This window comes from Lentzea sp. JNUCC 0626, assembly GCF_043632865.1.
Classification (GTDB): Bacteria; Actinomycetota; Actinomycetes; order Mycobacteriales; family Pseudonocardiaceae; genus Lentzea.
Genome location: NZ_CP171635.1, coordinates 56,328 through 171,670 on the forward strand (window position 1 = coordinate 56,328; position 115,343 = coordinate 171,670).

Below are 115,343 nucleotides of genomic sequence, written 5' to 3' on the forward strand. Positions count from 1 at the left end.
AACCAGAAGACCGCGGAACTCCTGGCACAGCACGGAATCCACCCGCCGAACCTGCGCACCGCCGCCGGCCTGGGCGACCTCGGCCTGGCGTCGGAACCCGAGGCGCACCGCGGCTACTACCGGCCGCACAGCGGTTTCCCGCGCTGGTGGCCGACCAACGACCCGCAAGAGGTGCTGGACGAGGCGTTGTCGTGGGCCGCCCGCAACGACCGCACCGAGGTCTTCGGTGACCTGCTCAAGCGCGGCGCCCGGATCGACGCGGACGTCTACCGCGGCACGGCGCTGGCCTGGGCGGCCTGGTGCGGGCTGGAGAACGCCACCCGCACGTTGCTCGATCTGGGCGCGAATCCCAACCAGCGCACGGGGTTCGGCGGTCCGATGCACGGCGAGGGCGTCACGGCGCTGCACCTCGCCGCCGAACGCGGCCACCTGCCGGTGATCAGGATCCTGCTGGACGCGGGCGCCGACCGGACCATCACCGACGCCAACTTCGAGGCCACGCCCGCGAACTGGGCCGGCCACAACGACCAGGGCGACGCTCAGGCCTTGCTGAGCGCCTGATCGTCGGAGGCGGGCAGCTCGACCTCGTGCGTGCGTTCGCGCGAAGACGTCCAGAGCGCCGCCGTGGCAACGACAACGGCACCCGCGCCGAGCACGTGGATCGACACGAGCACCTCGGGCACCCCGGTCCAGTACTGGACCATGCCCAGCACGCCCTGCGCGAGCACGACGCCGACAAGCGTCCAGTAAGTGCGGGTGCGCACGAAGAACCCGACCGAGATCAGCAGGCCCAGGAACAGGAACAGCAGGTCGGCGTGGATCTGCGCGAGCGTCGCGACCTCCACGCCCAGGCGCGGCGTCGAGGCGTCACCGGCGTGCGGACCGGCGGCGGTCACCCACGTGCCCGCGAGCAGCAGCGCGCCCAGCACGACCGCCATGACGACCTGGAGCTTCATCAACGGCGCCGGCACCTTCAGCCGGGCGGGACCGTCACCTTCGCGCAGCGAGCTGACGAGCAGCACGGCCATCCACACGAGACCCATCGAGATCATGAAGTGGATCGACACGGTGTACCAGGCCAGCCCGGTCAGCACGGTGATGCCACCGACGACCGCCTGCACCGCCACACCCACGAGCTGCACGAGCGACAGCACCAGCACCCGGCGACGGCGGGGGAGGTGGAACCACGCGGCCAGCACGCACAGGCCCGCGATGATGCCGACGACTCCGGTCAGCGTGCGGTTGCCGAACTCGACCCACTGGTGCAGCGCGGCGACCTCGGGGTGTTCCACCGGGACGACGCTGCCCTCGACGCACTGCGGCCACGTCGGGCAGCCGAGCCCGGAGCCGGTGACGCGGACGATCGAGCCGGTGACCGCGATTCCGGCCTGTGCGACGACGACGGCAATCGCGAACGCGCGCTGCCAGGACACGAGGAAGGCGGTCAGCTTCGACACCCCCCGATCGTAGGTGGCGTTATGTCAGCTTCGTCGTCCGGGTAGCCAATGCGCCCGCGACAACGCCCCAGGCCACGAGGACTGCGACGGGGCCCACACCGGGCGCAGTGCCGTGCACCACAGAGGTTTCCAGCGCCTGGGCGAGCGCGGCGGACGGCAGCAGGTGCACGAACGACACAGGCACGCTCAACGCCACCCCGCCGACCATCAGCAGCACGAACCAGATGATGTTCGCCAGCGCCAGCACGATCTCCGCGCGCAACGCACCGCCGAGCAGCACGCCCAACGCGCCGAACGTCAACGTGCCCAGCACGATCAGCAGCACGACCCAAGGCAGTCCGGCCAACGGGAACCGCCAGCCCAGCAGCAACGCCGTGACGGCCAGCAACACGATCTGCAGAGCGACGACGACCAGCGCGCCGCACACCCGCCCGGCGACCAGCAGCCACCGGGGCAACGCCGACGCGGAAAGCCGCTTCAGCACGCCATAACGCCGGTCGAACCCGAGCGCGATGGCCTGCCCGGTGAACGCGGAAGAAATGATCGCCAGCGCGAAGATCCGGGCCGTCGCGGACCCGACGCGCGGTTCCGGCATCGGGATCACCGACATCAGCGACAGCGCGACCAGCAACGCCAGCGGGATGATCACCGTCAGCAGGATCTGCTCGCCGTTGCGCAACGTCAGCATCGCCTCGGTGCGGGCGTGCGTGAAGAGCATGCGGGGCAACGACCCGCGGCCGGGCGCGGGCTTGAACGTGCCGGGAGCGAAGGTGGTCACGAACGCAGCTCCCTGCCGGTCAGCTCCAGGAAAACGTCTTCGAGGCTGCGCTTGGCCACGGTCAGCTCCTCGGCCAGCACGCCCTGCTGCGCGCACCACGACGTGACGGTCGAGACGACCTGCGGGTCGATCAGACCCTCCACGACGTAGCCGCCCCGCGTCGCCTCGCGCACCTTCAGGCCCTCGGGCAGTGCGGCGGACAGCAACGTGGTGTCGAGGCCGGGCCGGGCGCGGAACCGCAGCTGCTGGTCGTCCGGCCGGTTCGCGGTCAGTTCGGCGGGCGTGCCCTGCGCGACGACGCGGCCCTCGTCGATGATCACGACGTCGTCCGCGAGCGACTCGGCCTCGTCCATGAGGTGCGTCGTCAGCAGCACGGCCACGCCGTCGTCCTTCAAGGCCGCCACCAGGTCCCAGACGAGGCGGCGTGCCTGCGGGTCCATGCCGGCGGTGGGTTCGTCGAGGAACACGAGTTCGGGGCGGCCGATCAACGCGCACGCGAGCGACAGTCGTTGCTGCTGGCCGCCCGACAACCTCTTGTACGGGGTGCGCGTGGCACCGCCCAGTCCGAGGACCTCGATGAGCCACTTGGGGTCGAGCGGATTCGCGGCACAAGCGGCGACGAGGTTCAGCATCTCCTCGGCGCGGATGCCGGGATAACCGCCACCGCCCTGCGGCATCACGCCGATGCGCGGCCGGAGCTTCTCGTCGCCGGGCGCGAGGCCGAGCACGCGCACCGAGCCGTCGTCGGCGCGGCGGAACCCCTCGCAGATCTCGACCGTCGTCGTCTTGCCCGCGCCGTTGGGCCCGAGCAGGGCGAGAACGGTGCCGGGCTGCTGAACGAGGTCGAGGCCGTCGACGGCGGTCTTCGAGCCGTATCTCTTGACCAGCCCCGACACTTCCACCGCAGGCTGGGGATTCGGGCTCACAGGCACGCAGCCTAGGCGGTCGGGGCGTCCGGCACTCAGTTGGGTCATTCGGCCCATTCCTGAAGCAGAGCTGAAAAAGGTGGGGCTAGCCCTACCCCGGCACCTCAGGGACACCTCAGGGTCACGTCGGGGGAGTTCCCCATTGGTTGATCACGCCGTTCGAAAGAGACTTTTCCCGTGGTCGAAGCGGGGGCGAAAAGACGAGGCCTGGCGGTCGGGGGACTGGTGTTCTCACTGGTTCCGGTTCTTTACCTGCATGTCATGTCGGCAGGGCAGCTGAACCCGGTTTCGGACGTGATCAGCGACTACGTGTTCGTCGACAACGGCACGGGCTGGCTCGCGGCGACGTCTCTTAGTCTCGCGGCCGTCTCGGCGTTGCTCGCCGTCAACCTGCGCGGTGTAGGCAGGTCAGCGCAGTGGCTGATCGGCATCTGGGCTGCCGGGCTGACCGTGGCGACGATCTTCCCGACCGACCCGACGGGAGAGCCGACGTCGATGTCGGGCTACATCCACCGGTACGCCGGAGCGGTGATGTTCGTGGCCCTGCCGGCCGCGGGGGTGCTCATCGCCCGTCAATTTCCGGCCCTGCTCGGTATCGCAACAACGGCCACCGTCTCCAGTGCGGCGTTTCTCGTGAGTCACGTTTCCTTCGGCGGTTTCGAAGCCCGCGGACTTACGGAACGCGTTTTGTTCGCATCTCTTTACGTCCTGCTTTTCGCCATCGCGGCCCTACAGGTGAGGCGTCCGTCATGACCCTGCTCGCCATCACGCTCGCCGTGCTCGGCGCCGTGTGCTTCGCGCTCGCGGCCCGGCTCCAGCACGACGCGGTCGCCGAGACCGGCGCGCGGGCCAGCGTCCTGCGCCAACCCCGCTGGCTGGGCGGCCTCGCGCTGCTGATCGCCGGTGCCGGGGTGCACGCCGCCGCGTTGGGCATGGCGCCGTTGACGGTCGTGCAACCGATCGGTGTGCTCGCGATCGGCATGACGGCGTTGATGGACCGCCGTTTCCGTGAGTTGCCGGCCATCCTGCTCACGACCGTGGGCGTCGGTGCGTTCGTGTGGTTCGCCTCAGGCAGTGCGACCGCCACGCGCGTTGCACCCGATGTCGAACTCACGGCCGGACTGGTGACCCTCGGCCTGATCGCAGTGCCAGGTGTGGTCTCGGCCCTCACAACCAACGCGCGCGTTCGTGCCGTGGCGTTCGCATCGGCAGGTGGCGTCGCTTACGGGTACGTGTCAGTGCTGATGCGTGCCGTCTCGCAGTCCGTGCAGCAGGGCGGCTTTGGCCTCTCGCACCTCGCTTCTGTGCTCGGCATCGCTCTTTCGTTGGCCGTGGGTGGCTGGCTCGTCCAGCACGCCTACGCCGGCGGACCCCCGCACCTGGCCGTCGCCTGTCTGACCGTGGTCGACCCGCTGGTCGCCGTGGGCCTGGGCGCTTTCCTTCTCGGCGAGGCGGCGCATTTGTCTCCTTTGACCGGTGTCGTGCTGTTCGCCTGCGCTCTCGCCGCCGTTTGCGGCGTGTTCGCACTCGCTCGTCAACCTCGTGAAAACATCCGAACGGAGCTTCCCGTGAACACCTCCAGCGCGCTGCGCGTCGTCATCGCCGCCGACACGTTCCCGCCGGACGTCAACGGCGCCGCGCGCTTCGCGCAGCGCCTGGCGGTCGGCCTCGCCTCGAGGGGCCACGACGTGCACGTCATCGCCCCGGACTCGCCCCGAGCCACCGAAATCCCAGGCGTGACAGTGCATCGACTCCGATCGCACCGCCTGCCGTTCTACCCGGACTTCCGCTTCTGCCTGCCGTGGCAGGCTTCGAAGGAAGCGCAGGCGTTGGTCAAGTCGCTCAAGCCCGACGTCGTCCACGTCCAGGCGCACTTCGTGGTGGGCAGGTTCGTCCTGAACGCCGCGGTGGCCGAGGGCATCCCGACGTTGGCCACCAACCACTTCATGCCGGAGAACCTGTTCAGCCACGCCCACGTGCCGGCGTTCCTGCAGGGCATGGCCCGCAAGTTCGCCTACCGCGACCTGGCCCGCGTCTTCGGCCGCGCCGACGTCGTGACCGCCCCGACCCCGCGCGCCGTGCAGTTGTTGCACGACAGCGGTTTCCCGTCCTCGGCCCTGCCCGTCTCGTGCGGCATCGACGTCGCTCAGTACCAGCGCGCCGTCACGCACAACGACCGCCCGACCGCGCTCTTCGTCGGCCGCCTCGACGAGGAGAAGCGCGTCGACGAGTTCCTGCGCGCCCTGGCCCGCGTGCCCGGAGCGTTCGGCGAGATCGTCGGCGACGGCACCTGCAAGGCCGAGTGGGAACTGCTGGCCCGCGACCTCGGCATCACCGACCGCGTGCGCTTCCACGGCTTCGTGTCCGAGGACGAACTCCTCGACGCCTACGCCCGCTGCGACCTGTTCGTCATGCCCGGCGTCGCCGAACTGCAGAGCCTCGCCACCATGGAGGCCATGGCCGCGGGCAAGCCGGTCATCGCCGCCAACGCCATGGCGCTGCCGCACCTCGTGCACCCCGGCCGCAACGGCTGGCTGTTCGAGCCGGGCGACGTGAACCAGCTGGCGCAGCGCCTGCACACGCTGGTGCACGACGAGCCGATGCGGGCGCGGATGGGGGCGGCGTCCAGCGAGATCATCTCGCACCACGCGCTGGGGACGACGCTGGAACGCTTCGAGGCGCTGTACGCGCGGGCGATGGGCCAGACGGTGCCGGTCATCGCGCTCGCGGCCTGACGGCCAAGCGGGGGATGAGGGGGAAGTAGGGGGAGAAGAGAGCCACGGCCCGGCCACGCAGACATGGTCGGGCCGTTGGCGTGCTCAGGCTTCGTCGGCGGGAAAGTCGGCCGAAGCGCTGACCTCCGCCCACTCCCGAGTCTCGGCACTGCGCCGCCCCTCGGCCGCCAGCACCGTCTCCACCGCCGCGGCCCCCAGCACCAACCGGCGAGGCGGAGCCTCCGACCCCACCACGTCCACCACGACCCGCGCGCCCCGAGCCGGGTCCCCGGGCTGCACCCCGTCGGTCTCGTCCCGGAACCGGTTGATCGCCCCCACCGTCTCCTCGTAGTCGGCTCCCACGGCGTGCCGGACCATCGACGAGCCCTGCCAGTCCGTCCGGAACGCACCGGGCTCCACGATCACCACCCGCACCCCGAACGGCGCCACCTCGTTCGCCAGCACCTCGGAGAAGCCCTCCACCGCGAACTTCGCCGTCTGGTACGCGCCCATCCCCGGCGTGCCACCCGCGCGGCCGCCCACCGACGAGAACTGCACGAACGTCCCCGAACGCTGCTGCCGCAACACCGGCAGCGCGGCCCGCGTCACGTTCACGACGCCGAACAGGTTCGCCTCCACCTGGGCGCGGAAGTCGTCGGCGTCCATTTCCTCGATCGGCGCGCTGTTGGCGTACCCGGCGTTGTTGACGACCACGTCCAGCGAGCCGAACTCCGCCACGGCCACCGACACCGCGTGTGCGGCCGCATCAGCGTCGGTCACGTCCAAAGCCACCGCGCGCACCCGGCCCGGGTAGCGCTCGACCAGGTCAGCGAGCTGCTCGACCCGGCGGGCGGTCGCCACGACCTGGGCGCCGGACTCGGCGGCAGCCACCACCAACTCACGGCCGAACCCGCGCGACGCACCGGTGACGAGCCACGTCCGCTCCATCAGAACCTCCATAAGTGTCACTTTCTATGACACTTATGACGCCCAAGGCGGCTAGAAATGCCCGGGCCAGGGCATGGTCTAGCTCACACCGTGCAAAAACGTCGAGACGACCAACGTGGCCGCGTCCGCGGCCGACAACGACGGCATCTCCTGCGCCGCTGTGTGCAGCTGGGTCTGCAACGTCCGCAACGCCCACCCGGCCGGCGACCCGGCAGAGATCAACCCGGCCTCCTCGGCCCGTTCCAGGAACGCGGACATCCGCGCGTCCAGCTCGACCCGCCGCCGTTGCACCTCGGCATCGGCGACCGCGCGGATGTCGACCGGCCACTCCCGGCTCAGCCGCACGCCGCCCTCGCAGAACGCCAGCAGCGCCTCCCGCACCGGCCGGTCGTCCAGCGTCGAGGTGATCAACGTCTCCAACTGGTCGAGCCGGGCCCGGTAGACCGCGAGCAGCAGTTCCTCGCGCGAGTCGAAGCGGCGGTACACGGTGCGGCGGTCCACGCCCGCGGCGGCGGCCACGTCCGGGATGCGGGCCTGCGGGTCCGCCGCGAAGACGCGTGCCGCCGCGCGCAGCACCGCTTCGACGTTGCGCGCCGCGTCAGCCCTCATCCCGCTCAACCTACCGGAGCTTGGCCTCGATCCGTTGCGCGACAAGCAGTCCGGTCTGCGTCAACCGCAGCTCGTCCGGGTGGTCGCCCTGGCCGGTCACCATGAACCGGTAGAGCGACGCGTGCCCCTCCAGTCGTTCGCGCAGCAGTGCGGCGACGTCGGAACCGGCCGGGTAGATCGCCGGGATCGCCTCCTCGACGAGCTGCTCGCGGATGCGGCGGCGTTCGATCCGGGGCACGTACCAGGACGTGATCAGCAGCAACGTCAGGCCGAACGCCAGCGCCGTGCCGATCACCGCCTGCCACCCCCAGCCGCGCGGGCCGATGATCAGCAGCACGTCGGCGGCGGCCAGGTACACCACGCCGTAGACGACGGCCCAGCCCGCGGTCGCGGCGGCGGGCGGTTCGGCGCGTTCCGTGCCCCACACGCCCTCGACGCGGCGCCAGCGTTGCAGGGACTTGCCGCCCGACAACGCCGTCCAGACGCCGAACACTCCACACAGGACGGACGTCGGGATCACCAGCCACGGCTTGGTGTGCAGTTCGAAGTGCCAGATCGCCCAGACGCCCGCAACGACCGCCACCGCGACCGCCGCCTGCTTCCAGCGGCGCTTGATCAGCCGCCACGGCCGGAAGTCCGCCAGCACCGCCAGCGGGGTGCGGATCGGGGAGGGCAACGAGCCGAGCACCAGCAACGCCGCCACGACGAACGCGACACCGGCCACCGTGATCGTGCCGGTCGTGATCTCCGACCGGTCGTCCGGCAATCGGTCGACAGCTATGGCCACCAACGGAATCACCGGTGACAGCAACACCAGGCCGTGCAACATCGTGCCGCTGCGCAACGCCGCGTACCCGAACGCACCGAGCAGGCTGGCCGCACCGATGGCCGCGCCCGGACCCGCCGCCCACGAAGGCAGCATCCCGAACAACGCCATCACGACCAGCGCGCCCCCGACCGCGAGTCCCAGCAACCCGAGGAACTGCGCCAGGTTTCCGCCGCGGGTCAGCCCGGTGATCGTCCAGTACGGCAGCAAAGCAGCACCCCGCACGACCCTGGTCACCGGCCGGACGGCGGCGAGCCCGGAGCGTTCGGAGTCGGCGACCGTGACGGCCACGGCGGCGGCGGTCGCGGCCGTGCGGATCATCTGGTCCGACGCCGCCTCCTGGGTGAGCGGCTCCCGGCCGATGCCCGCGCGGTCGAACGCGTTCAGCGCCGACATGCCCAGCGTGACCGTGTGCTGCTCGGGATATTCGAGGCGCTGCAACAAGTCCGCGTGCTCTTCGAGGAACAGCTCACCGCGCGAGCGCTTGTCCGCGCCGTCACCGCGATCGGCGATGATCGCGGCGCGCAGCCGGGGGAGTTCCTCGCAGATGATCCGCCAGTGCAGGCCCCACGCGGCGAGTTCGGCGAGCTTCATCGACGACGGCGACAGCTCGTTGTCGGTCTCGTAGATGCCGGCCAGCTCTTCCTTGGCCTCCTCGGCGCACGCCGCGACGCGCACCGGCAGCTCCAGGCCGAACATCGCCGTTACGACCTCGTCGACGACGGCCGCGGCACGTTCCTGCGCGGTGCGGTGATCGTCGGCGGGACGGCCGAGCGTGTCCATCCGGCGCAGGCGGCGCGGGTCGAACAGCACGCGGCACAGCATCGTGGCGCCGTCGAGGCGTCCCCAGATCCAGTCGTTGACCCGCCAGGACCGCTTGAGGAAACCCGAGAAGCGGGAGAGCGACGCTCCACCGGCCTTGTCGTCGGCCGTCAGCGACTGCTGTGCGAACGCGTTGCGCGTCTGCAGCGACACCTGCACCAGCTCGACCGGGGTGTCGAGGCCCGTCGAGGCGTCGTCGGACAGGCACGTGCCCGCGATCTCCAGCGCCAGCAACCGCGACAGCCACCGTTCGCCGTCGTCGAGCCCGGCTTCCGCGGTGGTCTCGGGAGCGCCGAGCAGGGCGTGCCACGACCCGAGCCCGCCGAGCTTGAGCCGGTGCTCGTCGAGCGTCGTGATGACCTCCTGCGCGGCGCCGACGATCCGGCCGATCTCGGTGACCTGCGCCCGCACCTCCAGACCGAGGTGTCCCTCGATCATGTGCTCCTGGTAGCTCGCGAGCCGCCCGGTCCAGTACGTCTCGCCGAGCGAGTCGGAGGGCTTCCAGTCGAACAGCTCGGTGCGCAGCCTGCGCAGTTCCGCGCGGACCTGGTGCAACTGGCGGCGGGCCGCGGCGATCTCCTCGGCCTTGCCGTCCGGCGCGACCCACACGAGCCGCTTGAGCAGGTCGAGTGCCGACGCCCCGAGGCGTTCGGCCATCGTGATGCCCCACTCCCAGCCCACGTTCTCGCGGCACACCAGGTCCGGCAGCCGCACGCCGGGCACGTACGGCAGGACACCGTGCTGCTTCTTCCACTTGCGCTGCGCGGTGTCCGCCGCGCGCCGGGCCCGTTCGAACGACCAGTTCGCCGGATTTCCCTTGGGCAGCGCGAACTGCTGCGCCGTCACCTGCCGGGCCGCGAGCCGGATCTCGACGTCCTCGTAGTGGCCGAAGAGCTTGTCCGCCAACGAGTACACCTCGCCGACGACGTCGTCGCCGCCGGCGTGCAGGCGGTCGAGCAACGCCATCCGCCCGCCCCGGCTGCTCGCCGCGCGCCGGTTGTGCTCCTCGATCTTCTCGACGTAGGTCCGGTTGGCCTGGCTGGACATCGCGCCCAGCAGCTTGCCGCCGGACGCGACGGTCGTCATCGACTTGTCGATCATGTCGGCGGCCGGTTCCGACCCGAGCGGCTCGGCGTGCGGGAAGACCAGCAGCATCACCCGCCGCACCGGCCCGTCCGCCGGCATCCGGTCGATGGCCTCCAGCGCTTCCTTCGTCGGCGTGTTCACGAGCACGCCGCCGTCCACCGCGAACCGGCTGCGGTCGCCGCCGTTGGCCCAGCTCGCGACGTCCGCCATGTCGGGACGGTCCGGCGTCGCCTGGCCGCCGACGGGGATGAAGCTCGGCTCGAACGCGAACGGGAAGCTCGCGCTGCTGCGCGCCGCCAGCGCCAACTGCATGACGCGGTCGTTCAACGTGCCGGGCGTGAAGTCGTCGCGGGTGTCCTCGGCGACCCACGCGTACGGGTCGCGGCGGAACGAGAACGACCCCTGGTGCACCGACTGCGTCAGCGGCTGCCCGAGGTCGTCGTAGGTGAGCGTCGGGACGCCGCCCAGCAGCGTCGTGGTGATCCGCAGGTCGATGGGCCGCTCGTCGGCCTCGGTCGGATCGAAGTCGGTGGTCAGCCGCGCGAGCGCCTCCTGGAGCCGCGGCAGGAAGAACTCGTCGCCCTTGAGCAGCGAGGCCGGTTGACCGCGGAACGGCGTGCGCAGCAGCTGCTCCATCCGCCCCTGCTCGGCCCACAGGTCCCGCAGCCTGGACAGGTCGGCCTTCTTGTTGACCTGCGACAACGCCAGCGCGGCCCCGTTGATCCCGCCGGCCGACGTGCCCGCGATGACGTCCGCCCGCGCCGTGCACCCGACCAGGTCGAGCAACGGCTGGTAGACCGACCCGGGCCTGGTCAGCCGGTCGAGCTCGAGCACCACGCCGCCCATCCAGACGGCGAGGCTCACACCCCCGTTGAGCACGACCGCGAACCGGACCTCTTCGCGCGCCATGGTCTCGTCGTTCATGCCGCACCCCCTCCCGGCCGTAGATCTTCCTACTGCTGGAAGGTCGTCCGCTCCGGGTTCGGGGTTACTGGCCCGATCGGGCGATCAGACGTGCCCGCCACCAGCGGGGTCGGACTTGAGGAACGGCCCGACCCGCTTGCGCGCGATGAGCACGCACACGGCGAACGTGATGATCGCCCCGGCCACCGCCTGCGGCACCGTGTAGGCCCGTCCGTCGAACGCGGACCCGGTGGGCGGCAGGATCACCGCGATGATCGCGGACACCACCATCGCGAACATCCGGAACTTGGGCCCCACCACCGCCGTGGCCAGCGGCAACATCGCCCACAACACGTACCAGGGCTGCAGAACAGGCCCGAGCACGAGGATCGCGCCCAGCGCCGCCCCGAGCCCGTTCATGGCCTTGATCCGCCCCTTGAAGCTCCGCCACAACAACGCCACCGTGATCACCACGGACACCGCCTGCCCGAGCATGCGGGTCAACGCGATCATCGCCTCCGTGTGGTTCCCGAGCCCGAGCATGATTCCCGTCCCGGCCCCCAAGAACCCGAGCGCGGTGGGCGGCGACATCCACGACTTGACCGTCGACGCGACGTTGAGCGTCTCCAGCCAGCCGAACCCGAACCCGGTGGCCAGGCAGATGGCCACGACCCCGACCGCGGCCAGCACCGCCATCACCCCGGCCACCAACGCCAGGTGCTTGAGCTGCCCGCCGAGCTTGCGCGCCACCAGCACCCCGAGGAACCCGAGCGCGGCCATCGCCGGAATCTTCACCATCGCGCCGCACACGATGACCCCGGACCCCAACGCGATCCAGGACCACTTCAACGGCTCCAGCCCCCGCATCGCGAGCTCCAGGCCGACCAGCATGAGCCCCAGCGCCAGCCCGTCGTTGTGCACCCCGATGACGATGTGGAACAACACCAACGGGTTGAGCGCCCCCAGCCACAACGCACCCACCGGCGGCACGCCGAACCGCGCCGCCAGCCTCGGCAGGGCCCACACGATCATGCCGAGGCCGACCAGAACGAGCAGCCGGTGCACGAACACGCCGGACACCACGTGGTCCCCGGTCAGCATCGCGGTCAACCGGCCGAACGCCAGGAACAGCGGGCCGTACGGCGCGGGCGTCTCACGCCAGATGTTCGGAACACCGCGCGTGAGGACGTGGTCCACCCCGAGCGCGTTGGCCGGGCCGAGCTCGTACGGGTCGAGGCCTCGGGCGGCGATCTCGCTCTGGGCGAGGTAGGAGTAGACGTCCCTGGAGAACATCGGCACGCAGAAGACCAGGGGCACGGTCCACATGAGCAGCGTGCGGTCCATCTGACCGCGGGAGATGAGCCTCGGTCTGCCCGGCTTCACGAAGCGGCCCAGGGCCAGCCAGGCGGACACGATCATGAAGATGCCGGTCCAGACGACACCCATCGCGACGCTGGGCATCCGGGAGAAGAGGCCTAGTACCGGGACGCCGTAAAGAGGGGAGTAGATGGGGGCGGCGCCACCACCGAGGCTGCCGACGGTCAGGAGGAGCGCGCCGATCGTGCCCCAGCGGCGGACGATGTCCAGCTGACGACGCTCTCGGCCGTTCAAGAGGTCGCTCTGCGGAATCACGGCTCCGCCGTTGGTGGGCATGCGGGCAGCGTATCCAGCTTGGTGGGCGACGCTGCGTCGGTGGTTGCGTTGGACCGGGACGAGCCGGGTCATTCAGCAAAGAGTGTCGGCTCGCCTTCGGCTTTGCTGTTGTGCCTTGGGTGGCTCGGCTGCGCCGTCGCGATGCTTGCGCTCGGTTGGCCCGGCCTGCGGCTTCGTTCTCCTCAAGCCATTGGTCGCTTAGCTCTTGGCTACCGCGCGCTCGGCTGACACGGAGCTTTGCCGTCTCGTCTGGTCCGCACCTCACGCCGTCCGCCGCGCTCCACCGCCGCCTGCACTCGCCGCGACCTCGCACGGCCGTCGCGCTCCGCCACCGAGCCCCACCCGCCGTGACCGCGCCCTAGCGCCCCTCGACCAGCCCTGCACCGTGAGTCAGGTCACCCTGTGACCGCGATCTTTGCGACCTCCGGCTAAATACGCAACACTGGTGTTGTGAAAAACGCCGAGACCCACCTTGACGCCGTGCACCAGCACGACGGCAAGACTCGGCACGCTGTCGCCAGGCTCCTCCTGGAGCAGGGCCCGGTCACCGCGGCAGCCGTCGCGGAGGAGCTGGGCATCAGCCCGACAGCGGTGCGCCGGCACATCGACGCGCTGCTCGCGGACGGCGAGGCGATCACCAGGGACGCACCGAGGCAGACACAACGTGGCCGAGGTCGTCCCGCGAAGCTGTTCCTCCTGACTGACGCCGGACGCGCCCGGTTCGGCCACGCCTACGACGACCTCGCGGTCGCCGCCATCAGGTTCCTCGCCCAGACGGGTGGGGAAGAGGCAGTCAGAGCGTTCGCGCAAAGTCGGGTCGACGCGCTGGTGGACCGGCATCGGTCGGCGATCGTGGCCCAGGCCACTCCCGCCGAGCGTGCCAAGGCCCTCGCAGCCGCGCTGACCAGGGAGGGCTACGCTTCATCGGCTCGCAACGTCGGGGTGGGTGAGCAGTTGTGCCAGCACCACTGCCCGGTCGCCCACGTCGCAGCCGAGTTCCCCCAGCTGTGCGAGACCGAGACGGAGACGTTCGCGAACCTCCTCGGTACCCACGTGCAGCGCCTCGCGACGATCGCCCGCGGCCACGCCGTGTGCACGACGCACATCCCGAACGTTCAACGGATCCCAGATGATGGAGGGGAGCCCGCATGACTGCCGCTGCCGAGCAGCGCACGCCCACCACGGTGCAGTCTCCGCTCACGCAGGAAGAGACCATTGCGTCTCTCGGCAACTACGAGTTCGGCTGGGCCGACTCGGACACTGCCGGCGCGAGCGCCCGCCGAGGAATCAACGAGGACGTCGTCCGCGACATCTCGGCGAAGAAGGACGAGCCCGAGTGGATGCTCGACTACCGGTTGAAGGCGCTGAAGCTCTTCGACCTGAAGCCGATGCCGAACTGGGGCGCCGACCTCTCTGGGATCGACTTCGACTCGATCAAGTACTTCGTGCGGTCCACCGAGAAGCAGGCCACCAGCTGGGAGGACCTGCCCGAGGACATCAAGAACACGTACGACCGGCTGGGCATCCCCGAGGCTGAGAAGCAGCGCCTCGTCGCGGGTGTCGCCGCGCAGTACGAGTCCGAGGTCGTCTACCACCAGATCCGCGAGGACCTGGAGCAGCAGGGTGTCATCTTCGTCGACACCGACAGCGGTCTGCGGGACTACCCGGAGCTCTTCAAGGAGTACTTCGGCTCGGTCATCCCGGCCGGCGACAACAAGTTCTCCGCGCTGAACTCCGCGACGTGGTCCGGCGGCTCGTTCATCTACGTCCCCAAGGGCGTGCATGTCGACATCCCGCTGCAGGCCTACTTCCGGATCAACACCGAGAACATGGGCCAGTTCGAGCGCACGCTGATCATCGTCGACGAAGACGCCTACGTGCACTACGTCGAAGGCTGCACGGCGCCGATCTACTCGTCGGACTCGCTGCACTCGGCCGTGGTCGAGATCATCGTGAAGAAGGGCGGCCGCTGCCGCTACACGACGATCCAGAACTGGTCGAACAACGTCTACAACCTGGTCACCAAGCGCGCCAAGGCCGAAGAGGGCGCGACCATGGAGTGGGTCGACGGCAACATCGGCTCCAAGGTGACCATGAAGTACCCGGCCGTGTTCCTCATGGGCGAGCACGCCAAGGGCGAGGTCCTCTCGATCGCGTTCGCGGGCGAGGGCCAGCACCAGGACGCCGGCGCCAAGATGGTCCACATGGCCCCGCACACCTCCTCGACCATCGTGTCGAAGTCGGTGGCGCGTGGCGGTGGCCGCACGTCGTACCGCGGCCTGGTCCAGGTCAACAAGCGGGCGCACCACTCGAAGTCCACGGTGAAGTGCGACGCGCTGCTGGTCGACACCATCAGCCGCTCGGACACCTACCCGTACGTCGACGTCCGCGAGGACGACGTGCAGATGGGTCACGAGGCCACGGTCTCTAAGGTCTCCGAGGACCAGCTGTTCTACCTGATGTCGCGCGGCCTCAACGAGGACGAGGCCATGGCGATGATCGTGCGCGGGTTCGTCGAGCCCATCGCGCGCGAACTCCCCATGGAGTACGCCCTCGAGCTGAACCGCCTGATCGAACTGCAGATGGAAGGGGCCGTCGGCTGACATGGCCGCCCTGTCGACTCAACCTCACTCCCACGGTGCCGTCGTCCCGGTCGCCTCTCGCGCGGAGCACTTCACGTCGTACGACGTGGCTGCGTTCGAGGTCCCGGGCGGCCGTGAGGAGATCTGGCGCTTCACGCCTCTCAAGCGTCTTGCCGGTCTGCACTCCGGCGCTGCGGCAACGGGTTCCGCTGCCGTCGAGGTGAACGCCGCCGCCGGTGTCACCGTCGAGACGGTCGGTCGTGACGACGACCGCCTCGGCAAGGCCGGCGTCCCCGGTGACCGCATCGCCGCGCAGGCCTACACCTCGTTCGAGCAGGCCACGATCGTGACGCTGCCCGGCGACGCGAAGTCCGAGCCCACGACCGTCACCGTCACCGGTGCCGGCGAGGGCCAGGTCGCGTACGGCCACCTCCAGATCAAGGCCCCCCTGCACGCCGAGGGCACCGTGATCCTGGACTTCCGCGGTTCCGGCGCGTACGCGGACAACGTCGAGTTCCTCGTCGCGGACGGCGCTCACCTCACGGTGATCGCCATCCACGACTGGGCCGACGACGCCGTGCACGTCTCGCAGCACCACGTGAAGCTCGGCCGCGACGCGACCATCAAGCACACCGTGGTCACGCTCGGCGGCGACGTCGTGCGCGTGACGCCGGTCGTGCAGTACGCGGGCAAGGGCGGCGACGCCGAACTGTTCGGTCTGTACTTCGCGGACGCGGGTCAGCACCAGGAGCACCGTCCGTTCATCGACCACGGGCAGGCCAACTGCCGCAGCAACGTCGTCTACAAGGGCGCGCTGCAGGGCGAGGGCGCGCACGCGGTGTGGATCGGCGACGTGCTCATCCGCGTCGCTGCCGAGGGCACCGAGACGTTCGAGCTGAACCGGAACCTGATCCTGACCGACGGTGCGCGTGCCGACTCGGTGCCGAACCTGGAGATCGAGACCGGCGAGATCGAGGGCGCGGGCCACGCCAGCGCCACCGGCCGGTTCGACGACGAGCAGCTGTTCTACCTGCAGGCGCGCGGCATTCCGGAGGACCAGGCACGGCGTCTCGTCGTGCGCGGCTTCTTCCAGGAGCTGATCGCGAAGATCCACGTCCCCGAGGTGCGCGAGCGCCTCGAGGCCGCCATCGAGGCAGAGCTCGAGGCGGTCGGCGCGTGATCAAGGTGTGTGCACTGTCCTCATTGGACGACCGCAAGCCCTTCGCCGCCACCGTGGACGACGTCGACGTCGTCCTGGTGCGCGAGGGCGAGCGGGTGCACGCACTCGCGGATCTGTGCTCGCACGCCGCGGTGTCGCTGAGCGAGGGCGAGGTCTCCCGCAAGGGGATCGAGTGCTGGTTGCACGGGTCGTGCTTCGACCTGGAGACCGGCAAACCGTCCTCGCCGCCCGCCAGCGAACCGGTCGACGTCTACGCCGTCGACATCCGTGACGGCGATGTGTTCGTCGACGTCACCGTCACCACGAACTGACTTTTCTAGCTACACCACCAGGAGAACGGCAAGTCATGGCCACCCTTGAGATCAAGGACCTGCACGTCTCGGTCGTCAGCGAGGACGCTCCCAAGGAGATCCTCAAGGGCGTCGACCTGACGATCAAGGCCGGCGAGACGCACGCCATCATGGGCCCCAACGGCTCCGGCAAGTCCACGCTGTCCTACGCGATCGCCGGGCACCCGAAGTACACGATCACCTCGGGCACCGTCACCCTCGACGGCGAGGACGTCCTCGAGATGTCCGTCGACGAGCGCGCCCGCGCGGGCCTCTTCCTCGCCATGCAGTACCCGGTCGAGGTTCCCGGCGTCTCGATGTCGAACTTCCTGCGCACCGCCGCCACCGCCGTGCGCGGCGAGGCCCCGAACCTCCGCCACTGGGTGAAGGAGGTCAAGGGTGCCATGGCAGACCTCGACATCGACCCGGCGTTCGCCGAGCGTTCGGTGAACGAGGGCTTCTCCGGCGGTGAGAAGAAGCGCCACGAGATCCTGCAGCTGGGCCTGCTCGCGCCGAAGGTCGCGATCCTCGACGAGACCGACTCCGGCCTCGACGTCGACGCGCTGCGCGTCGTGTCCGAGGGCGTCAACCGCTACAAGGCCTCCGGTGAGGTCGGCGTCATGCTGATCACGCACTACACCCGGATCCTCAAGTACATCCAGCCGGACTTCGTGCACGTCTTCGCGAACGGCCGGATCGTCGAGTCGGGCGGCCGCGAGCTCGCCGACCAGCTCGAGTCCGAGGGTTACGTGAAGTACACCGGCAAGTCGGAAGCCGCAGCAATTTCCTAGCGTTATAGGTGTTGAGAGGAGGCGCTGTGACCACCACCGCAGCACCACTGGATGTAACCGCTCTGAGGGCGGACTTCCCGATCCTGTCTCGCACCGTTCGTGACGGGAAGCGCCTGGTCTACCTGGACTCCGGCGCCACCTCGCAACGCCCGACGCAGGTTCTGGACGCCGAGAAGGCGTTCTTGCAGCAGCACAACGCCGCCGTGCACCGCGGTGCGCACCAGCTGGCGGAGGAAGCGACCGACGCGTACGAGGGTGCGCGTCAGCGCATCGCGGACTTCGTCGGCGCCGACTTCGGCGAGCTGGTGTTCACCAAGAACGCCACCGAGGGCTTCAACCTCGTGGCGTACGCGATGGGCAACGCCGCCACGTCCGGCCCCGAGGCCAAGCGCTTCGTGGTCGGCCCCGGCGACGAGATCGTCGTGACCGAGATGGAGCACCACGCGAACCTCGTTCCGTGGCAGCAGCTCGCTTCCCGGACCGGCGCGACGTTGAAGTGGTTCAAGCTGACCGCCGACGGCAGGCTCGACCTGTCCGATGTGGACAGCGTGATCACCCCGCGCACCAAGGTCGTCGCGTTCACGCACCAGTCGAACGTGACCGGCGTGATCAACCCGGTCGACGTGCTCGTCGCGGCCGCGCAGAAGGTCGGCGCGCTGACGGTGCTGGACGCGTGCCAGTCCGTTCCGCACGGCCCGGTCGACTTCCGCAAGCTGGGCGTCGACTTCGCGTCGTTCTCCGGCCACAAGATGCTCGGCCCGTCCGGCATCGGTGTCCTTTATGGACGGCGTGAGCTGCTGGAGGCGTTGCCTCCCTTCATCACCGGCGGCTCGATGATCGAGCTGGTGAAGATGGAGGGCTCGACGTTCGCCCCGCCGCCGCAGCGCTTCGAGGCCGGTTCGCCGATGACGTCCCAGGCCGTCGGTCTGGGTGCCGCGGTGGACTACCTGAGCGTCGTGGGCATGGAACGCGTCCACGCGCACGAGCACTCGCTGACCGTGGCGGCACTGGAAGGTCTGTCGTCCGTTCGCGGAGTTCGGCTGATCGGCCCGTCCGACGCCGTGAACCGCGGCGGCGCCGTGCCGTTCGAGATCGAGGGCGTGCACCCGCACGACGCCGGCCAGGTGCTCGACAGCCTGGGCATCGCCGTGCGCGTCGGCCACCACTGCGCGTGGCCGCTGCACCGCTGCCTCAACGCCCAGTCGTCGGTGCGTGCGACCTTCTACCTGTACAACACGCTGGACGAGGTCGACGCGCTGGTCGACGGCGTCCGCGAGGCGCAGAAGTTCTTCGGGGTGGCCTGAGATGCAGCTCCAGCAGATGTACCAGGAGATCATCCTGGACCACTACAAGAACCCGCACGGCCGCGGCCTGCGCGACCCGTACGACGCCGAGTCGTTCCAGGTCAACCCGACCTGCGGCGACGAGGTGACGTTGCGGGTCAAGCTCGACGGCGAGATCGTGCAGGACGTGTCGTACGACGGCCAGGGCTGCTCGATCAGCCAGGCGTCGACGTCGGTGTTGACGGACCTCGTCGTGGGTAAGCCCGTGGGCGAGGCCTTCAAGAAGATGGACGCGTTCGTCGAGCTGATGCAGAGCCGCGGCCAGATCGAGCCCGACGAGGACGTCCTGGAAGACGGCATCGCCTTCGCCGGTGTCTCGAAGTACCCGGCGCGCGTGAAGTGCGCGCTGCTGGGCTGGATGGCCTTCAAAGACGCAGTAGCACGAAGCCAGGGAGCAGCATGAGCACCGAAGAAGTGGTCCGGGGAGCCGAAGGCATGCCGGTCTTCGAGCCCAAGGCTGACGTCGCCGCGCTGGACGACGTGGAAGAAGCGATGCGCGACGTCGTGGACCCCGAGCTCGGCATCAACGTCGTGGACCTCGGACTCGTCTACGACATCCACATCGACGACAAGAACGTCGCCACCATCGACATGACGCTCACGTCCGCGGCCTGCCCGCTGACCGACGTCATCGAGGACCAGACCCGCGCCGCCCTCACCGGCGGCGGTCTCGTGTCGGACTTCCGCATCAACTGGGTGTGGATGCCGCCGTGGGGCCCCGAGAAGATCACCGACGACGGCCGCGAGCAGCTGAGGGCGCTCGGCTTCACGGTCTGATCGGCTTTCGCTTTTCCAGCGAACGGCGCGCATTCCACCACGGGATGCGCGCCGTTCGCTTTACGCTCCGGTCCGTGAAGAGACTGGTTCCGCTGCTGGCCCTGGCCGCGTGCTCACCAGCGCCGCCGGCCGCGACACCGTCCTCGACCGCGCCGCAGCTTCCGACGACGACCACGACGGAGAGGCCCGACCCGACGGCGGCCATCCACGAGGTCTTCTTCGACTTCACGAAAGCCCTCCGCGACAAGGACGGCGACGCCGCGGTGGCCACGATGGCGAGCAGCACGGTCGCACGCTGGGAGTCGTACCGGGTGCACGCGCTGAAGAGCACCGAAACCCAGCTCACGGCACTCCCGATCGGCGAACGCGCCGTCGTCTACGGCCTGCGCGCGACGGCCGGTCCCGTGCTGCGCGACGGCACCGGCCACACGGTCCTGGTCGCGGCGGTCCAGCAGGGCCTCATCACCGTGAGCACGTCCACCAAGGTCGTGAAAGCCGACGGCACCACCGCGGTCAACGAGACGACGCCCGACCTGACGGGGCTGATCCTCGCGGGCGACACCGCCACCGGCGAGATGGTGTCGAGCGGCGCCAACGCACCCGCGACGACCGCAGGCTTGGAGCGGATGGCCGCGCAGAAGGGCGTGACGGCCGACCAGCTGCTCACCCAGTTGTTCACGGCTCAGTTCGGCGCCGAACGCGCGGCAGAGCTCCGCAAACCTCTGGAAGGCTGATTCCCAGTTTCTGGGAGAGAATTAAATGCGTTGCACGGCGCTGCGGCCGTCGCATAGCTTGGTGCCATCACGAACGACGGAGATCAACCGGAGGAAGACATGCTCGCCAAGGCACAGCTCGCGGGATGGCGAATTCTCGCCCTCATCGCCGGCGGTCTGCTGGCGTTGGCGTGGGGCTCCACGCCATGACCTGATCCCCAGGTCATGACCTCGGAGCCGCCCACGGGAAACCTGGGCGGTTTTCTTTTTGGCCTGCGTCACAATACCGGTGAGCTTGGGAAGCGGAACTGCCTCCAAAACAGTTTCCCGAGGGTTCGAGTCCTTCCATCGGTGCTGCTCGAAAACAATGCGGTCGTGGTGAACTCGGCGGACACGTCGGTCTTCCAAACCGAAGCAGAGGGTTCGATGCCCTCCGACCGCTCGCACGAAGAAAGTGGATCTAGCCCAACTGGTAGAGGCACATGGTTGAGGGCCATGACAGTCGGGGTTCGACTCCCCGGATCCGCACGCCCCGGTAGCCCAACGGAAGAGGCAACGCGCTCAGAACGCGTCCAGTGCAGGTTCGAATCCTGCCCGCGGCACTGGCACCACCACAACTGAAACGGGGGACGCGCCGGCGCGCAGGTGATCCTTGCAAGATCGCCCTGGAGGGTTCGACACCCTCGTCTTCCACTTCCGTCCCGTAGCTCAGCCCGGTGAGAGCGTCCGCCTGATACGCGGTAGGTCCCAGGTTCAAATCCTGGCGGGACGACCATTCGTTCGCTTGCGAACCAGTAGATTCGACCTCACGACCGACGGGAGTGGGGTGGAGTGGCTCGTCTTCATGTCGGCTGCGCGATGTGGAACCACAAGGCGTGGCCCGGCCGGTTCCTGCCGCAACCGCTGCCGCCCAAGGAGCGCCTGCGGGCGTACGCGGGCTGGTGCAACGCGGTCGAGGGCAACACCACCTTCTACGCCACCCCGACCCGCGCCACCGTGCAGACCTGGGCGGAACAGACCGGCCCGGACTTCCGGCTCGTCGTGAAGGTGCCGAAGGTGGTCACGCACGAACGCCGTTTCAACGGTGTCGAAGGGGACATGCGGGCGTTCCTGGACGCGATCGACCCCCTCGGCGAGCGCGCCGTGCTCTGGACCCAGCTGCCCGCGTCGTTCAGCCCACAAGACGTCGAGGCGCTCGGCCGGTTCCTGCGCAGGCTGCCCGTCGACCGACGGCGTGCGGTGGAGGTGCGCCACCTGAGCTTCTTCACCGACGAGCGCGCGATGGCGTCGCTCGAGGGCGTGCTTGCCGACGCGGACGCCGAGTGGATTCCGTTCGACACCGAGGTTCTCTTCGCGAAGCCGCCGACCAGTGAGGGCGAAGCGGAGGCGTGGGCCAAGAAGCCGAGGACGCCGCGCCGCACGCGCGCACTGACCGACCGGCCCGTCGTCCGCTACCTGGGCCGCGATGCGGACGAGGAGACGATCGAGGGTTGGCGGCCGTGGGCCGAGGTGGTCGCGGACTGGGTGCGCGAAGGCCGTTCGCCGACGTTCTTCGTGCACACCCCCAACAACGACGACGCACCCGCGCTGGCCCGCCGGTTCCACGACGACGTGCGCGCTCTGGTGCCGGAACTTGAGCCGCTGCCGGATCCGGTGCCGGTCGAGCCCGCGACGCTGTTCTGAGCTCGTGGATTCCAGCAGAGCGCTGTCCGGATCAGGCGCCCTCTTCTTCGACGAGGCAGGACGGCTGCTGCTCGTCGAACCCACCTACAAACCGCACTGGGAGATCCCGGGCGGTGTGATCGAGCACGGCGAGACGCCCAGCGAGGCCTGCCGCCGCGAGATCTTCGAGGAACTGGGACTGGTGCGCGAACCCGGCCGGTTGCTGGTGGCGGACTGGGCGCCGCGCGACGGCGAGGACCGCGTGCTGTTCGTGTTCGAGGGCGGCATCACCTCGTCCGACGAGATCCGGCTGCCGCCCGACGAACTCAGGTCGCACACGTTCGTCCCGCCGGAGGACGCCGGGCACTTCCTGATCCCGCGGCTCGCCCGCCGGGTCGCCGAAGCGTTGCGCGCCAGGGAGTCCGGCGAGACCCGCTACCTCGAACACGGCAGGCCCGTGCGGTAACGACCACCCTGCCGTGTGCTCCTCTGAACGGCCTAACCGGTGCTACTCTCTGTGTTCCTAGGGTTACGCAGTTGCTATCTCCGGGGGCCGCGATGAGGCTGTTTGCGCAACTGGCAGACGATCCCTGGAGCGGCATTTCACCGTCCGTGTACGAGACGGCCAGGCTCGTCGCCCTGGCACCGTGGCTGAAGGGCCACGCCGCCAGGGTCCGGTACCTCCTCGACGCCCAGCACGCGGACGGCACCTGGGGTGGTCCGGGGGAGTACGCGCTGGTCCCGACGTTGAGCGCGGTCGACGCGCTGGGACGGCACCCGGCTGCCCGCCGAGGTCTCGAAGCCCTGCGACGCCTGCTCAGTCGTCCGGTGAAGCTGCCCGACACGGTCGCGGTCGAGCTGATCGTGCCCGCTCTGGCCGAACGGCTCGGGGTGTGCACGCCGTTCGACCCCCGGCCGTTGCACGCGCTGCGCCACCGGCCGCTCCCGGACAAGCTCTGGCACACCCTGGAGATCTTCGGCTCACGCCCCGAGGTCGTCGCGGTCGGCGGGGTCGTGGCCGCGAGCCCGGCCGCGACGGCGGTGCACCTGGGTGTGCCTCGACCGGGTGACAGCCTGCGGTACTTGGAGGCGGTCCAAGACGCGCACGGCGGACCGGTGCCCGCCGGGGTGCCGGTGCCGTTGTTCGAACGGTCCTGGATCGTCGTCGCGCTGAAGGCGGCGGGCCTGGACGTGCCCGATGCCGTGACCGATGAGATCGCGGCCGCGTTCGGGCCGCGCGGTGCGGCCGGGGGACCGGGACTTCCCGCCGACACCGACGACACCGCGACCGCGTTGCACGCCCTCGCGTTGTGCGACCGCCCCGGACCGGTCGGCACGCTCGGCCGTTATCGCGAAGGCCGGCACTTCGCCTGCTTCCCGGACGAGCGCACGCCGTCGACCAGCACGAACGCCCACGCGTTGCAGGCTCTGCGGCACGATCGCGCGCTGGAGGAGTGGTTGCGGGACATGCAAGAACCCGACGGCAGCTGGCGCGACAAGTGGCACGCCTCGCCCTACTACGCCACGGCGTGCGTCACGAACGCCCTAGGTGGCAACGAGAAGGCCGTCGACTGGGTGCTCGCGACCCAGCGCGACGACGGTGCGTGGGGGCGTTGGGAAGGCACGTACGAGGAAACCGCCTACGCCATCAGGATCCTGGCGTGGTCCGGGCGCGACGTCACGACCGCGATGACGCGGGGAGCGAAGTTCCTGCACGGCTGGGGAGATCGCCCGCACCCGCCGCTGTGGCACGACAAGGACCTTTACACCCCAGCGAGAATCGTGCAGGCCGAGGGCGTGGCGGCACTGCACCTGGCCTGCGCGGTGAGCCGATGAACCGCACCGAGCTGAGGTTCGCGTGGCGGTTGATCCCGTTCCTCGACTCGGTGGAGAGCCTCGAGGACGGCATGGTCCGGCTGCGCGACCGGCGGTGGCTGGTCTGGCACCCGGACGTCATGGCGGCGTTGTTCCGCAACGACCGGTCGTTGAGCCATCCGCCGAGCCGGACGCTGAGTCCGTTGCTGGGCAACCGGTCCGTGCTCTGGCTCGACGGGCCCGAGCACACCGCGTACCGGCGTGCGCTCGTTCCGCTGCTGCGCGGCGAGCAGTACCGGTCGGTGATCGAGGAGGAGGTCGCGCGGTCGATTCGCGGGTTGCCGTCCGGGCCGACGAGCCTGACCGAGTGGACCAGGACGCTCACGTTGCGGATCATCGGTCGGGTCATCTTCGGCGTGGACGACGACGAGCTGCTCACGGCGTTCCGGCGCTGGCTGGACCGGCGTCTCGGCAGCCGCGTGCGCACGCTCGCGCACCGCTGGCTGACCCCTGGCGCCACTCGGTCGGACCCCGTGCTGGACGCGATGTTGTTGCGGCGCGCGCAGTCCGCCGAACCTCCCGCGCTCGCGGCCTGCCTGCCGCGTGCCGATCTGCGCGACCAGGTGGTGTCGTTGTTGTTCGCGGGGCACGAGACGACGGCGAGCGCCACGGCGTGGACGTTGTACTGGATGCACCAGGCGGGCATCACCGACCGGCTCGACCTGGTCGACGCGGCGATCGCGGAGTCGTTGCGGTTGTCGCCGCCCGCGACCCTGGCCGGCAACCGGATGAGCGCCGACGGCATGGTGATCACCCCGTCCATCTACCTCGCGCACCGGCGGGCCGCGACGTACGAGAACCCGCACGTGTTCGACCCGTTCCGCGTGTCGCCGCCGGCCGGGGCGTTCTTCCCGTTCGGCGGGGGAGTGCGGCACTGCCCCGGCCGCGACCTGGCGTTGCTGGAGATCCGGCTGATCGTCACGGCGTTGTTGCGGCACAAGCACGTTCGGATCGGTTCGTCCAGCACACCCCAGTTGCGGGGCGCCGCGATGGCGCCGCCGCCGAGCCTCGCGATGGTGGCCACTTGCCGGCGTTGATCCACCTCCACCGCCTGGAGCACCCGTTCGGCGCGCACTACGCGTGCGCCGCCGCGTGGGGTGCCTGCTACGCAACGAGATTCGACCTCGCGGTGGTGATCGCGGTGCTCGCCAACTTCGTCGCGATCATCTCCGGCAACCCGCTGAACGCGTACGCCGATCTGCGCAACGACGTGCACACCGACGAGAAGCGGCACCTCGCGCAGGCCGTGCGGGAGATCGGCGCGCCCAAGGTGCTGGCGCTGGCGATCTTCGAGATGATCTTCGCACTGGCGTTGGCGGTCGCCGTCTCGTGGCAGGTCGCGGCCGGTGTCGCGCTGATCCTGGTGCTGTACCTGGCCTACAACCTCGAACCGGTGCGGCTGAAGCGGCGCGGGTACGCCGGTCCGGTCGTGCTGGCGATCGCGGCGGGTCTGCTGCCGAGCATCACGGCCTACTCGGCGGCCGGGGGACAGCCGGAACCCGCGGTGTGGCTGGTGTTCTCCGGGGTCGCGTGCCTGGCGACGGGCCGTGCGTTGTGGTGGGCCGTGCCGGATCGACTCGGGGACGCGCGGGTCGGGTCGCGCACCCCGGTGGTGTTGTACGGGACGCGGCACGCGCTGAACGCGACCACTCAGTTGACCGTCGGCGGGTTGCTGCTGGTCGGCGGTGGGTTGTGGTTCCGGTTCGGCGTGTTCTGGGCCTTTGTCGGTGTCGTGGCGTGCTCGTTGTTCCTGCTGGCGCGGGACCTGCCGTCGGCACGCCAGCAGCTTCGGTACGGCATGTCGCTGGCCGTCACGTCGACGATCGTGCTGGCCGCGATCCCGTTGCTCGCCTAGGACTTGCGCGCGAGACCACCGCAGCCGTGGAAGTTCTCCGGGTTGCGGTCCTGCTCGTCCGGATCCGGCTCCCACAACGGAATCGGCACCACGCCCGGTTGGAGGATCTCCATGCCGTCGAAGAACCGCACGACCTGCTCCGGGTACCGGAACGTGAACTCGGGCAGCGGCTGATCCCCGTACATGGCGCCGAATAGACCGACGGCGGCGAGCATGAACGGGTCGCGGCACGTGTGCGAGAGCCCGAGGTAGCTGCCGGGGGAGAGCGCGTCCAGGTAGCTCGCCAGGATCTTCTGCGGCTGGGCGTCGTCCTCGACGAAGTGGAGCACGTCCAAGACCAGCACGGCGACGGGTTCGCTGAGGTCCAGGGTTGCGCTGACCTCCTGCGAGCGCAGCACTTCCTCCGGGTCGCGCAGGTCCGCGCAGAGGTAGGCGACGCGCGGGTCGTCTTGCACGAGTGCCCGGCCCTCGGCCGCCACCGCGGGGTCGATCTCCACGTACACCACGCGCGCGTCGGGGGCGGCGAGGTGCACGTTGCCCGCGGTGGGCAGGCCGGAACCTAGGTCGAGGAACTGCCGCACGCCGAGTGCGGTCAGCCGCCGGACCACCCGGCCGAGGTACGACCGGTGCGTTCGGCACAGGTACGGCAGGTGCGGCGCCGCGGACACCAGGGCGTCCGCGAGCCGGTGGTCGGCCTCGGTGTTGCAGGTGCCGCCGAGCCAGTAGTCCCTGACCCGCGCGGTGTTGGGGAGTTCCGGGCCGTTCACTCCCGGGGCCCAGATGGGGGTGGCCACGGGGACTACTTACTGGATCGGAGCTTGGAGGCGCACCAAGCCAGCCAGAGGTGTACCCGATCGAGTGATCAGACGGGCGAGGTCTGCGCGACCAGGAAACCCACGACGTCGTCCAGCCTGCCCCTGCGCGCGAACGCCCTCCGTTGCCGCACCGCGCCCGTGCCGTCGAGCAGCAACCGGTCGATCCCGGTCGCCACGAGCTCGTAGTCGCCGGCGAACTCCAGCGCCGGACGGATCCACCGCAGCAACGACGCGACGATCGACGACGCGGGCGTCGGCGACCCCGTCACCGGGTCGATGCCGAAACCCTCCAGGCCGTCCCGCGCCGCCCGCCACATCGCGACCTTCAGCAGGTGCGGCGGCAGTTTCGGCGGAGGTGCGCCGGAACCCAGTGCGGTAGCCGCGATCCCGCGCACCAGGGCGGCCATCAGCACGGCCTCCTCGACCGTGGGCGCGACGTCCGAGACCCGCAGTTCCAGCGTGGGGTGCCGGGCCGACAGCCGGACGTCCCAGTAGAGCATCCCCGCGTCGATCGCCGCGCCGCTCGCGACGATCTCCTCCCGGGCCGCGTAGTACTCGGCCGCGGACTCGAAGTGCGGCGGCGCACCCGAAGTGGGCCAACGGTTCCAGACCACGTACCGCCAGCTCGCGTAGCCCGTGTCGCCGTCGAGCCAGTACGGCGAGTTCGCCCCCAGCGCGAGAAGTGTGGGCAGCCACGGCCTGAGGTGGTTGCTGACGAAGATCTTCGCCTCGTCGTCCGGCAGCCCCACGTGCACGTGACAACCGCAGATCGCGAGGTCGTTGGTGAGCGCTCCCATCTCCTGCGCCATCTTGTGGTAGCGCGGGGAGTTCGTGAGCGGCGTCGGCATCGTGAGCCCCAGCACCGGAGTCCCGGTCGCGGCGAGCCTCGCGTCGTGCCGCCCGGCCCGTTCGATGAGCGCTTTCCGCGCTGTGGCCAGCTGTTCGCGCAACACGGTCATGTCCGTGCAGACGCCACTGGCCGATTCCACCTGGTATTGCGCGATTTCCTGCTGCAGATCGACCTCGTACCGGTCCGCACCGGCGAGAACGTCCTTGGCGCGGTTGGCCAAATGCCCGGTGGCCGCTTCGACGAGAACGAATTCTTCTTCCACGCCAACGGTGAGGAGGCCGTCCGTGCTTCTGCGCTGCGCGGGTACCGATTGAGTTCTGCCGCCGACCTGCACGCCGAACCTCCTGTGCATTGAGTAGCACGCTCGATGCTATGAGTGATCAGCGCGCCGCACAGGAGGCGTTCGGTTGTACTTCCTAGCTCACCGCGCGTTGCGGGACACCACGCAGCACGTCACGTCGTTCGCTCCCCGGCCGGCCCATGACCCAGCTGGACCCACCGAGCGACTTCGCGTGCTCCTTCACTGGCGCCAGCAATCGCGAAACCTCGCGATACGAGCCCACTGATCCCGGGGCACAGATAAGGGTCGCAAGAGAGAGGGTGACGTGTCGTCCCTCTGCCGTGTACGGCTTGTCGAGCAGACGAGCACTCAGCGGCACCGTCTCGTCCAAGCCCGCCAGCAGAAGGAAGTCGTCACCACCGACGTGCCCGACCGCCACCCCGGGAAACGCGTGCGCCAGGTCCGCCAGGTCGTGCCCGATCTCGCGGATGAGGTCGTCGCCCGCCGCGAACCCGACCGTGTCGTTCACGAGCTTGAAGCTGTCCACGTCCAACCACGAGATCGCGAAGATCTCGCCGACCTCGATGCGCCGGTCCACTTCCTTGGCGATCGCGTCACTACCGGGCAGCCTCGTGAGCGGACTGAGTGCGGCCGCCTGCTCCACCTTCAACTCAGCCACACCACGCACAACGTCCGCCACGCGCACAACACCCATGCACCGCTCGTTGTGGTCCACGACGATGAGGTCGTCGTTGGTGCGTTCCCGGTTCGCACCGGCCACCACGTCCAGCAGATCCAGCGCCGACGACTCCGTACCGATGATGTGGGGCTTGTCCGCCAGCCGCGCAGCCTCACGCTTCGCGTGCAACGCATGGCCATATGGCCCAGTCACGGCTAGCAGGAACCGATTGCGGTCCACAGACCACTTCGGCCGCCCCTCGCCGTCCAACAACACGACCCCGGTGATCGAAGGCTGCGTGGCGAACACCTCACGCACCTCGTCACTCGTCGCGTGCTCCGGCAACACCGTCGCGGGATGCAGGAAGGCCGTGATCCGCGGCCCCGTGCTGGCCCGCCGGATCTCCCCGGTCTCCGTCACCGCCTCAGGCGCGATGCGGGCGTTCACCGCCGGTCTTCGCTGCGGCGGCGCCAAGAACTTCCCCTGAGCGAACCCGACCCCGAGCTTCCGCAGGTACGTGAGCTCTGCCTCGGTCTCCACCCCTTCGGCCACCACCTGCCCACCGGTGTACTCGCCCAGGTGCACCAACGACTTCACCAACGCCCCGCGCGCGGCATCGTCGGGCAACGTCCGAACGATCTCCCGATCGAGCTTGATGTAGTCCGGGCTGGCGCTCGTCAGGAGCCCAAGCGGCACATCACCTTCACCCACGCAGTCGAGCGCAATCCGAAACCCGTTGTTCCGCAACGTCTGCATACCCCGGGCAAGCCGCGCGCGATTGGCCCGCGAATACGGCTCCCCGATCTCGATGACCACGCTGTCAGGGCTTCGGTTGGCGTCCCGGAGCGCCCCGTAGAGGGGACTGAGGACCTCGGGCTTGTCCGCCACCGTGATCGCCAGCAGGTTGACGTGCAAAGGCAACATCAACTCGAAGTCGGCCGCAGACCGGACAGCACGACAGGCGAGTCCGACATCGGCGTTGGCAAGCAACCCGGCCCGAAACGCGGCCTGAAGCAAATCCTGCACGCTGCCGTCGTGCGGCCGGGCCAGTGCCTCGATCGCCACGACGCCCCCGGTGTTCAGGTTGAACAGCGGCTGGAAGGCGAACCTGACGTCATCCAGCAATGCGGGCACGCCCTCGATCGTGCACCTGCCGGTACCGACCTCCAAGCCGGTTCACCAGCTGTTCATGAGGTTGGCTCTCATCTGCCACCACGACACTGCGCACGGTGATTCACCGTTCACGCAGGCGATACGTCAGACGAGTTTCCACCTGAGCCGGCCAGCCCCTTTGAACAACACCCCCATGGCCCGAGCCGTCCCCACAACGTCCTCCCGCCCAGACAGATAAGCCACCTGCAACTCGGCATCAAGCCGAAAGAACAACTCGAAGAAGTCCTTCGTCTCCTCGGCATCGAGCCGCAGCAACGCCTCCAACCCCTTGCGCCGCATGGCGTGCACAACCCGCGCCTTGGCCGGCCAAATGACCTTCAGCGGATCCCGCCCACCCTTGCACGCCTCCGCCACCCGCGGCGCCAACTGAAGCGCCGTGGCAACGCTGTATCCCGTCGCGGGGTGGATGAAGCCGGCCGAGGCCCCGAACGCCAACCCGCCAACTCGAGGCGAGTCCAACGGAAACCGAACCCGCTCCTCACCGACCCCTTCCAGGCCTTGGCCACCCACGTCCCGCGTGCCCGTCCCACCGCCCATGCCAGCCGCCCCCCGGCCGCGCACGCCTCCCGCCCCGGCTCGACCGCCGGCTTCTCCCGCGCCCGTCCCGCCTTCGCCCTCCGCTGCCCCAGGCCCTGTCCCACCCCGGACACCCACATCCCCCGCACCAGATCGACCTCGGCCACCCGTTCCCCTCACCTCGGCCCCACCCAGGCCGTCTACCCCTCCCGCGCCTGTCTCGTCCCGCCCGCGCGGCCCCTCTCCGCCGCTCCCCGCTGCCGCACCCCACTCGCGCAGCCCTCCACCCGCCCGTTCCCCACCCAGGCGTTCCCCCGCAGGTCCGTCACCCGTCTCACCCAGGCCTTCTCCCGCAGACCCCTCACCCGTATCACCGTGGGCGCGCACCTCCTCCGCACCCTCCACGCCTGTCCGTCCGCCCCACCCACGTGCCCGAAGCCGCTGCCGAAGCTCCCCGAGCGGCATGCCCGGCCTCCTCGCCAGGCACGTCTCCTCGACCAGCACTCGGCCATCGCCCACCGGCACCGTGTAGAGGAACGTGTCCCCATCACCCCGCCAGTCCATCAACGTCACCTCGGTGCTCGTGCTGCTGATGAACGTCCCCACAGCCGTCTGCTCCGCACGCCCCTTGCGAGCGCCTGTGGCGTTGAACGTGTAGCGCGCCGCCTCTGGCCGTTGGAGCACATCAACCGTGTCCGGCAGTTCGTGCAGCTTGGCGTTGTCGAGCACTACGTACGTGCGGTCGATGCGGTGTTCCTCGCGCGCATAGGCCATCACGGCCGTGCTCGTGGTTTTGACCGGAGTGCCGAACGGAAGCTCGTCTGCCCACGCGCCGTAAGTCGCCGTCCAGGGGCGGTGCGGATGGCGGTCAACGATCGCTGTGTGGAGTCCCAGCTCTGCACACGCGCGCGCGAGTGCGCGGCCGGCGGGGCCTCCACCGATCACCATCACGTCGTACGTCACTTACGACCTCCGCCAACCGCCACCGCACCGCACGTCATGAGGTCCATGATTGACCGTGTGGCCAAGACCTACCGTCAGCACCTTGTGCGTCGCATCGGCAACGTCGTCATCAGTCGCGCCGTGTCTCTCGGCATCGCGCCCTCCTACTACGTACTGCTGACCATTCGTGGCCGCCGCACTGGTGCACCGCGCACGATCCCCATTCGTCTTATGGAGCACGACGGTGCCGAGTGGCTCGTCGCGCCGTACGGCGTTCGCGACTGGGTGCACAACGCACGGGCCGCCGGCGAGGCCGTGCTGCGAAGGGGACGTAGGTCACGTCAAGTCGATTTGCGCGAGGTTTCCGCGGCCGTTGCGGCGCCCGTGTTGGCCGCTTACGTCCGCAAGGAGCCCGTGACTAGGCCTTTCTTCGACGCGAAGGTCGGTGACGCCGTCTCGGCGTTCGAAGCGGAGGCGCACCGCCATCCTGTCTTCGCGGTGACGAACGCGCAGGTCAGCGGCGGTTCGAGCGCCTGAGGTACCCCCCGATTTGGAGATCGAAACGGCCCCGTGTAATGTTCTCCAAGTCAGAGCGAAACGGGCCGGGAAATACAGACCGGAACGGGCCTGGCCAAAAAACCGGAAGAGAAAGAGCCTCCGAGAGGCCGATTTGACACCGGAGAGCAAGACCAAATAAGCTTCCCAAAGAAGCGAACACAGCCAGCCCCGAGAGAAAGCCTCCGGAAACGGAGACTGGAACCGGTGAGCGCGTGTTCTTTGAGAACTCAACAGCGTGCCGAAACACAGCCAGTAATATATGAATTACCTCCTCGTCGAGGTAGTTCCTTTGAGGCAAGACTAGATTGATGCCAGACATATTCCGTCTGGAGCGATCAAACACAATCCTTATTGGAGAGTTTGATCCTGGCTCAGGACGAACGCTGGCGGCGTGCTTAACACATGCAAGTCGAGCGGTAAGGCCCTTCGGGGTACACGAGCGGCGAACGGGTGAGTAACACGTGGGTAACCTGCCCTGTACTCTGGGATAAGCCTTGGAAACGAGGTCTAATACCGGATACGACCTTCGATCGCATGATTGAAGGTGGAAAGTTCCGGCGGTATGGGATGGACCCGCGGCCTATCAGCTTGTTGGTGGGGTAATGGCCTACCAAGGCGACGACGGGTAGCCGGCCTGAGAGGGTGACCGGCCACACTGGGACTGAGACACGGCCCAGACTCCTACGGGAGGCAGCAGTGGGGAATATTGCACAATGGGCGAAAGCCTGATGCAGCGACGCCGCGTGAGGGATGACGGCCTTCGGGTTGTAAACCTCTTTCAGCAGGGACGAAGCGCAAGTGACGGTACCTGCAGAAGAAGCACCGGCTAACTACGTGCCAGCAGCCGCGGTAATACGTAGGGTGCGAGCGTTGTCCGGAATTATTGGGCGTAAAGAGCTCGTAGGCGGTTTGTCGCGTCGGCCGTGAAAACTTGGGGCTTAACTCCAAGCTTGCGGTCGATACGGGCAGACTTGAGTTCGGCAGGGGAGACTGGAATTCCTGGTGTAGCGGTGAAATGCGCAGATATCAGGAGGAACACCGGTGGCGAAGGCGGGTCTCTGGGCCGATACTGACGCTGAGGAGCGAAAGCGTGGGGAGCGAACAGGATTAGATACCCTGGTAGTCCACGCCGTAAACGGTGGGTGCTAGGTGTGGGGGGCTTCCACGCCCTCTGTGCCGCAGCTAACGCATTAAGCACCCCGCCTGGGGAGTACGGCCGCAAGGCTAAAACTCAAAGGAATTGACGGGGGCCCGCACAAGCGGCGGAGCATGTGGATTAATTCGATGCAACGCGAAGAACCTTACCTGGGCTTGACATGCACTGGAAACCAGTAGAGATATTGGCCCCCTTGTGGCCGGTGTACAGGTGGTGCATGGCTGTCGTCAGCTCGTGTCGTGAGATGTTGGGTTAAGTCCCGCAACGAGCGCAACCCTCGTTCCATGTTGCCAGCACGTAATGGTGGGGACTCATGGGAGACTGCCGGGGTCAACTCGGAGGAAGGTGGGGATGACGTCAAGTCATCATGCCCCTTATGTCCAGGGCTTCACACATGCTACAATGGCCGGTACAAAGGGCTGCTAAGCCGTGAGGTGGAGCGAATCCCATAAAGCCGGTCTCAGTTCGGATCGGGGTCTGCAACTCGACCCCGTGAAGTCGGAGTCGCTAGTAATCGCAGATCAGCAACGCTGCGGTGAATACGTTCCCGGGCCTTGTACACACCGCCCGTCACGTCACGAAAGTCGGTAACACCCGAAGCCCGTGGCTCAACCCGCAAGGGGGAGAGCGGTCGAAGGTGGGACTGGCGATTGGGACGAAGTCGTAACAAGGTAGCCGTACCGGAAGGTGCGGCTGGATCACCTCCTTTCTAAGGAGCATCTACCAGTGTTCGGAGCAAACGTCTCCGCACTGGTCAGAACCTGCACTCGCTCAGCGGGGTAGGGCTCATTAGTGGATGCTGGCTGGCTTGACGCACAGTTGTCGCTGAAGTGAGTACTGCGGTTCGCCGCGTGGAAAGGTTCAGAGAGGGCTGAGTGAATAGATCGGTACGCTGTTGGGTCCTGAGAGAACACGCTTAGTGTCTTTCAGTGATCGGGCTCTTGCCGCGGATGAACCACCTGATGATGTTCAGGCCGGCGTCACGCAGTAGTGCGAGGGTTTCTGATTGTTCTTTGAGAACTGCACAGTGGATGCGAGCATCTTTGTAGCAAGTTAGTAAGGGCATACGGTGGATGTCTTGGCACCAGGAGCCGATGAAGGACGTAGGAGACTGCGAAAAGTCTAGGGGAGCTGTCAACCGAGCTGAGATCCTAGAATGTCCGAATGGGGAAACCCGGCCCCAGTCATGTGGGGTCACCCATACCTGAACACATAGGGTATGTGGAGGGAACGCGGGGAAGTGAAACATCTCAGTACCCGCAGGAAGAGAAAACAACCGTGATTCCGTGAGTAGTGGCGAGCGAAAGCGGATGAGGCTAAACCGCGTCTGTGTGATACCCGGCAGGGGTTGCATTCGCGGGGTCGTGGGACCTCTTGGCTAGTTCTGCCGGACTAGCAGACAGTCAGAAAACGTGTGGTTAGAGGAACGTGTCTGGAAAGCACGGGCGTAGAGAGTGAAACCCTCGTACTCGAAAACCTAGCGTCTGTTTAGAGTGTTCCCAAGTAGCAGCGTACTCGTGAAATTCGCTGTGAATCTGGCGGGACCACCCGCTAAGCCTAAATACTCCCTGGTGACCGATAGCGGACTAGTACCGTGAGGGAAAGATGAAAAGTACCCCGGGAGGGGAGTGAAATAGTACCTGAAACCGTGTGCCTACAATCCGTCGGAGCCTTTAGGGGTGACGGCGTGCCTTTTGAAGAATGAGCCTGCGAGTTAGTGCTACGTGGCGAGGTTAACCCGTGTGGGGTAGCCGTAGCGAAAGCGAGTCTGAATAGGGCGCTTGAGTCGCGTGGTCTAGACCCGAAGCGGTGTGATCTAGCCATGGCCAGGGTGAAGCGCGGGTAAGACCGCGTGGAGGCCCGAACCCACCAGGGTTGAAAACCTGGGGGATGAGCTGTGGTTAGGGGTGAAAGGCCAATCAAACACCGTGATAGCTGGTTCTCCCCGAAATGCATTTAGGTGCAGCGTCGTGTGTTTCTCACCGGGGGTAGAGCACTGGATGGTCTAGGGGGCCCACAAGCTTACCGAAATCAACCAAACTCCGAATACCGGTGTGTTAGAGCGCGGCAGTGAGACTGCGGGGGATAAGCTTCGTAGTCGAGAGGGAAACAGCCCAGAACGCCAGCTAAGGTCCCTAAGTGTGTGCTAAGTGGGAAAGGATGTGGGGTCGCACAGACAGCCAGGAGGTTGGCTTAGAAGCAGCCACCCTTTAAAGAGTGCGTAATAGCTCACTGGTCAAGTGGTCCTGCGCCGACAATGTAGCGGGGCTTAAGCACACCACCGAAGCTGTGTCATTTCAGCGCAAGCTGGGATGGGTAGGGGAGCGTCGTGTAGCGGTTGAAGCGGCGGAGTAATCCAGCCGTGGACGCTATGCGAGTGAGAATGCAGGCATGAGTAGCGAAAGACGAGTGAGAAACTCGTCCGCCGGATGACCAAGGGTTCCTGGGCCAGGCTAATCCGCCCAGGGTAAGTCGGGACCTAAGGCGAGGCCGACAGGCGTAGTCGATGGACAACGGGTTGATATTCCCGTACCCGTGTGAACGCGCCCATGATGAACCTTGTGATACTAACCGCCCGAAGCACCTCCAGACGCCCTTCGGGGCTATGGGGTCTGTGGAGCGCGGGACCTGAACTTGTAGTAGTCAAGCGATGGGGTGACGCAGGAGGGTAGCTCCGCCAGTGAGTGGTAGTACTGGTGCAAGCGTGTAGGCCGAACTGTAGGCAAATCCGCAGTTCATTAAGGCTGAGACGTGATGCGTAGCCGATTGAGGCGAAGTAGAGTGATCCCATGCTGCCGAGAAAAGCCTCTAGCGAGCTTTCACGCGGCCCGTACCCCAAACCGACACAGGTGGTCAGGTAGAGAATACCAAGGCGATCGGGCGAACTGTGGTTAAGGAACTCGGCAAAATGCCCCCGTAACTTCGGGAGAAGGGGGGCCGTAGCGCTTGAAGCCTCTTGCAGGCTAGGGCGAGACGGCCGCAGAGACCAGCGAGAAGCGACTGTTTACTAAAAACACAGGTCCATGCGAAGTCGCAAGACGATGTATATGGACTGACGCCTGCCCGGTGCTGGAACGTTAAGGGGACCGGTTAGTCACTTCGGTGGCGAAGCTGAGAACTTAAGCGCCAGTAAACGGCGGTGGTAACTATAACCATCCTAAGGTAGCGAAATTCCTTGTCGGGTAAGTTCCGACCTGCACGAATGGCGTAACGACTTCTCGACTGTCTCAACCGCAGGCCCGGCGAAATTGCATTACGAGTAAAGATGCTCGTTACGCGCGGCAGGACGGAAAGACCCCGGGACCTTTACTATAGCTTGGTATTGGTGTTCGATTCGGCTTGTGTAGGATAGGTGGGAGACTGTGAAGCGGCCACGCCAGTGGTTGTGGAGTCATCGTTGAAATACCACTCTGGTCGTATTGGATGTCTAACCTCGGTCCGTAATCCGGATCAGGGACAGTGCCTGGTGGGTAGTTTAACTGGGGCGGTTGCCTCCCAAAGAGTAACGGAGGCGCTCAAAGGTTCCCTCAGCCTGGTTGGCAATCAGGTGTTGAGTGCAAGTGCACAAGGGAGCTTGACTGTGAGACTGACGGGTCGAGCAGGGACGAAAGTCGGAACTAGTGATCCGGCCATGGCTTGTGGAAGCGTGGTCGCTCAACGGATAAAAGGTACCCCGGGGATAACAGGCTGATCTTCCCCAAGAGTCCATATCGACGGGATGGTTTGGCACCTCGATGTCGGCTCGTCGCATCCTGGGGCTGGAGTAGGTCCCAAGGGTTGGGCTGTTCGCCCATTAAAGCGGTACGCGAGCTGGGTTTAGAACGTCGTGAGACAGTTCGGTCCCTATCCGCCGCGCGCGTAGGATACTTGAGGAAGGCTGTCCCTAGTACGAGAGGACCGGGACGGACGGACCGCTGGTGTGCCAGTTGTTCTGCCAAGAGCATTGCTGGTTGGCTACGTTCGGAAGGGATAACCGCTGAAGGCATCTAAGCGGGAAGCTCGTTCCAAGATGAGGTATCCCACTCTTCGTGAGTTAAGGCCCCCAGCTAGACCACTGGGTTGATAGGCCAGAGGTGGAAGACCGGTAACGGTTGGAGCTGACTGGTACTAATAGGCCGAGGACTTGTTACAAAGACGCTACGCATCCACTGTGCGGTTCTGGGAGAACAACCAGAACCGATCGACCCCAGGCAGGGGCAAGAACATCCTGCCGGCTCGGGGTTCAGGTTGATATTTCCATAGTGTTTCGGTGGTTATAGCGTTGGGGAAACACCCGGTCCCATTCCGAACCCGGTAGTTAAGCCCTTCTGCGCCGATGGTACTGCACTGGTTACGGTGTGGGAGAGTAGGTCGCCGCCGAACTTACGTACAGAAAGCCCCCAAGGGTCGAGCGCCACAAGCGCTCCCCTCGGGGGCTTTCTGCTGTCTCCAGAACCCAGCGCGAACGGTCCGTTCACGCCGCAGGCCGGCACGACCACAAGCCGACCCCGACAACCGACTGCAGCCGCGGCGCACAGCCAGCACCAGCGCACAACCTCCGGTCTCGCTCCTCAGTTCACGATGGTCCTTGGTACGTGACGGTCCATGGAACCCCACACGAACCAAGGACCTCGGTCTTGTGGCACCCCTAGCGGTCCCCAAACACCTTCGAAGCCACCCACCCCACGCATCCCTCAACCTCGATGTCTGGCACCCGCCCACGGGAGCGATGTTCGCCGCCTCACCCGAGGGGTGCGATGTGCGCCGGCCGCCCACTCACACGAGTCGCGTCGCCGCCCACCCACGGGAGCGCAGCGAACCGCTAACTCGATCGGGTGAGGGTTGTCCGGATTTGGCCGCCGCTCCCTCTATTAGTCATTTCCACGAGCGGGCTCGGAGGGGGTGTCACGAAACCATGGTCATCTTCGCCGCGCTATGAGGAAGTCGCGTGAGGAGCCGGCTGCTGGTGCCTGCCGGGTACCTTCTTTGCCATGCACAACGAGCAACGTGCCGCCCGTCGGTCCGCCGGGGTGGGCAGGACGGCCGACCTCGCCACCAATCCGTTCCGGGTGGACCGAGATCGGGTGGCCAGCAGCCCGTTCTTCGCGAGGCTTGGTGGAGTGACGCAGGTGGTGAGCTCCACGGGGTCTGGGCTGTTGGTGCACAACCGGCTCACCCACAGCTTGAAGGTGGCGCAGGCGGCACGGGCCATTGCCGAGCGGTTGACCAACCGGCCCGAGTTGACCGCGGTGCTGGAGAAGTTGGGCGGGTGCGACCCCGACGTGGTGGAGGCGGCTGCGTTGGCCCACGACCTGGGGCACCCGCCGTTCGGGCACCTCGGGGAGCAGGTGTTGGATCGGCTGGCTCGGCACCGGTTCGGGTTGCCGGACGGGTTCGAGGGGAACGCTCAGTCGTTTCGGATCGTGACCACCACGGATGTTCGTGGGCCCAAGGCGCTCGGGTTGGACCTGACGGTGGCGGTGCGGGCGGCGATGTTGAAGTACCCGTGGACTCGGCACCAGGAGCTCGGGGTGGAGGTGGCGCCTCGGGGGGCTTCGGAGCCTGAGGACATGCCGGGGACCGGTAGTTCGAAGTTCTCGGCCTACGTCACGGAGACCAATGATCTGCGGCAGGCTCGGGAGCCGTTCGAGGGGCGGATCGAGTCGTGGCAGCAGACTGTTGAGGCGAGCGTCATGGACACCGCGGACGACATCGCCTACGCGATTCATGACCTTGAGGACTTTCATCGGGTCGGGGTGTTGCAGCACGCGACTGTTGCGGCCGAGTTGGGGACTTGGCAGGCGCAGGCGTTGGATTTGGCCGGGTTGAGCGATGGGGAGCTCAACGCCGAGATTCGGATGCCCGGGCGGTCGTTGGAGACGTTGCGGCGGCGGATGCATTTGAAGGACTCGTGGGTCATGAGCGACGAGGCGTTCGCCATGGCCGTGCGGAAGGTCAGCAAGGAGCTCGTGGACGGGCTGTTGGCGGTGCCGTTCGACGGGTCCGTTGAGGCCGAGCAGGCGGTGGCCGGGTTCAGTGCTCGGTGGACTCGGCGGTTGGTGGACGCGGTCGGGGTGATCGAGGAGCCCACGGCTCGGTCGGGGCACGTTGTGCTGGCTGTGCAGCAGTGGCACGAGGTGCAGGTGTTGAAGTTCGTGCATCGGCGGTTTGTGTTGTTGCGGCCCGATTTGGCGTTGCATCAGCGGGGGCAGGCTCGGTTGTTGAGCTCGTTGGTGGATGCGTTGGAGCAGTGGGTGACCGATCGGGCTGAGGCGGATCGGTTGCCGCGGCGGTTGCACGATCTGGTGGAGCTGGCCGAAACGGAGTACGCGGCGCTCGCCCGGACGGAGCCGTCCACATTGGTCGGTGCGATCGGGGAGATGCCGGTGGGGCCCGATGTGGTCAGGGGGCTCGCTCGGGGGCGGGCGGTGGTGGACTTCGTGGCTTCGCTGACGGACAACCAGGCTGCGGCGTTGTTGGAGGCGTTGTCCGGGAGGACCGGTCAGTTGTGGACTGACGCATTTGTCCTGTGATGGCGGCGGGCTGGGGCGTTGTCCTGTGACGGCGGGCGGGGACGAAGGCGGGACGAAGGCGGGATGTTGGCCTGTGACGGCGGCCCGAGACGTTCGCCCGTGACGGCGGCCCGAGACGTTCGCCTGTGACAGAAGGCAGGGGCGTTCGCCTGCGATGGAGGGCGCGGACGTCGTCCTGTTTGTGTTTGGCGAGGGTCGGCGGGCTCGGGAACGTTGTTCTGTGCAGCCATCTGAGACGGCGGCCGATGGCGTTGTCCTGTTGGGGCCAGGTTTGTGAGGCTGGCCGGTCTCGTTGGCGTGTCAGGGCGGCCGCAGTTGGTGAGGTATTGGCCTGTCAGGGTTTGTTCTGTGAAGTGTGATTGTGTCTGCTAAGTGAGAAGTAGCCCAATCGGATGCTGACTGTGATCAGGCAAGCACCATACGTTGACGCCTCGACCGGGAATCGCCGGTCGCAGGCCGCGTGCTCGGGGGCACGCCAACGTTCGGGGGAGATACCCTGTGCGCCGATCTCGAAGAGGCACGACCTTAGCCGTCGCAGGTTCCGCAGTTCTTCTGGCCGCACTCACCGCTGTCACGCCGGCGTCCGCAGATCCGGTCAAGGCAGCGAAGACCATCACCGACCGCACCGCGGCGCAGATCGCCGCGCTGCAGAGCATCAAGAAGTCGCTCACCCCTGCTGAGTCCAAAGTGGACAGCGCGCTCGTCGTCGAGGCGCGCAAGCGGGTGTCGACGTCGATCACCAGTGCGCTGCCGCAGGTGCAGACCGGCGTTGCCGTGACGCCGAAGTCGACCACGCTCGTGGACATCCGCGCCAAGCAGTACTCCGAGGACCTGGTCAACGCTGTCCGCGCGGCGGGTGGGCAGATTCGGGCCGTGTCTCCGGAGCACCGCACCGTGCGCGCCGAGGTGCCGGTCGCGAAGATCTCCGAGATCGCGGGGCGGAACGACGTGGCACGCGTCGAGCCCGGCAGCGACGCGATGACGCAGGACGTGAAGAACAAGCGGGACAACAAGAACAAGGCTGCGTCCAAAGAGGACAAGGCCAGGGAGATCGAGCGCCGGCTCGCCGAGAAGACGTTGTCCGTGCAGGCCGCGAAGGTGGCCGAGAGCGACAAGGCGCACAACGCCGAGGCCGCGCGCGGAAGCTTCCGGGTCACCGGTGTCGGTGTGAAGTTGTGTGCGCTGTCGGACGGCGTGAACTCGCTGACCGTGTCGCAGAACAACGGCGAACTGCCGGCCGTCGACATCGTGCCCGGGCAGGCGGGCTCCGGTGACGAGGGCACCGCGATGCTGGAGATCCTCCACGACATCGCCCCGAACGCCGAACTCGGCTTCGCCACGGCGTTCAACGGTGACGCGAGCTTCGCGGACAACATCAAGAAGCTGCGGTTCGACCTCGGCTGCGACGTCATCGTCGACGACGTCATCTACTTCAACGAGTCGCCCTTCCAGGACGGCATCATCGCCCGCGCGGTCGACGCGGTCGCTGCCGACGGCGCGCTGTTCTTCTCCAGCGCGGGCAACCAGGGCAACGTCGTCGACGGCACCTCCGGCCACTACGAGGGCCAGTTCGTCGACTCCGGTGTCGGCGTCGGCAAGTTCGCGGGCTCCGCGCACGACTTCAACCCGGACCCCAACCAGAAGCAGCTGTTCAACCCGCTGTCGAACTTCTCCGGCAACGTGCCGACCGTGCTGCACTGGGCCGACCCGCTGGGGCAGTCGGCCAACGACTACGACCTCTACCTGGTCAACGCCCAGGGCAACGTCGTGACGTTCAGCCAGAACAACCAGGACGGCGCGCAGGACCCGTACGAGCGCATCAACACCCCGGCAAGCTCCACGGGCACGCGCCTCGCGGTCGTGAAGTACCGCGGTGACGACAAGTACTTCGCGCTGTCGCTGTTCGGCGGCCGGTTCGCCGACACCAACGACGGCCTCAAGAAGTACGTCACCCCCGGCACCACGCGCGGCCACTCGGCGGCCAACGGCGCGATCTCCGTCGCGGCCGCACCGGCTGCCGGCGCGCTGCCGTTCGACCTCGAGCCCGGCGACCCGGCCAACCCGAAGGGTCCGTTCCCCGGCGCCTTCGACGGCACGCAGAAGCCGGAGCGCTTCACCTCCGACGGACCGCGCAAGACGTTCTTCGCGCCCGACGGCTCCCCGCTCGCCCAGACCCGGCAGAAGCCGGACATCACCGCGGCCGACGGCGTCACCACGTCGGTGCCGGGCTTCGCGCCGTTCTTCGGCACGTCCGCGGCTGCCCCGAACGCCGCCGCGATCGCCGGTCTGATCCTCTCCGGCAACCCGGGGCTGGCGCCCGCCGAGGTCAAGGAAGCCCTGACCGCGACGGCGATCGACATCGTCGAGTCCGGTGTGGACAACCGCACCGGCGCCGGCATCGTGATGGCCGACCGCGCCCTCGCCTACACGGGTGCGTCGCCGCAGGCACTGGCCCGCGCGCAGAAGCCGACCGTCGTCAACGACAACGACGGAAGCGCTTTCCTCAAGCCCGGCACCACCTCCACGGTGACGGTTCCGGTCGCGAACAACGGTGACGGCTCGGCCGCGTCGACCTCGGTCGTGCTGTCGACGACGTCCGCCGGTGTCACCATCGCGCCGCGCTCCAAGTACTACGGCAACATCGACCCGGGCCAGACCGTCAGCAACACCTTCAAGGTGACCGTGCCGGCGAACGCCACGCTCGGTTCGGCGGTCAAGCTCGACGCCCGCGTCACCTACTCGGGCGCGACCTCGCCGGGCACGACCTCGTTCACGCTCCGCGTGGGTGAGCCGTCCCGCCAGTACCAGACGTTCGCGTACACCGGTGCGGCGATCGCCATCCCGGACAACGATCAGACCGGCGTGTCGATCTCGCTGCCCGTCACGGGTGTCGGGGCGGCGTCGAACCTGAAGTTCTCCGTGGACGGCGCCACGTGCACCGCCGCGGACGGCGCGACGACGGTCGGCATCGACCACACGTTCGTCGGTGACCTGGTGGGCACGCTCACCTCGCCGGCGGGCAAGAGCGTCACGCTGTTCTCGCGTTCGGGCGGCACCGGCTCGAACATCTGCCAGGCCGTGTTCACCGACGACGCCACGACCTCGTTCTCCAGCGTGACGGCCGCTCAGGCTCCGTTCACGGGCTCCTGGAAGCCGGTCCAGCCGCTGTCGACCCTGACCGCGGACCCGGCCGACGGCACCTGGACCTTCAAGGTCGCCGACGTGGTGGGCACGGACCGCGGCTCGCTGCGCGCCGTCAGCCTGCAGATCGCCGGTTGGGTGTAACCAGCAGAACGAAGAAGGCCCCCGGCTCGCGAGCCGGGGGCCTTCCTCGTACAAGAACTGTCTAGCGGTTCGGCCACTCCCACCGGATGCCGAACACACCGGGACCGAACCCGAGCGCCACGGCGTGCACGCCGCCACCCGAGTCCAGCGTGAGGTTGCGACGCCGCGACGGCGTCTCGTCCCCGGCCGGCACGCTGTACTGCTGCACGCGCGACGGCAGGTTCGTCTCGTCGAACCGGACCTCGATCACGTACTCGCGGACCGGCAGCCGGAACTTGCGCGCGAACGTGTTGTTGCCCTTGGGGGCGTGACCCTCGGGGAACACCAGCTGGTATTCCATGATCAGGGTCTCGCCGCGGGTCAACGGCCGTTCGAACATCATCTCCGCGACCATGATGTTGGCCTCGTGGTCGCGGGCGATGCGGCCGAGGTGGCAGTTGCGCACGTTCGTGATCTCGGGGAGCACGTCGCTCTCCTCGGTCTCGAACACGAGCGCCCACCGGTCAGGGCCGTCCTGCTCCGCCCGCAGGATCTGCCGCACCCACACGGATTTCTGCCCGCCGTCGGCAGAGATCTCGATTCGGTCGTGCTGGCTGATCCGGCCGAGCTTCAGGTCGGATGACGTGTCGACCTTCGAGAGCAGGTTCGCGACCCGCTCCCGACGCGCCCACAGCGCGTCGATCGGCATCATCGTCGTCGGGCGGCATCGGCGGCCTCGCGGACGAGGCGGTCCGAGCAACGCCGACAGACCCGACTGAGGCACGCCCAGGACCGACTCGAGGTGCCGCAGCGCCTCCAGCGATTCAGGGCGTTCAGGCCTTCGCCGTCCTGACTGCCAGTAGCTGAGCGTCGCGACGCTGATGGTCACGCCGCGCAGTGCCAACCGGTGCTGGATGCGGTCGAGGCTGAGTCGGCTCGCCTTGATCGCCGCCCTCAACGCTTCCGGGAACGGTCCCGTCGTCAAGAGCTGCGTAAGGCTGCCGTGGCCCGTTGAGTCCGTCTCGTCAACGGTCAGTGTTGGTCGACCGGCAGCAGTCGTCATGGTGACTCCCCGCTGTCATAAGATCACGCCCCAGTGACCCTACCCGTCCGTGAACATCGCTGGTCGGAGCCGGATGGAGTCAATGGTTAATCCATACGGTTGATGAGTTCACGCTTTCGAGACTCATCTGTCAAGCGTTACGAACTCATCGGTAACATCTGCGTGCCGTTCACGGCCCGTGTCGGCGTGGTTCTAGTGTGTGCACGGTGACCGTTTTCGACGTGCTGACCTCGGAGGTCGGGTGAGCCGGGTACGTCCGGTTCCCGGCGGCAGGGCCGTCGAGGTCGAACCGGAACGGATCCTGGGGTGGATCGGCAGATTCTCCACCCGGCACGGCGGCGTCGCCATCTCAGTAGGTGAGAGCAAGGTCGACATAACGGCCGAGGACGGCGCGACGGCCACGTTCCCGACACGCGGCGGCAGCTCCGTGGAAGAGGTCGTCGCGAACCTGGCCGAGCCCCGGCGGGTCGGGCTCGTCCTCGTGCGGCTCGGCGGGCACAGCGTCGGCATCGCGCATGGCGGCAAGGTCGAGGTGTCGGCTACGGACCGCAAGCAGGTGCACGGCCGCAGCAGCGCGGGCGGCTGGTCGCAGCAGCGGTTCGCGCGGCGTAGAGAAGGACAGGCGCGCGTCGCGCTCCAGGCCGCCGCGGACGACGTCGCCAGGGTGCTCGTGCCGCGACTCGCCGAACTCGACTCCGTGGTGCTCGGCGGCGACTGGCAGGCGCTCGACGTCCTGCGCAACGACCGCAGGCTCTCGGGCGTCTTCCAACTGGCCGAGGACCGCGTCCTGGACGTCCCCGAACCCCGCCGCACGGTGCTCGACGAGGCCGCTGAACGGGCCCGATGCGTCGAGATCGTGATCCAGGACACACGGGCAACCGATGGGGAGCCCGGCCGCATGGATACGGGTGAGGGTGCCTGATCCTGGCACCACTGACACCTGCTGGAGCTGTTAAGTGCGCAAACGAATGGTGATCGTGGCCGGAGCGGTCGCGCTGGGTGCCATCGGCATCGCGGTGCCGGCGCTCGCGCTGAGCGGTGGCGAGCCCACCAAGCCCCAGCCCACGACGTCTGCTCCGCAGCCGCCCACCTCCGCCCCGGTCAAGACGCCGTCGTCCTCGCCGGTCCAGGCGCCGACCACGGCTCTGCCGACCACGGCCCCGCCCAGCACGGCCCCCACCTCGGTCGGGACGAAGACGCCGACCACCTGGACGGCACCGACCCCGACCTCGTCGCAGCCCGCGACCAAGCCGCCGATCCAGACGTCGCCCCCGGTCCGGCCGTCGGCCCCGACGAAGCCTCCGACGAGCGTGCCGAGCGCGCCGGTCGCGACGACGCCCGCCGGGTGAGGAGTCCCCGCTGAACTGGGAGGCTGAGTTCACCGACTGCTTCGACCGGTGCGCCGACTCGATGCGCTTCACGGCGTTCCTGCTGTGCGGCAACTGGCACGAGGCGGAGGACGTCATGCAGTCGGCGTTCTTGAAGCTGTACCTGGCAGGTCCCAAGCTCGCGGACCGGTCGGGGCTCGAACCGTACCTGCGGCAGATCGTCGTGCGGACGTTCCTCGCGGAACGCCGCAAAGTGCGCTGGCGCAGGGAGAAGCTGACTGACTCACCCCCAGAGGGCCTGTCCTCCGCCATCGCGGCGGAGGACAGGCTCGTGGTGTGGCAGGCGCTCACCGCCGTTCCCGCACGGCAGCGCGCTGTCCTCGTGCTGCGCTTTTGGCACGATCTGAGCGTCGAGGACACGGCGGCCGCGCTGAACTGCTCGACGGGCACGGTGAAGTCGCAGAGCAGCAAGGGCCTGGAGACGTTGCGGCGCAAGCTGGGCCCCGATTTCGACCACTTGAGGCTGGAGGTGTGATGGTTCGCGAGGACGACCTGCGGGCGACTTTCTCCGCTCTGCACGACGAAGAAGCACCGCCGCGTGCCATCACCGCGGCCGACCTGATCTCGCGCGGCCAGGCCGTGCGCACCCGGCGCCGGCGCACCGCGGCGGTCGTCGGCAGCGGCCTCGCCACCGTCGGCGTGGTGGCCGTGGCACTCGCCGTGCTGCCCGGCGCGGCGCCCACGGAACCGGGCATCCTCCCGTCGCCGTCGCCCTCTTCGACGACGACCACCACGACCACGCCGCCTCCGGTGACCACGCCGTCGAGTTCGGTCGCGACGACGCCGAACTCCAAGGAACCGGTGGGCACCACGCCGCCGTCGAGCGCGCCGATGAAGCCCTCCTCACCGACGACGCCGGGCACGTCGGCGCCGGTGTCGGTCACCAAGCCGCCCACGTCCACTCCCGCGTCCTCGGCACCGCTGCGGCCGTCGGCGCCCACGACGTCGGACTGAGCGGCATGCTGGGCGCCATGAGCGCTCAGATCCGTCTGGTCGAGGTCACCGACGCCAACCGCGACGCCGTGGTCGCCCTGCGGGTGGACCCCGCGCAGGAGCGGTTCGTCGCGTCGGTGGAGAAGTCGTTCCTGGACGCCGCCGAGAACCCCTCGGCGCACCCCTGGTTCCGTGCCGTCTACGACGGTGACGTGCCGGTCGGGTTCGTCATGCTCAGCTGGAACCTCGTGCCGGAGCCGGGATTGCGCGGGCCGTACTTCCTGTGGCGGCTGCTCGTCGGCGCCGGGTTCCAGGGCCGCGGCTACGGGCGCGCGATCCTGGACGAGGTGGTGGCGTTGCTGCGCGCTGACGGGGCCGTGGAGCTGCTCACGAGCTACGTGCCCGGTGACGGGTCACCCGAGCCGTTCTACCGCCGCTACGGCTTCACGCCGACGGGGGAGACCGACGAGGACGGCGAGATCGTGCTTCGGCTGCCGCTGGCTCGCGACGATCGCGGTCAGGGCTAGCGCGAACCCGGCGAGCTGCACGGCGTCCAGCGTCTGCCCCAGCACCACGACCCCGAGCACGGCGGCCATCATCGGCGACAGCAGGCCGAGCATCGACACGGACGTGACGGGCAGCGTGGTGATCGCGCGGAACCACAACACGTACGCGAGCAGCCCGCCGATGCCGCCGAGCCACAGGTACCCGAGCGCGGCGCCCAGGCCGATCGCCGGCGGTGCGCCCTCGACCAGGAAAGTCACCGGCACGAGGAACAGGCCGCCCGCCGCGAGTTGCCAGCCCGCGAACGCCGTGGGGCTCGCGTCGTCCGGCCTGCCCCACTTCTTGGTGAGCGTCACGCCCAACGCCATCGTCGCGGCGCCACCCAGTCCGGCCGCGACGCCGATCAGGTCGAACCCGGCTGCCGGGCCGAGCACGACCAGGCCGACACCGACCACGCCCACGACGCCCCACGCGAGCCGCCACGCCGACGGGCGCTCCTTGAGCACCCCGACGGCCAGCAACGCGACCACGAGCGGCTGAGCGGCGCCCAGAGTGGCCGCCACGCCGCCCGGCAGCCGTTCCGCCGCGAGGAACAGGAACGGGAAGAACAGGCCGATGTTGAGCACGCCCAGCGCGGCCGCCTTCGCCCACCACGCGCCCTTCGGCAACGACCTGGTCAGCGCGATCGCGATCAGGCCCGCCGGCAGGGCGCGGAGCAGCCCGGCGAACAGCGGGTGACCGGGCGGCAGGAGCTCGGTCGTGACGACGTAGGTGGACCCCCAGACGAGCGGGGCGAAGGCGGCGAGCGCGATGCGGTTCACGTCTTCGAGTCTCGATGCGCTGGGTCTATGAGTCCAACACATGGTTTTCATCCGATCCATCGTGATTCAAGATGGGTGGAGTGGAGCTCCAACAGATGCGATACGTGCTCGCGGTGGCCGAAACCGGCAGTTTCACCAAGGCCGCGCGCCAATGCCTCGTGGTGCAGTCGGCGCTGAGCCACCAGATCGCCCGTCTCGAACGGTCGCTGGGCGCCCGGCTGTTCGAACGGACCAGTCGCAGCGTGCGGCTGACGCCTGCCGGGGCCGCGTTCCTGCCTGCCGCGCGGCAGTGCCTGGAGTTCGCCGAACGGGCCGTGGCCGAGGTGGCGGCGGCCGTCGGTCAGGTGCGCGGACGGGTCGTGGTCGGCGTGATCCCGACCGTGGCGGCCGTGGACCTGCCCGCGGCGTTGCGGGTGTTCCGGGAGAGGTATCCGGACGTGCGGGTGGCGTTGCGGATGCTGTCCAGCCTCGAGATGGTGCGGCTGGTGCGGGAAGGCTCGCTGGACCTCGCGTTCCTCGGGTTGCCGCCGGGGGTGACGCCCGAGGGCGTGCGGGTGCGCGAACTGGACCGCGACGACCACGTGGCCGTGATGGCGGCCGGGCACCGGTTCGCCCGGCAGACCGAGGTGACGCTGGGGGAGCTGGCCGAGGAGCAGTTCGCCGACTTCCCGGTGTCCTCGCCGGGCCGCACCCAGTCCGATCAGGCGTTCGCCGGGGCCGGGCTGCACCGGGAGGTGGCGTACGAGGTGACGACCGCCGAGCTGATGGCCGGGCTGATCCGGGAGGAGCTGGCGGTGGCCGTGCTGCCGGCGAAGTACACGCCGCAGCTGACCGGGGTGGTGACCGTGCCGATCGTGGACGGGCCTTCGCGGGTGGAGCACCTCGTGTGGAGTTCCGGAGGGCTCACACCCGCGGCCGCGGCGTTCCTGGACGTGCTGGGGGTCAGCCCGCAGTCCCCGTAGACAGCAGACCGCCGTCCACGCGCACGGTCTCGCCCGTGATCCATGAAGCGCCATCGGAGCAGAGGAATGCCACGAGAGAGGCGACGTCTTCAGGGGTGCCAAGGCGCTTCATCGGGTACTGCTGGCTCGCTTCTTCTTCGCGTCCCACGTACAGGGCTTCCGCGAACTTCGTCTTCACGACGGCGGGCGCGACGGCGTTCACGCGCACCTTCGGGCCGAGCTGCCACGCGAGTTCCTCGGTGAGCCGGATCAGCGCCGCCTTCGAGGCGCCGTAAGCGCCGATGACGCCGGTCGAGCGGATGCCGCCGATCGACGCGACGTTGACGACCGCGCCGCCGTGCTCGCTCATCCACGCTTTCCACGCGAGTTGGATGAAACCGAGCGTGGCCACCACGTTGACGTCGAAGATCTTCCGGACCGCGTTGAGGTCGGCCTCCATCAGGAAGCCGTACTGCGGATTGATGCCGGTGTTGTTCACGAGGACGTCGAGGCTGCCGAACTCCTCCACGGTGCGTGTGACGGCGTCGGCGCGTGCGTCCTCGTCGCCTGCGTTGCCCGCTACGGCGAGAACACGGCCGCCTGTGTCGGAACGCAGCTGCGCGGCCGCTTCCTCCAGCTGGTCCGGCTTGCGGCCGGTGATCGCCACGGCGGCGCCGCGGGAGAGGAGTTCGCGTGCGATGCCGAAGCCGATGCCGCGGGACGCGCCGGTGACCAGGGCGGCCTTGCCCGAGAAGTCTTCGCTCATAACGGCAATCTATGCGTCCGGCCACACGTGGGAAATTCGATGGTCGTGATCCCGTAGAATGGGTGCCGTGATCCTCCTCGAGTAGGCCGACCCGGACGTGTCATCCCTTGTCATGCCCGGCTGTGCTCGATCCCCAAAGCACAGAACGCAAGCCTTTCGGAGTTGTTTCTCTTGATCACCGCAACTGACATGGAGTTGCGCGCGGGCTCACGCATTCTCGTGAGTGGCGCCAACCTGCGCGTTCAGCCCGGCGACCGGATCGGCCTCGTGGGCCGCAACGGTGCCGGCAAGACCACCTCGCTGCGCGTTCTCGCCGGTGAGGGCGAGCCGTACGCCGGCGCCATCATGCGCAAGGGCGCCCTCGGCTACCTGCCGCAGGACCCGCGCGAGGGCGACCTCTCGGTCATCGCCAAGGACCGCGTGCTGTCCGCGCGCGGCCTCGACCAGCTGCTCCGCGACATGGAGAAGTCCCAGTCGAAGATGTCCGAGCTGGTCGACCCCGACGAGCTCGACAAGGCCGTCGCCAAGTACGGCAAGCTCGAGGAGCGGTTCGCGGCGCTCGGCGGGTACGCGGCCGAGTCCGAGGCCGCCCGCATCTGCTCCAACCTCGGCCTGCCGGACCGGGTGCTCGCGCAACCGCTGAGCACGCTCTCCGGTGGTCAGCGCCGCCGCGTCGAGCTGGCGCGCATCCTGTTCGCCGCCTCCGAGGCCGGTGTCGGCGCGAAGTCCAGCACGATCCTGCTGATCGACGAACCGACGAACCACCTCGACGCCGACTCGATCACGTGGCTGCGCGGGTTCCTCAAGTCGCACGACGGCGGGCTCGTCGTGATCTCCCACGACGTGGAGCTGCTCGACGACGTCGTCAACAAGGTGTGGTTCCTCGACGCGATTCGCGGTGAGGTCGACATCTACAACCTGGGCTGGAAGAAGTACCTCGAAGCCCGTGCGACGGACGAGAAGCGCCGCCGCCGTGAGCGCGCCAACGCCGAGAAGAAGGCCGGCGCGCTGATGACGCAGGCCGCCAAGATGGGCGCGAAGGCCACGAAGGCCGTTGCGGCGCAGAACATGGCGAAGCGCGCGCAGAAGCTGCTCGACGGTCTCGACGACGTGCGCCAGAGCGACAAGGTCGCCCGGATCACCTTCCCGGCGCCCGCGTCGTGCGGCAAGACCCCTTTGATGGCAGAGGGTTTGAGCAAGTCCTACGGCTCGCTGGAGATCTTCACCGGCGTGGACCTCGCGATCGACCGGGGTTCCCGGGTCGTCGTCCTCGGCTTCAACGGCGCCGGCAAGACGACGCTGCTGCGGCTGCTCGGCGGCAACGAGAAGATGGACGCCGGCAAGATCGTGCCCGGGCACGGCCTGAAGATCGGCTACTTCGCGCAGGAGCACGAGACGCTCGACCACAACGCGTCGGTGTGGGAGAACATCCGGCACATGGCGCCGGACGAGCAGGAGCAGAAGCTGCGGTCGCTGCTCGGCACGTTCCTGTTCAGCGGCGAGCAGCTCGACCAGCCCGCGGGCACGTTGTCCGGTGGCGAGAAGACGCGACTGGCGCTCGCCGGTCTGGTGTCGTCGGCGGCGAACGTGCTGCTGCTCGACGAGCCGACGAACAACCTCGACCCGGCCTCGCGCGAGCAGGTTCTCGACGCGTTGCGGCGCTACGAAGGCGCTGTCGTCCTCGTGACGCACGACCCCGGCGCGGTCGAGGCGCTGGAGCCCGAGAGGGTCATCCTGCTGCCCGACGGAACCGAGGATCACTGGTCCGAGGACTACCTCGAACTCGTCCAGCTGGCGTGATCTCCACGCGTCAAAGGATTACCGAGCGCGTTCTGTGATCAACTCAGTGTGATCAAATCGACCGTTCGGCGATCTCTTTGCTTGATCACCTGGCGTTCTGCCGGTTCCTGTTCGATCATTGCGACGACAGGGGCCGTCACACGGCCCACCTGCTCGTACGGAAGGCGGGACAAGGTGGCTGACCTGAAGAAGGGTGCCCGGATCACCGGCGCCACGCGGGACAAGCTGGCCGCTGACCTGAAGAAGAAGTACGAAAAGGGCGCGAGCATCCGGGCTCTGGCCGAGAGCACCGGGCGTTCCTACGGCTTCGTGCACCGGGTTCTTTCGGAATCCGGGGTCACGCTGCGCGGTCGCGGTGGCGCCACCCGCACGAAGAAGAAGTAGCCAAAACTCAGACTGCTACTCTCCGGTAACTAGCTTCTAGTTCGCCGGAGGTAACTCATGCCAGTGCCCTCAATCGACGCTGGCGTGCTCGAGCGCGGTGGCGTTCGGCTCGCGATCTCCGGGCCGCGCGCGACCATCACGCTCGATCGTCCCGACGTGCTCAACGCACAGACGCCCGCCACGTGGCAGGCGTTGCGGCACATCGGCGAACAGCTGGACCCGGACGTCCGCGTCGTGGTCGTCCGGGGTTCTGGCCGCGCCTTCTCGGCGGGGCTGGACCGGCGCATGTTCACCGGTGAGCCCGTCGACGGCGAACCCGGCGGTCTCGGTGCGATCCTGGCGTTGTCTCCCGAGGAGGCGGACGCTCGTATCGCGTCGTACCAGGCCGGGTTCACCTGGCTGCGCGATCCGGCACGCGTGACGATCGCCGCGGTGCACGGGCATGCCATCGGCGCGGGTTTCCAGTTGGCGCTGGCGTGCGACTTCCGCGTGCTCGCCGAGGACGCGCAGTTCTGCATGGCCGAGACCGGGCTGGGTCTGGTGCCCGACCTCGGCGGCACGCTGCCGTTGGTGCGACTCGTGGGGTACTCGCGCGCGGCCGAGATGTGCGTGACCTCCCGCCGGGTTCCGGCGGACGAGGCGCTGCGGATCGGCCTCGCGAACTCAGTCGTGCCCGCGGCCGAGCTGGACGCTGCCGTCGACCTGCTGGTGGGTGCGGTGGTGAAGTCGCCGGCCGGTGCTGTTTCCGAGACGTTGGCGCTGATCGCGTCGGCCGCCTCGGGGGTTTCGGCCGAGGAGCAGCTCGCGGTCGAGCGTGCCGCTCAGCTGCGCCGGTTGCAGTCGTTCGCGGCCCTGTCCGCTCAAAGCTGAACTGTTGCGCGCTCCTAGCTCCGCGCGAAGGAATTGTCAGACCGCTGTGCTGTTCTAGTCAGCGTGGACGGATACAGCTCCTGGCGATTCATGATGGGCGTCACCTCGGACGCGCCTGACAAGGTGCGCCGGGGGACCTTCCGGCGCGTGCTGGCTTTCGCCCGGCCGCATCGGGCGAAGCTCTTCGTGTTCTTGTTGTTGACGGTGGTGTCGTCGGTTCTCGCGGTGTCGACGCCGTTGCTGGCCGGCCGGGTGGTCGATGCGATCGTCGGCGGCTCGGTGCCGTCGGTGGTGGTGTGGCTGGCGGTGGCGATCGCGGCGATCGCCGTGGTCGACGCCGGGTTGGGTGTGGTCGAGCGATGGCAGTCGACGCGCATCGGGGAAGGTCTCATCTACGACCTGCGTCGCGCCGTGTTCGGTCATGTGCAGAAGATGCCCGTCGCGTTCTTCACGCGCACACGCACTGGTGCGTTGGTCTCGCGGTTGAACAACGACGTGATCGGCGCGCAGCGTGCGTTCACGTCGACGCTGTCCGGGTTCGTCACGAACATCATCCAGCTGGTGTTGTCGCTGGGTGTCATGTTCACGTTGTCGTGGCAGGTCACCGCTCTGGCCCTGGTGTTGTTGCCCGTCTTCGTGCTGCCCGCCAAGCGGATGGGGCGCCGGATGGCCGACATGCAGCGCGAGGCGTCGTCTCTGAACGCCTCGATGGTCACGCAGTCGACCGAGCGCTTCTCCGCGCCGGGCGCGACGCTGGTGAAGCTCTTCGGCCGTCCCGACCGCGAGGAGCAGGAGTTCTCCGAGAAGGCCGCCAAGGTGCGCGACATCGGCATCCGCACCGCGATGGCCACCCGCTGGTTCATGACGGGCCTGACCCTGGTGTCGGCTCTCGCCCAGGCCCTGGTCTACGGCCTCGGCGGCTACCTCGCCCTGACCGGCCACCTGGCCGCAGGCGCCGTCGTGTCGCTGGCCCTGCTGCTGACTCGCCTGTACGCGCCGCTGACGGCGTTGGCGAACGCCCGCGTGGACCTGATGACGGCCCTGGTGTCGTTCGAACGCGTCTTCGAGGTCCTCGACCTGGACCCGATGATCAAGGAACGCCCGGACGCCCGCCCGCTGCCCGAGGGTGCGGTGTCGGTGGAGTTCTCGGACGTCCGCTTCGGCTACCCGTCGGCGGACAAGGTGTCCCTGGCCTCGCTGGAGTCGGTGGCCACTTTGGACACTCGCGGCGGCGAGGAAGTGTTGCACGGCATCAGCTTCACGGCACCCGCCGGTTCGCTGGTGGCGCTGGTCGGCTCGTCCGGCGCGGGCAAGTCGACTCTCGCCTCCCTCGTGCCACGCCTCTACGACGTCGACTCGGGTGCCGTTCGACTGTCCGGTGTGGACGTACGAGACCTGACCTTCGAGGCTCTCCGCTCGTCCGTCGGCGTCGTCACCCAGGACGGTCACCTGTTCCACGACACGATCCGGGCCAACCTCGACTACGCCTCCCCGGGAGCGTCCGACGACGACCTGTGGGACGCGCTCCGCCGAGCCCGCCTGCTCGACCTGGTCGCCTCCCTGCCCGACCAGTTGGACACCGTCGTGGGCGAACGCGGCTACCGCCTCTCCGGCGGTGAACGCCAACGCCTCACCATCGCTCGCTTGTTGCTGGCCAAGCCTCGCGTCGTGATCCTGGACGAGGCCACCGCCCACCTGGACTCGGAGTCCGAGGCCGCCGTCCAGGAAGCCCTGACCGAGGCACTGCAGGGCCGCACCTCGCTGGTGATCGCACACAGGCTCTCCACCATCCGCGCCGCCGACCAGATCCTGGTCCTGGAGCACGGCGAGATCGTGGAACGAGGCACGCACACCGAACTGATGACGGCCGAGGGCCGCTACGCCGACCTGTACAACACCCAGTTCGCCGAACCGCCGGTGGTCGGCGTGCTGCCGACGCCGAAGTTCAGCGAACGCCTGGAGGCGCCGCAGCGGACCTGATCCCCGGGGTGCGGTGGAGGTGGACCCAGCCGATCGGTTGGGTCCACCTCAGCCGGGTGGCCGGGTGATCGGCTGATGTCGCGCGGGTCCCGCTCCGCCACGGTGGAAACACCACGGCGGAAGGGATCGGCATGAAGGACTTCGGGGGAGGCCGCGCCGCACGCGCGACCGGTGCGGGCGCGCGAGAAGCAGGAGCGAACGGCGGGCTCGCGGGCGGTGTCGGTGGTCGGGTCAGCCGGCGCGCACTGCTGGCGGGCGCTGGTGCGGTCGCGGCCACCGGGGTGGTCGTGCAAGGGCAGGCCGCAGCGCAACCCAGCGCGGCCCGAGCCGGCCAGGCGGGTTCGCTGCCGAGGATCGTTCCCGGCGAGGCCAGGTACGAGAACCTGCTGCGGGGCAACAACTTCCGGTTCGTCGGGCAGCCCGACGAGATCCGGGTGGTGACCTCGGCCGAGCAGGTCGTGCGGGCCGTCGACGAGGCCGTGCGGGCCGGGCGGCGGGTCGCGGTGCGCAGCGGTGGGCATTGCTTCGAGGACTTCACCGCCTCGGCCGAGGTGAGGTCGTTGATCGACCTCAACGCCTTGAACGCGGTCGGGTACGACGAACGCAGGAAGGCGTTCTTCGTCGAGCCCGGGGCGACCCTCGGCCAGGTGTACCGGGTGCTGGGCGCCGGGTGGGGCGTGACCGTGCCCGGTGGTGGGTGTCCCGAGGTGGGGGCCGGTGGGCACTTCGCCGGTGGTGGGTACGGGCCCCTGTCGCGCAGGTACGGGGCTGTGGTGGATCACCTGTACGGGGTCGAGGTCGTTGTGGTGGGGCGGGACGGGCGGGCTCGGCTCGTCACGGCGACCAGGGAGGCCGGGGATCCCAACCGGGAGTTGTGGTGGGCGCACACCGGGGGTGGGGGCGGGAACTTCGGGGTGGTGACGCGGTACTGGCTGCGGTCGCCGCAGGGTGGGTTGCCGCCGTTGCCGCAGGCGATGGTGCAGCACGTGACGTTCTGGGACTGGGGGCAGCTCAGCGAGGAGAAGCTCACGCGGCTGCTGAAGAACTTCGGGGGCTGGCACGAGCGCAACAGCGCGCCGGACACTCCGCACAACGGGCTGTACGGGGTGCTGGAGGTCAAGCACCAGGCCGGTGGGGTCGTGATGTTGTCGGTGCAGGCCGACGCGGATCTGCCCGGCATCGACGGGCTGATGGACGAGATGGTCAGCGAGGTGGGGGAAGGGCTCACGCCGGTGTTCGAGCTGCGGAAGGCGGTGCCGTGGCTGCACAAGATGACGTGGCCCGGCACGGGGGAGCCGGGGGACGTGCTGACGCGCCGGTACAAGATCAAGGCCGGCTACCTGAAGAAGGCGTTCACCGACGCGCAGTGCACGGCGTTGTGGCGCAACCTCACCAAGGACGGTGGGGCGCAGGGGAGTGTGCTGCTCATCGGGTACGGCGGGCAGGCCAACGCCGTCCAGCCGCAGGACACCGCCATCGCGCAGCGGGACGTGGTGATGAAGGCGGTCTACCAGGCGGTGTGGTCCGAGGAGCAGGAGGACGCGGGCAACCTGGCGTGGGTGCGCGGGCTCTACCGGGACGTCTACGCGGAGACCGGCGGGGTGCCGGTGCCGAACGACGTCAACGACGGCTCGTACATCAACTACGCCGACGCCGACCTGGCCGACCCGAAGTGGAACACCTCCACCACCACCGCACAAACCCTGTACTACAAGGAGAACTACCCGCGGCTGCAACGCATCAAGGCGAAATGGGATCCGCGCACCGTCTTCCGGCACTCGCTGTCGATCCAGCCTGGCTAGGCCCTGTCCTGCGAGTTCGTCCGGTGAGGGACGCGGCCGAGAGTCCCGGAGGCGGTGCCGCCGCGACGGCCTCATACCGGGCGTATTCGGGCGTTGCGGCGGTGCCGTCTCCGGGGCCCTCGGCCGCCGCTCTCGCCCGACGAGACTTGCAGGACAGGGCCTAGGCTGAGGGCCATCCTGGGGAGGACACGCGGATGAGCATTCCGGTGGCGCGGTGGCCGTACGTCCTGCTGGCGTTGCTGGCCGCAGCCACGACGCTCGACCAACGGCCGGAACCGGAGGAACTCCTGCTGTGCGCGGGAGTCGCGGCCTGGCTCGCCGCGGGCATGACGCTGAAGTGGCGCCACCAGTGGATGTTCGCCGCGGGGCTGACCGTCCTCACCGGGGTGCTGGTGATCCTCAACCCGTTGTTCGGGTTTCTCACGCCGCTGCCGTACGTCTACGTCTTCCGGACGATCGCCTTCCCGTGGCAACCGGCCGCGGTGGCCACGGTCGCGGCCATCGCGGGCACGGCGCAGGCGTACGGGATCGACAAGTCCACGTTCGAAGGCGTCGTCATCTGGGTCGCGGTCATGGCGGGCAACGCGGTGCCGATGTGCGCGTACGCGTTCGTCGCGCGCAAGGCCGAGCAGCAGGAAGCGGAACGCGAACAGCTCCTCGCTGACAACCTCGCCCTGCAGGAACAACTCCTCGCCCAGGCGAGGGAAGCCGGGATCCGCGATGAACGGCAACGCATGGCGCGCGAGTTCCACGACACGCTCGCGCAGGGGCTGACCGGCATCGTCAGCCAACTGCGCGCGGCCGACGACACGACGTGGGCACGGCACGTGCAGGCCGCACAGGACCTGGCCCGCGAAAGCCTCAACGAGACGCGACGGTCGTTCGAGGCGCTGCGACCAGAACCGTTGCGCACCGCGAGACTGACCGAGGCGCTCACGAACGTCGCGGGCCGGTGGGCACGACTCCACGACGTCGAGGTCAGCGTCACCACCACCGGCGACACCAGGCCGATCGCGCCCGAAGCCGAGTTCGCCCTGCTCAGAGCGGCGCAGGAGGCCCTGGCGAACGTCGCGAAGCACGCGCGGGCCAGCAGGGTCGGAGTCACGCTGTCCTACCTGGAGCACGAGGTGGCGCTCGACGTCCGCGACGACGGCCGCGGCTTCGAGAAGATCCCCGCGAGCGGGTTCGGGCTCGAAGCGATGCGGCAACGCATCGAAGGCCTGAAAGGCACCGTGCAGATCGAATCCGAACCCGGCGGCGGCACCGGGGTGTCGGCCCGCGTGCCACTGGAGGTGCGGTGATCAAGGTCCTGGTCGTCGACGACCACCCCGTCGTCCGCGACGGTCTCACCAGCATGTTCGCCCAGGACCCCGCCTTCGAGGTCGTCGGCGAGGCCGCGAACGGCGAGGAGGCCGTGCGCAGGACCAGGGCGCTCAAGCCCGACGTCGTGCTGATGGACCTGCGCATGCCCGGCACCGACGGCCTGGCCGCGACCAGGGAACTCGCCGACACCGCGCACGTGCTCGTCCTCACCACCTACGACAACGACGCCGACGTCGTGGCCGCGATCGAGGCCGGCGCCACCGGCTACCTGCTCAAGGACGCCCCGCGCGACGAGCTCGTGAGAGCCGTGAAAGCCACCGCACGAGGCGAGGCCGTCCTGGCGCCCGCAGCAGCCGCGCTGCTCATGAAACGGGTGCGCACCGAAGCGGTCCCGGTGCTCAGTCCGCGCGAACTGGAGGTGCTCAAGTGCGTCGCGGCCGGTGCGACGAACCGCGACGTCGCCAAGAGCCTGTTCATCACCGAGGCCACCGTGAAGTCCCACCTGCTCAACATCTACGCCAAGCTGGAGGTGAGCGACCGGGCCGCGGCGGTCACCGAAGCGTTCCACCGCGGCCTGCTGGTCCCCAAGATCAGCCCTTGAGGAACGCCGCCGCCGCGTTCTGCGCGCTCGCCGACGAGCCGCCCTTCTCGACGAGAACGGCGAACGCCACGTCGTTCTGGTAGCCGACGAACCAGCCGTGCTCGTCGCCGCCGCCCGCCTCCGCGGTGCCGGTCTTGCCCGCGAGGCCGGGGATTCCGGCCAGTTGCTTCGCGGTCCCGGACGTCACGACCTCGCGCATCATCGCCCGCAACGGCGCCAGCACCCCGGCGGGCGGACCGGCCGCCACGTCGTTCGCCTCGGTCGCCTTGCCGCGCATCAACGTCGGCGTGGGCGCCCGGCCGGACGCGACGGTCGCGGCCACCACGGCCATGCCGAACGGGCTCGCCATCACGTTGCCCTGCCCGAAGCTGTTCTCCACCTGCTGGTCCCCGGTCGCGGCGGGCACCTTGCCGGTGTTGGTCTCGGCGCCGGGGATCGTCCAGTCGGCACCCAGGCCGAACCGCTTCGCCATGTCCGGCAACGCGTTCGGCGCGAGCTTCGAGCCCAGCTCACCGAACGTCGTGTTGCACGACAACGCGAACGCGGTGTGGAACGGCAGGCTGTCGTGGCCGAAGCCCGCGTTGCTGATCGTGCGGGTGCCGATGGTCGCCTTGGCCGGGCACGGCACGGCGGTGCCGGACTGGACCAGGCCCGCGTCCATCGCCGCCGCGGCCGTGATGATCTTCATGGTCGAGCCGGGGGCGTACCGGCCGACGAACGGGTTGGTGCCCGCGAGCGTCTTGTTCTGCGCCACGGCCAGGATCTCGCCGGTCGAGGGCTGGATCGCGACGATCGCCGCGCCCTGCGGCACCGCGTCCACCGCCGCCTGGGCCGCCGCCTGCCGGGCCGCGTCGATGGTGACGGTGATCTTCTCGCCCTGCTGCGCGGCCTTGCCGAACAGCCTGGTGAACGCGCCGCCGGCGGTGATGCCGACCTCCCAGCCGTCGACGCCCGCGACGTCGCCGACCGTGCCGGTGATCGTCTTGTACAGGCCGTCCGGGATCGTGCCCTGCGTCAACGGGCTGCCGTCGCGGCCGAGCAGCGCGCCTTCCGCGAGCGCCTCGCGGAACGTCAGGAACGCGCCTTCGGTGAGCTGCGGGTGCACGATGGTCGGCACCCAGTGGACCTTCCAGGCACCCTCGACGCGGACCATCGGGATCTTCACGTCGTAGGCCAGTGGTGTGCCGCTCGGCAACGACCAGCTGACGGACGCGGTGAGTTCGACGGCGGTGGTCTCGGCGGCGGGTGGTGTGCCCGCGGCCGCGCTGGCCCGGAACCCCGACTTGGCCATGCCGGCCGCGGTCGCCTCCAGGGCCTTGGTCGCGGCCTCCGGCGCGTCGGTGAACACCGCGGCACTCGCCGGGCCCGAGATCGCCCTGGTGAGGAACGACGACGCGACCTGCGCCGGCGTCTCGACCGTCTTCGTCGGCAGGTTCTCGGCGACCACGACGTTCCTGCTGCCCGACCACAGGAACACGCCCCCCACGACGACGATGGCCGTCGTGGCGAGCGCGCCGCTGATCAGGATCCATCTGCGCGTCTTCTGTTCCACCGTTTCAAATCCCCCAGGTGTGTACTTCCCCGGTGGGAGACTAACGGTGCGCAGCTGACGTGCGACTGAGGATTTCTACCTATCCGGGCTACCTATCCGAGCTGGGGGACGCGGGTCTGGTAGTGGCGGAGCAGGTCGGCGTTCGCCGCGTCGCCGCCCTCCACGTTCGCGCTGCGCCACAGCGGCAGTTGCACACCCGACTCGGCCGCCTTGTCGTGCAGGCGCACCATCAGCAGGTTCCACAGGAACGTCGTCGCGACCGTGGAGATCGCCGCCGTCACCGGGGCCTCGGCGGGGTAGGTCGAGTCGCCGGGTGGCACCAGGTTGTCCAGCACGACCGTCGCGACCTCGGCCAACGTCACCCCGGCGCGGCGCGGAGCCTGCGCGCTCGACGCCACCGACGTCACGGCGACGACCGGGCAGCCTTTGCTCGCGGCCTCCTGGGCCAGCTCGACGGGGTAGTAGTTGACGCCCGAGGTGGAGAAGACGAACAGCACGTCGTGCGGCGCGAGCCCGGACTCGCCCAGCACCTCGGCGGCGAGGCCCGACCGGCGTTCGGCGGACGTGCTGCTGATCGCGCCGTGCATCGGCAGCAGCTCGGGGTGGTAGACGGGGCGGACGCAGGCGAGGCCGCCCGCGCGGTAGAAGGTCTCGGCGACCGCCGCGAGCGAGTGTCCCGCACCGGCGGTGAGGAGGAGGCCGTCGGCCTGGACGGCGGCCAGCACGAGCTCGGCCACGTCGTCGAGAGCGGCCGCGTTGTGCTGCTCCACGCGCGTGAGGTGCGTGCGCACGAGGTTGCCGTAGTCGGACCCGGTCACGGTGTCGGTCGTCATGCGGGTCAGTAGTACCCGATTGCAGGTGACCTCACCAGTAACCCGAGCACCACAAACCTCGATACGCGCGATGAAGGGACTTCTGCGGACGGGGGTGGGTTGGATCAGACGGCACTTCTACTTCTGGGTGGTGCTGGTCGCCGTGTTCACGGCGGCGGGCGCCACGAACATCGCGCTGGCGATCACCTACTCCGAGCTGTGGCCGGTGTGGGTGGCACTCGCGTTGCTCGTCGTCGCCGGTGGTTGCGCGCGGGCGGCGGTGCACGCCCGGCCGTAGTCCGGTCTATGACAACGATGGACAGAAAGCCAGACACATCCGATGTCTTGGCTTGACTTCGACGCGCACCCGCGACGAGTTTGACAGGCGGGCGCTGCGAGTCGAAGGGGACACACCAGTGGTCGAAGCTGTTAGTCGACGGGGATTCATCGTGGGAACGACGGCCGCCGCGGTAGTCGCGGGGGCAGTGGCCGCAACGCCGGTGCACGCGGCGGCACCGGAGGCAGTGGACGAGATCGACCCGATGATCGGGGCTCTGACGACCGGCGCGGACACCGCGTGCGGCAAGACCTTCCCCGGTCCGGTCACGCCGTTCGGCCTGGTCCAGCTCGGTCCCGACACCGTGAGCGGCGGGGACAACGGCAGCGGTTACTCCGCGGACATGACGACCATCGAGGGCTTCAGCTTCACGCACATGGGCGGCGTCGGCTGCTACGGCGACCTCGGCAACCTGCAGGTCATGCCGCAGACCGGCCCGCTGGTCACCGGCCGGGACGCGGCCAAGAGCCCGTTCACCAAGTCCTCCGAGGTCGCGCGGGCCGGCTACTACGCCGTCACGCTCGACCGTTATCGCGTGCGGGCCGAGCTCACGGCCGCCGCCCGCGCGGGCATCCTGAGGTTCACGTTCCAGGACGCCGGCACGGGACGGATCAAGGTCGACCTCTCGCGCCGGGTCGGCTACGACGGCACGCACTCGGTCGCGCAGCACATGAAGCAGGTCGACGCGCACACGATCGAGGGCTGGATGCGTTGCGACCGGCTCGGCGGCGGCTGGATCTGCGGCAACGGCCCCTACTACACCGTGTACTTCTCGCTGCAGTTCCAGCAGCCGATCCGCACGCTCGGCGTGTGGGAGGGCAACCGCGTCGACCACGACGTCCGCGAGTGGACGACCGTGGCGACCAGCTCCGGTTTCTTCGTGGAACTGCCGGTGCGCGCCGGCCAGCAGGTGCTGGTCAAGTCGGGCATCTCGTACACGTCGGTCGACGGCGCGCGGGCCAACCGCGAACGCGACATCTCGGGCTGGGACTTCGACGGCACCGCCAAGGCCGCGCGCAAGAAGTGGGCCGACGCGATCGGCAAGGTCAGCGTCACCGGCGGCACCGCGGACCAGCGCAAGATCTTCAACACCGCGCTCTACCACACCATGATCGACCCGCGGGTGGTCAGCGACGTCGACTCCGGAGACAAGTACGGCCGCCGCACCATCTTCAGCGGCTGGGACGTGTTCCGCTCGGAGTTCCCGCTGCTCACGATCATCGACGACCGGGTGGTCAGCGACCAGATCAACACCCTGATGGAGCTGACCCGCACGGGCGCGGTGCGCGGCCTCGCCAAGTGGGAACTGCTCGGCATCGACACCGGCACCATGCTCGGCGACCCCGCCGTCAACGTCATCGCGGAGGCCGTCGCCAAGGGCATCAAGGGGTTCGACGCCGAGGCCGCCTACCGGATGTGCCGCGATGTCGCGCTCGGCCCGGCGGAACGCAGCAACCGCAACGACTTCGCCAACTGGCACCGGCTCGGCTACGCGGTCGAGACCAGCCTTTCCAACACCGTCGAGAACGCCTACTCCGACTTCGCGCTGGCCCGCATGGCCGAGAAGCTCGGCCACCGCGACGACGCGGTGAAGCTCCACGCCACCGCCAAGAACTACCGCAACGTCTTCAACCACGACGTGGGCTGGTTCCGCGGTCGCAACGCCGACGGGTCGTGGATGGACGCGAACTCCGGCTGCATCGAGAGCAACCCCGAGCAGCAGGGCTGGTTCGTCCCGCACGACGTGCCCGGCCTGATCGAACTCGCCGGTGGGCAGCAGAAGTTCGTCGACCGGCTCAACGGGATCTTCGAGCGCACGCCGCCCGAGCAGATGATGAAGTGGAACGAGAACTACAACCACTCCAACGAACCCGTGCACCAGATGCCGTTCATGTTCACCTACGCCGGTGCGCCGTGGCTGACGCAGAAGTGGTCGCGCTACGTCTGCGACAACGCCTACCGGACGGGCCCGGCGGGTCTCGCGGGCAACGACGACTGCGGTCAGATGTCGGCCTGGTACGTGTTCGCGGCGGCCGGTTTCTACCCCGTGTCACCGGTTTCGGGTGTCTACGTCCTCGGCAGCCCGATCTTCGCCACCACCACGTTCCGCACCTCGCGCAACCGCGACTTCACCATCAAACGCGAGGGTGACGGCATCTACGTGCAGTCGGCGCAGTTGAACGGCCGCGGGCTCAACCGCGCGTGGATCACGCACGAGGAGGTCATGTCCGGTGGGACGTTGACGATGCGCATGGGTGCGGAGCCGAACAAGGCCTGGGGCAGCGACCCGAAGAACGCCCCGCCCGCCTAGGTCGTCAACGCTGCCAGACGAACGCTGCTTCTTCGCACGCCTGGCAGTGGAAGACGTAACCCCGGCCACCGCCGCCGAAGTTGATCGCGGTCGTGTGGTCGTGCCCCTCTTCGAGTTGGGCGGTGAACGTCATGGGAGTGGTGCAGGACGGGCAGACGGGCGTCTCGTCGTTCTGCCACCACTCGGGTTCACCGCCCAGCTTCCCGAGAACGGACTCCTCGGCCGGCTCGTCGTCGGAGTGAGGACGCAGGGCGGTCACCGCGCCGAGCAGCGTCTCGCCCTCGGCGGGGACGACGGCCGCCGAGAGCGGCCCGGTGAACAGACAGGCCCGGTTGGCGCCGGAGACGGCGTCCCAGCAGTCGCACATGCCGGGGTCGTCCTGGCACATGAACACCGCCACCGTCCCGAAGTCGAGAGGCAGGTGCGCGAGGAACTGCATGGCTTCACCGCACTCGCGGCACAGCGGCCAGGTGAACCCCGCCGGGACCAGCGGGACTCCGCCGGTGCGCAGAACGGGTGCGTCGGCGGCGATCTCCTCGCCGTGGACCAGGAACATCGGCACAGCCTAAGCCAGCAGTTCGACGCCCAGCGCCGACGCGGTGTGCAGCACCGAGTTGCGGTGGCGTTGGGCGACGGCCAGTCCCGCGTCCCGCAGCACCGAGGCGTGGGCACTGGCCGACGCGGCCGAGATCCCCAGCCGCCGCGCCAGTTCCGACGTCGTGCACCCGCTCGCGATGACCACCAACGCGGCGGCGCGGGTCCGGCCGAGCAACGCCTCCAACGACCGCTTACCGGCACTCGTCACCTGCAGGTCGCGCGCGATCGGGTAGACGAGCACCGGCGTGCGGCTCTGGTCGCGCAGCATGATGGGCCGTTCCCAGCAGAAGTACGACGGCACGAGGATCAAACCCTGGCCGTGCAGGTGCACATCGCGGCCGGGGAAGCGGGACTCGATCGACAGCACCGGTCGTGCCCACGAGATCGTCGGGTGCAGGGCCGCGAGCACGCCCTCGCAACCGCTGTCCAGAAAGGACCTGGCCCGCACCGCGCGGTCCGCGTCCACGACGGCGCGCACCTCGTCCCAGATCGGGGCGAGTGCGTGCCGGTGGTAGGCCCGCAACGCCTCGCCGAGCGAGTCCAGAGTGGCCACGTCGCCGTCGGCCAGCAGGTGGGTGCGCGGGTCGAGGCGCGGGCAGTCCAGTTGTTCCAGGTCCGCGCGCAACGACTCGACCGGCGTCGACAGCACGGCGTCGATGCCCGCGTCCACCGCGCAGGCACCGGCGGTGGGCGTGAGGAAGTCGGGGGAGTAGCCGACCGGCGGCGCGAGTTGCATGAGCCAGCGGGTGTCCTCGGGCAGCGTCGCTCGCACGGCCGCCCGCCACGCGCCGAACACGGGCGTGGCCGACCGCTGCCGCAGCACGTGCAGGCTCAGCAGGATCTCCCACATCGGGTCGGGACCGGCGGCGACGCGCACCCTCGCCAGGTCCTCCGCCGTGAAGTGGACACGCAGCACGGCAAGCAGAGTGGCACAGCGACCCGGGACCTGTACCGGATTCCACGCGACTCATCCGAATGGTGCATATCGCCCACTCTGCGTGGTCCCAGCACGGCTCTGAGTGGTTCTACCTGGCTTTTTCGGACTTGGCCGAATGTGGTGGCGACGGTTCGCGCGCTGCCGCCAAGCTTCTCGCCGAGCGCCGGGCAAGGGGACGGCGCCACCACTGAGGGGATCGTTTCCGATGAAGCTCGCGAAGATCACCGGGGCCGTCGCGGCCGTCGGTGTCGCCATGACCATCCTGACCGCGCCGGTCGCGTTCGCCGCGCCCGGCGAGACCGTCATCCCGGCCGCCGCCGAACTCGGCATCCAGGGCGAAGGCGTGCTGCCGCACCAGTTCCAGGTGCAGAAGACCGGCTACTGGTGCTCCGCGGCCGCCGCCCGCATCGCGCTGACGGCCCGCGGCAAGTACGTCGAGCAGTCCACGCTCGCGTCGTTCATGAAGGTCACCACCAACGGCCTGCCCAACATCAAGAACCTCGAGAACGCGCTCGACCACTACACCGGCTCGACCTACTACCAGGTCAAGCAGTGGACGTCCGACGCGCAGCTGCTCACGAAGCTCAAGGCCGACGTCGTCTACAACGCCAACCGCGGCCACGCCGTCGTCATCAACGTGGTGAAGCTCAACGGCCGCAACTACTCCGGCGGCCACTACGCCACGATCGTCGGCTACCGCGCGGGCGGCAACGAGTTCGCCGTCTCCGACCCGGCGTACGCGGGTGGCGGGCTGCACTGGCTGAGCGCGTCCAACGTGTCGTCGGGCATCAAGCTCCGCCGGTATGTCGCGTGAGGTCCTGAGGCCTGTCGACGTCCACACCGTCCGCCACGTCGGCGCACTCGACGTGACGGACGGTGTTGGCTTTCAGGTAGTCCCGCGCCCCCTGGTCGCCCGCCGCCGACGCCATCACGCCCGCGAAGTGGTCCGAGCCGATCAGCACCGGATGCCCGATCTCGCCGTCGTAAGTGGCGCGGGCGAGCGCCTTCGGTTCGGCGAGCGCCATCAACCGGTGCAGCGCCGCGACCGTGACCCCCGGAGTGTCCACGGGCAGCACGACCACCGCGTCCGCCAGACCGACGGCGTGCAGCCCGGTGCGCAACGACGAGCCCATGCCGGTGGCCCAGTCGGGGTTGTCGACGACCGTCACACCGTCGAGCACGGCCCGGTCGCGCACGTCAGCGGCCTGCGCGCCGAGCACCACGACGACGGGCGCGCAGCCGGCGGCTCCGAGCAGCTCGGCCGCCGAGTCCACGAAGAGCTTGCCGTGCAACGACACGAGCGCCTTCGGGGTGCCGAACCGGCGTCCGGCCCCCGCGGCGAGCAGCAGACCGGCCACGCGCATGGCCTTGAGGCTAGTTCAGGTTCTCCAAGATCAACGAGGAAGCTGCCTCCGGGATCTCCTCGGGAATCCAGTGGCTGACGTCCTCGACCATCTCGAACCGGTACGGCCCGGTGCACCACTTCTCGGTCTCGAACGCCGCCACCGATCCGAACGCCACGTCCTCGGTGCTCCACACGTACATGGTCTTGACGCTGACCTTGTCCGCGGCGCCGTCCGGCCGCCCCGCCCGGTACCAGTTCAGCGCCGCCGTCAGCGCCCCCGGTTCGGACAGGCGCTGCACGTACTCCTCGACGTGCGAGGGCCGGATCCGCCACTCGAACATCTGCTTGAGGGCCTGCGCGTTGTTGTCGAGCATGCGCTTCTCGGTGCTGCGTTCCCGCCAGTCACGCATGTACTGCGATCGCATGGCCTGCTCTTCGTCGGTCTGCAGCGCCGTCTTCAACGCGCCGGGGTGCGGCGTGGAGAACACGGTCAGGGTGCGCAGCCGGTCGGGGTGCTCGATCGCGGTCCACCACGCGACGGCGCCGCCCCAGTCGTGGCCGACCAGGTCGAACGTGGTCCACCCCAGCGCGTCCGCCATCGCGAGCACGTCGCCGACCAGGTGCGTGACCGAGTACTCGCTGACCTGCTCCGGGCGCACGCCGGGGGAGTAGCCGCGCTGGTCGGGGGCGACGGCGCGGAAGCCGTTGACGCCGAGCACCGCGACCTGGTGCTCCCACTCGAGGGCGGCCTCGGGGAACCCATGCAGCAGCAGCACCGGGCGGCCGTCCTCCGGGCCGGACGCGATGGCGTCGAAGGAGCCTGCCTCGGTCTCGATGCTGATGTGCTCGATCACTTTTCGCACCCTACCGGTGTGACCTGGCTCTCAACGGCCGAGCCGAAGAGCGTGGCCTCACGAACATCAAATGTGCATCCGCAGGTAGACGTCGCGAAACCGCAGGGCGGTACGAATGCAGTCGTGCTCGTGCTGCACGGCGGCCGCGAACACGGCCTCGAACCCGTCCGGCGGCACAACCTCGCCTATCTGAGGATGGTGCCGCTGGCCAGGGCGTTGCGCGCGCCCGGCGTCGAGGTCTGGACCCTGCGCTACCGGGTGCGCGGCTGGAACGCGCCGAGGCTCGACCCCGTCCAGGACGCGCAGTGGGCGCTCGACCGGATCAGTGAACAGCACCCCGGTGTGCCCATCGTGCTCGTGGGGCACTCCATGGGCGGACGGACCGCACTGCGCGTTGCCGGTCATCCGAACGTGGTGGCCGTGTGTGCGCTTGCGCCGTGGTTGGTGCCTGGCGAGCCGTACGAGCAGTTGAGCGGCAAGGCGCTGTTGATCGCGCACGGCGATCAAGAGCGGATGACGGACCCGGCCAAGTCGCTCGAGTTCGCGCGGCAGGCCAAGACCGTCACGGACCGGGTGGCGCGGTTCAGCGTCGTCGGGGACGGGCACGCGATGCTGCGGCGGGCGCGCGACTGGACCCGGCTGGTGGTGTCTTTCGTCCACGGTGAGTTGGGGCTCGAACCGGTGGCGCCCGACATCGCGAATGCCATGGAGGAGGCCTCGCCGCGGGGCCTCGACGTGCCGTTGGGAGGCTCGCGTGGCTGAGGTAGCCGTCATCGGAGCAGGGGTTGCCGGGCTCACGGCCGCATACGTGCTGCAACGCAAGCACGACGTGACGCTGTTCGAGGCCGACGACCGGCTCGGCGGGCACGCGCACACGCACGACATCGGTGGCGTCGCCGTCGACTCCGGGTTCATCGTCCACAACGAACGCACGTACCCGAACCTGATCAGGCTCTTCCGCGAGCTCGGCGTGTCCACTCAGGACTCCGAGATGTCGATGAGCGTGCGCTGCGACGGCTGCGGGCTGGAGTACGCGGGCGCGAAGAAGCTGCCCGGGTTGTTCCCCCGTCCGGCGAACGCGACCAACAGCCGGTACCTGCGGATGCTCGCCGAGGTCACCCGGTTCTACAAGCACGCGCAGCGCGTCCTGGACCACGAGGAGGCGCACGACGTCACGCTCGGGGCGTTCCTCGCGATCGGCGGGTACAGCCGCTACTTCGTCGACCACTTCATCATTCCGCTGGTCAGCGCGGTGTGGTCGTCCGGCGCGGCGCTGAGCATGAAGTACCCGGCGTGGTACCTGTTCGAGTTCCTCGCGAACCACGGGATGCTCGCCATCGGCGGTACGCCGCAGTGGAAGACCGTCGTCGGAGGCTCGCGCACGTACGTCGATCGCGCCGTGCAGGGTCTTGACGCCGTGCACGTCGGCACGCCCGTCAAGGCCGTCACGCGCAACGGCAGTGGCGTCGAGATCCGCGATCACAACAACGTCCTGCACACGGCGGACCACGTCGTCATCGCCACGCACCCGGACCAGGCGCTCGGACTCCTCGCGGACCCGACGCGCGAGGAGAAGGAGGTGCTCGGCGCGTTCCAGTACTCGCGCAACGAGACGTGGCTGCACACCGACGCCTCGATCCTGCCGCGCACGAATGGCGCGCGGGCGTCGTGGAACCTCTACAAGCGGGCCTGCCGGGAAGCCGACGGCCAGGTGCTCGTCAGCTACCACATGAACCGGCTGATGCGGCTCGGCGGCGACCGCGACTTCGTCGTCACGCTCAACCCGCACGACGTGAACCCGGACCGGGTGCTCGCGAAGATGGTCTACGAGCACCCGATCTACACGCCTGACTCCGTTGCGGCGCAACGACGTCTGCCCGAGATCAACACCGGCACGACCGCGTACGCCGGCGCGTACCACGGGTGGGGCTTCCACGAGGACGGCTGCGCGTCGGGAGTGCGCGCGGCCAAGCACTTCGGGGTCGACTGGTGATCTACGACGTCCTCATCACGCACCAGCGCCGCGAGCTGATCGACAGGGCGTTCAGCCACCGCGCCTACATGTGGCTGGTCGACCTGAACGGGTTACCGAACCTGCCCTGGTGGGCGCGGCCGTTCGCGAAGTTCGACGCCCGCGATCATCTCGGGTCGCCGGACAAGACCATCCGCGAGAACCTCGACGAATGGCTGGCCGAGCGCGACATCGACCTCGGCGGCGGGCAGGTCCTGATGCTCGCCAACGCGCGCGTGCTCGGATACGTCTTCAACCCGCTGTCCGTGTACTGGTGCCACGACGCGTCCGGCGAGCTCGTGTGTGTGGTCGCCGAGGTGCACAACACGTACGGCGGACGGCATTGCTATCTGCTGCGCACCGACGAGAACGGCCGTGCGTCGGTGGACAAGGAGTTCTACGTCTCGCCGTTCCTGGAAGTCGACGGGCACTACGTGATGAAGATGCCCAAACCGGGAAACCAGCTGTCCGTGACCATCGCGTTGCGGCAGAACGGGAAGACCACCTTCAGCGCGACGATGAAGGGCGAGCGCAGTTCGGGTCTGCGCATGCTCTTCAGACGGCCGCTCATGCCCCACCGCGTGTCAGCGTTGATCCGCCGCCACGGAATCGCGCTCTACCTGAGGCGAATCCCGATCATCCCCAGGAGTGATGGATGAGCACGTTGTCCCTGCCCCGTCCCGGCCAGGGCATCTGGCCAGGACTCTTCACCGCGCCGCGCTCGCCCATGCGCGCGCGGATCGCCGAGTCGCTGTTCCGCAACGCCGTGCGCTCGTTGCCCGTGACCGTCGCCCTGCCCGACGGCCGCACGTGGGGCGCGGGCGGACCGGTCATGCGGCTGGTGCGGCCCGCCGAGTTCTTCCACCGGCTCGGCGCCGACGCCAAGATCGGCTTCGGCGAGGCCTACATGGTCGGCGACTGGGACGCCGAGGACCTCGCGGGCGTGCTCGCGGCGTTCGCGGCCCGGCTCTCCACCCTGATCCCGCCCGGCCTGCAGCGGTTGCGCCGGCTCGCCGAACGCCGGCAGACCGAGGTCAACGACGTCGCCGGCTCGCGGCAGAACATCCACCGGCACTACGACCTGTCGAACGAGCTGTTCGGGGTGTTCCTGGACGAGACGATGACGTACTCGTCGGCGTTGTTCGAGGGCTCGGACACCGACCTGCGCACCGCCCAGCTGCGCAAGATCGACGGCGTGCTCGACTACGCGGGCGTCCGCGACGGTTCTCGTGTGCTGGAGATCGGCACGGGCTGGGGCGCGCTCGCCATCCGGGCCGCCCAGCGCGGCGCCACCGTCACGTCGCTGACCATCTCCGCCGAACAGCGCAAGATGGCGCTGGACCGGGTGAGGGACGCGGGTCTCCACGATCGGGTGACGGTCGAGTTGCGTGACTACCGTGAGGAGCACGGTCAGTACGACGCCGTCGTCAGCGTCGAGATGATCGAGGCGGTCGGTGCCGAATACTGGCCCGAGTACTTCTCGATGCTCGACCGCGTGCTCGCTCCCGGCGGCCGCGTCGGACTCCAGGCGATCACCATGCCGCACGACCGCATGATCGCGAGCAAGGCCAGTTACACCTGGATCCACAAGTACATCTTCCCCGGCGGGCTCATCCCGTCGGTGCGGTCGATCGAGGAGTCGGTGCGCGATCACACCCGGCTCGAGATCGTCGAGTCGCGGTCGTTCGGCCTCGACTACGCCGAGACCCTGCGGCAGTGGCGCGACACGTTCCTCACCCGTTGGGACGAGGTCCGGGACCTGGGCTTCGACGACACGTTCCGCCGGATGTGGGAGTTCTACCTGGCCTACTCGGAGGCCGGTTTCCGGGTCGGATACCTGGGAGTTCAGCAATTCGGCATGGCCGAAAGACTGGGCCATTAGGACCACCTTCTGCCCCAAAAGGGTGCTGGTACCCCCACCCGACTGGACTTCGTGGTCCTCTTGGAAGCAGGCGGTATCAAACGGCTCGCTGCGGTCTCTTCTTCAGTGAAGCCCCTAGTGTCGCTGTAGTGGAGGAGGTCGCCGGGATGGTCATGCCCACAGCCGTGCGGTCCGGTGGCGGTGTCGACGTCCTCTCCGCGGAGGAGGTCTGGAACCAGCCAACGGTGCCCATGCGCCGTCGGGTGCCGAGCCAGGCACCGGTCACCAACCAGTGGCTGGCCGAGGCCGAGTTCACCGACCTCGTCGACGCCGCGCTGGCCGGAGACAGACGGGCGGTCGAGCACCTGCTCGGCCGCATCCAGCCGCTGATCGTGCGCTACTGCCGCGCACGGGTCGGCGGCCGCGAGCGCACGCTGGTGTCAGCCGAGGACATCGCGCAGGAAGTCTGCGTGGCCGTGCTCGGCGCACTCTCGAAGTACCGCTACGAACCGGGTTCGTTCCTGGCGTTCGTCTACGGCATCGCCGCGCACAAGGTGGCCGACGCCCGCCGTCGCGCCGTCCGCAACCGCGCCGAGGTCGTGCCGGAACTGCCGGACTGCCCGTCCCTGGAAACCGGTCCCGAGCAGCATGCGGTCAACGGCGAGATGCTCGCCCAGGTCACGCGGCTGCTCCACAAGCTGCCGTCCCGCCAGCGCGAGATCCTCGTGCTGCGGGTGGCCGTGGGCCTGTCCGCCGAGGAGGTCGCGCTGGCCGTCGCGTCCACCCCCGGTGCCGTGCGGGTGGCGCAGCACCGGGCGCTCAACCGGATGCGGGAGATGATCGCCGAGGAAGGCTGAGCGTCGCCTCGATGATCGCGGCGAGGTCTTGCGGGCAGGACAGGAACGGGGAGTGTCCTGCATCAAGACGAACCGCGGTGGTCGCGCGTTTCGCCATCGCCTCCTGAGCAGCCGGCGGGATGGCGTTGTCGCTGGTCGCGATGACGTAAGTGCTCGGGGTGGTGTGCCAGGCCGCCTCGGTCAGCTCTTCGGTGAAGGCCCTCCTGCTCTGCGGGTGGAGCCGATCCGTCGGCGGGTTCTCGACGCCGTTGAAGAAGATCGTCTCCGGCGTCTTGGCGTGGATGACGTCTTCTCTCGTGTCCCACCACGGCGGCGGGGAGCCGCCGACCATCTTCATGAGCGAGTCGCCGAGGTCCGGCAGGAACGCGGCCACGTAGACGATGTGCCGGACGTCGGGGTGGGTGGCCTGGGTCGCCGGGATGCCGCCGTAGGAGTGGGCGACGATCACCGTCGGACCGTTGATCGCCGCGCGGATCGCTGCGGCGTCGTCGTGCATGCCGTGCCCGGGGGCGCCTTCGGGCGCCACGCTGGGCAGGTCGACGGTGTCGACTCGCCGGCCGTCGGATTCGAGGAGGGTGCGCAGCGGTTCCCAGCACCAGGAGCCGTGCCAGGCGCCGTGCACCAGCAGGATTGCGGGGCGTTCGGACATGTCCTCAGTGGACGCCCGGTGCTCGCGGTTGCCAAGCCGGGGCTTCCGCTGAACGGAAGTGCCCGGACGCCCGAGCACCTGGGATTGCACGTTTTTCCTGACTGAGGCCAGTCTGCGCCGTTTCTGCCGCATGATCACGGTCCGCGGGTGGCAAGGTTTACCCATGGCTGATCAGGACACCGCCTTCGACGTGCTGCTGACCGGCACCGTGTTCCTCGACATCATCTTCACCGGCCTGCCGCGCCCGCCGGCTCCCGGCACCGAGGTGTGGTCCGAGGGACTCGGGTCGTGCCCCGGCGGCATCGCGAACCTCGCGGTGGCGTTGCGCAGGCTCGAACTGAAGACGGCGCTCGCGGCCGCGTTCGGCGAGGACGCCTACGGCGACTTCTGCTGGGACGTGCTCGCGGACCAGGAGGGCGTCGACCTCTCCTACTGCCGCCGCTTCTACGGCTGGCACTCGCCCGTGACGGTCAGCATGGCGATGGAACACGACCGCAGCATGGTCACGCACGGACACAAGGCACCCGTCGCGGCCGATGACCTCTTCGCGCCGCCACCGTCCGCCAAAGCGTGTTTTGTGCACATTCAGGCAGAAGACGAGCAATGGGTGCGCACGGCCAAGCAGAACGGCGCGAAGCTCTTCGCCGACATCGGCTGGGACCGCACCGGCGCGTGGTCCCCGGAACTGCTGCGCCGACTCGACGGATATGACGTGTTCCTCCCGAACCACGTAGAGGCGCAGGGCTACACCCGCACCGACACCCCGGAGGCCGCCGCGCGCAAACTCGCCGAGCACGTGCCCGTGGTGGTCGTCACACGCGGGGGCGGGGGAGCGGTCGCCGTGGACAGCGCGACCGGCGAATGCGTGGAGGTGCCGGGCCTCAACGTCGCCACGCTCGACGCGACAGGTGCCGGTGACGTGTTTGGCGCGGGGTTCGTGATGGGCACTCTGGCCGGGTGGCCGCTCGAACACCGGGTGCGGTTCGCGAACCTGTGCGCCGCCCTGTCCGTGCAGCACTTCGGGGGTTCCCTGTCGGCCCCCGGCTGGGGAGACATCGCCGTGTGGTGGCGAACGGTGAGCAGGCGGCCCGACGAAGAGCTGTCGCGTTACGGGTTCCTCGACGACCTGCTGCCCGATCATGCGGGGGTCGAGGTGCGCCGGGCTAGTCCGACGATCGGCCTCCGGCTACTCCGGTAGGTTTAAAACAGTCGATCAGCGGACGCAACCTAACCGGTCTCCCGCGCGACTTAATACGTAGAGAGTCTCTGGGGTTTTGCTCGGAAGGAGTTGCGGGTTGTTCGCCGCACGCGCGTCAGGCTTGGTCAAGTTGCTGGGGTTGTGCCTGACGGCGGGTGTGCTCCTCGCCGCGATGGTGTTCCCGTTCGTCGGAGGTCTCGGGCTCGCGTCCAACCGCGCGGCCGACACGGTCGACCAGACGTCGGGGGATCTCGCGAAGGGCGAGCTGCCGCTCGTCACCACCATTCAGGACATGAACGGCGCTCCGATCGCCTACCTGTACGACCAGTACCGCATCCCGTTGGAGTCCAAGGACATCGCGGACACCATGAAGGGTGCGATCCTGGCCATTGAGGACAAGCGGTTCTACGAGCACCAGGGCGTCGACTGGCAGGGCATCGCCCGTGCCGCCGCGAAGGCCGGTGTGGACGGTGGGGCGACGCAGGGCGCGTCGACGCTCACCCAGCAGTACGTGAAGAACTACATGGCGTTCGTGCTCGGCGCCGACAACGAGCAGGAGGCCTGGGAGAAGGCCACCGAGGCCACGATCGGCCGCAAGATGCGCGAGGCGCGCGTCGCGTTGCAGCTCGAGCAGCAGATGAGCAAGGACGAGATCCTCACCGGCTACCTGAACATCGTGCCGCTGGGCAACCAGACGTACGGCGTCGGCGCGGCCGCGAAGGCCTACTTCGGCACCACGGCCGACAAGCTGACGGTCCCGCAGGCCGCGCTGCTCGCCGCGATCGCGAACCGCCCGTCGTCGCTGAACCCCGGCACCGCCCAGGACAAGGCGCTGGAACGCCGCAACCTCGTGATCGACAAGATGCGGGAGAACGGCGCGTTCGGCGCGGACGAGAACGAGGCCAAGAAGAAGGCCGACGAGTACAAGGCCACGCCGCTCGACATCGTCCCGGACCTGCAGATCCTGCCGAAGGGCTGCGTCGGCGCCGGTGACGGCCCGATCTACGGCTTCTTCTGCTCCTACCTGCTCGACTACCTGCGCGAAGCGGGCATCACCAACAAGCAGCTGCAGCGCGGCGGCCTCACCATCAAGACGACGATGGACCCGAAGGCCACCAAGGCCGCGAAGGACGCCGCCGAGCAGCAGGTCAGCAAGACCCAGGACGGCGTCTCCAACGTCATCTCCGTCGTGCAGCCGGGCAGCGACAAGCACCGCGTGCGCGCGCTGGCCGCCTCCCGCGACTTCGGCAACAACGCCGAACTCGGCCAGGTCGCCCGCCCCGTGCCCGCCGAGGTCCTGCCCTTCGGTCCCGGCTCGGTGAACAAGGTCTTCACCGCCGCCGCCGCGATGCAGCGGAACATCACCGGCATCGACCGCAAGATCAAGGTGCCGAAGACGTACGCGTCGAAGGTCTACCCGAACGGCGGCTCTGCCTGGCAGGTGAAGAACGCGGGCAACTACGCCGAGGAGATGACGCTGACCCAGGCGCTCGCCCAGTCGCCGAACACCGGCTTCGTGATCCTGCAGGAGCAGGCGGGCCTGAACAACGTGGTCGACATGGCCTACAAGCTCGGCATGCGCGAGACCCTGACCAAGGTCGACCGCGGCGGCGTGCCGCTGAAGTCCGACGGCTCGAACGGCCCCTCGCAGGGTGACTGGACCAAGCAGAACAACGCGGGCTCCTACACCCTCGGCCCCGGCGCCACCAGCGTCCTCGAACTCGCCAACGTGGCCGCCACCATCGTCTCCAGCGGCACCTGGTGCCCGCCCACCCCGGTCGAACAGGTCCTCGACCGCTACGGCAAGCCGATCCCGCTGAAGGAAGCCCCCTGCGAGCAGGCCGTGGAACCGGCCCTCGCCGACTCTCTCGCGCAGGGCATGTCGCACGACACCACCTCCGGCGGCACCGCCTCGGGCGCGGCCAGCGCCGCGGGCTGGAACCGCCCGACCATCGGCAAGACCGGTACCACCGAGGAGAGCAAGTCGGTCGCCTTCCTGGCCGCGACCCCGCAGTACGCGGGCGCCGTGATGACCTACGCGGACGGCAACAACCCGCAGGTGATCTGCGGCGACCCGATCCGCCTGTGCCCGGGCAGCCGCAACGGCATCTTCGGTGGCCAGGGCGCCGCACCGACCTGGTTCAACGCCATGAAGGTGATCCACGAGGGCCTGCCGGTGGAACAGCTGAAGCCGGCGGCAGCCAAGTACAAGTAAGCACCCGCGCTGCCCAAAGGGCCGTCGAACGCACCAGCGTTCGGCGGCCCTTTGTCATGGGGAGAGGGGAGACGGGGGAAGGAAGGCAACGGAGCGCCAGCCGCCGAACGCGAGGCAGCCGAGAGCTGACAGCCAGGAGCCGAGAAGCCAAGAGTTCCGCGACCAGTGGCTTGAGGACAACGAAGCCGCGGGCGAGGCCGACCGAGCGCAAGCATCGCGATGGCGCAGCCGAGCCGACCGTCTTGGCTGGACCGATCAGCCGGTGTGGTGACGTCCCCACGAAACCCAGCCAATCCCTATCGACGCGCCAGCGGCGATGCACGGACCACGCCGTCGAAAGTCTTTGCACCCAAACGCAACCACCAACCCAAAGTGACCGCCCAACCCCCGCTCCCGGCAGCCGCAAACCTTTCACGATAAAGCGACTGACCAGTACAAACACCACGACCGGCATTGGTCCAAACCCCGTTATCAACCCAAGACGCCGCGCGATCACGAAAAGTAACCGCCAGTGGGCCTAATCACCTGAACCCCCAGTTGGCTTGCCCAGCTCGGTGACGCGAGGTTACGTTTCCCGCCGCATGTCACGGTTCGATAACCGCAAGGACACGGACCCGCCCCCGAAGCGGTCCAGTTCCACCACCGGGCCCCCGAAGCCCGTAGCCAGGCCCCCCGAAGCCAGGCGAAGCGCGGTTAGCCGAACTCCCCCGAGTGCATGGAGGCAGGTTTGGCACGGCATCGTCGTGCGAAGGGTCAGCTGGTGGACGTTCTCGCCAGAGTCGACCTGGACCGCAAGAAGGCCGTAGCGGCGGTAGTCGCCGCGGGCGCCCTGGCCGGCGCCGGGTTCGCCCAGGCGACCACCAGCGTCACCCCGATGGACCGCATCGTCCCCGTCGCGGCCACGAAGAACCTCGCGGCGGCCATGACCGCCCAGCAGCAAGCACAAGACCCCCAGACGGTCCACTCCGTCGACACCGGCTCCGAGACGCGCAAGCTGCTGCAGGCCGAGCAGATCCAGGCCCAGTTCCACGTCAAGGAAGCGCTCAAGTCCGCCGAGGCCTCCTACGTCAAGCGCGTCGAGGCCGAGAAGGCCGAAGCAGCGCGCAAGGCCGCTGAAGAAGAAGCCAAGCGCCCCAAGTGCGTCAGGCCGGCGCAGGGCGACTTCACGTCCGGGTTCGGCGCGCGGTGGGGTACGAGCCACAACGGCATCGACATCGCGAACGCCATCGGCACGCCGATCGTCTCCGTCATGGACGGCACCGTGGTCGAGGCCGGGCCCGCGTCCGGGTTCGGGCTGTGGGTGCGGATTCAGCACGCCGACGGCACGATCACGGTCTACGGGCACATGAACACCATCGACGTGCCGCAGGGCGCGCAGGTGAAGGCCGGGCAGCAGATCGCGACGATCGGCAACCGCGGCCAGTCGACCGGGCCGCACGTGCACTTCGAGGTGTGGGCTCAGGGCGGGCAGAAGATCAACCCCGTGGGTTGGTTGGCTGAGCGCGGTGTGAGTCTCTAAGAACGCGAACACGATCACGAAAAGTGCGAATACTCTCCGAAGACGCCGCCGGGCATGAGGCTCGGCGGCGTCGAGACCGGAGTCGCGCCAGTGATCTACCGCAGCCCCCTGCCGGCGGTGGCAATTCCTGACCGCACTGTTCCCGAGCACGTGCTGGAACACGCACGGCACAACGACAAACTCGCGCTCGTCGACGTCGTCACGGGCGAGTCGCTCACCTACGCCCAGCTCGCCCACCAGGTCCGCAGAACGGCCAAAGGCCTTGTCCGCCAAGGAATCAGGCCCGGCGACACGATCGCGTTGACGAGCCCGAACCGGCCCCGGTTCGCGGTCGGACTGCACGCGATCATGGCCGCGGGCGCGACGGCCGCGCTCATCAACCCGATGCTGACGCCGGCGGAAATCGCGCGGCTCAAGGAACTCGCGGGCGTGAAGCTGACGCTCGACCTCAACGATCTTCCTGAAGGCGACGTCGATTCGCTCCCACCGGGAAACCCCGACGCCACGGCGGTCGTGCTTTTCTCCAGCGGCACAACGGGTCTGACGAAAGCCGTCAAGCTCAGCCACCGGGCACTCGTCGCGAACCTCGAGCAGCACCGGCCCGGCTGGCGCATCGACGCCACCGACGTGCTCGCCGCGAACCTGCCGTTCTTCCACGTCTACGGCTTCGCGATCATCCTCAACTCCGGGCTGCTCGGCGGCGCCACGCTCGTCACCATGCCCCGCAGCGACACGGCCACGTACCTGCAACGGCTCGCGGATCATCGCGTCACACGGGCGTTTCTGGTGCCGCCGCTCGCCGCCGCCATCGCCGCGCACGAGGAACCGGTGCCGGAACTCACCCTCAAGCTCGTCCTGTGCGGTGCCGCGCCGCTCGACGACGACATCCGCGAACGAGCCGAGCGCAAGCTCGGAGCGCCGCTGCGGCAGGGCTACGGACTCACCGAAGCCGGTGGCACGCACCAAACATTCGACGGTGACGTGGAATCGGACCCGGCGAGCGTCGGCGTGCTGTGTCCCGGCACCGAGGCGCGGATCGTCGAGCCCGGCACCACAACGGACGCAGGCGTTGGTGAGATGCTGATCCGCGGCCCGCAGGTCATGGACGGTTACCTGAACGACGAGCGGGCGACGGCTGAGGCGTTCGTGGACGGCTGGTTGCGCACCGGTGATCTGGTGCGAGTCCACAACGGCCGGTTCCACGTCGTGGACCGCATCAAGGAAATGATCAAGTACAAGGGTTACCAGGTCGCGCCTGCGGAGCTGGAGGCCGTGCTGCGGCGGCATCCCGCGGTGCGGGACGCGGCTGTGATCGGTGCGCCCGATCGGGTTAACGGCGAGATCCCGAAAGCCTTCGTGGTCACGGAAGGCGACGTCACGGCGGAAGAGTTGATGATCTACGTGGCGGCGGAGGTGGCGCCCTACAAGAAGATCCGCCAGGTTGAGTTCGTGCAAGAGATACCGAGGTCCGTGTCCGGCAAGATCCTTCGTCGCCTGCTCAAGAACTCCGACCGGTGAGGGTGCTGGTCACGGGTGGCGCCGAGGAGCTGGGCAGGGCGTTCTGCGAGGTCCTTGGCGCGCAAGGACATCAGCTCGTCATCACCGGACGCGACGAGCACGCGCTCGACCTGGCCGAAGCGGACTTCCGGGCCAAGGGCGTGGACGTCGAGACGCACGTCGCGGACCTCGGCGATCCGCACGCGACCGGGAAGCTGATCGAAAGCCTCGGAAACCTCGACGTGCTCGTCAACAACGGCGCGCTCGGTGGTCCGGTCGGTCCGACGTGGGAGGTCGACGAGTCCGACTGGTGGCACACTTTCGAGGTGAACCTGCGCGGCACCGCGTTCGCCGCCAACGCAGCGATTCGCACCATGTCGAGCGGCCGGATCATCGACGTGATCAGCAACGCCGGTGTGCACCGATGGCCTTACGTCACGGCCTACTCGGTGTCGAAAGCGGCCGTGATCAAGCTGACCGAGAACCTCGCGATCGAACTCAAGCACCTCCCGATCGCCGTGCTGAGCTACGACCCGGGAATGGTCGACATCGGTCTGATGCGGCGCGGTGCCGACATGGAATCCCAAGACCCGCACCAGCAACGCGTTTCGAAGTGGGCGAGATCTCAGCGCGCTGCGGGCAGGTTCACCCCGGTGGAGCAGTCCGCCGATCTTTTGGCCCGAATCGTGAGCGGAGAGTTCGATCATCTCTCCGGTGGCTTGATCACGCCCGCGAGTGGTTGAAAGATTTTTCCTCACTCACTGCGTACATAAGGCTCTTCCTCTCCGACCGGTCAACGGGGATCGTCGCGAGTGGCTTCCCCAAAACCTTCAGGAGGCGTCGTGCCTGTCGGAACTTCCTCTGCTGCCTTGACTCTGGCGGTACACCTCGAACCCTCCCATCTCGAACTGGCCCGCGATCCGCTGCACGTCGAACTTCCCGCACAGGTGCGCGAGCGGGTCGCACGCTGTCGCGAGTTCGTGCTCGAAGTGAGCACGTCCGGACGCTCCATCTACGGTGTCACAACAGGTTTCGGTCCGATGGTCGAGTTCGAGGGCCGTTCGGACGGTGCCGGGCAGAGCGACAACACCATCCTGCACCACATCGTCGGCCACGGTGAACTGCTGCCGCCCGCCGTCGCCAGGGCCGCCGTCCTCGCGCGGCTGTTCTCCTTGGGACAAGGGCGATCCGGAGTGTCCGAGCAGGTCATGGACTCGCTGACTGCCATGCTGGACACCGCATTCGCCCCAGCAGTACCACGTTTGGGGTCAGTCGGTGCGAGCGGTGATCTACAACCACTGGCCTATGTGGCCCATGCGTTGCGCGGTAACGGGAACGCGTTCTTCGGCAACGAGTTGGTCACGGCCGGGGAAGCGCTCACACGGGCGGGCCTGCCGAAGATCGTTCTCGACGGCCGGGACGCGCTCGCGTTGGTCAACGGCGTGTCCGTCACGGCGGCCGTTCTCGGACTCGCTGTGGCGCAGGCGGTTCGCGCGCGGCGGATCGCGGAACTGTTGTCCGCCTTGATGACCGACGTGCTCGGCTGCGGCACCGAGTTCACGTCGGTTGGACTACTGGCGGCGTTCGGGCATCCGGACGTCGCTGAAACGGGTGCGTCCATCAGGTCATGGCTTGCCGGCAGCACGCCGTCGGGTAGCCGTCCACTGCAGGAGCCTTACAGCATCCGCTGCACCCCTCAGCTGATCGGCGCGGCCGGCACCAGCGTGCGGCACGCGGACGACGTCGTGCGCCGCGACCTCAACGGCGTGAGCGACAACCCGTTGTTCTTCCCGGAGACCGGCGAGGTCGTGCACGGCGGCAACTTCTTCGGCCAGCCCAGCGCGTTCGCGGCCGACCAGCTCAACGTCGCCCTCGTGCAGCTGGGCAACCTGGCCGAACGCCAGCTCGACCTGCTGGTGGATCCCCACCGCGCCAACGGGTTGCCGCCGATGCTCAGCCCCGCCCCCGGCCGCCACCACGCGATCCAGGGCGTCCAGCTGTGCACCACCGCGACCGTCGCGGCGATGCGCAGGGCGGCCACGCCGGCGTCGGTCCAGAGCCTCCCGACCAACCTGCACAACCAGGACGTCGTCCCGTTCGGCACGCAGGCCGCGCTCACCGCGCTCGATCAGGCGAAGCTCCTGCGGTACCTGCACGCCTCACTCGCCGTCGGACTGCGCCAGGCCGTGCACGTCGGCGCCCGCGCTCCGCGGTCGCCGAGGCTCGCCGCGGTTTTCGAAACAATCGCCGCCGAGGTGCCGCCGATCGTGGAGGACCGGCCCCTCGACACGACTCTCGGCCGGGTGGCGGACGTCCTGGACCAACTGGTGTCCGAAGTGGAGGGTCGACCATGAGCGCTCCCGCCTACGTTCCCGCCTGGGGCCACACCTGGGTGAACCTGCCCGTCCTGCGGCTGCCGATGCCGGACGTCGACCTGATCCCGTGCACGAGCGGCTGCTTTCGGAACTCGATCGACATCAGTGCGCCGGAAGATCCGGTCCAGCGGGCCGTCCACCGGTGGTTTCTCGGCCACCAGGGAGCGTTTTTGGTCTGGAAGTTTCTTTCGGATTCACTCGATCGGTTGATACGTGAGCCGGATTCGCGGTCAGTGGGCCTCGCTGCGCTTGGATACGACGCGTACTCGGTGATGCTCGCTTATTCGGGCAGTTGTTCCCGTGAGGTGTACGAGGACGTCATCCGGCCGATGATGGTGACGTTCGACCCGGCGTTCAGCGGGAAGTGGGCGCGTGACTACGAGCCACTGCCCGGGAAGTTGCGCCGGGCGCGTACCGCACTGGGGCCCGTGGCGGCCGAACCGCTCTTCTCCGCGAGCAAGGCGAACCAGATGGCGCACATCGAGGTAATGCGCAGACTCGTCCCTGGCGGCCCGTCGCTGCTGCGGGAGGCCGGGCGGGCGCGCATGTCGACCACCGACGACGAGCGCGCGAGGTTCGACGAGTTCTTCCTGGTCAGCCGCGAGAACGTGTGCGACAGCCGCTACCGCGCACATCGGTCCGCGATTCTGTCCGCGATCGGCCAGGACCTGGTGAAACACCCGCTGAGCCCCGAGTGCGGAGAGACACTCAGGACGTTCACCACCCGACTATGAGAGAAGGCCGCGCGTGAACGACTTCAAGACCGTGGTCATGACCCCGCAGATCTACCGCTACGTGCGTGAACAGGCAGGTCAGCCGACCGCCGTGCAGGAGAAGCTGATCGCCCGCACCGCCGAGCTCGGCGACTCGGCGGAGATGCAGATCCCGCACGAGCAGGCGGTGCTGCTGTCCCTGCTGGTCAAGCTGACCGGCGCGCAGACCGTGGTCGAGGTCGGCACCTACACCGGGTACTCCACGCTGGCGTTCGCGCAGGCGCTTCCCGCGTCCGGCAAGGTCATCACCTGCGACGTGTCGACCGAGTGGACGGTCATCGCCGAGGAGGCGTGGCAGGCGGCGGGCGTGCGGGACAAGATCGAACTGCGGATCGGCCCGGCTGCCCAGACCCTGGCCGAGCTGCCCGAGGAGCCGGTGATCGACCTGGTGTTCATCGACGCGGACAAGGTCGGGTACGCGCACTACTGGGACCTGCTCGTGCCCCGCGTGCGGCAGGGTGGACTGCTGCTCGCCGACAACACGCTCTACTACGGCGAGGCGGCCGACGAGCAGCCGGAGGGCAACGCCGCCGCGATCGACGCCTTCAACAGGTTCGTGCGCACCGACTCGCGCGTCGAGTCGGTGCTGGTGCCGATCGCGGACGGCCTGACGATGGCCCGCAAGAAGTGAGGTCGCCGGGCGTGAGGTTGTGAGCATACCGACCGGTCGGTAGGGTGCACTCCAAGTCAAGCTTGGAGGCGTTCATGGCTCGTTGGGGTATCACGCTGCCGCTGATCGGTGTGCCGGTGCTGGAGCACCGCGCGCTGGTGTCCGAGCTCGCCGGGCTCGGCTACACGGACGTGTGGTCGGCCGAGACGACCGGCACCGACGCGTTCACGCCACTCGCCCTGGCCGCGCAGTGGTCGGACGAACTGCGGTTCGGCCCGGCGATCGCCCCCGTCTACACGCGCGGACCGGCGACCCTGGCGATGACCGCCGCGACGCTCGCCGAGGTGACCGGCGGGCGGTTCGTGCTGGGCATCGGCTCGTCCTCGCCCGCGATCGTGCAGCGCTGGAACGCGATCCCGTTCGAGGAGCCGTTCAAGCGCACCCGCGACACCCTGCGCTTCCTCAAGGCGGCGCTCGCGGGGGAGAAGGTCAGCGCCGACTACGACACGTTCTCCGTGAAGGGCTTCAAGCTGGAGCGTCCGCCGGCCGAGCGGGTGCCGATCATGCTCGCCGCGCTGCGCCCGAACATGCTGCGCCTCGCCGGACGCGAGGCCGACGGCGCCATCACGAACTGGCTCGCCGCCACCGACGTCGCCCAGGTGCGTTCTGAGTTGGGCGACGCCGAACTCGCGGCCCGGATCTTCGTCTGCCCGACCGAGGACGCCGACGCGGCGCGCGCGTTGGGCCGCATGCTGATCAGCACCTACCTGACCGTGCCCGCCTACGCGGCGTTCCACGACTGGCTCGGCCGCGGTGACGCGCTGCGCCCGATGCACGAGGCGTGGGCCGCGGGCGACCGCAAGGCCGCCTCGAAGGCCATCCCGGACGAGGTCGTCGACGCCCTGGTCGTGCACGGCTCGCTCGACCAGTGCCGCGACCGCGTGGCCGAGTACCAGGCCAACGGCGTCGACACCCCGATCATCGCGCTCCTCCCGACCGGCGGTGACCAGGTCGAACAGGTGCGCGCGCTGGCACCGAAGAGGTAACCGTGCCCAGCGCGACCGAGCAGAAGATCATCGACGCGGCCGTGCGGCTGTTCGCGTCGCAGGGCTACGACGCGACGTCGGTGCAGGAGATCGTCAACGCCGCCGGCATCACCAAAGGCGCGCTGTACCACTACTTCCGCGCCAAGGACGACCTGCTGTTCGAGATCTACCGGCTGCTGATCACGTCCCAGTCCGCCGACATGGACCGCATCATCGCCCTCGGCCTGCCCGCGGGCGAGACGGTCCGCGAGATCCTGGCGTCCCTCGTCGTCTCGACGGCCGAACGGGTCGACGAGACGGCGGTGTTCGTCCGCGAACTGCACAGGCTCGGCGAGGACCGGATGACCGAGTTCCGCGCCGAACGCCGCCGCTACCACGAGACGTTCCTCGCGGTCGTGGAGAAGGGCCAGGCGGACGGCGAGTTCAGCTCGCAGGTGCCCGCGGACACGGTCGTGCGGATCGCGCTGGGGGTGGTGAACCAGCTGCCCATGTGGTTCCGCCCGGACGGCCAGAAGACGCCGGCGCAACTGGCCTCCGAGATCGCCGACTTCGTGCTGGCCGGCCTGCGGTAACGACGGGCCGGGCTAGATCGACTTCCTGAACAAGGGGGTCACATGTCGCACCAGCCACCGGAGTACGGGCTCGCGCCACCGTTGCACGAGGTCCGCAAGGCTCCGAAGGGTCCGTGGATCGCGTTCCTGGTCGTCGCGTTCTTCGCGTTCGTCGCCGTGCTGGCGGCGCTCTACGGGGTGCAGTTGTTCGCCTCGGACCCGGAGGCCGCCGAACCGGAGGCGTCGCTCGTTCCGGTGTCGTCGCCCGCCGCGCCGGCCAAGCAGGTCGTCGTGTTCGAGGTGACCGGCACCGGCAAGGCGTTCACCGTCACCGCGACCGCCGGTTCCTCCGTGCAGACCGAGACGAACGTGACCCTCCCGTGGACGACCACGATCAGCGTGCCCGCCGACAAGGCGAAACCCGTGACGCTCACGGTGGTCGCCGGCGCGGACGGGGCCGAGGTGTACGGCAAGTACACGATCGAAGGCGTGGTCGTCCGCGACGGCAAGGCGTCCGGGCCTTACGGCGTCCTGACGATCACCGACTCCTGAGTGCTTCCAGCGCCTTGTCGGCGTGGGAGTTCATGGAGAACTCGCTCTTGATCACCTCGATGATCTCGCGTCCGGCGCCGATGACGAACGTGTGCCGCTTGACCGGCGTGATGCCGAACCGCCGCTTCACCCCGAACTCGGCGGCCACCGCGCCGTCGACGTCGGAGAGCAGCGGGTAGTCGAAGCCGTTCAGGTCGGCGAACTCCTTCTGCTTCGCCACGTCGTCCATCGAGATGCCGACGCGCTGTGCCCCGGCCTCGGCGAACTCCTTGGCCAGGTCGCGGAAGTGGCAGCTCTGCGCGGTGCAGCCGGCGGTCATGGCGGCGGGGTAGAAGAACAGCACGACAGGCCCGTTCTCCAGCAACGCCGACAGCGTGCGCGGGGTGCCGTCCTGGTCGGGCAGGGTGAAGTCGGGGGCGAGGTCGCCGGGCTTCATGGATCTCCAATACGCTCGGGCCGTGACCAGCATGTCCGACGTGGCCAAGGCCGCAGGGGTGTCCGCTGCGACGGTATCGCGCGCCCTGCGGGGAGAACCCGGCGTGTCGGAGGCGACGCGGCAGCACGTGAGCGAGATCGCGCGCCGGATGAAGTACGCGATCGCGCGCGACGCCTCCTCTTTGGCCGGTGGCCGCCGGTACGCGATCGCGGTGCTCACGGCCGAGGTCAGTCCCGTGCTCGCGGGCGCGGAGGGCGCGTTGCGGCAGGCCGGGTACGACGTGCTGCTGTACGTCCTCGGTGACGTGCCGGCCCGCGCGAAGTTCTTCGAGGAACTGCCGTTGGGACGCCGGGTGGACGGTGTGCTGCTGCTGTCGATGTCGTTGTCCGAAGGGGAACAGACGGCGCTGGAGTCGTTGGAGGTCCCGCACGTCGCGGTGGACGACACGGACCTGCGGCACGCGTTGCGGACCGCCGTGACGCACCTGCGCACGCTCGGCCACCGGGACGTCGCACTGGTGCTTTCGGACGGTGAGGACGAGTCGTACGACGAGATCCTGGCCGAGGCGGGGCTCACCGTTCGTCCGGAGTGGACGGTGTGGTGCTCGCCCACGGTGGACGGTGGCGAGCAGGTGGTCGACGTGCTGCTCGACGCCGAACGGCTGCCGACCGCGGTGATCAGCTCGAACGGCGCCGCGGCCGTGGGGATCTTCCTGCGCATGCAACGGGACGGGCGCGCGGTGCCGGACGAGGTGTCGATCGTGTCGCTGGACGGGCAGGAACTCACCCGCGTGGTCGGGCTGACCGCCGTCGAGGGCGCGGCGAAGGAGCAGGGTGAACGGGCCGTCGCCGACCTGTTCACGGTGATCAGGGGCGGCGAGATCGAACCGGCTGAGCACCCGCTGCGGCTGGTGGTCAGGAACTCGAGCGGGCCTGCGGCCTGAACTCGGGCTGACCGGGCGCGGCGGACCGTAGGGTGGGGCCATGCCCGCCGCAGAGCGCCTCACCGAACTGCCCGACCTGCCCACCACGCCCGGCTACGCGCACGCCGTGACGGTCACCGGCAAGCTCGCGTTCATCTCCGGTCAGGTCGCCGTCGACGCGGCGGGCTGCGTGGTCGGAGTGGACGACCTGGCGGCGCAGACCCGGCAGGCGCTGGGCAATCTTCATCACGTCCTGCGAGGTTTGGGCGCCGACTGGTCGGATGTCGTCAAGTTCACCTGGTTCGTGCTCGACGCGTCAGAGGTGCAGACCATTCGTGACGTCCGTGACGAAATCCTGCGGCCCGCGCTCGGAGAAGTGCGCAACCCGGCCAGCACGCTGGTTCAGGTGGCCGCGTTGTTCGGGCCCGATTTCCTGGTCGAGGTGGAGGCCGTCGCGGCCATTCCAGGCGACCCATCGGATGTCTAATGAAATGCATCTCTGCGTAGGTGTCTCGACCGGCCTGCACCCTTCGGGTGACCAGGGTCCATTTGCTCTGGTAATGCGGACCGGGGTGTGACATAGCTTGTAGTTGTGGAGCAGTTGGCGCGGCTGGCGGACGCTTGGGGCGTCGCCACTCGGTACGAGAACGCGGACCAGCAAGAGGTCACCGTCGACACCGAGGTTGTCGTCAAGGTGTTGGCGCAGTTCGGGGTCGACGCGTCCACTGAGGACGCGATCACCCGCGAACTCGCCCTCGTCGAGCAACGACGTGCAGAGCGAACGCTGCCTCCCACCATCGTGATCCGCGAGTACGAGACGTACGACCTGCGCGGGCCGGCGACGATCGAGCTGGAGAACGGCACCTCGTTCGCCGTCGAACGGCACGTGCCCGACTCGGTCCCGCTCGGCTGGCACCGCGTCGTCACCGCGGAGCAGACCGTCACGCTCGCCGTCGCGCCCCGCACGCTGCCGGACGTCCCGCACACGTGGGGCTGGATGCTCCAGCTCTACGCGGCCCGGTCGAACGACTCGTGGGGGATGGGCGACTTCGCCGACCTCGCCACGATCGCCCGCCGGTCCTCGCTGGAACTCGACGCCGGGGTCGTGCTGGTCAACCCCGTGCAGGCGCCCGCGCCGACGCACCCCGTCGAACGGTCGCCGTACTCGCCGACCAGCCGCCGCTTCGCGAACCCGCTGTACCTGCGCGTCACGGACACGGCCGAGTTCCTCCAGGCCTGCCCGCGCACCCGGCAGCTCATCCGCGACCTGCGCCCGCAGAACCAGGACCTGATCGACTACGACGCGATCTGGGAGGCGAAGCGAGAGGCGCTGGAGCTGCTCTTCCCCGGTGGCGACGTCGAGATGGACGCCGAGCTGGAGAAGTTCGCCACCTACTGCGCGTTCGCCGAGCTGCACGGTGCGGACTGGCGCGAGTGGCCGGAGGACCGCGGCGAGGCGCCGAAGGACCGCGTCGGGTTCTACGCGTGGCTTCAGCACCTGTGCACCCGGCAGCTGCAGGACGTCCGGCTGGCCGCGCACGAGGCGGGCATGGCCATCGGGGTCATCCACGACCTCCCGGTGGGGGTCGCTCCCGGTGGCGCGGACACGTTCGCCGACCCCGAGGCGTTCGCCATCGACGTGACGGTCGGCGCGCCGCCGGACGCGTTCAGCGCGGACGGTCAGGGGTGGGGCCTGCCGCCGTGGCGGCCCGACAAGCTCGCCGAGACCGGCTACCGGCCGTTCCGGCAGGTGCTGCGCAGCGTGCTGCGACACGCGGACGGCATCCGCATCGACCACGTCGCCGGCCTGTGGCGGTTGTGGTGGATCCCGCCGGGCGAGCCGCCGTCGCGCGGCACGTACGTCTACTACGACTCCGACGCCATGCTCGGCGTGCTCGCGCTCGAGGCGTACCGGGCCGGTGCCGTCGTGGTGGGCGAGGACCTCGGCACGGTCGAGCCCGTCGTCACGAAGACGTTGCAGGAGAACGGCATGCTCACCAGCGCCGTCCTCTACTTCCAGCGCGACTACTACGCCGAGGGCCACCCGCTGATCCCGCCGTCGCAGTGGAATCCCAACCAGATGGCGAGCATCTCCACCCACGACCTCCCGACCGCGGCGACGTTCTTCGCGGGTCCGGACGGGCCCGACTTCGACGAGCTCATGCGCCAGGAGGGCGTCAAGACCGCCGACCGGGTCGAGGGCGCGCACGAACTGCTCGCGCAGGCACCCTGCGCGTTGGTCCTGACTTCACCTCAGGACGCTCTGCGGGAAACCCGGCAGCCGAACGTCCCGGGCACGATCGACGAGCACCCGAACTGGAGAATTCCCCTGCCGGTCGCGTTGGATGATTTTTTCCCACGAGTCCGGGAGATCACGCGCCCCCTGCGCAACCGCGAAAGATGAAACTTTTGCGTAACGGCAGGTCATAGACCCGCGGAGTATTGTTAGGCCGTCACCCGACGGCGGAAAGACTTTTGGAGGTGGCGTACCCGATGAGCTCAGCTGTGAGCACGCGGAATCCGACCGGCGTGCTGGAACTGGCAGTCGAGCAGGTCCTGGCCTCGGTGCGGCCGACCGCGCTCGGCGACCCGGTGGCCGGGGCACAGCGCGCGGAGGAATCGCTGCGTGACGCGCTGCGGGACGCAGGTCCCGTGGAGGACAACATCGCCTTGCAGCATGCGCTGGCGTGCGCGGAGGCTGCTTGTGAACACCTGAAGTACGCGGAGATCCAGGAAGCACGCACGCTGCTCACGGCCGCACGTGGACAGCTCGTCCTGGCGCACGAAGGAGTGTGACCACGTCCCGTGGTCGCCGGTCGGTGACGGTCACACGATCGAGTCAAGCCTCGCGCACTCCCGTGAGAACCTGCCGTCAGCGGCCCGGAATTGTCGGTGCTCGCTCGTAGGGTTCGGAGTGTGATCGTCCACCAGCCCCTGCGGCGCGCACCGGACCTGGCTCGGGCGCGGGCTCTGCCCGCGCTCCGCGAAGCCGCGTGCCGTGCCGCCGAGCCCCCGCGCCGTCGCCGCGGGCCGTGTCGAATCCGGCCTTCGCCTGCCGGCGTACAAGTCGCTCTGGCTGGGTAGTTCTGTGGGCGTGACCGACCCGCGCCCTCCCGACGTCCGGACCAGAAGAAGACCTCTCAGATCAGACCGCCTGCCGCAACAGCGTCATGCCACGATGTTCCGGCACGGACAAGGTCTTTCGCAGCCCGCCGCTTGTGACGAGGAGCATCGTGCGACCCTGGCCTGGTAGGCCCTACCCGCTTGGCGCCGGATACGACGGCGTGGGCACCAACTTCGCCCTGTTCTCGGAGGTCGCGGAGTTCGTCGAGCTCTGCCTCTTCGACGAGGACGGCACGGAGACCCGCGTGCGGCTCCCGGAGGTCGACGGCTTCGTCCACCACGGCTACCTGCTGGGCATCGGCCCCGGCCAGCGCTACGGCTACCGGGTGCACGGCCCGCACGACCCGGCGCGGGGCCTGCGGTGCAACCCCAACAAGCTGCTGATCGACCCGTACGCCAAGGCCATCTCCAACGGCCTGTCGTGGGACGAGTCGCTGTACGGGTACAAGTTCGGGTCGCCGGAGGAGCGCAACGACGACGACTCGGCGCCGCACGTGCCGAAGTCCGTGGTGGTGAACCCGTTCTTCGACTGGACGAACGACAGGCTGCCCAGGACGCCGTACAACGAGAGCGTCATCTACGAGGCGCACGTGCGCGGCCTCACGATCGACCACCCGGAGATCCCGCCGCGGCTGCGGGGCACCTACGCGGGCCTCGCGCACCCGGTGATGATCGACCACCTGATCAAGCTGGGCGTCACGGCCGTCGAGCTGATGCCGGTGCACCAGTTCGTCAGCGACCACACGCTGGCCGAGCGCAGGCTCAGCAACTACTGGGGCTACAACACGATCGGGTTCTTCGCACCGCACGACGGCTACGCGGCGCTGCCGCTCAACCAGGTGCAGGAGTTCAAGGGCATGGTCAGGGCCATGCACCAGGCGGGCATCGAGGTCATCCTCGACGTCGTCTACAACCACACGGCGGAGGGCAACCACCTCGGGCCCACGTTGTCGATGCGCGGCATCGACAACGAGTCGTACTACCGTCTGGAAGACGAGGACCCGCAGTACTACACGGACTACACGGGCACGGGCAACTCGCTGAACGTGCGCTCGCCGCACACGTTGCAGCTCATCATGGACTCGCTGCGGTACTGGGTCACGGAGATGCACGTCGACGGGTTCCGGTTCGACCTCGCGGCCACGCTCGCGCGCGAGTTCTACGACGTGGACCGGCTGGCGACGTTCTTCGAGGTCGTGCAGCAGGACCCGGTGGTGTCGCAGGTGAAGCTGATCGCCGAGCCGTGGGACGTCGGTCCCGGTGGCTACCAGGTCGGCAACTTCCCTCCACTGTGGACGGAGTGGAACGGCAAGTTCCGCGACACGGTCCGCGACTTCTGGCGCGGTGAGCCGGCGACGCTCGGCGAGTTCGCGTCGCGCATCACCGGCAGCAGCGACCTCTACCAGGACGACGGGCGTCGGCCGTACGCGTCGATCAACTTCGTGACGGCGCACGATGGCTTCACGCTCAACGACCTGGTGTCGTACAACGAGAAGCACAACGAGGCGAACGGCGAGGACAACCAGGACGGCGAGAGCCACAACAGGTCCTGGAACTGCGGTGTCGAGGGGCCGACGGACGACGAGGAGATCCTCACCCTGCGCCGGCGGCAGCGGCGCAACCTGATGGCGACGACGCTGCTCGCCCAGGGCGTGCCGATGATCGTGAACGGCGACGAGTTCGGCCGCACGCAGAACGGCAACAACAACGCGTACTGCCAGGACAACGAGGTCTCCTGGGTCGACTGGTCGCTGCTGGAGGCCAACGCCGAGCTGATGGAGTTCTCCTCCGCGGTGGCGGCGTTCCGCAAGGCGCACCCGGTGTTCCGGCGCCGCAGGTTCTTCGCGGGCAGGCCGATCCGCAAGGGCGACGAGCTGCGCGACATCGCGTGGTTCACGCCCGCCGGCGAGGAGATGACCGAGCAGAACTGGGAGGACGACCTGGGCAAGTGCATCGTCGTCTTCCTCAACGGCGAGGGCATCCCCGACCTCGACTCGCGCGGTATGCGGGTCACCGACGACTCGTTCCTCATGGCGTTCAACGCGCACTACGAGGACATCCAGGTGACGCTGCCCGAGCCCGAGTACGGTCCTGAGTGGAGGGTCGTCGTGGACACCACGACCGGCATGGTGGGCAACGGTGAGAAGCCGATCGCCGCGCACGGGCAGCTGACGCTGACGGCCCGCTCGCTCGTCGTGCTGCAGCGGGTGGGCTGATGGCCGCGCCGTCCTCGACGTACCGCGTCCAGCTCACCCCGTCGTTCACGTTCGCCGACGCCGCCGCCGTCGCCGACTACCTGGCCCGGCTGGGCGTCGGCGCGCTGTACGCGTCGCCGATGCTCGACGCGCGGGAAGGCTCGACGCACGGCTACGACGTCACCGATCCGACGCTCGCCCGGCCCGAACTGGGCGGGGACACCGCGCGCGTCGCGTTGCAGGAGCGGTTGGCGGCACTCGACCTCGGCCTGGTCGTCGACATCGTGCCGAACCACATGGTCGTGCCGAACCCGTGGTGGGAGGACGTGCTCGAACACGGGCAGGAGTCGAAGTACGCGAAGTACTTCGACATCGACTGGTCGTCGGGCAAGGTCCTGCTGCCGGTGCTCGGCGAGGGGGCCGAGGACGAGGTCCACGAGCACTACCTCAAGACCGACTGGCGGCGCGGCAACGGCGAGCTGAACTACCGCCGGTTCTTCGACATCACCGAGCTGGCGGCGATCCGCGTCGAGGACCCGGAGGTGTTCGAGGCGACGCACCGCGCGGTGCTGTCGTGGGGCGTCACGGGGTTGCGCGTCGACCACCCGGACGGCCTGGCCGATCCCGGTGGGTACTTCCGGCGACTGCGCGAGCACTTCGACGGCTGGCTGGTCGTGGAGAAGATCCTCGGGCCGGACGAGACGCTGCCGCAGAGCTGGCCGGTGGACGGCACGACGGGCTACGACGCGTTGCGCGAGATCTGCGGCGTGTTCATCCCGCTGACGGACGCGTTCGCCGGCAACTTCCACGAGGTCGAGCACGCGTCGCGGCAGCAGGTCGCGGACTCGATCCTGGTGGCCGAGGTGCGCCGGATCGCCCGGCTGGTGCAGGGGGTCGAGTTCTCCGACGCCTGCCAGGCCGTCGCCGAGGTCATGGTCAACTTCCCGGTGTACCGGTCGTACCTGCCGGAGGGGCTCCAGCACTGGGAGACCGCGGTCAGGCTGTCGAGGTCGCCGGCCGTGCGCTCGTTGGACGAGCAGGTGCGCGCCGATCCGCACGGCGAGCTCGCGACGAGGATCCAGCAGACCTCGGGCATGGTCGTCGCGAAGGGCACCGAGGACACCGCGTTCTACCGCTACACGAACTTCGTGGCGTTGAACGAGGTCGGCGGCTCGCCGGACCGCTTCGGGATCTCCACGGCCGAGTTCCACGAGCGCGCCGCCCGGCGTGAGGCCGCGGAACCGCAGGCCATGACGGCGTTGTCGACGCACGACACGAAGCGGTCGGAGGACGTGCGCGCCCGGCTGGCCGTGCTCGCCGAGATCCCGGACGCCTACCTGGCGTTCGAGGCGGCGATGACGGGCAAGTACGGCATCTCCGAACCGACGCTGAACCGCCTGGCGTGGCAGTCGGTCGTCGGCGCGTGGCCGCTCACCGAGCAGCGTCTCGGCCAGTACCTGGAGAAGGCGTCCAGGGAAGCCAAGATCAAGACGTCGTGGGTCGACCGCAACGCCGAGTTCGACGCCGAGGTGGCCGCGTGGCCCGCGAAGGCGTTGAACGAGCCCGAAGTGGCCGCCTTCGCGGAACGGCTCAAGGAACCCGGCTGGGTGAACTCGCTGGGGCAGAAGCTGGTCCAGCTCACCGCGCCGGGCGTGCCGGACGTGTACCAGGGCACCGAGCTGTGGGACTACTCGCTGGTCGACCCGGACAACCGCAGGCCGGTCGACTACGAGGTGCGCCGGGAGTTGCTGGCGCGCATCGAATCCGGCTGGCTGCCCGAGGTCGACGACTCGGGCGCGGCGAAGCTCCTGGTGGTGCACAAGGCTTTGCAGGTGCGCAAGCGCGGCCTGCACGGGTACCGGCCGTTGCGCGCCGAGGGCCCGGCCGCGGAGCACGTGCTGGCGTTCGAACGCTCCGGCGTGATCACGGTCGCGACGCGACTGCCCGTCGGACTGGAGCAGAAGGGGTGGCAGGACACGGTTCTGCCGTTGCCGGGTGCGAAGTGGACGGACGTGCTCACCGGGCGTCCGGCGGCGGAGGACCTGGCCTCGTTGCTCGACACCTATCCGGTAGCGCTGCTGGTGCAGGGGGATCAGTGAGCTTCTCCGTCTGGGCGCCGACGCCCGAGTCGGTGCACGTGCGGGTCGACGGCGTCGACCACGAGATGAAGCGCGACGGCGACTGGTGGCATTCTGCTGCCGAGGGCACCGACTACGCGTTCGTCATCGAGGGCGAGGCGTACCCGGACCCGAGGTCGCTGTGGCAGCCGAACGGGGTGCACGAGGCGTCCCGGGTGTACCGCCACGACCACGTGTGGGGTGACGCGGGCTGGACCGGCAGGGCGTTGCCCGGTGGCGTGCTCTACGAGCTGCACATCGGCACGTTCACGCCGGAGGGCACGTTCGACGCGGCCATCGGCAAGCTCGACCACCTGGTCGACCTCGGCATCACGTTCGTCGAGGTCATGCCGGTCAACAGCTTCGACGGCGTCGAGGGCTGGGGTTACGACGGGGTGCTGTGGGGTGCGGTCCATGACCCCTACGGGGGGCCGGACGGCTTCAAGCGGTTCGTCGACGCCTGCCACGCCCGCGGCCTGGCCGTGCTGCTCGACGTGGTCTACAACCACCTCGGGCCGTCCGGCGCGTACCTCGACCGGTTCGGGCCGTACTTCGCGGGCCGCAACGACTGGGGCCCCGGCCTCAACCTCGACGGCCCCGGCTCGGACGAGGTCCGCCGGTACGTGCTCGACAACGCCCTGCAGTGGCTGCGCGACTTCCACGTCGACGGCCTGCGCCTGGACGCCGTGCACGCGCTCGCGGACAGCAGGGCGAGGCACGTCCTCGAGGAGCTGTCGATCGAGGTGGACGCGCTCTCCGCGTCCGTCGGCCGCCCGCTCACCCTGATCGCCGAGTCGGACCTGAACGACGCGAAGCTCGTGACGGCCCGCGAAGGCGGTGGCTACGGCCTGCACGCGCAGTGGTCGGACGACCTGCACCACTGCCTGCACGTGGCTCTGACCGGTGAAACTTTCGGCTACTACGCGGACTTCGCGGCGCCCGGAGCGTTGCGCAACACGCTGGAGAAGGTGTTCTTCCACGCCGGCACCTGGTCGTCGTTCCGGGAGAAGCACCACGGCAAGCCCGTGGACACGGCCCTGATCCCCGGCCACCGGTTCCTCGCGTACACGCAGAACCACGACCAGATCGGCAACCGCGCGACCGGCGACCGCCTGCCCGCGACCGTGTCGGTCGGCAAGCTGCTGTGCGGGGCCGCCATCGTCCTCACCTCGCCGTACACGCCCATGATCTTCATGGGGGAGGAGTGGGCGGCGTCCACGCCGTGGCAGTTCTTCGCGTCGTTCCCGGACCCAGGGCTCGCCGAGGCCGTCCGCACGGGCAGGCGCCGAGAGTTCGCCCGGCACGGCTGGGGCGAGTCCGACGTGCCCGACCCGATGTCACCCCAGACCGTCGAAAATTCGCGGCTGCGCTGGTCCGAGGTACGTGAGGGTGACCACGGGCACGTCCTGGAGACGTACAAAGCCCTGATCGCGTTGCGGCGCTCCCGCCCGGAGCTCGCCGACCCGCGGCTCGACACGTTCGTGGTGGAGCAGGACGGGGAGTGCCTGGTGCTGCACCGCGGGACGACCCGCGTGGTGGTGAACCTCGGCACGACCCCCGTCCCGCTGCCTCAGGGAGACGTGCTGCTGACCTCCTCGGCCAACCCGTCGTCGCTCTCACCGGATTCGTTCGCGGTGGTCGCGTCGACGTGATCCCACAGCATCTGGTCGGCCAGATCCACTGTCCGCCCGAGGTGCGCGTGCACGAACGCCGTGACCAGCCGGTCCGCGGCGACGTGCAGCTTGATGTTGTGGTGCTGCGATATGTGCACCAGCAGTTGGAACGCCTGCTGGGGTGTGCAGGGCTTGCGCGCGGCGATCAGGCCTGTGGCCTGCCCGATGACGGTCCGGGACACCAGGGCCTTGCGCAGCCCCGTCACCTCGGCCTCTAGGGCGGTGATTCTCGCGGACGACACCGCCGGCTCCTCTCACGTCGTCACGGTCACAGCGGCATGCCGGTGTGACGACGAGCTCTGGAGCTGCATTGCGAAGGGCGGGCACACCCAGGGCAAGCCGTCACATCGGCTTGCGGCTGGGTTCTCAACCGCGAGTGATCACCTTATCAAGGGTTTGGGACGGGGCTCGCCGGGTAACCGAGTTGCATGGGTGCCGATGAGAAGTTCGAGAACAAGGCGGAAGAGCTCAAGGGCCGCGCGAAGGAAGCCGTCGGCGACGCCACCGGGAACGAGCAGTGGCAGGCCGAGGGGCGTGCCGAGCGTGCCAAGGGGGCTCTCAAGCAGGCCGGCGAGAAGGTCAAGGACGCCTTCAAGTCCGGCAAGTGACGTTTGGTTGGTACCGCCCGGCGCTCCCCTTCGGGGAGGCCGGGCGGTTTTGCGTTCCAGCGGGGTTGGGTTGTGCTGGGGGCCGTCGCCAGTGCGGTGGTCGTGCAGACCTGGACGGGACGGGTCGTTTCATCGCCGCTTCGCGTCGATAGGGATTGGGGCTTGACTTCGGGGCCCTTGCGAGGCGCTGGTCGGACCGGAAAGGCCGGGCTGAAAAGCGCCCGGCCGAGCCACGAGTGGTAGCACCTCGCACCCAAAGTCAAGCCCCAATCCCACGCGTACGTGGCTGGGTTGCGTTGGTACGTCACCGATACCGCTTACTCGGAGCTGAGAAGAGGGACGCCTCGCCTTCGGCATTGCCGTTGGGTCTTGGGTGGCTCGGCTGCGCCATCGCGATGCTTGCGCTCGGTGGCTCCGCGTTCTACCACCTCGCCCAATTCGCTGCGTTCTGCTGCCCTGCCTGAACCGCTGCGCTCCGTCGGTTCGGTGGGCTGCTTCGCTCAGCGCTGCCGGTGGTGCTGAAGTGGTCCCGAAACGGGACAACCCCCGGACGACTCCTGCGCTAGCAGGCCGAGCGGGACCAGCGCTCGAAGTCCGGGGGTCGGGTGGCTGCCTTGGATTACGACTAGGCGTCACCAAAGGCGGTCCTAGCGGACAGCCACCTCACGAGTCCTGTAGCTATACAACTTTGGACCACCTCCTCTCTTGTGTACTGCGAACCTATGCCTGGGTCGGGCGGACGTGCAACGGACTTTTCTCACGCCACGCGGGGGGCTCGAGTCGCGTAGAATCCGCAGGCATGGTGCGCATCCCCCTGACGTCGCTCGAACGGGAGCGCGGTAGGCGGCTCGGTCAGTTGCTGCGCGATGCTCGCGGCGAGGAGAGCATGGTCGAGATCGCGGCTCGGGCCGGGTTGTCGGCGGAGACCGTGCGCAAGATCGAGACCGGGCGGGCTCCCACTCCCTCGTTCTTCACCATTGCCGCGCTCGCCGGCGCGTTGGGGATCTCGCTCGATTCCATCAACGAACTGCTGGCGCCGCAGAGTCGGTCGGCCTAGTTCGCTCGATCGTTGGGTTCATTACTCGGACGAGTTACCACTAAAGTCGGAGATGTCCGGCAGTTCCCGGAACGATCCTTGACTTGTCTTCGCGACCCGTGTTGCCGTGGTGGGGCGAGATTCGCTCTTCTCGAAGCAGGGGGAATTGTGAAATTCATTTCAAGTGTCATTGCCGCGTTCCTGGCGTTCGCGCTGGTCGGTGCTCCCGCCGCGTCCGCGACCGCAGAAGCGCAGATCAGCAGGGGTGAGATGCTGAAGCGGGCAGCCGTGTGGATGACCGCGAACAACGGCAAGCAGGTTCCGTACAGCATGTCGAAGTACTGGAAGGACGGGTACCGGCAGGATTGTTCGGGTTATGTTTCGATGGCCGCGAACCTGGGTAACGGAAATCCCAAGGGCGGTCCGAACACCGTTGCTCTCGCGACCAGCAAGTACACGACGGCCATCAAGATCGCGGACATGAAGCCGGGTGATCTGTTCATCGATCCGGTCGATGAACCCGGTAACGACTTCCGGCATGTTGTGATCTTCGAAAAGTGGGACAAGCCCAACCAGTCGTACTGGGCCTATGAGCAGCGCGGTAGCCACGGCACGGACCACCGCGTGCTCACCTACGGGCTGAAGGACAAGAAGTACAAGCCGTACCGGTTGAAGAACGTCACCGGCTGATCATCACCAGGCGACCGGCATGGCCAGCGGCCCTCGCATGGCCATGCCGGTCCGCCATTCCACGTCACCCGCCAAGTGCAGGCCCGGGAACCGTTGCAGGATCGCGGTGAGCGCCACCTGAACGTCCATTCGGGCCAGTTGGGCGCCGATGCAGTGGTGCGGGCCGTGTCCGAACGTGAGGTGCCCCTTGGCGTTTCGCGTCACGTCGAACCGGTCGGGGTCGGGGAACTGGCGCGGGTCGCGGTTGGCCGCGTGCTTCGCGAGCAGGACCGGTTCACCCGCGCGGACCACGCCGCCGGTGAGTTGGACGTCCTCCAAGGCGTAGCGCGGCAGGATGTCCGCGACCTCCTGGGCGGGGATCCAGCGCAGCAGTTCCTCGACGGCGCCGGGCATCAGGTCCGGGTTCGCGCGCAGCAGGTCGGCCTGGTCGGGGAACGTCAGCAGGGTGTGCACGGAGTTCGCGATGTGGCTGGCCGTCGAGTCGTAGCCCGCGCCGAGCAGCAACACGGTGAGCTGCACCAGTTCCTCGCCGGTCAGGCGGTCGCCTTCGTCCTGAGCCACGACCAACGCGCTGATCAGGTCGTCCTCCTGGTGCGTGCGGCGCTGGTCGGCGAGGCCCGCGAGGTAGCCCGCCAGTTCGCCCAGGCGTGCCATCTTCTCGTCGTCGGTCATCGCCGTGATCGACATGAACGCGGCGGCGAGGTCCTGGAAGTGGTCGCGGTCGGCGTACGGGACGCCGAGCAGGTCGCAGACCATCAAGCCGGGCAACGGAATCGCGTACGCCGTGAGCAGATCAGCCGGCGGACCCGCCTTCTCCATCCCGTCGAGCAGGTCGGCCGCCAGGCGTTCGGCGTTCGCGCGCAACGCCTCCACGCGGCGCACGGTGAACGCGTGCGCCAGCAGGCGGCGCAACCTCGTGTGGTCCGGCGGGTCCAGGTCGGTGAGGATCGCGCCCATCCGCACCGGGCCCATCCGCGGTGTGTCGCGCACGGCGGCCTGCGCGAGGCTGAATCTCGGGTCGCTGAGCGCTGATCGGACGTCGTCGTATCTGGTGAGCAGCCAGCCCTCGTCGCCGTAGGGGAGCTTGACGCGGGCGAGTGGTTCGTCCTGCTGGAGTTGGATGTACCGCGGGTCCACGTCGAGCCCGGTCACCGGACCGAACGGGTAGGCACGCGCTGTCATGAGCATCCTCCAAGGTCTGCGGCCGTCTCAGCGTACTTCCGGTAAACGCTTTCATCCGAGGCTTGACCGGTCTTGACCGTCTCGATGGGTCGCTCTACGCTCGCCAACCGAGTACACCTCCGATCTTTGGCTCCGCCGCCGCAGACTCGAAGGGTGTGGAAGTGGATCTTTCGCGGCGCGGGTTGTTCGGCGGAGTGGTGGCGGGGGCGGCGCTCACGGCGTTGCCCGCGGGGGTGTCGGCGAGGGCGTCCGACGGCGGGTGCGAGACCCGGATCGACTGGGAGTCCTTCCTCGGCGAGCAGGACCTGGTGTGGCACCGGATTCCGCGCGCCTGGTACGAGGGGCCGTTCCTGGGCAACGGTTTCCTCGCCACCTCGGTCTACCGCGAGCCCGGCGCGAACGCGGTGCGGTTCACCGTGGACCACGCGAAGGTGCAGGACCACCGGCCGCAGTTCGGCAACGAGTGGGGTGTCGCGCGGCTGCCGGTCGGGCGGGTGCTGCTGACGCCGGTCGGCACGATCACCGGTGTCGACCTGCGGCTCGACCTGTGGAACGCCGAACTGCGCGGCAAGATCGTCACGGACCGCGGCGAGCTGGCCGTGCGGTTGTTCGTGCACGCCACGAAGTCGTTGCTGCACCTGGAGGTTCGGGCGTCCGGCGGGGAACGGGCGACGCTCGCGTTCCAGGCGCTGGCCGCGGTGAGCCCGCGCACGATCCGCGAACCACCGCCCGCGACGTTCCCGCCGAACCCCGAGCCGGTGACGCGCACGGTCAACGGGCTCACGCTCGTGACGCAGGAAATGGTGGCAGGCGGGCAGACCGCGACCGCGGTCCGGATCTCGCAACGGCGTGGTCGTGCCGAAGTCCTGCTGTCGGTTGACCACTCGTTCCCGGACCGGACGGCGGAGGCGACGGCCCGCACGACGGTGATCACGGCCCTCGCGCCGGAGGTGTTGCGGCAGCAGCACCAACGGTGGTGGCATCGCTTCTACCGCAAGAGCTTCGTGTCGGTGCCGGACGGTTTGATGCAGAGCTTCTACTGGATCCAGCTGTACAAGCTCGCGTCCGGGGCACGTGCCGAGGCGCCGATCATGCCGACGAGCGGGCCGTGGCTGGAGCCGACGCCGTGGCCGTCGGTGTGGTTCAACCTCAACGCCCAACTGGAGTACTGGCCCGCGCTGGCGTCGAACCACCTCGAACTCGACCCGATCCCGCGGAGCATCGCGGAGAACCAGCAGATCCTCGTCGACGCGCTGCGCCCGGAGTTCCGCTCCGACTCGATGGGGTTGCGGCGCAGCACAGATCCGACGTTCCAGGACGCGGGGTTCGTCGGGTCACCGCTGCACCCGTCGCCAGACCCCGAGATCGGGAACCTGCCGTGGTTGCTGCACAACGCGTGGCTGCACTACCGGCACAGCATGGACGAACGGGTGCTGCGCGACACGGTCTTCCCGGTGCTGCGCCGATCCACGAACTACTACCTGCACTTCCTGCGCAAGGGCGACGACGGCCGGTTGCACCTGCTGCCGACTTACTCGCCCGAGTACGGCATGGCGCCGGACTGCAACTACGACCTGGCGTTGCTGCGCTGGTCGTGCCGCACGTTGATCGAGTCCGCGCGGATCCTGCGCATCGCCGACCCGTTGCTCTCGCGGTGGCAGGAGGTGCTGGACCAGCTCGTCGAGTACCCAGCGGACGCGGGCGGGTTCATGGTCGGCGCCGGGGTGCCGTTCGCGAAGTCGCACCGGCACTACTCCCACATGCTCGCGGTGTACCCCCTGTGTGAGGTCAACTGGGAGCAGCCGGAACGCCGCGACCTCATCGCCCGCTCGCTGAAGCACTGGCTGAGCTTCGAAGGGGCGTTGCGGGGCTTCACCTTCACCGGCGCGGCGTCGATCGCGGCCCAGATGACGGCCGGCGACGACGCGCTGCGGTACCTGCGCGAGTTCGTCGCCCGGTTCGCCCAGCCCAACACGTCGTACTTCGAGGCGGGGCCCGTGATCGAGACGCCGCTGAGTGCCGCGAAGTCGTTGCAGGACATGCTGGTCCAGAGCTGGGGCGGGCTGATTCGGATCTTCCCGGCCGTGCCGTCGGCGTGGCAGGACGTGACGATCCACGACACCCGCACCGAGGGCGCGTTCCTGGTGAGCGCGGTGCGGCGGGGCGGGCGGACGCGGTTCGTGCGGGTGCGCAGCGAGGCCGGGCAGCCGTGCCGGGTGCGCACGGGCATCGAGAGTCCGCTGGAGGTGCGCGGGTGTGCGTGGAGCCTGCACGACGGCGTGGTGTCGCTGGAACTCCGTCGTGGCGGCGAGGCGTTGATCCACGCGCGGGGTGAACGGGACTTCACCATCGCGCCGGTGCGGGTCACCTCACCTGCCCGGCGGTGGGGGCTGCCCGCCCTGCCACCGGGTGGCGGTGTGGTGCCGGTGGACCTCAGCGGTTCGTTCGACAACGACGGGCTGTCCAACGAGTTCACCGCCCGGGACGGGGACTTCGACGGCTCCGGCAACACCTATCCGGCCGCCCAGCTGCCGCAGACCGGGTCCGTCACCGACGACGGGGTGCCGTTCGAGTTCCACAACGGCGACGAGGCCAGCCGCAACAACGTGGTGTGCGCGGGGCAGACCGTCGCGGTTCCCGTTGGCAGGTACGGGAAGGTGCACGTGCTGGCCGCCGGCGACACCGGGAACGTCGAGGCCGCCGGTGCGCTGTCGTACGCCGACGGGTCGGCACCGGTGGTGTTCCGGGTGACGGCGTGGCAGCAGCGGCCGCAGTTCGGTGAGTCGGAACCCGTTGCCACGACGGTGATGCACACGCCGTCAGGTCCGGTGCCGCGGCAGGTGTCGATCTTCCACCAGTTCGTCGCCGTCGATCCCGCGCGAGAGCTCTCCGCCGTCATCCTCCCCCGGACGGGCGGGCCACGCCTGCACGTCTTCGCGATCACCCTGGAGAAGCCGAAGTGAGATCCTTGCTCACCGCGCTGACGCTGGTGCTGGCGTCCGCGGTCGTTCCCGCGCAACCCGTTGCCGCACAGTCTTCGCTCGCCGATCCGACGCTGGCGTTGACGCCACCGATGGGGTTCAACAACTGGAACACCACCGGCTGCGACATCGACGAGCAGATGATCCGCGACATGGCGGACATCTTCGTGTCGAAGGGCTTGAAGGACGCCGGGTATCAGTACGTCAACGTCGACGACTGCTGGGCCGACGCGACCCGTGACCCCGCCACCGGACGGCTGCGGCACCACCCCGTGCGGTTCCCCAGCGGCATCAAGGCGTTGGCGGACTACGTCCACGCGCGGGGCCTGAAGTTCGGCATCTACACCTCGGCCGGGGTGCAGACGTGCGCCCGGACGATGCCCGGCTCGCTCGACCACGAGGAGATCGACGCGCGGACGTTCGCGGACTGGGGCGTCGACTACCTGAAGTACGACAACTGCAACAACGAGGGCCGTCCCGCGCTGGAGCGGTACACGAAGATGCGGGACGCGCTGCGGGCCACCGGGCGTCCGATCGTGTACTCGATCTGCGAGTGGGGGCAGAACAAGCCCTGGGAGTGGGGCAAGGGCGTCGGGCAGCTGTGGCGGACCACCGGTGACATCAACGACACCTGGTCCAAGACAGTGGAGATCCTGAAGCTGAACGCGCCGTTGGACGCCTACGCCGGGCCAGGGCACTGGAACGACCCGGACATGCTGGAGGTCGGCAACGGGCAGCAGACGACCGTGGAGTACCGGAGCCAGTTCGCGCTGTGGTCGATCATAGCGGCGCCGCTGCTGATCGGGGCGGATCTGCGCAAGATCTCCGCCGAGCACCTGGAGATCCTGCGGAACCGGGAGATCATCGCGGTCAACCAGGATTCTCTCGGGGTGCAGGGGAGGGTGGTGTCGCAGAAGGACGGTCGCTGGGTCTTCGTGAAGCCGCTCTCCAACGGGGACGTCGCGGTGGCGTTGTTCAACGAGTCCGAGGTGAACGCGACCATCTCCGCTTCGGCGCGGTCGGTGGGGTTGCCGTTCAGCGTCGGGTACACCGTGCGGGACCTGTGGTCAGGGCGTGACTTCCAGTCCGCCGGGCAGATCTCGGCTTCGGTGCCGCCGCACGGGACGGCGATCTTCCGGGTGAAGGCGTCGCAGGACTGGTACCGGCACTCGCCTGCCATCGACACCTCGCTGGACGTCGTCGCGTCGGTGCCTGGGATTCCGGGGACGCTGACGCCCGCCGGGGAGCCGTTCGTGGCGACCGTGACGGCCGTGAACCAGGCGCCGGTCCCGTTGCTGAACGCCTCGACGTCCTTCTCCGCGCCCGCTGGGTGGAAGGTGGAGAAGCTGGCTTCCGACCGTGCGCCCGTGTTGCTGACCTCGCAGTCGGTGCAGAGCCGGTGGAGGGTTACACCCCCAGCTGGGGTTACACCGGGGGTACACGCGTTGCGCGGGGCGTTGGGCGTGACCTGGGTGGGGCACGGCCGGGTGTCGCGTCCGGTGGACGCTGCCGTGCTGGTGCCGTCGCCTGGTCCTGTTGGTGCGGTGTGGGCGAGCGACGTGCGGTTCACCACCGAGCGCAGCGGGTACGGGCCGGTGGAGCGGGACCGGTCGAACGGCGGCTATCTCGGTGGTGACGGCAAACCGTTGACCATCAACGGCAAGACCTACGCGAAGGGGCTCGGGGCGCACGCCCAGGCCGAGATGATCCTCTACCTGGGCGGGCGGTGTTCGTCGTTCGTCTCCGACGTCGGGATCGACGACGAGCGGGACGTGAACCAGCTCGGGTCGGCGGTGTTCGAGGTCTGGGCGGACGGGGTGAAGGTCGCCGACAGCGGTCTGCGGACGTGGCGCGACGACGCGGTGTCGTTGTCGGGGTCGTTGGCCGGTGCGCGGTTCCTGCGCCTGGTGGTGGCCGACGGCGGTGACGGCGTCAGGTTCGATCGCGGAGACTTCGCCGGCGCCAGGCCGACCTGCTGACGGCGATCGCCGCGACGCCCGCGACGAGCACGCCCGTGGACAGGATCTGTCCGCGGGCCTGTTCGTCGGCCAGCATGAGCACGATGATGCCGGCGATGACGGCGAGTGCCGCGTAGGAGAGATACGGATAACCCCACATGGGGACCGTCGGGTTGGTCATGGTGCGGCGCAGCCGGATCTGGGAGACCGCGACGAACCCCCACACGACCAGCAGGGCCGAGCCCACGGCGTTGAGCAGCAGCAGGAACACCGTGTCGGGCCACAGGTAGTTGAGCAGCACCGAGAAGAACCCGAACGCCGTCGACGCCAGCACGGCGTTGCGCGGCACCCCGCCGACCTTCTTCAGCAGCGCCTTCGGTGCCTCGTCGCGCTCCGCGAGCGAACTCAGCATGCGCGCGGCCCCGTACAGAGTGGCGTTGATGGCGCTCAGCAGCGCGACGAAGATGACGACGTTCATGATCTGCCCGGCCGCCGGGATCCCGAGCCGGTTGAGCACCGCGACGTACGGGCTGGCGCCGACCTCGGAGTCGTTCCACGGCAACAACGTCACGACCACCACCATCGACCCGAGGTAGAAGACGAGCAGCCGCGTCATGGCGGTCCTGAGCGCCTTCTTGATGGCCTGCCTGGGGTCTTCGGCGTCCGCGGCGGCGATCGTGATGACCTCCAGCCCGCCGAACGCGAACACCGTGGCCATGAACGCGGCGATCACGCCGCCCCAGCCGTTGGGCAGGAAGTCTTGGAGGTTCTGGAATCCGGGCGAGTCGACGCCGGGCAGGACGCCCGCGATGGCGAGCACGCCCAGCCCGAGGAAGAGCACGATCGCCGCGACCTTGAGCCCCGCGAACCAGAACTCGAACTCGCCGAAGCTGCGGACGTTGCTCAGGTTCACCGCGGTCAGCACCGCCATGAACAGCAGCACCCAGGCCCACTGGGGCACCGCGGGCACCCAGCTCGCCGCGATCTTCGCGGCGCCGGTCGCCTCGACCGCGAGCACGACCCCGACCGCCGCCCAGTACGTCCACCCGACCGTGAACCCGGCCCACGGCCCGATCGCCTTTTCCGCGTGCACCGAGAACGCGCCACCACTCGGATACTCGGCCGCCATTTCCCCGAGCATGCGCATCACGAGCAGAGCCAGCATTCCGGCGAGCCCGAACGAGACGAGCACGGCAGGCCCCGCCAACGCGATGCCCGCCCCCGTCCCGACGAACAGACCAGCGCCGATCACGCCGCCCAACGCGATCATGGTCACATGCCGTTCCCGCAGGTGAGTCACGCTCTCCAGCCCCGTTCGAGTGTGCCGATGGCGGCCCGATAGTGAGTTCATGGCGGCGGAGAGTCAAATCGTGTGATCGGGGTTACACCGAAGCCGAAGAAGGGTGAGACCGATGAACTCGCCTAAGGGTCCACTATCGCCAGCAGCGCCCGTATCGCCATTGCCGACTGGGGTGTTGCCGCCACTCGACACGTTCTCCGGGGCGTTGGAGAGGTACTCGGGGTGGGGGTGGCTGGTGCTGCGCTCGGAGAACCGGCTGCTGCTCACCACCGATCATGTCGTGTCCGCGGTGGAGATGCCTGCTGGGGTTGGCGGGGAGGTGCAGCACTACCTCGCCGTGCGGATGCTGGCTGGGCCGGTGGTGGTGTTGCCTTCTGGGCGGTGGTTGGTGCTGACCGGGTCCGCTGACTCGGCTTCTCAGGTGAACCTGATTCGGTTGCGGGCTCGGGGGGCGTTGACGCATCGGCTGGGGACGTTGGTGCCGTTGCCGCCTTCTCGGATCGACGGGGGTGGGGTTCGGTGGTTGGGAACCTTGCCTGGGGACGGGGCTGGGCCTGCGTTGCCACCGTTCACGGCTGTAGTGGCGGCTTTGAGGGCTGTTACGGAGACCGCTGGGCTGCGGTGACCGCTGGACTGCGGTGACTGCGGGTGCAGGCCTTGGCCGACACGTCGTGCGCTCAGCTTGCGCCGTGGAGGAAGTTCGAGATGAAGGTGATCACGAACGGTGCCGCCAGCGCCAGGATCCCCAGCGCGATGAGCGTTGCGATGAGGCTGCCGAGGAAACTCCCCGAGCCTCCGCCCGCGGCCCGGCGCGACTGGTCGTGTGCGCTTCGGGCGCGTGCCGCGGCGTCGGTGCCTGCCTTCGCAGCGTTCTGGCCCGCCCAGTTGGGAGGAAATCCGGGGCTGCTCATGAGTTTTCCCCTCTCACGTCTGTGCGCTGGGGTGTTCCAGCGCTTGCAGACGCTACGAGCCGCAGCCCGGGAGAGGGTCCGTGGAACCACGTAGCCGCACCACGCATCTCACCGCTGCCGGGCGGACCAGGCGGCGACCTGTGTGCGGTTGGCGAGGCCGAGTTTGGCGAGGACGTGCTGAACGTGGGTCTCGACCGTGCGCTCGGAGAGCCGCAACAGCGCCGCGATCTGCTTGTTGGTCAGACCCTGGGCGACGTGTCCGGCGATCTCCGCCTCCCGGCGCGTGAGACCGGCGGGGTCGTCACCGCGCAACTGGGCCGCGAGTTCTGCGACGCGCCGTCGCAGCGGATGCATGCCGAGGTTTCCGGTCGTGTCCATGAGAACGGCGCACAGTGCGGCCGCTTCCTCGGTGTCGCCGGGACGGCGGCGGCGGGAGAGCACCGAGGCCAGGTGCCACCGGCCGAACGCGGCGGCGGGCACGATGCCGGCGGTGTCGTCGGCGGCGATCCCGAGCCGGATCTGGCGCACCCCGTCGTCGAGGTGTCCGCGAGCGGCGTCCGCCAGACCGAGGTGGGTGCGCACCGAGCCCGCGTTCGCCAGGGAACCCGCCCCGCCGGTGACGAACAGGTCGGCGTGGGGCCGCAACAACTCGGCCGTCTTCGCGGCGAGTCTCCGGTCGTCGAAGAGCCAGGCCAGCTCGGCGCGGACCGCGGCGGCGGACAGCAGCACCGGTCGCGGGTACCCGTCCTCGTCGGCGACGCCACGCGCGAACCGGCGCGCGCGTTCGAGGTCACCGAGTTGTGCCCAGTAGTAGCTGTACGCCGGGAGGAAGTTGGGCGGGTAGTGCCGCTCGAACTCGGCGTGCTGCTCGTCGGTGAGGAGGTCGAGGCCGGTCAGCCCGTCGAGCAGGATGAGGACGAACGCCGAGACCCCGAACGCTGAGCTGTGCGTGCGGCCGTCGGCCAGCTCCACGCAGCGCCGGACAGTGCCGATGGCGTCGTCGAAGCGGCCGCGGGTGATCTCGGTGGCGGCGCGGCTGCGCAGGTAGTGCCATGTGGCGAGTGGACGGTGCAGGCGTTCGGCCAGCCGCAGCATCGAAGGAAGTGCAATCTCGGCGTCGTCTATGCGGCCCAGCATCATGAAAGCGTCGAAGCGCCAGAGCAGACCCCACAAGCGCGTGTCGTCGTCCTGCTCGGTCTCGCCGAGCGCGAACATCCGTTCGGCCAGCGCGAGCCGCTCGTGCACGCCGTCCGGCCCCGAGCGTGCCATCTGCCGCGAGCGCAACGCGGAACGCAGCACGGACGCGTCCCCGAGTCGTTCGGCCATCGCGAGTGCTTCAGCGGAGTACCGATCAGCGTCCGGCCCACCGGCGAAGCCGGCTTCGCCGCCGACCAGGGCCAGCAGCCGGGCCCGCAGCGCGGTGTCCTCCGCCCGCAACTGGGCCAGGGCCTCGACCGCCAGCCGGTTGCCGACGAAGTCGCCCCACGGATTGGAAACCCCCTCCATCGCCAAGGCGACCGCCCCGAGCGCCTCCGGGTCGTTCGCGGCACGAGCCGCCTCGGCGGAGCGGGTGAGGAACTCGGCAGCAGACTGGAGATCACCGTCGCGGGTCAGCGCTGTCGCGTGCCGCAACAGCAACCTGGCGCGGTCGCCCGCGGTCAGTGGAGCACCGGCGTCCAACGCCCGCCGGTACAGCCCGGCGGCCTCCTCCCACGCCAGGCGATCCAGCGCCTGGTCCCCGGCGCGTTCAGCCCACTCCGCTGCCTGGCCGGGATCGCCGACCGGCGCCGAGGCCAGCCAGTGGTGAGCGATCTCCGCGACGCGCTCGGCGGCGTCGGGTCGCGTGGCGAGCCATGCGGCCAGCCGGGCATGGGCACGTGCGCGGGTCGCCGTGGGCAGGTCTGCTCGCGCGGCATCCCGGATGAGGTCGTGCTGGAACCGCCGGTTTTCGCCGGGTGCCAGCAATCCCGCCGCGGCAGCCTCGTCGAGAGCGTTCAGCACGGTGTCGAGGGGCCAGTCGGTCACCGCCGCCAGCTGGGCGGCATCGAGTCCACTGCCCAGCGAGGCCGCGATCGACACCAGTTCGCGGCAGACGGGGTCGAGCCGGGCCAGTCGCGCGCGGACGGTGTCGAGCACGCCGTCCGGCACCGTCTCGGCGGCGCGGTCGAGCAGCGGGGCCAACTCGTTGACGTAGAAGGGATTTCCTCCGGTCCGGTGGTGGACCAGGGCCGCCATCTCGGCGGTGACCGGCCCGCGCGTGGCGGCTTCCAGTTGCCGGTGCACGTCCGCGGTCGGCAGCCCGGCCAGCCGGACGCGGACGAGTCCAGCTTCGCGGGAGACAGCGGCGAACGTTGCGGTCAACATCTCCCGGCCGCTGTTTTCGGTGTCCCGGTAGGTGCCGACGAGCAACAGGCGGGAGCGAGCCATCCCCCGTGCGACGTGCACGAGCAGGGCCATCGACGCCGCGTCCGCCCACTGGAGGTCGTCCAGGACGACGACGAGACCGGCGTCCGACGCGTGTGCTCGCAGCTGTTCGCTGAACGCTTCGAACGCCTCGAAGCGGGCGGTGGCCGAATCGGTGGACGTGCCTCCGTCGATCAACGCGGACGGCAGCGAATCGGTCAACGCGCGAGCGACCTGCCGGAAGAGCCAGTACGGCGGGCAGCCCTCGTCGTCGCTGGCGCGTCCCCAGACGACCGGGATGCCCGAGGCCTCCGCGAGGGTCGCGACCTCGTGCGCGAGCCGCGTCTTGCCGATGCCCGGTTCGCCGCCGATCAGAACCAGCCGCCCGCTGCCTGACCGCGCCGCGCCGAGTTGACCGGCGAGCAACTCCGACTCCTCGGCCCGGCCGACGAAATCACCGCGCATACCCGAACGATAGGGCTCTGCGGGCAAGTCGTGCGGAAGATGCGCGTGGCTAGCTGGTGGGCGGGAGGACGTTCGCCTTGAAGCGGTTGAGGGTGTTGCCCCGCTCGGCGAAGTTGACCACCACGTAGGTGCCGTTGCGGCCCTGCGAGATCCCCACGCCCACGCGGTCCGACGACTTCCAGACCATGGCCGTGAAGTGGAGCACGGAGAGGTCGACGGTGGAAGGCGTCATCTCTTTGTCGTAGTCGTAGCGGCGCGATTCGCCGTACCAGTCGTCCAGGGCTTTACCGATCACTGTATCGATTGGCCTGTTGCGACCCGCCTCGTACAGGTTCTCGCCGTAGGTGTTGTTCGGGCGGTGTTCGAAGCGATTTGTGGACTGGAGGTGGTCCGCCCATTCTTGCGCCGTTCTTGACACTTCGGAATCGAGTGAGAGAGGCGGCACGCCGTGCTTTGCGCGATGGGCGTTGATGAGTTCCGCCGTCTTCGTGAACGGGTCCGAGGCGTGGGCGGTAGGGGTGGTGAGACTCAGAGTGAGGGCCACGGTGATTACGGTGAGCATCCAACGCATGACTCGTGTTGTCCCCTAAATGGGGCATGGTGGGCAATACCCCGGGTCGAATCTGCTGTCTTGATAGGCGCTGCGTAGTCGTGGGGTCGCCTGAAGTGTGGCGCGGATCACGGGTGGTGTAACGCGGTTGCGATACCCCCTATGACCCCCTTGGGTTAGGGGTGGCTACCCCGGTTGCGGTGCAAATTCACTCCACAGGATGCGGTTCAGGTTCTATGGTTTGTGATGTCGAACACCAGCGGAACACCAGCGGTAAGGAGCTTGGCATGGATGGCTACGAAATTCTCGCCGACGAGGACGGGCACGTTCGGGGTTACGACTAGAGAACCCCGTGCCGAAGTTGCTCGACTGGCCGCTCGAGGGAGTCACCCGAAGCGACTCCCTCGCGGCTGGAGCAGGGTGCGGCGGTTGGTCAGGAATGTTTCAGGGATTGGTCGTGCTCGCGCGGACCACGAGCGTGGTCGGTAGTTCGCGGTGCTCTACCTGGCCGCCGTCCAGCAGAGTGGCGAGGAGGTCGACGGCCACCTCGCCGGCGGACTCGGTGGGCATGTGCACGGTCGTCAGCGCGGGCGAGCACATCGTCGCGTAGAGGATGTCGTCGAAGCCCGTGACGCTGATCTGCTCCGGTACGCGGACGTTGTGTTCGGCCAGGTAGGCGAGCACGCCGAGGGCGATCAGGTCGTTGTAGCAGATGAACGCCGTCGCGTCGGTGCGGAGAGCTTGTTCGGCTGCCGCGTAGCCGCCGTTGAAGTTCGGTTCGAACGAGCCGAGCAGGTGTGCGCGGCCGCGCAGGCCCTGCATGCGGCGGTTGTTCGACCACGCGGCGGACGGGCCGCCGAGGTACACGTAGTCCTTGTGTCCCAAGGACTCCACGTGCGTGACTACCTGCTCCATGCCGGAGGCGCTGTCCATCAGGACGGACGAGACGCCCGGTACCAGGCGGTTGATCAGGACCAGTGGCGTCAGTTCGGCGAGCTCCACCACCTGCTCGTCCGTCAGCAGTGACGCGCACAGCACCACGCCGTCCACCTGGGACGCCATGGTGCGCACCAGTTCGGCCTCGGTCTGCGGGTCCTCCCTGCTGTCGCAGAAGAACACCGAGGTGCCCGCCTCACCCGCCCTCGTCTGCACGCCGCGCAGGATCGACGGGAAGAACGGGTTCGTCAGGTCGGGCACCACGATGCCGAGATTCCCGGTACGGCCGGTGATCAGGCTGCGGGCCGCGCGGTTCGGCTGGTAGCCGAGCCCCGCGACCACGTCCAGAACCCGTTGCCGGGTCGCGTCTTTGACCAGGCCCGGCGCACTCAACGCGCGCGAGACGGTCGAGACGGAGACCTGTGCCTGGCGAGCTACATCCCTGATCGTGACGGCCACTCGCAAATCATCGCAGTCAAGGTCAAGAGCGAGCCATTCATCCGATGAATGCCTACAGCTCCAGGCCGGTCAGGACCAGCACGCGCTGTTCGGTGAGGTCGTCCATGGCCGCCCGCAGGCCCTCGCGGCCGATGCCGGACTCCTTCACGCCCCCGTACGGCATCTGGTCCGCGCGGTACGACGGCACGTCGCCGACGATCACGCCACCTACCTGAAGTCGTTGCGCGGCACGGAAAGCAAGCCGCACGTCGGTGGTGAACAGGCCCGCCTGCAGGCCGTACCGGGACGCGTTGACGCGGTCGAACGCCTCCTCGACACTGGCCACCCTGGTCAGCGTCACGACGGGGCCGAACACCTCCTCGGCGTTGACCTTCGAGTCCTCCGGCACGTCGGTCAGCACGGTCGGCGCGTAGGTGCGGCCGTCGCGCGTTCCGCCCGTGAGTACCGTCGCGTCTGCCTCTTCGACCCAGGCCTGGACGCGGTCCGCCGCCGCGTCGTTGATCAACGGGCCGACGTCGCCCGCCACGTCGAGCTTGTTCACGTGCGCCACCACGGCTTCCGAGACCGCGTCGTACACGTCGGTGTGCACGAACACGCGCTGCACCGAGATGCACGACTGGCCCGCCTGGTACATCGCGAACGTGGCGATGCGCTGCGCCGCGAAGTCGAGGTCCGGCCAGTCCGGCGCGACGATCGCCGCCGCGTTGCCGCCGAGTTCGAGCGTCACGTGCTTGCGCGGCACGCGTTCCTTGATGCCCCAGCCGACCGGGCCCGAGCCGGTGAACGACACGACCGGCAGCCGCGGGTCCTCGACCAGCCGTGCGGTGTCCTCATTGGACAGGTGCAGGATCGAGAACGCGCCGTCCGGCAGGTCCGTCTCCGCCAGCACCTCGGCGAGCAGGAACGCGACGGCCGGTGTCGACGGCGCGGGCTTCAGCACGATCGGCGCGCCCACCGCGATCGACGGCGCCACCTTGTGCGCCACCAGGTTCAGCGGGAAGTTGAACGGCGCGATGCCCAGCACCGGCCCCCGTGGCACCCGCCTCACCAGCGCGAGCCTGCCCTCGGCGGACGGGTCGGTGTCGAGGCGCTGCATCTCGCCGGAGAACCGGCGCGCCTCCTCGGCGGCCCAGCGGAACGTGGAGATCGCGCGGGTCACCTCGATCCGCGCCCACTTCAGCGGCTTGCCGGAGTCGACGTTGATGGCCTGGGCGAACTCCTCGGCGCGTTCCGAAAGCCGTCGCGACACGTGGTCCAGCGCCGACGCGCGTCGGTGGGCCGGCAACGCGGCCAGTTCGGGGGCGACGGCGGCCGCGCGGGCAACGGCGGCCTCGACGTCGTCGGAGGTGTGGAAGTCGATCATGCGAGCAACGCTCCTTCGAGCACGTCGAGACCTTCGGCGAGCAGGTCGTCGGGGATGACCAGCGGGGGCAGCAGACGGATCACGTTGCCGTAGGTGCCGCACGTCAGCACGACGACGCCCTGGTCGTGGCACGCCTTCGCGACCCGTGCGGCGACATCGGGCGTGCGTTCGGTGAACTCGATCGCGAGCATCGCGCCACGGCCGCGAATGTCCGCGATGATGTCGGTCTTCTCCGCGATGGCCCGCAGCCGGGCGAGTGCGGTCTCGCCGATGCGCTGGGCGGCGGTGTTGAGATCGCGTTCGCGCATCGTCCGGAACGACCCGAGCGCCGCCGCGCACGCCACCGGGTTACCCCCGTAGGTGCCACCGAGGCCACCGACGTGCACGGCGTCCATGATCTCGGCGCGCCCGGTGACGGCGGCGAGCGGCAGTCCGCCCGCGATGCCCTTGGCCGTGGTGATCAGGTCAGGCACCACGCCCTCGTGGTCGAGCGCGAACCACGCCCCGGTGCGGCAGAAGCCCGTCTGGATCTCGTCGGCCACGAAGAGCACGCCCCGCTCACGGCACCACTGCGCGAGCGCCGGCAGGAAACCGGGCGCGGGGTCGATGAACCCGCCCTCGCCCTGGATCGGCTCGATCACGAGCGCGGCCGTGTTGTCCGCGCCGACCTGCTTCTCGATCGCCGCGATGGCCCGAGCCGCGGCCTCGGGTCCGCTCAGCCCGTCGTGCAGCGGGTACGACCCCGGCACCCGGTACACCTCGGGCGCGAACGGCCCGAACCGGTGCTTGTACGGCATGTTCTTCGCGGTCAACGCCATCGTGAGGTTCGTGCGGCCGTGATACCCGTGGTCGAACACCACGACGGCCTGCCTGCCGGTGACGTGCCGCGCGATCTTGACCGCGTTCTCGACGGCCTCCGCGCCCGAGTTGAACAGCACCGACCGCTTCTCGTGGTCACCCGGCGTCAGCTCGTTCAGCTGCTCGCACACCTCGACGTAGCTGTCGTACGGCGTGACCATGAAGCAGGTGTGGCTGAACCTGTCGATCTGCGCGTGCACCGCCTCGGCGACGGCGGGCGCGGGGTTGCCGACACCGGTGACGGCGATGCCGGACCCGAGGTCGATCAGCTGGTTGCCGTCGACGTCGATCAGCAGGCCGTCGTCGGCGGAGTCGATGTAGACGGGCAGGCCGGAGCCGACGCCGGCGGCGACGGCGCCTTTGCGCCGCTCCTGGAGCTCCAGCGACTTCGGGCCGGGAATGGCGGTGCGCAGTCGGGTCATGAACCCAAGCATGGCCCTGGTCAGGGCGTTGCGCAGTGCCTGAAATGGCGATCTTTCGGAGTCAGAATATACAAATTGGCGTATGTCGATCTCGTTGCACGACCTCGCCCGTTCGTTGGGGCTGCCCGTGCTGGCCGGGGACGTGTCGCGGCCGGTCGGGTGGGTGCACGGCACCGAACTCGCGGACCCGACGCCGTTCCTGGAGGGCGGCGAGCTGCTGCTCACGACGGGGCTCAACGCCCTGACGCCGGGCTATGTCGAACGGCTGGTGCGCGCCGGGGTGGTCGGGCTCGGCTTCGGGACCGGGCTGGGGCACGACGTCGTGCCTGCCGAGCTGGTGCGCCAGGCAGGGGAGAGCGGGCTCGGGCTGGTGGAGGTGCCGCGCGAGGTCCCGTTCATCGCGATCAGCAAGGCGGTCTCGAAAGCGCTGGCCGCCGACGAGTACGCCGCGTTGACCCGCACGAGTGAGGCGCAGAGAGCGTTGACCAGAGCCGCCGTGCGGGGCGGAGTCGCCGGGGTGGTGCGCAGACTCGGCCAGTGGATCAACGGCTGGGTCGTGCTGTTCGACGCCGCAGGGGAGCCCGTGCACGCCCACAACGCGCGCCAAGTGCCCGAACTGCGGGAGGAACTGGCCCGCCTGGGCACGTCCGGCGGACTTGCCAGCGCCGCGTTCGCCACCGACGACTGGCACGTGTTCCTCCAGGCCTTGGGCAGCCGGGCCAGGGGAGTGCTCGCGGTCGGCACGACCGAGCCGCTCGACGCCGACCTCAACATCGTCAACACAGCCGCCTCCCTGCTCACCCTCGCCCTCGCTCAGAACGACGCCGTCGACGCCGCCCACCGCGAACTCAGGAACGGCCAGTTCCGGTTGCTGCTCAACGGAATCCCGGTCGAAGGCCTGCCGGAACGCTTCCGCGTCTTCCTCGCCGACGACCCACCCGACGGCGGCTTCTGGGCCGAGCACGACGGCCGGATCGTCGTGCTCGCCGCGGAGTCGGATGGCCACGCATCGTCCGAAGTGGACCGCACCGAGGTCGCCCGCGGCTATCGCGAGGCCCGGCAGGCCGAGAAGGCGGGGGTGCGGACGTTCGAAGAACTTGCAGGCAGTCTGAAGGTCCCGGAAGGGTTCGCGGAATCCCTTCTGCAGCCCCTCGACACCGAAACCCGCGAGACGCTCAGGACGTGGCTGGGTCATCACGGCGCCTGGGATCCGGCCGCCACCGAGCTGGGCATCCACCGGCACACGTTGAAGAACCGGGTCCGCAAGGCCGAGAACGCGCTCGGGAAGTCCCTCGACTCGCCCGGCCTGCGCGCCGAGCTGTGGTTAGCCCTGCACCGCGAAGGTCAGTGAGGCCGTGTAGCCGGACGTGACGTCGCCGGACATCGAGGCCATCTGCTCGTCGGTGCCGTCGCGGAACACCATGTCCTGCTGCAACGACGTGCGCGACATGTTCCGGACGCTCTGCGTGTAGCCGGTGGTGCCGTAGACCTCCTTGCACGTGGTCTCGGGCAACGCGAGCTGCGAGGTGATGATCTTGTTGCCCGCCTTGGTGGCCTCGTCGAGGCTCGGGTAGACCTCGAAGTGGATGTGCGGCCAGCGGCCGGAGTAGGCGCCGGGGAACACGCTCACGAACTTGAGCTTGCCGGACGCGTCGGCCTCCTGGACGCCGCGCAGGAAGTTCTCGTCCTTCACGCGGTCCGAGTACATCGAGTAGTCGCCGTTCATGTCGCAGTGCCACAGGTAGATCGCGGCGCCGGCGAACGGCGTGCCGTCCTCCTTCTGCACGGTGAGGTCGATGGTCAGCTGGACGCCCTCGGCGGTGCGCGTGGACGAGCCGAAGCTCGACCTGATGTCCGAGCGCACGATGCCGCTCTGCGTCAGGGCGTTCGGGCCGTTGGAGCCGTCGCCGGGGTACGGGCCGGCGGTCTCCTCCGGGATCGTCTCCAGCGCACCACCGGCAGCGGCCGAGGTGGTGGTCGTGGTCGAACCCGAAGTCGTGGTGGTCGACGGGGCGCAGGCCACGAGGGTGAGGCCTGCGCCGCCGAGCAGCGCCAACGCCCGCCGGCGCCCGAAGAGCGTGGCGAGGTCGAACTGGAGGCCGCGGTCGTGGTTGTCCGTCATGCGACTCAGATTGCGGCCGGATCCTGTGAGGCGCCTGTGGAGAACCTGTCGTGCGGCTGGCTAGGCACTGTCCTGCAAGTCCGCCGGGCGGCAGTGGCGGCCGAGGGCCCCGGAGACGGCACCGCCGCGACGCCCGAATACGCCCGGTATGAGGGCGTCGCGGCGGCACCGTCTCCGGGTCGCTCACCCGCGCCTGCCACCTGACGAACTTGCAGGACAGCGCCTAGCCGAAATCGGGCAGCGTCAGCGCGGAGTGTTCGGGGCGGGACGCCTCGGCGGGCAGCGTCTCGCGGGCACGCAGCACGTCGTTGCGGGCGGCCAGGGCCTCGGCGGTGCCGGGGAACAGTTCGGCGTTCCCCACGTCGACGAGGTCCTGGTTCGCGAGCACGAACGGCCGCAACACCCTTTCGTACTCGGCGAAGTC

At 68.6% G+C, this 115,343-nt stretch carries 99 protein-coding genes, 4 tRNA genes and 3 rRNA genes (2 of these 106 cut by a window edge); 73 read left to right on the plus strand and 33 right to left on the minus strand.

The features are described from left to right. Window positions 1-561, plus strand: partial view of an ankyrin repeat domain-containing protein gene (locus JNUCC0626_RS00285; RefSeq protein ID WP_394617582.1) — the 3' portion only. Its footprint begins 543 nt before the window's first position; 561 of the gene's 1,104 nt are visible here — the last part of the coding sequence; the start codon falls outside the window, past its left edge; the stop codon is at window positions 559-561. Here JNUCC0626_RS00285 and JNUCC0626_RS00290 read toward each other — a convergent pair. The 3 genes from JNUCC0626_RS00290 to JNUCC0626_RS00300 are packed head-to-tail and all read right to left on the minus strand — an operon-like array spanning window position 540 to window position 3,161. Further along, the gene (locus JNUCC0626_RS00290; protein ID WP_394617583.1) at window positions 540-1,457 is read right to left on the minus strand and encodes a COX15/CtaA family protein; all 918 of its coding nucleotides are present in this window, start codon (window positions 1,455-1,457) and stop codon (window positions 540-542) included. The two genes, JNUCC0626_RS00285 and JNUCC0626_RS00290, sit on opposite strands and share 22 nt — an antisense overlap. Window positions 1,458-1,476: 19 nt before the next feature. Continuing rightward, window positions 1,477-2,235 (minus strand): ABC transporter permease, encoded by a 759-nt coding sequence (locus tag JNUCC0626_RS00295; protein ID WP_394617584.1) that lies wholly within the window; start codon window positions 2,233-2,235, stop codon window positions 1,477-1,479. After that, window positions 2,232-3,161, minus strand: a complete 930-nt coding sequence (locus tag JNUCC0626_RS00300) for an ABC transporter ATP-binding protein (RefSeq protein ID WP_394617585.1) — start codon at window positions 3,159-3,161, stop codon at window positions 2,232-2,234. The genes JNUCC0626_RS00295 and JNUCC0626_RS00300 overlap by 4 nt, the downstream gene beginning before the upstream one ends. A 177-nt stretch (window positions 3,162-3,338) precedes the next feature. Between JNUCC0626_RS00300 and JNUCC0626_RS00305 the strand changes: the two genes are divergently transcribed. Together JNUCC0626_RS00305 and JNUCC0626_RS00310 are read left to right on the plus strand one after the other, a co-directional pair. Continuing rightward, window positions 3,339-3,914, plus strand: coding sequence for a DUF998 domain-containing protein (locus JNUCC0626_RS00305; protein ID WP_394617586.1), 576 nt, complete (start codon window positions 3,339-3,341; stop codon window positions 3,912-3,914). Next, on the plus strand, window positions 3,911-5,896 hold the full coding sequence (locus JNUCC0626_RS00310; RefSeq protein WP_394617587.1) for a glycosyltransferase: 1,986 nt from the start codon (window positions 3,911-3,913) through the stop codon (window positions 5,894-5,896). Before JNUCC0626_RS00305 ends, JNUCC0626_RS00310 begins: the two co-directional genes overlap by 4 nt. Before the next feature lie 84 nt (window positions 5,897-5,980). On the opposite strand, the gene JNUCC0626_RS00315 is transcribed toward JNUCC0626_RS00310, so the two are convergent. The 4 genes from JNUCC0626_RS00315 to mptB form a co-directional block, all read right to left on the minus strand. Continuing rightward, window positions 5,981-6,823: an oxidoreductase gene (locus JNUCC0626_RS00315; protein ID WP_394617588.1), complete on the minus strand. Its 843-nt coding sequence runs from the start codon at window positions 6,821-6,823 to the stop codon at window positions 5,981-5,983. A 78-nt stretch (window positions 6,824-6,901) separates the two neighbouring features. After that, a complete protein-coding gene (locus JNUCC0626_RS00320; protein ID WP_394617589.1) occupies window positions 6,902-7,432 on the minus strand; it encodes a TetR/AcrR family transcriptional regulator in 531 nt (176 codons plus the stop codon). Between the two features lie 10 nt (window positions 7,433-7,442). After that, window positions 7,443-11,090, minus strand: coding sequence for a patatin-like protein (locus JNUCC0626_RS00325; RefSeq protein ID WP_394617590.1), 3,648 nt, complete (start codon window positions 11,088-11,090; stop codon window positions 7,443-7,445). Window positions 11,091-11,174: 84 nt separating this feature from the next. Beyond that, window positions 11,175-12,722, minus strand: a complete 1,548-nt coding sequence (mptB, locus tag JNUCC0626_RS00330; protein ID WP_394617591.1) for a polyprenol phosphomannose-dependent alpha 1,6 mannosyltransferase MptB — start codon at window positions 12,720-12,722, stop codon at window positions 11,175-11,177. Between the two features lie 450 nt (window positions 12,723-13,172). On the opposite strand from mptB, the gene JNUCC0626_RS00335 reads away from it, so the two are divergent. The 18 genes from JNUCC0626_RS00335 (at window position 13,173) to JNUCC0626_RS00420 (ending at window position 25,829) form a co-directional block, all read left to right on the plus strand. Further along, on the plus strand, window positions 13,173-13,874 hold the full coding sequence (locus JNUCC0626_RS00335) for a helix-turn-helix transcriptional regulator (protein WP_394617592.1): 702 nt from the start codon (window positions 13,173-13,175) through the stop codon (window positions 13,872-13,874). Continuing rightward, window positions 13,871-15,325 (plus strand): Fe-S cluster assembly protein SufB, encoded by a 1,455-nt coding sequence (sufB, locus tag JNUCC0626_RS00340; RefSeq protein WP_394617593.1) that lies wholly within the window; start codon window positions 13,871-13,873, stop codon window positions 15,323-15,325. The genes JNUCC0626_RS00335 and sufB overlap by 4 nt, the downstream gene beginning before the upstream one ends. A gap of 1 nt (window position 15,326) precedes the next feature. Beyond that, window positions 15,327-16,484 carry a Fe-S cluster assembly protein SufD gene (sufD, locus tag JNUCC0626_RS00345; protein ID WP_394617594.1) on the plus strand — a complete coding sequence of 386 codons (1,158 nt, stop codon included), beginning with the start codon at window positions 15,327-15,329 and terminating at the stop codon, window positions 16,482-16,484. Then, the gene (locus tag JNUCC0626_RS00350; protein ID WP_382437014.1) at window positions 16,481-16,795 is read left to right on the plus strand and encodes a non-heme iron oxygenase ferredoxin subunit; all 315 of its coding nucleotides are present in this window, start codon (window positions 16,481-16,483) and stop codon (window positions 16,793-16,795) included. Before sufD ends, JNUCC0626_RS00350 begins: the two co-directional genes overlap by 4 nt. A gap of 35 nt (window positions 16,796-16,830) precedes the next feature. Beyond that, window positions 16,831-17,604, plus strand: coding sequence for a Fe-S cluster assembly ATPase SufC (gene sufC / locus JNUCC0626_RS00355; RefSeq protein ID WP_394617595.1), 774 nt, complete (start codon window positions 16,831-16,833; stop codon window positions 17,602-17,604). 26 nt (window positions 17,605-17,630) lie between these two features. Continuing rightward, on the plus strand, window positions 17,631-18,908 hold the full coding sequence (locus JNUCC0626_RS00360) for a cysteine desulfurase (RefSeq protein ID WP_394617596.1): 1,278 nt from the start codon (window positions 17,631-17,633) through the stop codon (window positions 18,906-18,908). Between the two features lies 1 nt (window position 18,909). Beyond that, window positions 18,910-19,350, plus strand: a complete 441-nt coding sequence (sufU, locus tag JNUCC0626_RS00365; RefSeq protein ID WP_394617597.1) for a Fe-S cluster assembly sulfur transfer protein SufU — start codon at window positions 18,910-18,912, stop codon at window positions 19,348-19,350. Then, entirely contained in the window at window positions 19,347-19,724 is a 378-nt protein-coding gene (locus JNUCC0626_RS00370; protein ID WP_394617598.1) for a metal-sulfur cluster assembly factor, read from the plus strand. Before sufU ends, JNUCC0626_RS00370 begins: the two co-directional genes overlap by 4 nt. A gap of 74 nt (window positions 19,725-19,798) precedes the next feature. Continuing rightward, complete coding sequence (locus JNUCC0626_RS00375; RefSeq protein WP_394617599.1) at window positions 19,799-20,458, plus strand: hypothetical protein; 660 nt, start codon at window positions 19,799-19,801, stop codon at window positions 20,456-20,458. A gap of 348 nt (window positions 20,459-20,806) precedes the next feature. Further along, a tRNA-Gly gene (locus JNUCC0626_RS00380) sits at window positions 20,807-20,879 on the plus strand. A 12-nt stretch (window positions 20,880-20,891) separates the two neighbouring features. Next, window positions 20,892-20,965: transfer RNA gene (locus tag JNUCC0626_RS00385), tRNA-Leu, on the plus strand. A gap of 1 nt (window position 20,966) precedes the next feature. Then, window positions 20,967-21,039, plus strand: a tRNA-Leu gene (locus JNUCC0626_RS00390). 95 nt (window positions 21,040-21,134) lie between these two features. After that, a tRNA-Ile gene (locus tag JNUCC0626_RS00395) sits at window positions 21,135-21,212 on the plus strand. An 83-nt stretch (window positions 21,213-21,295) separates the two neighbouring features. Further along, the gene (locus JNUCC0626_RS00400; protein WP_394622275.1) at window positions 21,296-22,120 is read left to right on the plus strand and encodes a DUF72 domain-containing protein; all 825 of its coding nucleotides are present in this window, start codon (window positions 21,296-21,298) and stop codon (window positions 22,118-22,120) included. A 4-nt stretch (window positions 22,121-22,124) separates the two neighbouring features. After that, a complete protein-coding gene (locus JNUCC0626_RS00405) occupies window positions 22,125-22,565 on the plus strand; it encodes an NUDIX domain-containing protein (RefSeq protein ID WP_394617600.1) in 441 nt (146 codons plus the stop codon). A 92-nt stretch (window positions 22,566-22,657) separates the two neighbouring features. Beyond that, window positions 22,658-23,935, plus strand: coding sequence for a prenyltransferase/squalene oxidase repeat-containing protein (locus JNUCC0626_RS00410; RefSeq protein ID WP_394617601.1), 1,278 nt, complete (start codon window positions 22,658-22,660; stop codon window positions 23,933-23,935). Continuing rightward, the gene (locus JNUCC0626_RS00415; RefSeq protein WP_394617602.1) at window positions 23,932-25,011 is read left to right on the plus strand and encodes a cytochrome P450; all 1,080 of its coding nucleotides are present in this window, start codon (window positions 23,932-23,934) and stop codon (window positions 25,009-25,011) included. The genes JNUCC0626_RS00410 and JNUCC0626_RS00415 overlap by 4 nt, the downstream gene beginning before the upstream one ends. Continuing rightward, window positions 24,999-25,829 (plus strand): UbiA prenyltransferase family protein, encoded by an 831-nt coding sequence (locus JNUCC0626_RS00420; protein ID WP_394617603.1) that lies wholly within the window; start codon window positions 24,999-25,001, stop codon window positions 25,827-25,829. The genes JNUCC0626_RS00415 and JNUCC0626_RS00420 overlap by 13 nt, the downstream gene beginning before the upstream one ends. Here the strand turns inward: JNUCC0626_RS00420 and JNUCC0626_RS00425 are convergent. The 4 genes from JNUCC0626_RS00425 to JNUCC0626_RS00440 all read right to left on the minus strand — a co-directional run bounded on the left by JNUCC0626_RS00425 (window position 25,826) and on the right by JNUCC0626_RS00440 (window position 31,105). Continuing rightward, complete coding sequence (locus tag JNUCC0626_RS00425) at window positions 25,826-26,623, minus strand: SAM-dependent methyltransferase (RefSeq protein WP_394617604.1); 798 nt, start codon at window positions 26,621-26,623, stop codon at window positions 25,826-25,828. The genes JNUCC0626_RS00420 and JNUCC0626_RS00425 overlap by 4 nt on opposite strands. Before the next feature lie 68 nt (window positions 26,624-26,691). Continuing rightward, window positions 26,692-27,756, minus strand: coding sequence for a carboxylate-amine ligase (locus JNUCC0626_RS00430; protein ID WP_394617605.1), 1,065 nt, complete (start codon window positions 27,754-27,756; stop codon window positions 26,692-26,694). 154 nt (window positions 27,757-27,910) lie between these two features. Then, entirely contained in the window at window positions 27,911-29,587 is a 1,677-nt protein-coding gene (locus JNUCC0626_RS00435) for a GGDEF domain-containing protein (RefSeq protein ID WP_394617606.1), read from the minus strand. A gap of 123 nt (window positions 29,588-29,710) precedes the next feature. After that, window positions 29,711-31,105: a lycopene cyclase family protein gene (locus JNUCC0626_RS00440; protein WP_394617607.1), complete on the minus strand. Its 1,395-nt coding sequence runs from the start codon at window positions 31,103-31,105 to the stop codon at window positions 29,711-29,713. A 57-nt stretch (window positions 31,106-31,162) separates the two neighbouring features. Between JNUCC0626_RS00440 and JNUCC0626_RS00445 the strand changes: the two genes are divergently transcribed. The 6 genes from JNUCC0626_RS00445 (at window position 31,163) to JNUCC0626_RS00470 (ending at window position 42,595) form a co-directional block, all read left to right on the plus strand. Continuing rightward, a complete protein-coding gene (locus JNUCC0626_RS00445) occupies window positions 31,163-31,621 on the plus strand; it encodes a nitroreductase family deazaflavin-dependent oxidoreductase (protein WP_394617608.1) in 459 nt (152 codons plus the stop codon). A gap of 369 nt (window positions 31,622-31,990) precedes the next feature. Continuing rightward, window positions 31,991-33,507: ribosomal RNA gene (locus JNUCC0626_RS00450) — 16S ribosomal RNA — on the plus strand. A 337-nt stretch (window positions 33,508-33,844) separates the two neighbouring features. Next, a 23S ribosomal RNA gene (locus JNUCC0626_RS00455) occupies window positions 33,845-36,929 on the plus strand. Window positions 36,930-37,043: 114 nt separating this feature from the next. Continuing rightward, window positions 37,044-37,160, plus strand: a 5S ribosomal RNA gene (gene rrf, locus JNUCC0626_RS00460). The 16S, 23S and 5S rRNA genes sit together here, the layout of an rRNA operon. 608 nt (window positions 37,161-37,768) lie before the next feature. Further along, window positions 37,769-39,310 (plus strand): deoxyguanosinetriphosphate triphosphohydrolase family protein, encoded by a 1,542-nt coding sequence (locus JNUCC0626_RS00465; RefSeq protein WP_394617609.1) that lies wholly within the window; start codon window positions 37,769-37,771, stop codon window positions 39,308-39,310. Between the two features lie 687 nt (window positions 39,311-39,997). Beyond that, window positions 39,998-42,595: a S8 family serine peptidase gene (locus JNUCC0626_RS00470; protein ID WP_394617610.1), complete on the plus strand. Its 2,598-nt coding sequence runs from the start codon at window positions 39,998-40,000 to the stop codon at window positions 42,593-42,595. Between the two features lie 61 nt (window positions 42,596-42,656). On the opposite strand, the gene JNUCC0626_RS00475 is transcribed toward JNUCC0626_RS00470, so the two are convergent. After that, complete coding sequence (locus tag JNUCC0626_RS00475) at window positions 42,657-43,637, minus strand: hypothetical protein (protein WP_394617611.1); 981 nt, start codon at window positions 43,635-43,637, stop codon at window positions 42,657-42,659. Window positions 43,638-43,878: 241 nt separating this feature from the next. On the opposite strand from JNUCC0626_RS00475, the gene JNUCC0626_RS00480 reads away from it, so the two are divergent. The 5 genes from JNUCC0626_RS00480 to JNUCC0626_RS00500 are packed head-to-tail and all read left to right on the plus strand — an operon-like array spanning window position 43,879 to window position 46,485. Further along, on the plus strand, window positions 43,879-44,559 hold the full coding sequence (locus JNUCC0626_RS00480) for an acVLRF1 family peptidyl-tRNA hydrolase (RefSeq protein WP_394617612.1): 681 nt from the start codon (window positions 43,879-43,881) through the stop codon (window positions 44,557-44,559). A gap of 34 nt (window positions 44,560-44,593) precedes the next feature. Beyond that, a complete protein-coding gene (locus JNUCC0626_RS00485) occupies window positions 44,594-44,986 on the plus strand; it encodes a hypothetical protein (protein WP_394622287.1) in 393 nt (130 codons plus the stop codon). A 10-nt stretch (window positions 44,987-44,996) separates the two neighbouring features. Further along, the gene (locus JNUCC0626_RS00490) at window positions 44,997-45,500 is read left to right on the plus strand and encodes a SigE family RNA polymerase sigma factor (RefSeq protein WP_394621941.1); all 504 of its coding nucleotides are present in this window, start codon (window positions 44,997-44,999) and stop codon (window positions 45,498-45,500) included. Continuing rightward, window positions 45,500-45,979, plus strand: coding sequence for a hypothetical protein (locus JNUCC0626_RS00495; RefSeq protein ID WP_394617613.1), 480 nt, complete (start codon window positions 45,500-45,502; stop codon window positions 45,977-45,979). The genes JNUCC0626_RS00490 and JNUCC0626_RS00495 overlap by 1 nt, the downstream gene beginning before the upstream one ends. Window positions 45,980-45,996: 17 nt before the next feature. Beyond that, complete coding sequence (locus JNUCC0626_RS00500; protein ID WP_394617614.1) at window positions 45,997-46,485, plus strand: GNAT family N-acetyltransferase; 489 nt, start codon at window positions 45,997-45,999, stop codon at window positions 46,483-46,485. Here JNUCC0626_RS00500 and JNUCC0626_RS00505 read toward each other — a convergent pair. Beyond that, window positions 46,372-47,325, minus strand: a complete 954-nt coding sequence (locus tag JNUCC0626_RS00505; protein WP_394617615.1) for an EamA family transporter — start codon at window positions 47,323-47,325, stop codon at window positions 46,372-46,374. The two genes, JNUCC0626_RS00500 and JNUCC0626_RS00505, sit on opposite strands and share 114 nt — an antisense overlap. A 38-nt stretch (window positions 47,326-47,363) precedes the next feature. On the opposite strand from JNUCC0626_RS00505, the gene JNUCC0626_RS00510 reads away from it, so the two are divergent. Continuing rightward, entirely contained in the window at window positions 47,364-48,245 is an 882-nt protein-coding gene (locus tag JNUCC0626_RS00510; protein WP_394617616.1) for a LysR family transcriptional regulator, read from the plus strand. Here the strand turns inward: JNUCC0626_RS00510 and JNUCC0626_RS00515 are convergent. Further along, the gene (locus tag JNUCC0626_RS00515) at window positions 48,226-48,990 is read right to left on the minus strand and encodes an SDR family oxidoreductase (protein WP_394617617.1); all 765 of its coding nucleotides are present in this window, start codon (window positions 48,988-48,990) and stop codon (window positions 48,226-48,228) included. The genes JNUCC0626_RS00510 and JNUCC0626_RS00515 overlap by 20 nt on opposite strands. A 171-nt stretch (window positions 48,991-49,161) precedes the next feature. Between JNUCC0626_RS00515 and JNUCC0626_RS00520 the strand changes: the two genes are divergently transcribed. From JNUCC0626_RS00520 to JNUCC0626_RS00550, 7 genes are all read left to right on the plus strand, one after another. Then, window positions 49,162-50,790: an ABC-F family ATP-binding cassette domain-containing protein gene (locus JNUCC0626_RS00520; RefSeq protein WP_394617618.1), complete on the plus strand. Its 1,629-nt coding sequence runs from the start codon at window positions 49,162-49,164 to the stop codon at window positions 50,788-50,790. Between the two features lie 174 nt (window positions 50,791-50,964). Next, window positions 50,965-51,174 (plus strand): helix-turn-helix domain-containing protein, encoded by a 210-nt coding sequence (locus JNUCC0626_RS00525; protein WP_030473247.1) that lies wholly within the window; start codon window positions 50,965-50,967, stop codon window positions 51,172-51,174. 57 nt (window positions 51,175-51,231) lie between these two features. Continuing rightward, window positions 51,232-52,044: an enoyl-CoA hydratase/isomerase family protein gene (locus JNUCC0626_RS00530; RefSeq protein WP_394617619.1), complete on the plus strand. Its 813-nt coding sequence runs from the start codon at window positions 51,232-51,234 to the stop codon at window positions 52,042-52,044. A gap of 90 nt (window positions 52,045-52,134) precedes the next feature. Further along, window positions 52,135-54,024 (plus strand): ABC transporter ATP-binding protein, encoded by a 1,890-nt coding sequence (locus JNUCC0626_RS00535; protein WP_394621942.1) that lies wholly within the window; start codon window positions 52,135-52,137, stop codon window positions 54,022-54,024. Window positions 54,025-54,155: 131 nt separating this feature from the next. Further along, complete coding sequence (locus tag JNUCC0626_RS00540) at window positions 54,156-55,826, plus strand: FAD-dependent oxidoreductase (RefSeq protein ID WP_394617620.1); 1,671 nt, start codon at window positions 54,156-54,158, stop codon at window positions 55,824-55,826. Between the two features lie 194 nt (window positions 55,827-56,020). After that, entirely contained in the window at window positions 56,021-57,127 is a 1,107-nt protein-coding gene (locus JNUCC0626_RS00545) for a sensor histidine kinase (protein ID WP_394617621.1), read from the plus strand. Then, window positions 57,124-57,750 (plus strand): response regulator, encoded by a 627-nt coding sequence (locus JNUCC0626_RS00550; protein ID WP_394617622.1) that lies wholly within the window; start codon window positions 57,124-57,126, stop codon window positions 57,748-57,750. The genes JNUCC0626_RS00545 and JNUCC0626_RS00550 overlap by 4 nt, the downstream gene beginning before the upstream one ends. Here JNUCC0626_RS00550 and JNUCC0626_RS00555 read toward each other — a convergent pair. Together JNUCC0626_RS00555 and JNUCC0626_RS00560 are read right to left on the minus strand one after the other, a co-directional pair. Beyond that, window positions 57,740-59,302 (minus strand): penicillin-binding transpeptidase domain-containing protein, encoded by a 1,563-nt coding sequence (locus tag JNUCC0626_RS00555; protein ID WP_394617623.1) that lies wholly within the window; start codon window positions 59,300-59,302, stop codon window positions 57,740-57,742. The two genes, JNUCC0626_RS00550 and JNUCC0626_RS00555, sit on opposite strands and share 11 nt — an antisense overlap. 92 nt (window positions 59,303-59,394) lie before the next feature. Then, window positions 59,395-60,135, minus strand: a complete 741-nt coding sequence (locus JNUCC0626_RS00560) for an SIS domain-containing protein (RefSeq protein ID WP_394617624.1) — start codon at window positions 60,133-60,135, stop codon at window positions 59,395-59,397. A gap of 70 nt (window positions 60,136-60,205) precedes the next feature. Between JNUCC0626_RS00560 and JNUCC0626_RS00565 the strand changes: the two genes are divergently transcribed. After that, window positions 60,206-60,412 (plus strand): hypothetical protein, encoded by a 207-nt coding sequence (locus JNUCC0626_RS00565; protein WP_394617625.1) that lies wholly within the window; start codon window positions 60,206-60,208, stop codon window positions 60,410-60,412. Between the two features lie 151 nt (window positions 60,413-60,563). Further along, window positions 60,564-62,762 carry a GH92 family glycosyl hydrolase gene (locus JNUCC0626_RS00570; protein WP_394617626.1) on the plus strand — a complete coding sequence of 733 codons (2,199 nt, stop codon included), beginning with the start codon at window positions 60,564-60,566 and terminating at the stop codon, window positions 62,760-62,762. 4 nt (window positions 62,763-62,766) lie between these two features. Here JNUCC0626_RS00570 and JNUCC0626_RS00575 read toward each other — a convergent pair whose 3' ends face one another. Together JNUCC0626_RS00575 and JNUCC0626_RS00580 are read right to left on the minus strand one after the other, a co-directional pair. Beyond that, entirely contained in the window at window positions 62,767-63,318 is a 552-nt protein-coding gene (locus JNUCC0626_RS00575; RefSeq protein WP_394617627.1) for a hypothetical protein, read from the minus strand. A 9-nt stretch (window positions 63,319-63,327) separates the two neighbouring features. Further along, a complete protein-coding gene (locus JNUCC0626_RS00580; RefSeq protein ID WP_394617628.1) occupies window positions 63,328-64,275 on the minus strand; it encodes an ArsR family transcriptional regulator in 948 nt (315 codons plus the stop codon). A gap of 226 nt (window positions 64,276-64,501) precedes the next feature. On the opposite strand from JNUCC0626_RS00580, the gene JNUCC0626_RS00585 reads away from it, so the two are divergent. Then, a complete protein-coding gene (locus tag JNUCC0626_RS00585; protein ID WP_394617629.1) occupies window positions 64,502-65,110 on the plus strand; it encodes a C39 family peptidase in 609 nt (202 codons plus the stop codon). On the opposite strand, the gene JNUCC0626_RS00590 is transcribed toward JNUCC0626_RS00585, so the two are convergent. Together JNUCC0626_RS00590 and JNUCC0626_RS00595 are read right to left on the minus strand one after the other, a co-directional pair. After that, window positions 65,085-65,660, minus strand: a complete 576-nt coding sequence (locus JNUCC0626_RS00590) for a nucleotidyltransferase family protein (RefSeq protein ID WP_394617630.1) — start codon at window positions 65,658-65,660, stop codon at window positions 65,085-65,087. The two genes, JNUCC0626_RS00585 and JNUCC0626_RS00590, sit on opposite strands and share 26 nt — an antisense overlap. Before the next feature lie 10 nt (window positions 65,661-65,670). Next, the gene (locus tag JNUCC0626_RS00595) at window positions 65,671-66,495 is read right to left on the minus strand and encodes an alpha/beta fold hydrolase (RefSeq protein WP_394617631.1); all 825 of its coding nucleotides are present in this window, start codon (window positions 66,493-66,495) and stop codon (window positions 65,671-65,673) included. Window positions 66,496-66,618: 123 nt separating this feature from the next. Here JNUCC0626_RS00595 and JNUCC0626_RS00600 point away from each other — a divergent pair, with 123 nt between their 5' ends. From JNUCC0626_RS00600 to shbA, 5 genes are all read left to right on the plus strand, one after another. Continuing rightward, window positions 66,619-67,257 (plus strand): alpha/beta hydrolase, encoded by a 639-nt coding sequence (locus JNUCC0626_RS00600; RefSeq protein ID WP_394617632.1) that lies wholly within the window; start codon window positions 66,619-66,621, stop codon window positions 67,255-67,257. After that, window positions 67,250-68,488 carry an NAD(P)/FAD-dependent oxidoreductase gene (locus tag JNUCC0626_RS00605; RefSeq protein ID WP_394617633.1) on the plus strand — a complete coding sequence of 413 codons (1,239 nt, stop codon included), beginning with the start codon at window positions 67,250-67,252 and terminating at the stop codon, window positions 68,486-68,488. The genes JNUCC0626_RS00600 and JNUCC0626_RS00605 overlap by 8 nt, the downstream gene beginning before the upstream one ends. Beyond that, the gene (locus tag JNUCC0626_RS00610; RefSeq protein WP_394617634.1) at window positions 68,485-69,165 is read left to right on the plus strand and encodes a DUF1365 domain-containing protein; all 681 of its coding nucleotides are present in this window, start codon (window positions 68,485-68,487) and stop codon (window positions 69,163-69,165) included. Before JNUCC0626_RS00605 ends, JNUCC0626_RS00610 begins: the two co-directional genes overlap by 4 nt. Then, entirely contained in the window at window positions 69,162-70,388 is a 1,227-nt protein-coding gene (locus JNUCC0626_RS00615) for a class I SAM-dependent methyltransferase (protein ID WP_394617635.1), read from the plus strand. Before JNUCC0626_RS00610 ends, JNUCC0626_RS00615 begins: the two co-directional genes overlap by 4 nt. Before the next feature lie 128 nt (window positions 70,389-70,516). Further along, on the plus strand, window positions 70,517-71,224 hold the full coding sequence (gene shbA / locus JNUCC0626_RS00620) for an RNA polymerase sigma factor ShbA (RefSeq protein WP_394617636.1): 708 nt from the start codon (window positions 70,517-70,519) through the stop codon (window positions 71,222-71,224). On the opposite strand, the gene JNUCC0626_RS00625 is transcribed toward shbA, so the two are convergent. Further along, window positions 71,187-71,873 carry an alpha/beta fold hydrolase gene (locus tag JNUCC0626_RS00625; RefSeq protein WP_394617637.1) on the minus strand — a complete coding sequence of 229 codons (687 nt, stop codon included), beginning with the start codon at window positions 71,871-71,873 and terminating at the stop codon, window positions 71,187-71,189. The genes shbA and JNUCC0626_RS00625 overlap by 38 nt on opposite strands. Before the next feature lie 163 nt (window positions 71,874-72,036). Between JNUCC0626_RS00625 and JNUCC0626_RS00630 the strand changes: the two genes are divergently transcribed. From JNUCC0626_RS00630 to JNUCC0626_RS00680, 11 genes are all read left to right on the plus strand, one after another. Next, entirely contained in the window at window positions 72,037-73,071 is a 1,035-nt protein-coding gene (locus JNUCC0626_RS00630) for a carbohydrate kinase family protein (protein ID WP_394617638.1), read from the plus strand. Between the two features lie 97 nt (window positions 73,072-73,168). Next, window positions 73,169-75,286, plus strand: a complete 2,118-nt coding sequence (locus JNUCC0626_RS00635) for a transglycosylase domain-containing protein (protein WP_394617639.1) — start codon at window positions 73,169-73,171, stop codon at window positions 75,284-75,286. Between the two features lie 760 nt (window positions 75,287-76,046). Then, window positions 76,047-76,805 (plus strand): M23 family metallopeptidase, encoded by a 759-nt coding sequence (locus JNUCC0626_RS00640; protein ID WP_394617640.1) that lies wholly within the window; start codon window positions 76,047-76,049, stop codon window positions 76,803-76,805. A gap of 117 nt (window positions 76,806-76,922) precedes the next feature. Then, window positions 76,923-78,323, plus strand: a complete 1,401-nt coding sequence (locus JNUCC0626_RS00645) for an AMP-binding protein (protein ID WP_394617641.1) — start codon at window positions 76,923-76,925, stop codon at window positions 78,321-78,323. Next, a complete protein-coding gene (locus tag JNUCC0626_RS00650; protein ID WP_394617642.1) occupies window positions 78,320-79,045 on the plus strand; it encodes an SDR family NAD(P)-dependent oxidoreductase in 726 nt (241 codons plus the stop codon). Before JNUCC0626_RS00645 ends, JNUCC0626_RS00650 begins: the two co-directional genes overlap by 4 nt. A 126-nt stretch (window positions 79,046-79,171) precedes the next feature. Continuing rightward, window positions 79,172-80,656, plus strand: coding sequence for an HAL/PAL/TAL family ammonia-lyase (locus JNUCC0626_RS00655; RefSeq protein ID WP_394617643.1), 1,485 nt, complete (start codon window positions 79,172-79,174; stop codon window positions 80,654-80,656). Beyond that, the gene (locus JNUCC0626_RS00660; protein ID WP_394617644.1) at window positions 80,653-81,411 is read left to right on the plus strand and encodes a hypothetical protein; all 759 of its coding nucleotides are present in this window, start codon (window positions 80,653-80,655) and stop codon (window positions 81,409-81,411) included. Before JNUCC0626_RS00655 ends, JNUCC0626_RS00660 begins: the two co-directional genes overlap by 4 nt. 13 nt (window positions 81,412-81,424) lie before the next feature. Then, window positions 81,425-82,081 carry an O-methyltransferase gene (locus tag JNUCC0626_RS00665; RefSeq protein ID WP_394617645.1) on the plus strand — a complete coding sequence of 219 codons (657 nt, stop codon included), beginning with the start codon at window positions 81,425-81,427 and terminating at the stop codon, window positions 82,079-82,081. Window positions 82,082-82,155: 74 nt separating this feature from the next. Beyond that, window positions 82,156-83,106: an LLM class F420-dependent oxidoreductase gene (locus JNUCC0626_RS00670; RefSeq protein ID WP_394617646.1), complete on the plus strand. Its 951-nt coding sequence runs from the start codon at window positions 82,156-82,158 to the stop codon at window positions 83,104-83,106. Window positions 83,107-83,108: 2 nt separating this feature from the next. Continuing rightward, on the plus strand, window positions 83,109-83,678 hold the full coding sequence (locus JNUCC0626_RS00675) for a TetR/AcrR family transcriptional regulator (RefSeq protein WP_394617647.1): 570 nt from the start codon (window positions 83,109-83,111) through the stop codon (window positions 83,676-83,678). 42 nt (window positions 83,679-83,720) lie between these two features. Further along, the gene (locus tag JNUCC0626_RS00680; protein WP_394617648.1) at window positions 83,721-84,209 is read left to right on the plus strand and encodes an MmpS family transport accessory protein; all 489 of its coding nucleotides are present in this window, start codon (window positions 83,721-83,723) and stop codon (window positions 84,207-84,209) included. On the opposite strand, the gene JNUCC0626_RS00685 is transcribed toward JNUCC0626_RS00680, so the two are convergent. Continuing rightward, window positions 84,196-84,645 carry a peroxiredoxin gene (locus tag JNUCC0626_RS00685; protein ID WP_394617649.1) on the minus strand — a complete coding sequence of 150 codons (450 nt, stop codon included), beginning with the start codon at window positions 84,643-84,645 and terminating at the stop codon, window positions 84,196-84,198. The two genes, JNUCC0626_RS00680 and JNUCC0626_RS00685, sit on opposite strands and share 14 nt — an antisense overlap. Before the next feature lie 31 nt (window positions 84,646-84,676). Here JNUCC0626_RS00685 and JNUCC0626_RS00690 point away from each other — a divergent pair, with 31 nt between their 5' ends. The 7 genes from JNUCC0626_RS00690 to treZ all read left to right on the plus strand — a co-directional run bounded on the left by JNUCC0626_RS00690 (window position 84,677) and on the right by treZ (window position 94,654). Then, window positions 84,677-85,588, plus strand: coding sequence for a LacI family DNA-binding transcriptional regulator (locus JNUCC0626_RS00690; RefSeq protein WP_394621943.1), 912 nt, complete (start codon window positions 84,677-84,679; stop codon window positions 85,586-85,588). A 40-nt stretch (window positions 85,589-85,628) separates the two neighbouring features. Continuing rightward, window positions 85,629-86,054 (plus strand): RidA family protein, encoded by a 426-nt coding sequence (locus JNUCC0626_RS00695; RefSeq protein ID WP_394617650.1) that lies wholly within the window; start codon window positions 85,629-85,631, stop codon window positions 86,052-86,054. 105 nt (window positions 86,055-86,159) lie between these two features. Next, complete coding sequence (locus tag JNUCC0626_RS00700; protein ID WP_394617651.1) at window positions 86,160-87,971, plus strand: 4-alpha-glucanotransferase; 1,812 nt, start codon at window positions 86,160-86,162, stop codon at window positions 87,969-87,971. Between the two features lie 89 nt (window positions 87,972-88,060). Next, a complete protein-coding gene (locus JNUCC0626_RS00705) occupies window positions 88,061-88,363 on the plus strand; it encodes a hypothetical protein (RefSeq protein WP_394617652.1) in 303 nt (100 codons plus the stop codon). Window positions 88,364-88,800: 437 nt separating this feature from the next. After that, window positions 88,801-90,906 carry a glycogen debranching protein GlgX gene (gene glgX / locus JNUCC0626_RS00710; protein WP_394617653.1) on the plus strand — a complete coding sequence of 702 codons (2,106 nt, stop codon included), beginning with the start codon at window positions 88,801-88,803 and terminating at the stop codon, window positions 90,904-90,906. Beyond that, window positions 90,906-92,984 (plus strand): malto-oligosyltrehalose synthase, encoded by a 2,079-nt coding sequence (gene treY / locus JNUCC0626_RS00715; RefSeq protein ID WP_394617654.1) that lies wholly within the window; start codon window positions 90,906-90,908, stop codon window positions 92,982-92,984. Before glgX ends, treY begins: the two co-directional genes overlap by 1 nt. Further along, window positions 92,981-94,654: a malto-oligosyltrehalose trehalohydrolase gene (gene treZ, locus JNUCC0626_RS00720; protein ID WP_394617655.1), complete on the plus strand. Its 1,674-nt coding sequence runs from the start codon at window positions 92,981-92,983 to the stop codon at window positions 94,652-94,654. Before treY ends, treZ begins: the two co-directional genes overlap by 4 nt. Here treZ and JNUCC0626_RS00725 read toward each other — a convergent pair. After that, complete coding sequence (locus tag JNUCC0626_RS00725) at window positions 94,573-94,917, minus strand: ANTAR domain-containing protein (protein WP_394617656.1); 345 nt, start codon at window positions 94,915-94,917, stop codon at window positions 94,573-94,575. The genes treZ and JNUCC0626_RS00725 overlap by 82 nt on opposite strands. Before the next feature lie 186 nt (window positions 94,918-95,103). Between JNUCC0626_RS00725 and JNUCC0626_RS00730 the strand changes: the two genes are divergently transcribed. The 3 genes from JNUCC0626_RS00730 to JNUCC0626_RS00740 all read left to right on the plus strand — a co-directional run bounded on the left by JNUCC0626_RS00730 (window position 95,104) and on the right by JNUCC0626_RS00740 (window position 97,009). Further along, the gene (locus JNUCC0626_RS00730; RefSeq protein WP_285630607.1) at window positions 95,104-95,283 is read left to right on the plus strand and encodes a CsbD family protein; all 180 of its coding nucleotides are present in this window, start codon (window positions 95,104-95,106) and stop codon (window positions 95,281-95,283) included. A gap of 799 nt (window positions 95,284-96,082) precedes the next feature. Then, complete coding sequence (locus JNUCC0626_RS00735; RefSeq protein ID WP_285630610.1) at window positions 96,083-96,340, plus strand: helix-turn-helix domain-containing protein; 258 nt, start codon at window positions 96,083-96,085, stop codon at window positions 96,338-96,340. 147 nt (window positions 96,341-96,487) lie between these two features. Beyond that, window positions 96,488-97,009, plus strand: coding sequence for a hypothetical protein (locus JNUCC0626_RS00740; RefSeq protein WP_394617657.1), 522 nt, complete (start codon window positions 96,488-96,490; stop codon window positions 97,007-97,009). Between the two features lie 3 nt (window positions 97,010-97,012). On the opposite strand, the gene JNUCC0626_RS00745 is transcribed toward JNUCC0626_RS00740, so the two are convergent. Beyond that, window positions 97,013-98,191, minus strand: a complete 1,179-nt coding sequence (locus JNUCC0626_RS00745) for a cytochrome P450 (protein WP_394617658.1) — start codon at window positions 98,189-98,191, stop codon at window positions 97,013-97,015. A 161-nt stretch (window positions 98,192-98,352) separates the two neighbouring features. On the opposite strand from JNUCC0626_RS00745, the gene JNUCC0626_RS00750 reads away from it, so the two are divergent. Then, window positions 98,353-101,154 carry a glycosyl hydrolase family 95 catalytic domain-containing protein gene (locus tag JNUCC0626_RS00750; protein WP_394617659.1) on the plus strand — a complete coding sequence of 934 codons (2,802 nt, stop codon included), beginning with the start codon at window positions 98,353-98,355 and terminating at the stop codon, window positions 101,152-101,154. Next, window positions 101,151-103,151: an NPCBM/NEW2 domain-containing protein gene (locus JNUCC0626_RS00755; RefSeq protein ID WP_394617660.1), complete on the plus strand. Its 2,001-nt coding sequence runs from the start codon at window positions 101,151-101,153 to the stop codon at window positions 103,149-103,151. The genes JNUCC0626_RS00750 and JNUCC0626_RS00755 overlap by 4 nt, the downstream gene beginning before the upstream one ends. Here the strand turns inward: JNUCC0626_RS00755 and JNUCC0626_RS00760 are convergent. Continuing rightward, window positions 103,105-104,430 carry an amino acid permease gene (locus tag JNUCC0626_RS00760; RefSeq protein WP_394617661.1) on the minus strand — a complete coding sequence of 442 codons (1,326 nt, stop codon included), beginning with the start codon at window positions 104,428-104,430 and terminating at the stop codon, window positions 103,105-103,107. The two genes, JNUCC0626_RS00755 and JNUCC0626_RS00760, sit on opposite strands and share 47 nt — an antisense overlap. 175 nt (window positions 104,431-104,605) lie before the next feature. Between JNUCC0626_RS00760 and JNUCC0626_RS00765 the strand changes: the two genes are divergently transcribed. Continuing rightward, entirely contained in the window at window positions 104,606-105,055 is a 450-nt protein-coding gene (locus tag JNUCC0626_RS00765; RefSeq protein WP_394617662.1) for a hypothetical protein, read from the plus strand. Window positions 105,056-105,107: 52 nt separating this feature from the next. Here the strand turns inward: JNUCC0626_RS00765 and JNUCC0626_RS00770 are convergent, their stop codons facing one another. From JNUCC0626_RS00770 to gabT, 6 genes are all read right to left on the minus strand, one after another. After that, window positions 105,108-105,341 (minus strand): hypothetical protein, encoded by a 234-nt coding sequence (locus JNUCC0626_RS00770; RefSeq protein ID WP_394617663.1) that lies wholly within the window; start codon window positions 105,339-105,341, stop codon window positions 105,108-105,110. A 108-nt stretch (window positions 105,342-105,449) separates the two neighbouring features. After that, on the minus strand, window positions 105,450-108,209 hold the full coding sequence (locus JNUCC0626_RS00775; RefSeq protein ID WP_394617664.1) for an ATP-binding protein: 2,760 nt from the start codon (window positions 108,207-108,209) through the stop codon (window positions 105,450-105,452). Between the two features lie 49 nt (window positions 108,210-108,258). Beyond that, the gene (locus JNUCC0626_RS00780; RefSeq protein WP_394617665.1) at window positions 108,259-108,753 is read right to left on the minus strand and encodes a CAP family protein; all 495 of its coding nucleotides are present in this window, start codon (window positions 108,751-108,753) and stop codon (window positions 108,259-108,261) included. A gap of 450 nt (window positions 108,754-109,203) precedes the next feature. Beyond that, on the minus strand, window positions 109,204-110,154 hold the full coding sequence (locus JNUCC0626_RS00785) for a LacI family DNA-binding transcriptional regulator (RefSeq protein ID WP_394617666.1): 951 nt from the start codon (window positions 110,152-110,154) through the stop codon (window positions 109,204-109,206). Between the two features lie 52 nt (window positions 110,155-110,206). Continuing rightward, window positions 110,207-111,517 (minus strand): aldehyde dehydrogenase family protein, encoded by a 1,311-nt coding sequence (locus tag JNUCC0626_RS00790; protein ID WP_394617667.1) that lies wholly within the window; start codon window positions 111,515-111,517, stop codon window positions 110,207-110,209. Continuing rightward, on the minus strand, window positions 111,514-112,797 hold the full coding sequence (gabT, locus tag JNUCC0626_RS00795) for a 4-aminobutyrate--2-oxoglutarate transaminase (protein ID WP_394617668.1): 1,284 nt from the start codon (window positions 112,795-112,797) through the stop codon (window positions 111,514-111,516). Before gabT ends, JNUCC0626_RS00790 begins: the two co-directional genes overlap by 4 nt. Before the next feature lie 82 nt (window positions 112,798-112,879). Between gabT and JNUCC0626_RS00800 the strand changes: the two genes are divergently transcribed. After that, on the plus strand, window positions 112,880-114,148 hold the full coding sequence (locus JNUCC0626_RS00800; RefSeq protein ID WP_394617669.1) for a PucR family transcriptional regulator: 1,269 nt from the start codon (window positions 112,880-112,882) through the stop codon (window positions 114,146-114,148). Here the strand turns inward: JNUCC0626_RS00800 and JNUCC0626_RS00805 are convergent. Next, window positions 114,122-114,919 (minus strand): intradiol ring-cleavage dioxygenase, encoded by a 798-nt coding sequence (locus JNUCC0626_RS00805; protein WP_394617670.1) that lies wholly within the window; start codon window positions 114,917-114,919, stop codon window positions 114,122-114,124. The genes JNUCC0626_RS00800 and JNUCC0626_RS00805 overlap by 27 nt on opposite strands. Window positions 114,920-115,142: 223 nt before the next feature. Continuing rightward, window positions 115,143-115,343, minus strand: partial view of an FAD-dependent monooxygenase gene (locus JNUCC0626_RS00810; protein WP_394617671.1) — the 3' portion only. It continues 948 nt past the right edge of the window; the window shows 201 of its 1,149 coding nt (coding positions 949-1,149); the start codon falls outside the window, past its right edge; it ends in the stop codon at window positions 115,143-115,145.

Bases quoted from the DNA above. Each gene is read 5' to 3' on its own strand.
- JNUCC0626_RS00560 (WP_394617624.1), bottom strand. From the start codon at position 60,135: ATGACGACCGACACCGTGACCGGGTCCGACTACGGCAACCTCGTGCGC.
- JNUCC0626_RS00315 (WP_394617588.1), bottom strand. From the start codon at position 6,823: ATGGAGCGGACGTGGCTCGTCACCGGTGCGTCGCGCGGGTTCGGCCGT.
- JNUCC0626_RS00515 (WP_394617617.1), bottom strand. From the start codon at position 48,990: ATGAGCGAAGACTTCTCGGGCAAGGCCGCCCTGGTCACCGGCGCGTCC.
- JNUCC0626_RS00400 (WP_394622275.1), top strand. From the start codon at position 21,296: ATGTGGAACCACAAGGCGTGGCCCGGCCGGTTCCTGCCGCAACCGCTG.
- JNUCC0626_RS00465 (WP_394617609.1), top strand. From the start codon at position 37,769: ATGCACAACGAGCAACGTGCCGCCCGTCGGTCCGCCGGGGTGGGCAGG.
- JNUCC0626_RS00495 (WP_394617613.1), top strand. From the start codon at position 45,500: ATGGTTCGCGAGGACGACCTGCGGGCGACTTTCTCCGCTCTGCACGAC.
- sufC (WP_394617595.1), top strand. From the start codon at position 16,831: ATGGCCACCCTTGAGATCAAGGACCTGCACGTCTCGGTCGTCAGCGAG.
- JNUCC0626_RS00585 (WP_394617629.1), top strand. From the start codon at position 64,502: ATGAAGCTCGCGAAGATCACCGGGGCCGTCGCGGCCGTCGGTGTCGCC.
- JNUCC0626_RS00565 (WP_394617625.1), top strand. From the start codon at position 60,206: ATGAAGGGACTTCTGCGGACGGGGGTGGGTTGGATCAGACGGCACTTC.
- JNUCC0626_RS00660 (WP_394617644.1), top strand. From the start codon at position 80,653: ATGAGCGCTCCCGCCTACGTTCCCGCCTGGGGCCACACCTGGGTGAAC.
- JNUCC0626_RS00805 (WP_394617670.1), bottom strand. From the start codon at position 114,919: ATGACGGACAACCACGACCGCGGCCTCCAGTTCGACCTCGCCACGCTC.
- JNUCC0626_RS00625 (WP_394617637.1), bottom strand. From the start codon at position 71,873: ATGTCCGAACGCCCCGCAATCCTGCTGGTGCACGGCGCCTGGCACGGC.
- JNUCC0626_RS00505 (WP_394617615.1), bottom strand. From the start codon at position 47,325: ATGTGTTGGACTCATAGACCCAGCGCATCGAGACTCGAAGACGTGAAC.
- JNUCC0626_RS00800 (WP_394617669.1), top strand. From the start codon at position 112,880: ATGTCGATCTCGTTGCACGACCTCGCCCGTTCGTTGGGGCTGCCCGTG.
- JNUCC0626_RS00695 (WP_394617650.1), top strand. From the start codon at position 85,629: ATGCCCGCCGCAGAGCGCCTCACCGAACTGCCCGACCTGCCCACCACG.
- JNUCC0626_RS00730 (WP_285630607.1), top strand. From the start codon at position 95,104: ATGGGTGCCGATGAGAAGTTCGAGAACAAGGCGGAAGAGCTCAAGGGC.
- JNUCC0626_RS00475 (WP_394617611.1), bottom strand. From the start codon at position 43,637: ATGACGACTGCTGCCGGTCGACCAACACTGACCGTTGACGAGACGGAC.
- JNUCC0626_RS00310 (WP_394617587.1), top strand. From the start codon at position 3,911: ATGACCCTGCTCGCCATCACGCTCGCCGTGCTCGGCGCCGTGTGCTTC.
- JNUCC0626_RS00685 (WP_394617649.1), bottom strand. From the start codon at position 84,645: ATGAAGCCCGGCGACCTCGCCCCCGACTTCACCCTGCCCGACCAGGAC.
- JNUCC0626_RS00410 (WP_394617601.1), top strand. From the start codon at position 22,658: ATGAGGCTGTTTGCGCAACTGGCAGACGATCCCTGGAGCGGCATTTCA.
- treY (WP_394617654.1), top strand. From the start codon at position 90,906: ATGGCCGCGCCGTCCTCGACGTACCGCGTCCAGCTCACCCCGTCGTTC.
- JNUCC0626_RS00735 (WP_285630610.1), top strand. From the start codon at position 96,083: ATGGTGCGCATCCCCCTGACGTCGCTCGAACGGGAGCGCGGTAGGCGG.
- JNUCC0626_RS00775 (WP_394617664.1), bottom strand. From the start codon at position 108,209: ATGCGCGGTGATTTCGTCGGCCGGGCCGAGGAGTCGGAGTTGCTCGCC.
- JNUCC0626_RS00370 (WP_394617598.1), top strand. From the start codon at position 19,347: ATGAGCACCGAAGAAGTGGTCCGGGGAGCCGAAGGCATGCCGGTCTTC.
- JNUCC0626_RS00670 (WP_394617646.1), top strand. From the start codon at position 82,156: ATGGCTCGTTGGGGTATCACGCTGCCGCTGATCGGTGTGCCGGTGCTG.
- JNUCC0626_RS00705 (WP_394617652.1), top strand. From the start codon at position 88,061: ATGAGCTCAGCTGTGAGCACGCGGAATCCGACCGGCGTGCTGGAACTG.
- JNUCC0626_RS00540 (WP_394617620.1), top strand. From the start codon at position 54,156: ATGAAGGACTTCGGGGGAGGCCGCGCCGCACGCGCGACCGGTGCGGGC.
- JNUCC0626_RS00545 (WP_394617621.1), top strand. From the start codon at position 56,021: ATGAGCATTCCGGTGGCGCGGTGGCCGTACGTCCTGCTGGCGTTGCTG.
- JNUCC0626_RS00770 (WP_394617663.1), bottom strand. From the start codon at position 105,341: ATGAGCAGCCCCGGATTTCCTCCCAACTGGGCGGGCCAGAACGCTGCG.
- JNUCC0626_RS00615 (WP_394617635.1), top strand. From the start codon at position 69,162: ATGAGCACGTTGTCCCTGCCCCGTCCCGGCCAGGGCATCTGGCCAGGA.
- JNUCC0626_RS00590 (WP_394617630.1), bottom strand. From the start codon at position 65,660: ATGCGCGTGGCCGGTCTGCTGCTCGCCGCGGGGGCCGGACGCCGGTTC.
- sufU (WP_394617597.1), top strand. From the start codon at position 18,910: ATGCAGCTCCAGCAGATGTACCAGGAGATCATCCTGGACCACTACAAG.
- sufB (WP_394617593.1), top strand. From the start codon at position 13,871: ATGACTGCCGCTGCCGAGCAGCGCACGCCCACCACGGTGCAGTCTCCG.
- JNUCC0626_RS00790 (WP_394617667.1), bottom strand. From the start codon at position 111,517: ATGATCGACTTCCACACCTCCGACGACGTCGAGGCCGCCGTTGCCCGC.
- JNUCC0626_RS00325 (WP_394617590.1), bottom strand. From the start codon at position 11,090: ATGAACGACGAGACCATGGCGCGCGAAGAGGTCCGGTTCGCGGTCGTG.
- JNUCC0626_RS00320 (WP_394617589.1), bottom strand. From the start codon at position 7,432: ATGAGGGCTGACGCGGCGCGCAACGTCGAAGCGGTGCTGCGCGCGGCG.
- JNUCC0626_RS00680 (WP_394617648.1), top strand. From the start codon at position 83,721: ATGTCGCACCAGCCACCGGAGTACGGGCTCGCGCCACCGTTGCACGAG.
- JNUCC0626_RS00500 (WP_394617614.1), top strand. From the start codon at position 45,997: ATGAGCGCTCAGATCCGTCTGGTCGAGGTCACCGACGCCAACCGCGAC.
- JNUCC0626_RS00415 (WP_394617602.1), top strand. From the start codon at position 23,932: ATGAACCGCACCGAGCTGAGGTTCGCGTGGCGGTTGATCCCGTTCCTC.
- JNUCC0626_RS00535 (WP_394621942.1), top strand. From the start codon at position 52,135: ATGATGGGCGTCACCTCGGACGCGCCTGACAAGGTGCGCCGGGGGACC.
- sufD (WP_394617594.1), top strand. From the start codon at position 15,327: ATGGCCGCCCTGTCGACTCAACCTCACTCCCACGGTGCCGTCGTCCCG.
- JNUCC0626_RS00690 (WP_394621943.1), top strand. From the start codon at position 84,677: ATGTCCGACGTGGCCAAGGCCGCAGGGGTGTCCGCTGCGACGGTATCG.
- mptB (WP_394617591.1), bottom strand. From the start codon at position 12,722: ATGCCCACCAACGGCGGAGCCGTGATTCCGCAGAGCGACCTCTTGAAC.
- JNUCC0626_RS00630 (WP_394617638.1), top strand. From the start codon at position 72,037: ATGGCTGATCAGGACACCGCCTTCGACGTGCTGCTGACCGGCACCGTG.
- gabT (WP_394617668.1), bottom strand. From the start codon at position 112,797: ATGACCCGACTGCGCACCGCCATTCCCGGCCCGAAGTCGCTGGAGCTC.
- JNUCC0626_RS00530 (WP_394617619.1), top strand. From the start codon at position 51,232: ATGCCAGTGCCCTCAATCGACGCTGGCGTGCTCGAGCGCGGTGGCGTT.
- JNUCC0626_RS00575 (WP_394617627.1), bottom strand. From the start codon at position 63,318: ATGTTCCTGGTCCACGGCGAGGAGATCGCCGCCGACGCACCCGTTCTG.
- JNUCC0626_RS00745 (WP_394617658.1), bottom strand. From the start codon at position 98,191: ATGACAGCGCGTGCCTACCCGTTCGGTCCGGTGACCGGGCTCGACGTG.